The following is a 115,343-nucleotide window of genomic DNA, read 5'->3' as shown; positions in this document are numbered from 1 at the left end:
CCGGGAGCGGCTGGCCGGCGAGGAGGAGGCCCGCGTCGACCAGCTCGGTGACGGTGTCGACGCGGATGACGCCCGCCTGCCGGAGGAGGGCGGACACCGTGGCGTACGGGATGCGGGTGACGGGCACCGCGTGGCCGGGCGGCGCGCTGCCGCTGTGGCGGGCGCCCTGGACCACGACGACCGGCTTCACCGCCGCCGTGCGCCGCGCGAGCCGGGTGAACTTCCGCGGGTTCCCGATCGATTCGAGGTACAGCAGGACGACGTCCGTGTCGGCGTCCTCGTACCAGTACTGCAGGATGTCGTTGCCGGACACGTCCGCCCGGTTTCCGGCCGAGACGAAGGACGACAGGCCCGCCCCGCGCCGATGCAGCCCCGCCAGCAGCGCGATGCCGATCGCACCGGACTGGGTGAAGAGCCCGATCCGGCCCCGCGCCGGCGGGTGCGGCGCCAGGGAGGCGTTCAGCCGCACGCCGGGGGCGGTGTTGATGATGCCGAAGGCGTTCGGGCCGATGATGCGCATGCCGTACGAGCGGGCCTGACGGACCAGCTCCCGCTGGCGCTCCCGCCCTTCGGCGCCCTGCTCGGCGTACCCGGCGGAGAGGACGACCAGCCCCTGGACGCCGTGTTCTCCGCAGGCGGCGACTGCTTCCGGTACGCGCTCGGCGGGGACGGCGAGCACGGCGAGGTCCACGGGCTCGGCGATGTCGGCGACCGAACGGAAGGCGGGGACCCCGTCCATGACGGACTCGCCCTCGGGCAGGGCGCGGTTCACGGCGTACGTACGGCCGGTGTACCCGGCGTCGAGGAGATTGCGCAGAACCGTGCGGCCGACGCCGCCGGGCGCGCGGCCCGCGCCGACGACGGCGAGGGAGCCGGGGGCGAGCAGGCGCTGCACGGAGCGGGCCTCGGCGCGCTGCTCGCGGGCGCGCTGGACGGCGAGGGAGCGGTCGGTGGGCTCCAGGTCGAGGTGGAGGCGGACGGCGCCGTCCTCGAAGCTGCGCTTCTGGGTGTACCCGGCGTCCGTGAAGACCTTGATCATCTTGGTGTTGGCGGGCAGCACCTCCGCCGCGAACCGCCGGATGTCCCGTTCCCGCGCCACCGCCGCGATGTGTTCGAGGAGCGCGGAGGCCACGCCCCTCCCCTGGTGGGCGTCCTGGACGAGGAAGGCGACCTCGGCCTCGTCCGCGGGGGCGCCGGCGGGCAGGCCGCGCTCGTCGATCCGGTCGTAGCGGACGGTCGCGATGAACTCGCCTCCGACGGTCGCGGCGAGGCCCACCCGGTCCACGTAGTCGTGGTGCGTGAAACGGTGCACGTCCTTGGCGGAGAGGCGGGGGTAGGGTGCGAAAAACCGGTAGTACTTCGACTCGTCGGAGACCTGCTCGTAGAAGCTGACCAGGCGTTCGGCGTCGTCCGGGGTGATGGGCCTGATCCGCGCGGTACCGCCGTCGCGCAGCACGACATCGGCTTCCCAGTGGTCGGGGTACGCATGTTCCGGCTGATCCGACGGGGTCCGCATGGGCCCAGGTTACGGTGCGGGGCACCGGTCGCGGAGGTGCTGTGGACAGGGCACATTGATCAGGTTCGCGTGCACACCGGAGAACATGAGAGAGTGGTCTAGACAACCCCCTGAACTCGAAGGGCAACACCATGGCTGAGCGCCGCGTCAACGTCGGCTGGGCCGAGGGCCTGCACGCCCGCCCCGCCTCCATCTTCGTCCGTGCCGCCACGGCCGCCGGCGTCCCCGTGACGATCGCCAAGGCCGACGGCAACCCGGTGAACGCCGCGTCGATGCTCGCGGTCCTCGGCCTGGGTGCGCAGGGCGGCGAGGAGATCGTGCTCGCGTCGGACGCGGAGGGCGCGGACGCCGCTCTGGACCGCCTGGCGAAGCTGGTCGCCGAAGGGCTCGAAGAGCTTCCCGAGACCGTCTGATCCGTCTCGGATATCTCCGGCGCCTGCCTGATATTGCAGCGGAGTCGTATCGCCCCCGAATTCCCGGGTGATACGGCTCCGCTTTTCGTTTCGGTGAATCTTTCTGTATACGGCCTCGCTGTTAAATTCGGGCGCTCGCCGTGTTGACGCGATGTTGCGGAGTCCTCACGCGCAGCCGGTGCGCGCCGAGCGAGCGCTCGGTGTGCAGGGCGGTGAGCGCCCGGGCCCGTTCCGCGTCACCGCGCGCCACCGCGTCGACGATCGCGCCGTGCTCCGCCCACGCCTCCACGGGCGAGGCCGGCTGCTCGACCGCGTACATCCAGGCGATCTTGTGGCGCAGCTGGGTCAGCAGGGCGGTCAGGCCCGGACTGCCGGAGGCCTGGGCGAGCGTCTCGTGGAACCAGCCGCCGAGCGCCCGCAGGTCCTCCCCCTGGCCCTGGCGCGCCCGCTCCTGGCCCAGCCTGACCAGGCCCCGCAACACCTTGAGGTGCGCCTCGGTACGCCGCTGGGCCGCGCGCGCCGCACCGAGCGGCTCCAGCAGCGCCCGGACCTCCAGCAGGTCGGCCGCCTCCTGCTCGGTGGGCTCGGCGACGCACGCCCCGGCGTGGCGGCGGGTGGTGACGAAGCCCTCGGACTCCAGCGTCCGCAGGGCCTCGCGGACCGGGACGCGCGAGACGCCGTAGCGGCGCGCCAGCTGCTCCTCGGTGAGGCGGCCGCCGCGCGGGAAGACGCCGGAGACGATGTCGTCGCGAATCGCCGTGCATACCGAGTGCGCGGGAATGCGCATACCGAACCTCCGACGTAATGCGCGCGAAACAGCGTGCGTCCGACCGATGTGACGAGTGTTCAGTGACTCTATGACAACGGGACTGAATTTCCGACGCCGGGTCGAAATCCATGGATATCTTTTGGCCAATGGCCGCACGAAGAAGGCCCCGGCTCGGATGGGGAGCCGGGGCCTTCTTCGCGGAATGTGCGGGTCAGACGTTGACGCCGTGCGAGCGCAGGTACGCGACCGGGTCGATGTCGGAGCCGTACTCGGCGCTCGTGCGGGCCTCGAAGTGGAGGTGCGGACCGGAGGAGTTGCCGGTGGAGCCCGAGAGGCCGATCTGCTGGCCGGGCATGACCCGCTCGCCGACCGAGACGCTGACGGAGGAGAGGTGGCCGTACTGGGTGTACGTGCCGTCCGCCATCCGGATCACCACGTTGTTGCCGTACGCGCCGCCCCAGCCCGCCTCGACGACGGTGCCCAGGCCCACGGCGACGACCGTGGAGCCGGAGGCGGCGTGGAAGTCGACGCCGGTGTGGCTGCCGGAGGACCACATGGCGCCGCCGGTCTGGTAGCCGGTGCTGACGTACGAACCGGCGACCGGGAGCGTGAAGGAGTTCAGGCGCTTGCGCTCGGCCTCGCGGGCGGCGCGCTCCTCCGCCTCGCGGGCGGCCTTGACGCGGGCCTCGGCCTTGCGCTTGGCCTCGGCTTCGGCCTCGGCCTGGGCGGCGGCGCGGGCGGCGGCCTCCTCGGCCTCGCGCTCCTGCGCCTCGGCCTGGGCGTCCACGCTCTCGGCGAGCGTGTCGGTGATGACCGCCTGGTTGAGGCCGGTGTCCTCCAGTGCGCGGACGTCCGCGTCGGCGGCGAGCGCCGGGGAAGCGAGGGTTCCGATGACGCCGGTGGTGGCGATGGCCGCCACGCCGGCGACGTGTGCGCTCTTACGGCTCAGGCGGCTCGGGGCACGGTGCTTCCCGGTGGCACGGGTGAACGCCATTCGGTGGCTGATCCTTTCCTTCCTTCTCGCCTACCGGGTTAGCTGACGGGTTCGGAGCAGGAAGGTCTCCTACGGGCCCCTCCGCACGGATGCGAAGGCGTCCGATTCACCCCAGGGACTTCGTGTGGGTCCCCGGCTCCCCGGGCTCGCGCCCGATGGGGATTCGGCGATGGCTGCCCGGTGCCGCGGATGCGGCGGGTACGGCGGGCGGACAGCGCATCAGACGCTAAGCGGCTGATCTTTCAATCACCAAACGGACACGGTTTTTTGTAGCGCACGCCACAGGGCAGACACGTAACCTCCGCAACAAAACGGACATGTGGCGGGCCGGGGTGCAGACAGCGGAACCCCGGCATCCGTGCGGATGCCGGGGTTCCGGAGGTGACGCGCGGCCGACCCGCCGTCAATCAGCCGCTGACGACGCTGACTTCACCGATACCGAGCGCCTCGACCGGCTCCTTGATCTGCGCGGCATCGCCGACGAGCACCGTGACGAGACGGTCCACCGGGAAGGCGCTGACGACCGCGGCCGTGGCCTCCACCGTCCCGGTCTCGGCCAGGCGCGCGTACAACCGCGCCTGGAAGTCGTCCGGGAGGTGCTGCTCGACCTGGTCGGCGAGGGTGCCCGCGACCGAGGCCGCCGTCTCGTACTTGAGCGGGGCGACGCCCACGAGGTTCTGCACGGCGACGTCCCGCTCGGCGTCGGTCAGGCCCTCGGCGGCGAGGGTGCGCAGCACCTTCCACAGGTCGTCGAGCGCCGGGCCGGTGTTGGGGGTGTCGACGGAGCCGCTGATGGCGAGCATCGAGGCGCCGTTGCCCTCGGGACCGGAGCGGAGCACCTGGCCGAAGGCCCGTACGCCGTAGGTGTAGCCCTTCTCCTCACGCAGGACGCGGTCCAGGCGCGAGGTCAGGGTGCCGCCCAGGCAGTAGGTGCCGAGCACCTGTGCCGGCCACACGCGGTCGTGCCGGTCGGAGCCGATGCGGCCGATCAGCAGCTGCGTCTGCACGGCGCCGGGGCGGTCGACGATGACGACGCGGCCCGTGTCGTCGGCCGTGACGGGCGGGACGGGGCGGGGCTCGGCGGTGTCACCGGTCCAGGCGCCGAGGGTGTCGGCGAGCACCGCGTCGAGGTCGACGTCCGTGAGGTCGCCGACGACGATCGCGGTGGCCGTGGCGGGCCGGACATGGGCCTCGTAGAAGGCCCGTACGGCCGCGGAGTCGATGCGCTCCACCGTCTCCAGGGTGCCCTGGCGGGGGCGGGACATCCGGGAGTCGGCCGGGAACAGCTCCTTGGAGAGCTGCATGGCGGCGCGGCGCGCCGGGTTGGCGATCTCGTGCGGGATCTCGTCGAGCCGGTTGCGCACCAGGCGCTCGACCTCGCTGTCGGCGAAGGCGGGCGCGCGCAGGGCGTCGGCGACCAGGCCGAGAGCCTTGGCCAGCCGGGAGACCGGGACCTCCAGGGAGACGCGTACGCCGGGGTGGTCGGCGTGTGCGTCGAGCGTGGCGCCGCAGCGCTCCAGCTCGGCGGCGAACTCCTCCGCCGAGTACTTGTCGGTGCCCTCGGACAGCGCCCGGGCCATGATCGTGGCGACACCGTCCAGGCCCTCGGGCTCGGCCTCCAGGGGCGCGACGAGGGAGATCTCGACGGCCACGACCTGCTGGCCGGGGCGGTGACAGCGCAGCACGGTCAGGCCGTTGGGCAGGGTGCCGCGCTCGGGGGCGGGGAAGGCCCAGGGCCTGGCGGTGCCGGGCTCGGGCTGCGGGTGGAACTTCATGGACGTCAGGGACACAGCGGCGTCGCTCACTGGTCGGCCCCCTCTTCTTCCTCGCTGCGGTCGGCGTCGCTCTGGTCGGTGTCGCTGTCGGCGGCCTCGCCCTGATCACCGTTGACGGGCTCGTAGACCAGTACGGCCCTGTTGTCCGGGCGCAACCGGGCCTGGGCCACGGCCTGCACCTCCTCGGCGGTGACGTCCAGGACGCGCTGGACGGCGGTGAGCGCGAGCTGCGGGTCGCCGAACAGCACGGCGAACCGGCACAGCTCGTCCGCGCGGCCGGCGACCGTGCCGAGCCGGTCCAGCCATTCGCGCTCCAGCTGGGCCTGGGCCCGCTCCATCTCCTCGGGCGTCGGGCCCTCGGCGGCGAACCGGGCCAGCTCCTCGTCGACCGCGGCCTCGATGTCCGGCACCTCGACGCCGCCGGACGTCTTCACGTCCAGCCAGCCCATGGAGGGGGCCCCGGCGAGGCGCAGCAGGCCGAAGCCGGCGGTCACGGCCGTACGGTCGCGACGCACCAGGCGGTTGTGGAGGCGGGACGACTCGCCGCCGCCGAGGACGGTCAGCGCCAGGTCGGCGGCGTCGCACTCGCGCGTGCCGTCGTGCGGCAGGCGGTAGGCGGCCATCAGCGCGCGGGCCGGGACGTCCTCCACGATGACCTCGCGCAGCTGCTCGCCGATGACGTCGGGGAGCGTGCCGTCACGCGGCGGCTGCTTGCCGTCGTGGGCCGGGATGGAGCCGAAGTACTTCTCGATCCACGCGAGCGTCTGCTCGGGGTCGATGTCGCCGACGACGGACAGCACGGCGTTGTTCGGCGCGTAGTACGTACGGAAGAAGTTCCGCGCGTCCTCCAGGGTGGCGGCGTCGAGGTCCGCCATGGAGCCGATCGGCGTGTGGTGGTAGGGGTGGCCCTGCGGGAAGGCGAGGGCGGTGAGCCGCTCGAAGGCGGTGCCGTACGGGACGTTGTCGTACCGCTGGCGGCGCTCGTTCTTGACGACGTCCCGCTGGTTCTCCATGGACTCGTCGTCGAGCGCGGTGAGCAGCGAGCCCATCCGGTCGGCCTCGAGCCACAGGGCCAGCTCCAGCTGGTGGGTGGGCATCGTCTCGAAGTAGTTGGTCCGCTCGAAGCTCGTGGTGCCGTTGAGGGAGCCGCCGGCGCCCTGGACGAGCTCGAAGTGGCCGTTGCCCTTGACCTGCGCGGAGCCCTGGAACATCAGGTGCTCGAAGAGGTGGGCGAGGCCGGTGCGGCCCTTGACCTCGTGGCGCGAGCCGACGTCGTACCAGAGGCATACCGCGGCGACCGGGGTCAGGTGGTCCTCGGACAGCACCACGCGCAGGCCGTTGGCCAGCCGGTGCTCGGTCGCTGTCAGTCCGCCGGAGCCGGCCTGGGCTGTGGCCGTGTGACCCATGGGCATGTACGTCCCTTCGATCGCGATGTGAATGTCGTGCCGTGAAAGTCCTGCCACTGTATGCAAGCGCACCGACGGTCGCGGAAGTTCCCGTCCCGCCCGATCGTCCCTCTTCCGGGTCGCGGTCGGGGTTGTCAGTGGGACGGTCCACAATGGTCGGCGACAGATCAGCCTTTGCCTGGTGAAGGAGCGCAGCCGCGATGGCCCGCCGCAGCACGAAGACCGCGCAGCCCGACGACTACGAGGAGCGGATCCTCGACATCGACGTCGTCGACGAAATGCAGGGCTCCTTCCTCGAGTACGCGTACTCGGTGATCTACTCCCGGGCCCTCCCCGACGCCCGCGACGGCATGAAGCCGGTGCACCGCCGGATCGTGTACCAGATGAACGAGATGGGCCTGCGGCCGGAGCGCGGGTTCGTCAAGTGCGCCCGGGTCGTCGGCGAGGTGATGGGCAAGCTGCACCCGCACGGTGACGCGTCGATCTACGACGCGCTGGTGCGCATGGCGCAGCCGTTCTCGATGCGCCTGCCGCTGGTCGACGGCCACGGCAACTTCGGCTCGCTGGGCAACGACGACCCGCCGGCCGCCATGCGGTACACCGAATGCCGGATGGCCGACGCGACGTCGCTGATGACGGAGTCCATCGACGAGGACACCGTCGACTTCACACCCAACTACGACGGCCAGGAGCGCGAACCGGTCGCGCTGCCCGCGGCCTTCCCCAACCTGCTGGTCAACGGCGCGTCCGGGATCGCGGTCGGCATGGCGACCAACATGCCGCCGCACAACCTGGGCGAGGTCATCGCCGCCGCCCGCCACCTGATCAAGCATCCGGGCGCCGACCTGGAGACCCTGATGCGGTTCGTGCCGGGTCCGGACCTGCCGACCGGCGGCCGGATCGTGGGCCTGTCCGGGATCAGGGACGCGTACGAGACGGGACGCGGCACCTTCAAGATCCGCGCGACCGCGACCGTGGAGAACGTCACGGCGCGCCGCAAGGGCCTGGTGGTGACGGAGCTGCCGTTCACGGTGGGCCCGGAGAAGGTGATCGCCAAGATCAAGGACCTGGTGGCGGCGAAGAAGCTCCAGGGCATCGCCGACGTCAAGGACCTCACCGACCGCCAGCACGGACTGCGGCTCGTCATCGAGGTGAAGAACGGCTTCATCCCCGAGGCCGTCCTGGAGCAGCTGTACAAGCTGACGCCGATGGAGGAGTCCTTCGGCATCAACAACGTCGCACTGGTCGACGGGCAGCCGCTCACCCTGGGCCTGAAGGAGCTGCTGGAGGTCTATCTCGACCACCGCTTCGAGGTCGTACGGCGCCGCAGCGAGTTCCGGCGCGGCAAGAAGCGCGACCGGCTGCACCTGGTGGAGGGCCTGCTCGTCGCGCTCCTCGACATCGACGAGGTCATCCGGCTGATCCGGTCGAGCGACAACTCGGCGCAGGCCAAGGAGCGGCTGATCGAGCACTTCTCGCTGAGCGAGATCCAGACGCAGTACATCCTGGACACCCCGCTGCGCCGGCTCACCAAGTTCGACCGGCTGGAGCTGGAGGGCGAGCGCGACCGGCTCACCAGCGAGATCGAGGAGCTCACGCGGATCCTGGAGTCCGACGCCGAGCTGCGCAAGCTGGTCTCCTCCGAGCTGGCCGCGGTGGCCAAGAAGTTCGGCACCGAGCGGCGCACGGTCCTGCTGGAATCGGCGGGCGCGCCCGTCGCGGCGGTGTCCCTGGAGGTCGCCGACGACCCGTGCCGGGTGCTGCTGTCCTCCACCGGGCTGCTGGCCCGTACGGCGAGCGGGGAGCCGCTCCCGGACAGCGACGGCAAGCGCACCAAGCACGACGTGATCGTCTCGGCGGTGCCGGCGACACAGCGCGGCGACGTGGGCGTGGTGACCTCCACCGGGCGGCTGCTGCGGCTGGCGGTGATCGACCTGCCGCAGCTGCCGGACACGGCGGGCGCGCCGAACCTGTCGGGCGGGGCGCAGCTGTCGGAGTTCCTGACGCTGGAGAAGGACGAGACGGTCGTCTGCCTGACCACGCTGGACGAGTCGTCGCCGGGCCTGGCGATCGGCACGCTCCAGGGAGTCGTCAAGCGCGTGGTGCCGGACTACCCGGCGAACAAGGACGAGCTGGAGGTCATCGGTCTCCGGGAGGGTGACCGGATCGTCGGCGCGGTGGAGCTGCGTACGGGCGAGGAGGACCTGGTCTTCATCACCTCCGACGCGCAGCTGCTGCGTTACCCGGCCTCGCAGGTGCGGCCGCAGGGCCGCCCGGCGGGCGGTATGGCCGGCGTCAAGCTGGCGGCCGGCGCCGAGGTGGTCTCGTTCACCGCGGTCGACCCGGCGGCGGACGCGGTGGTCTTCACGGTCGCGGGTTCGTCCGGCGCGCTGGACCCGACGGTCGGGATGTCGGCGAAGCTGACGCCGTTCGACCAGTACCCGCGCAAGGGCCGCGCGACCGGTGGCGTGCGCTGCCAGCGCTTCCTGAAGGGCGAGGACACCCTGGTCCTGGCCTGGGCGGGCGCGGCCCCGGCCCGGGCGGCCCAGAAGAACGGCACCCCGGTCGAGCTGCCCGAGACCGACCCGCGCCGCGACGGCTCCGGTACGCCGCTGGCCAAGCCGGTCGCGGCGCTGGCGGGCCCGGCGTCGTAACGGACGCCCTCACCGTCCATGGGAAACCGGTGGGCGGTGAGGGCGCTGTCGTGTAGCCCCCGAGTGGGCCGCCCGGGAGGGGTACGCGGCCTTATGAACCGTCCTCGGGGGACGGCTCCGCAGGCTCCGGTACGTACCGCAGGACACCCCACATGGTGTGTTCCTCGGGGGCGTCCTGCGGACCGGTCACCCGGCACTCGTCCAGGGCCTTGCGCAGGCCGTCGGCATCGACGCCGGAGCCGATGAGCACGAGCTGGGTGAGGCGCTCCCCGTCGTCCGCGGGCCAGGGCTCCGGGTAGAACCGGAGGAACCGGCCGACGGCGTGCACGGTGTACCGGTTGGCGAGGTCGGCGTCGCCGAAGTCGACGAAGCCCTTGATGCGGTACAGGCCCTCGGGGCGGGAGTCGAGGAAGTCCAGCAGCCGGCGCGGGTGCATCGGCACGTCGGCGGTGAAGGACACCGTGTCGTACGCCGCGTGCGGGTGGTCGTGGTGCTCGTCCTCGCGGAGGTCGTCGAAGGAGAGCTGCCCCTCGATCCAATCGTCGCCGCCCTCGCGCCGGGCGGCCCGGTCGAAGAGGAGCTCGGGGTCGACCCGGCCGTACGCGGCGTCGACGACGGCGGCCCGCTCGGCCAGGGCCGCGACGGCGCCGTGGACGCGGCGCAGTTCTCCGGCGTCCACGCGGTCGGCCTTGTTGACGACGACGAGGTCGGCGAGGGCGAGGTGCCGGTCGGTCTCGGGATGGCGGGCGCGGGTGGCGTCGAACTCGGCGGCGTCCACGACCTGGACCAGCCCGCCGTACACCACCCGGTCGTTGTCGCTGGCGAGGATCATCCGCACCAGCTCCTGCGGCTCGGCGAGGCCGCTCGCCTCGATGACGATGACGTCGAGGCGGGCGGAGGGGCGGGTGAGGGTCTCCAGGTACGTGTCGAGTTCGCTGGCGTCGACGGCGCAGCACAGACAGCCGTTGCCGAGGGAGACGGTGGAGCCGACCTGGCCGGCGACCGTCATGGCGTCGATCTCGATCGCGCCGAAGTCGTTGACCATGACGCCGACGCGGGTGCCTCTGGCGCTGCGCAGGAGGTGGTTGAGCAGGGTGGTCTTGCCCGACCCCAGGAAGCCCGAGAGGACGACGACGGGGATGGCGGGAATCTGCTGCGGCACGCTGCTGCTCAAGGGGCACCCTTCTCGATCGGCTCCGCGTCCGGCGGTTTGCGGCCCTCAGGATAGGCGGGGCCCAAGGCCCCCAGACCCGAGGCCGCGGTGACCGAGGGGGGCCAGGTGCGAGGCCGCGGATACGGCGTGACGTCGGTCATGTCGCCGAACGTTTCCCCGGCGCGGCGTTTCCTCTTACGGTTCCTGGAGTGAGCCCCGCACCGACCCCCACGCCCGCCGCCTCCCCCGCGCGCGCCCCCGCTGCGCGCACGCGGCGTTTCGGCTGGCCGCAGCGCGTCTTCTCGCAGGTCCTGCTGATGCAGCTGGCCATCGCCACCGGTGTCACCGTGCTCGCCACCGGCCTGTTCCTGGCGCCGCTGAGCGACCAGCTCGACGACCAGGCGATGCGGCGCGCGCTCGCCATCGCCGAGACCACCGCGTCCCCCGAGGTCGCCGGCCGGCTGCTGCACTCGCCGCCGGCCGCCGGCGGGCCCGTGCAGGCCGAGGCCGAGCGGATCAGGAAGGCCACCGGCGCCGAGTACGTGGTGATCATGGACCGCCGCGGGGTGCGCTGGTCGCACGCCGACCCGCGCAAGATCGGCCGGGTGGTCTCCACCGACCCGAGCGACGCCCTCGCGGGCAAGGACGTCATGGAGATCGACAGCGGCACCCTCGGGCGCTCGGCCCGGGGCAAGGTCCCGCTGCGCGCGGCGGACGGCGACATCGTCGGCGCGGTGTCAGTCGGCATCGAGTACGACAGCGTGCGCGCCCGCCTGCTGGCCGCGATCCCCGGGCTCCTCGCGTACGCGGGCGGCGCCCTCGCCGTCGGCGCGCTGGCGGCGTACCTGATCTCGCGCCGCCTCCAGCGGCGTACGCACGACCTCGCCTTCTCCGACATCTCGGCCCTCCTCGCGGAGCGCGAGGCGATGCTCCACGGCATCCGGGAAGGCGTCGTCGCCCTCGACCGGGCCGGGCGGGTGCGGCTGCTGAACGACGAGGCGCAGCGGCTGCTGGGCGTGGGCCCGGAGGCCATCGGCCGACCGCTGGACGAGGTGCTCGGCGAGGGCCGTACGACCGACGTGCTGGCGGGGCGGGTCACCGGCGAGGACCTGGTGACCGTACGCGGGCATCGGGTGCTGATCGCCAACCGCATGCCGACGGACGACGGGGGCGCCGTCGCCACCCTGCGCGACCGGACCGAACTGGAGCGGCTGGGGCGCGAACTGGACTCGACGCGCGGCCTCATCGACGCGCTGCGCGCCCAGGACCACGAGCACGCCAACCGCCTCCACACCCTGCTCGGACTGCTGGAGCTGGAGATGCACGAGGAGGCGGTGGAGTTCGTCACCGAGGTGGTCGGGGTGCACCGGACGACGGCCGAGCAGGTCACCGAGAAGGTGCACGATCCGCTGCTGGCGGCGCTGCTGGTGGGCAAGGCCACGGTGGCGGCTGAGCGCGGCGTCTCGCTGCGCGTCGCGCCCGGCACGCTGCTGCCGGACCGGCTGGTCGAGCCGCGCGAACTGGTCACGGTCGTCGGGAACCTGATCGACAACGCGCTGGACGCGGCGGCCGGTTCCGAGGAGCCGCTCGTGGAGGTCGAGCTGCGCGCCGAGGGGCGTACGGCGGTGCTGCGCGTCGCGGACAGCGGCCCCGGGGTGCCGCCCGAGCGGCGCGAGCTGATCTTCACGGAGGGCTGGTCCACCAAGGAGCGCCCGGCTCACGGCGGGGAGCGGGGCCTGGGGCTGGCCATGGTGCGCAGGCTGGCGGAACGGCAGGGCGGCGGCGTACGGATCGGGGAGTCGCCCGGCGGTGGCGCCGAGTTCACCGTCGTCCTCCCGGAGGCGCTGACGCAGCCGGCCCCCGCCGTGGAGGGCGTCCGGTGATCCGCGTGCTCGTCGTGGACGACGACGTCCGGGTCGCCGCGATCAACGCGGCGTACGTGGCGAAGGTGCCCGGCTTCGAGGTCGCCGCCTCGGCCCACACGGCGGCCGAGGCGCTCGCCCGCGTCGAGGAGCTGCCCGATCTGGACCTGATCCTGCTCGACCACTACCTGCCGGACCAGAACGGGCTCGCGGTCGTACGGGAGCTGCGCCGGCGCGGCCACCCGACCGATGTGATCATGGTGACGGCCGCCCGGGACGTCGCGACCGTCCGGGCCGCGCAGCGCCACGGGGCGCTGCAGTACCTGGTGAAGCCGTTCAACTTCGCGGGCCTGCGCCCCAAGCTGGAGGCGTACGCGGCGCTGCGCCGCACCCTGGAGCGCGGCGGCGAGGCCGAACAGGCCGAGGTGGACCGGATCTTCGGCGCGCTGTCGGTGCCCTCCGGCGCCCCGGACCTGCCCAAGGGCCACTCCCCCACCACGGCGGAGCTCGTACGGCAGGTGCTGCTGGCCGCCGACGGACCGCTGTCGGCGCAGGAGATCGCCGAGCGGGCGGGCGTCAGCCGCCAGACCGCCCAGCGGTACCTGAAGCTGCTGGAGCGGGCGGGCCGGGTGCGGCTGTCCCTCCGGTACGGCGAGACGGGCCGGCCCGAGCACCGCTACGTCTGGGCCGCAGCCGCCTGACGGCTGTGACACGACCTAGGGGGTGTCTTGCCGATCTTGCCGGGCTCGCGTCGCCTGGCACGCACGCTGATCCGGCCTGATCGACAAGACACCCCCTAGCGCGGCGCGCGGTCGTCGGCGGCGAAGGGGCCGCCGTGGCCGGGGACGATCAGGTCGGCCGCCGCCAGCACGCGCAGCCGGGACTCCCTCAACGTGTCGCGATCGGGGGCGACGGGGTCCTCCGCCGGACCGTCCGGGCGCCACCACAGGTCTCCGGCGAACGCGACCACGCCGGAGGCAGCGGTGCCGGCGAGCAGGGTGATGTCCTCCGGGCTGTGGCCGGGCGTTCTGATCAGCCGCAGGGAGGGGCTGAGTTCATACCCCTCGGCGTCACGGTCGGTCCACTGGTCGGCCTCGTAGATCGCCTTGTGGTCGTGGACGCGCGCCCGGGCGAACAGGCCCACGTTGAGGATGTTGTCCGGGTGGTGGTGGCTGAGGACGACGTCGGTGATGTCGTCGGGACCGAGGCCCAGCTCGGCGAGCGGACGGAGGATGCGGTCGCGGCCCGGCACCATGCCCGGGTCGACGATCACACGGCGTCCGGCGTCGGAGACGTAGGAGACGGTGGCGGCCACGCCGGGGCCGGTGGAGAGCGTGTAGCCGGTGTGCAGGATCGTGTACGCGGCGCTGCGGCCGACGGGCGCGTCGTGGGTCTCGCTCATGTCGTTCATGGGGATCAGCTTTCCGTGCGGGGCGGCCTGCCACGAGTGGCCGTACTGCCACTGATCGCAGGAAACGTGCCACGGGGTCCCAGCGCCCGTGCCACACTGCGCGGATGCCGCCCTTCGTGACCGTCGCCGCCTACGCCCCGCCCGGTGTCGGGATGCTGGCCGTGGGCGTGGTGTCCGAGGTGTTCGACGCTCGTCCGGGGCTGCCCGCGTTCGACTTCGCGCTCTGCACCGAGCGGCCGGGACGGGTCGTCACGGACCTCGGTGTGCCGCTCGCCGTCGAGCACGGTCTGGACCGGCTGGCCGACGCCGATCTCGTACTGGCCCTTCCCTGGGCCGACTTCCGCACCCCGCCCCCGCCGCCGGTGCTCCGGGCCCTCGCGGCCGCCCACGCGCGCGGGGCACTGGTCGGCGCCCACTGCGTCGGTGCGTTCGCGCTCGCCGCCGCCGGGCTGCTCGCCGGCCGGCGGGCCACGACCCACTGGCGGTTCGCCGGGCTGCTGGCCGGCCGCTACCCGGACGTCACCGTCGAGGCCGACGCCCTGTACGTCGACGAAGGGCGGGTGCTGACCGGCGCGGGAGCCGCCGCCGGGTTCGACCTCTGCCTGCATCTGCTGCGGCGGGAGTACGGCGCGGCGACCGCCAACGCGATCGCCCGCGACCTGGTGCTGCCGCCCCACCGTGACGGCGGGCAGGCCCAGTACGTGACCGCGCCCGTGCCCGAGGACTGCCAGGACGAACGCCTCGGCGAGGTGCTGGCGTGGGCCCGGGAGCACCTGGACCAACCGCTCCCCGTCGCCGAACTCGCGCGGCGCGCCCTGATGAGCCGGCGCTCTTTCGCCCGTCGCTTCACCGCCGCCACGGGCACCACGCCGCACGCCTGGCTGCGCGGCCTGCGCCTGAGCCGCGCGGAGGAGCTCCTGGAGACCACGGACCTCCCGGTGGAGGAGGTCGCGCGCCGCGTCGGCTACGGCAGTGCGTCCGTCCTGCGCGACCAGTTCGTCCGCCGCCGCGGCGTCCCGCCCCGCTCCTATCGCCGCTCGTTCAGCCGGACCCCGTAGCCGGAGTCCGGCCCGCCGGGGTCAGGCATCGATGCGCGAGCGGTCCAGGGTCGCCGCGGAGCTGGTGATGAACTCCTTGCGCGGCGCGACCTCGTTGCCCATCAGCAGGTCGAAGACCTGCTCCGCCGCCTCCAGGTCGCCGATGTTGATCCGGCGCAGGGTGCGGTGCCTCGGGTCCATGGTGGTCTCCGCGAGCTGGTCGGCGTCCATCTCGCCGAGGCCCTTGTAGCGCTGGATGGAGTCCTTGTACCGGACGCCCTTGCGCTGGAACTCCAGCAGCGTCTGCCGCAGCTCGTTGTCCGAGTACGTGTAGACGTACTTGTCCTGGCCCTTCTTGGGCTGGACCAGCTCGATGCGGTGCAACGGCGGTACGGCGGCGAAGACCCGGCCCGCCTCGACCATCGGCCGCATGTAGCGCTGGAAGAGGGTCAGCAGCAGGCAGCGGATGTGCGCGCCGTCGACGTCGGCGTCGACGAGGAGCACGATCTTTCCGTAGCGCGCCGCGTCGATGTCGAAGGTCCGGCCGGAACCCGCCCCTATGACCTGGATGATCGCGCCGCACTCGGCGTTCTTGAGCATGTCCGAGACGGACGACTTCTGAACGTTGAGGATCTTGCCCCGGATCGGCAGCAGCGCCTGGAACTCGCTGTTCCGGGCGAGCTTGGCCGTGCCCAGCGCGGAGTCGCCCTCGACGATGAAGAGCTCGCTACGCTCCACGTCGTCGCTGCGGCAGTCCGCGAGCTTGGCCGGCAGGGACGAGGACTCCAGCGCGGTCTTGCGGCGCTGCGCCTCCTTGTGCTGGCGGGCGGCGATACGCGTCCGGGCCGCGGCGACGGCCTTCTCCAGGATGGCGCGGGCCTGGGCCTTGGCGTCGCGCTTGGTGGAGGTCAGGAAGGCCTTGAGCTCCTTGGCGACGACGTTGGCGACGATGCGGTTCGCCGCGGACGTGCCGAGGACCTCCTTCGTCTGGCCCTCGAACTGCGGCTCGGCGAGCCGTACGGTCACGACGGCGGTGAGGCCCTCCAGGGCGTCGTCCTTGACGATGTCGTCCTCGGCGACGCGCAGCAGCTTGCTGGCGCGCAGCACCTCGTTGACCGTCTTGGTGACCGCGCGCTCGAAGCCGGTGACGTGGGTGCCGCCCTTGGGGGTGGCGATGATGTTGACGAAGGACTTGACCGTGGAGTCGTAGCCGGTGCCCCAGCGCAGCGCCACGTCGACGCCGAGCTCGCGGGTGACCTCGGTGGGCGTCATGTGGCCGCGCTCGTCGAGGACCGGCACGGTCTCCTTGAAGGTGCCCTGACCGGTGAGGCGGAGCACGTCGCAGACGGCCTTGTCCTGCGCGAGGTACTCGCAGAACTCGCTGATGCCGCCGTCGAAGCGGAAGATCTCCTCGCTCTTGCCCTCGCCCTCCAGGTCGCGCTCGTCGCGCACCACGATGGTCAGGCCGGGCACCAGGAAGGCGGTCTGGCGGGCGCGCTGGTGCAGGTTCTCCAGGGAGAGCTTGGCGTCCTTGAGGAAGATCTGCCGGTCCGCCCAGTAGCGCACGCGGGTGCCGGTGCGGGTCTTCGGGACGCGCTTGACCTTCCGCAGTCCGTTCGCGGGGTCGAACGGGGCGTCGGGGCCGGACTCGGTGAAGATGCCCGGGACGCCGCGGCGGAAGCTGATGGAGTGGGTGGAGCCGTTCCGGTCGACCTCGACGTCGAGGCGGGCGGAGAGCGCGTTCACCACGGAGGCGCCGACGCCGTGCAGACCGCCGGAGGCGGCGTACGAGCCGCCGCCGAACTTGCCGCCGGCGTGCAGCTTGGTCATGACGACCTCGACACCGGACAGGCCGGTCTTCGGCTCGACGTCGACGGGGATGCCGCGGCCGTTGTCCCGGACCTCGACGGAGGCGTCCTCGTGGAGGATGACCTCGATGTGGTCGCAGTACCCGCCGAGGGCCTCGTCGACGGAGTTGTCGATGATCTCCCACAGGCAGTGCATCAGGCCGCGGCTGTCGGTGGACCCGATGTACATGCCGGGACGCTTGCGAACCGCCTCGAGCCCCTCCAGTACGAGCAGATGCCGCGCGGTGTAGTTGGAACCGTCACGGTCTGCGGTCAGCAGCGCACTGGACGGCACGGACGTCTCGGCGGTCACGCGGTTCGCTCCTCGCTGAATTTAAGATCTGGCCCATGGGGGTAGAGGCCCGGCGTCTGTCGCCGGGTCAGAGGGTACCGAGGCCTGGTAGAGCCGTTGTCACGCCACCCTCGTGATCCCTCATGCTAGTCCAGCGTCGCAAAGGTGTTCGATCCCTCGATGGAGTGACGTGGACATCACGTTCCCTTCCAGGCATGAACCATTTAGGCTCCGGGCACGTCCTCTTGCACAACCGGCAACCCGGCCGGGGGGACCAAGCTAGGCATAACACCGCAAACAACGCGAAACCCGTAGAGCACAGCAATACGGCTCATTCGCCGCCAACCGGCAGCAGACAGCCACCTTGGAAAAAGTTTCGAGGAAAAGCCACGAGCGGGAACGTTTTCGGCCTGGTTGGATGTTGACCCTGGTACGACAGCTCGTCGAGCTAGAGAAGAGGCGACGTGACTACTGTTCTGACCCCCGCGAGCCCGCTGACGGCCGCCGACCGCTGCGACCGCTGCGGCGCCCAGGCATATCTGCGCGTCGTGCTGACCAGCGGTGGCGAACTGCTCTTCTGTGCCCACCACGGGCGCAAGTTCGAGCCGGAACTCAAGAAGATCGCCGCGGAAATACAGGATGAGACGGACCGGCTCACCGCTGTGCCGGCCAGCACCGAAGAGGATCGCTGACGCTCACATCCCGACGAGCCAGGGGCCCGGTCCAGGACCGGCCGACGGGCGGCTTCCCCCACACCCAGGGGGCGGGCCGCCCGTTCTCGTACCCTCAGGCCCCTCCGCCCCTGCGTCAGAGCTGCGGCATCACCGCCGAGACCCGGGTGTAGACGCCGGGGCTGCCCGGCTGCCCGCAGCCGCTGCCCCAGGAGACCAGGCCGATCAGCCGCCCCTGGGCGACCAGCGGGCCTCCGCTGTCCCCCTGGCAGGCGTCCCGCCCGCCCTGCGGGTCACCCGCGCACAGCATCGTCGCGGGGATGTACGCACCCCCCGCACCCGTCGCGTAGGCGCGCCCGCAGACCTCGTCCGGCAGGACGCTGACACGCGCGGAGCGCAGCCCGTACGCGTAGGCGCCGCCCCCCGTCGTATCGCCCCAGCCGTACACGTCGGCGCTCGTCCCCGGCTGGTACGCCGGGTCCCCCACGCCCGCGACCTTGATCACGAACGAACGAGGCAGCGCGCTCGCCAGCGTCAGCACGGCCAGGTCTCCCGACTGCGTCTCGGGGTCGTACGCCGGACTGATCCACGCCCGTGTCACGGGGACCTCCCGGCCGCCCTGTCCGTGCAGCTCGGTGCGCCCCGCGATGACCGTGAGATCGGTCAGTGCGCCGGGGTCCGGGCCCAGCACCGCCGGCCCCAGGCAGTGGGCGGCGGTGACCACTTTGGTGGGCGCCACCACCACCCCGCCGCAGAACTGGCCCGCGCGCGCACTGCCGAACCGTGCACGGCTGGCGAGGGCCACCGCCCAGGGGCTGTCCGACGCGCGTACCGGCTGTCCGCCGACCACCACGCTGTCGGCGGCCACGGGCGCGGGCGCGGCGAAGGACAGCGCGGCGGCCGCCGCCAGCGCGCTCATGGACATGGCCGCGGCGCGACGCGGCCATGTCCGGCTGAGGCCGAGGGGACGGCGCAGAGGACGCACAGGACGCATTCGGTCTCCTGACTCTCCGGTGAACCATGTTCACCCAGGGTCCGCCACCCCGGCCCGGCCCGCACCCGCTCACACGCCGCGAGGGCCCGGCTCCCTTCCGGGAACCGGGCCCTCGCGGCGTGTGTCGTACCGGCGTCGTACCAGCTCGGACCGTCAGTCCAGGTAGTCGCGCAGCACCTGCGAGCGCGACGGGTGGCGCAGCTTCGACATCGTCTTGGACTCGATCTGGCGGATCCGCTCGCGGGTCACGCCGTAGACCTTGCCGATCTCGTCCAGCGTCTTCGGCTGACCGTCGGTGAGGCCGAAGCGCATGGACACCACGCCCGCCTCACGCTCGGAGAGCGTGTCGAGCACCGAGTGCAGCTGCTCCTGCAGGAGCGTGAAGCTGACCGCGTCGGCCGGGACGACCGCCTCGGAGTCCTCGATCAGGTCACCGAACTCGCTGTCGCCGTCCTCGCCGAGCGGGGTGTGCAGCGAGATCGGCTCGCGGCCGTACTTCTGGACCTCGATGACCTTCTCGGGGGTCATGTCGAGCTCCTTGGCCAGCTCCTCCGGAGTGGGCTCGCGGCCCAGGTCCTGGAGCATCTGGCGCTGGACGCGCGCGAGCTTGTTGATGACCTCGACCATGTGCACCGGGATACGGATGGTGCGGGCCTGGTCGGCCATGGCGCGGGTGATCGCCTGACGGATCCACCAGGTGGCGTACGTGGAGAACTTGTAGCCCTTGGTGTAGTCGAACTTCTCGACCGCGCGGATCAGACCCAGGTTGCCCTCCTGGATCAGGTCGAGGAAGAGCATGCCGCGGCCGGTGTAGCGCTTGGCCAGCGAGACCACGAGGCGGAGGTTGGCCTCCAGCAGGTGGTTCTTGGCGCGGCGCCCGTCCTCGGCGATGATCTCCAGCTCGCGCTTGAGCTTCGGCGCCAGCTTGTCGGAGTTCGCCAGCTTGTCCTCGGCGAACAGACCCGCCTCGATGCGCTTGGCGAGCTCGACCTCCTGCTCGGCGTTGAGCAGCGGGACCTTGCCGATCTGCTTGAGGTAGTCCTTGACCGGGTCGGCGGTGGCACCGGCGACGGCCACCTGCTGCGCCGGCGCGTCGTCCTCGTCCTCGTCGGAGAGGACGAAGCCCTTGGCCTCGCCGTCGGTCTCGTCCTCCTCGCCCTTGCCGGGGGCGACGTCGTCGAGCAGCTCCTCGCCCTCGAGGATCTCGTCGGCGTCCTTCTTGGCCGCGGTCTTCTTGGCCGTGGTCTTCTTGGCGACGGCGGTCTTCTTCACCGCCGTCTTCTTGGCGGCGGTCTTCTTCGCGGCCGCCTTCTTGGCGGTGCCGCCGGCCTCGTCGGCCGCGGCTTCCGTGCTCTGGGCCGCCGGGGCCGCGGCGGCCGTGACGGGCTTCGTCACGGTCGTCTTGGCGGTGACGGTCTTGGTGGCGGTGCGCTTCGCCGGGCTCTTCGCTGCGACGCTCTTGCGGGCGCGCTTAGGCGACTCCGCTGCACTGACCATCAGCGTCACACCCTCTTCCTCGAGGATCTGATTGAGGCTGCGCAGAACATTCTTCCACTGGGTTGGCGGAATCTGGTCAGCCTCGAAGGCCCGACGCACGTCATCGCCGGCGATCTGCCCATCAGCCTTTCCCCGCTCGATGAGCGCCATCACAGACTCGGACTCGGCGATCTCCGGCGGGAGCGTACGGGATGTGCTGGCCGACACGAACAACCTCTCGGAACGATGGAAACGGCTTCCGGCCCCGCCCATGATCGGGCCGGAGCCGACGACCGCCGGCTGGGAATGTGCCGACGACGCGGGTGGGGAACCTCGGAGCTGCACAGCGCCATGAGCGGCGGCTGTATTCCCTCCTCGGCTGTCACCTCTTAGGTCATCGCAGGGCTTCGAGGAGCGTTACGCCCGTTTCACGTGGCCCGAGTCACACCCCAGATAGCCCTAAAGGGGGTGGATGGGGTGATTTCCCGTGCAATCGCGTGCGGCAGAGCGTGAAAAGCGCGCGTCGGGCAGGGGCCGGGCTTCGCGCAGGGGCTTGTAACAAGCTGTACGGGGCCGGGCTGGGACTTGGCCGGCGTCTCGATCTGCCCCGCGCCGTACGACCGGCCCGAGGGTGCGGGAGCCTTGCGCGCCGCCCGGGGCCCGCGCCGCCCGGCGCTTCCGCGGGACCGGGCGTCTCCCGGGTGCGGACGCCGCAGCGGGATCGGGCCCGGCCCGGCCCCGGCCGGTACCGGGGCGGCAGGGCCGCGGGGACCGCCGGGGCTCGGAGGGCCGGGTGCGCCCGCGGAGGGGCGGGCGGGGCCGTCGGGGCGAGGGCCCCGGGCCGGCGTCACCCGGCGCGCGGCGGCCGGCCCGCCCGGGGCTCGAGCTCTGGCTCTGGCTCGGACTCGGGCTCGGCGACAGGCCGCGCCCGCGGCCTCCGCCGTGCCCGTACGTTGTACGCGGCCGCCGACGGCGCGACGGCGGCGGTGGCTCAGTGCTCGCGCGGAGCGGGAACGACTCGTTCCACCTCGGGGTGGATGGTCAGCAGCTGCCGCATCGCCGCCTCGGCGGCCTGCCCGTCACCCGTGGCCAGGGCGTCGACGATGCGCGCGTGGTGGGAGACGCAGGGCTCGCTGGGGCGGTCACAGCTGATCGTCGGCGATCCGGAGACCTGGAGGGCAGCGGAAACGATGCCGGAGAGGTGCTCCAGCATCCGGTTGCCCGCGACCTGGATCAGCAGGGAGTGGAACTCCGCGTCCGCACGGGAGAACGTGATCACGTCACCCTGCGCAAACGCGTGGCCCATGATTTCGACCATGTCACCGAGGCGCTGCTGAATGTCCTCGCGGCCGTGCCCGGCGGCGAGACGCGCGGCCAGCGGCTCGATGGTCCACCGCAGCTCGCCCAGCTCACGGCGCTGGTCCTCGCGCTGCGGCCCGAAGGCCCGCCACTCGATGATGTCCGGATCCAGCAGGTTCCAGTCGCTGACCGGCCGGACCCGGGTGCCGACGTTAGGGCGTGCACTGACCAGGCCCTTGGCCTCGAGGACGCGCAGGGACTCGCGGACGACGGTCCGGGAGACCTCGAAGCGCTGACCGATCTCCTCGGGGACGAGCGGGCGGTCGGCGCCCAGGTCGCCGGAGACGATCATCTGGCCGAGCTGCTGGACGAGTTGGCCGTGCAGTCCGCGGCCGCGGCTGCCCGCCGCCCGGCGGCCCACCCGGCCCAACTCCGTGTCGGCGCTCTCCCATGCGGGAGGGCCGACACGATCGGCGACGCCGGGCGTCTCCGCGTAGGGATAGCGGTCCAGTCCACCCGGGGCCGCGAGGCCGGTCTCGACGGGGCGGGTGGCGGTCATCATGGTGTGCGCAAGGGTACTCACGCATCCTTTGTCGGCGTGGCTTCCACGGCCCTTGAGGTCTTTGGTGAAAAGCACACGAAAGGGTGATCGGCGCTCGCTGCCCAATTGACGCCTTATCGGAAGGAAGCGGGCAATTTCCAAGGAGGTTATGACCGTTCGAAGCGCTTCGGTCACCGCATGGTCACCAACGGGCTCGACGGCGCAGCCCGGTGAGCAGATAGGCACAGATGAGGGCGGTCAGCGACAACACCAGTGCGGCACCGACGGGTTGGGCTACGACGTGCACCACGCCCATGAGCCAGCGGTCGACCTCATAGGGCCAGTGCGTCCAGCTGAGTTCGCGCAACCTGCCGGGCAGGCCCGCGATCGAACGCACGGACGGGCCCACCAGCGCCTTCCGCACCAGCGGGACCATGAGGACGGGCACCGCGAGCACGGCCGCCACACCGGCGCCGGTCGCCCGGAACACCCCGGCGCCGAGCAGGCCGGCCCAGGCGCACCCGACGGCGAGTCCGGCCCAACTCGCGCACAGCGAGGGCCAGTTCTCCGGGACGGGGATCAAGTGGCCGCCGTACACGAGGCGTAGCGCTTCGAGGTCGGCGACGGCGGCCAGGAGGGCGAGCAGCAGGGCGCCGGCGGCGGTCACGGCCATTTTGGCGGCCAGGAGGCCGAGGCGGCGCGGGACGGGGCCCCGGCCGGAGGAGAGGACGGGGTAGCGGAACTCGTCACCGAACGAGAGCGCGCCGAGCAGCCCGGCACCCAGGGCCGCCGGCGGCAGGGGCAGGAGGCCGGGCCAGGCGGCGATGACGGCGGGCAGGGGCGTGCGGCCGGTACGGGCGAGGAGGACGGCGAGGGCGGCGGAGGTGACGAGGACGGCGGCGGCGATCAGTGGGGTCGCGGGGACGCCGAGCAGTCGGCGCAGTTCGTAGCGGAGCGGGTGGAGCGGAGTGCGTACGGGCTTGGGGCGCAGCGGCGGCGGAAGGCCCGCCGGCCGCCGCGAGTCCTCCTCGACGGTCGGCTCGGGAGCGGGCGGAAGCGGCGGCGGAACCGGGGCCGGGGCTTCGGCGTCGCTCCCGTCCGCGTCGGCGGGGGGCTCGGCGGCCGGGTCAAGGCCGGGCTCCGGGCCGAGGCACGGAGACGGGCACGGGCTCGTGTCTCCGGTCTCGTCGGCGAGTTGGTGGAGCAGGACGCCGTGCCGGAAGGCGGTCTCGCCGATCTCGGCGCAGCTGCTGCCGTAGACGCTCAGGCGGTTGCCGTTCTCGGTGACGACCTCGACGGAGCGCTGGGTGGCGCGGGCCTCGCGGTTGACGACGGCGGCCAGGCGGGCGGCGTGCGGGGTGCGGACGGCGACGCGGGGGCGCAGCCGGGTGCGGGCGAAGGCGGCCGCGTCCTGGTCGGCGACGAGCCGGCCTTCGTCGATGGCGACGACGTGGTCGGCGACGCGGGCGGCTTCCTTGGAGTCGTCGGTGGTGTACAGGACGGTGCCGCCGCGGTCGGCGTGGGCCCGGAGGAGCCCGTACAGCCAGGCGGCCTCGCGCGGCGACAGTCCGGTGGCGGGCTGGTCGAGCAGGAGGGCGTGCGGATCGCCCAACAAGGCGGCGGCGAGGCCGAGTCGGCGCTCCATTCCGGTGGAGAGCGCGCCCAGGCGCTGGTCGTGGAGCTCGGCGAGGCCGACGGCGTCGAGGACCTCGTCGGCGCGTGTCACGGGAACTCCCGCGGCCGCGCAGAGCATCCGAAGCTGGCCGCGTACGGTACGGGCCGGATGGCCCGGTACGTCGGCGAGAAGGACACCGACCTCGCGGGCGGGGTGGGCGATGCGATGCAGGGGGCGGCCGCGGAAGTACGTGATGCCACGGCCCGGTTCGAGTTCGAGCATGAGCCGCAGGGTGGTGGTCTTGCCGGAGCCGGGGGCGCCGAGGAGGGCGGTGACCGCGCCGGGCAGGGCCTCGAAGGTGAGGTCGCGTACGGCGGGCTCGCGGCCCCGGCGGGGGGCGCTGGTCAGTCCGATTGCCTGGAGCATCGCTTCTCCCGCGGTAGATGAGACCGCTCGGCGGCAGGTCGGGGTACCGCGACAAGATAACGCGACATTTCGGACTTTTTGTGCAGGGTTGGAGGCGCGCGGCCCCGGGTGTCAGACCTCGGGGCGCAGCATCGGCGGGTTGAGCAGGGTGGCGCCGCCGGCTCGGAAGAGCTGGGCGGGCCGGCCGCCCTGGCGGGTGGTGGTGCCGCCGGACGGGACCAGGAAGCCGGGCGTACCGGTGACCTTGCGATGGAAGTTGCGGGGGTCGAGGGCGACGCCCCAGACCGCTTCGTAGACCCGCCTCAGCTCGCCGACCGTGAACTCGGGCGGGCAGAAGGCGGTGGCCAGCGACGAGTACTCGATCTTGGAACGGGCGCGCTCCACACCGTCGGCGAGGATCCGGGCGTGGTCGAAGGCGAGCGGGGCGGGCTGCTCGTCCTCGCGCCCCGGGTCCGTCGCGTGGAGGAGCTCCTCGACCGGGGCCCAGCGGGCGCTGTGGGCGTCACCGCCCGCACGGGGGGCGGGCAGATCGGGCGCGAGCACGAGGTGGGCGACGCTGACGACCCTCATGCGGGGGTCGCGCTTGGGGTCTCCGTACGTGGCGAGCTGTTCCAGATGGGCTCCGTTCCCCTCGGCCGGGAGCGGCGCGCCGGGTTCGTGCGCGCAGAGTCCCGTCTCCTCGGCGAGCTCGCGCGCCGCTGCCGCGCCGAGATCCTCGTCGGTCCGCACGAATCCTCCGGGCAGGGCCCAGCGCCCCTGGAACGGTGGCTCTCCACGGCGGACGACCAGCGCGCAGAGCGCGTGGCGGCGCACGGTGAGCACGACCAGGTCGACGGTCACGGCGAAGGGGGGAAAGGCCGACGGGTCGTAGGGCGACATGGCGCGATCATAGTCGTCTTCCTGACGATAAGCACGCCCCGGGAGCTCCGTCGCAGCCACTTCCCGCACGCCGCTCACTCCCCGCTCACACCCCCAAGTGAAGCCCTGAGGCGGCTTCCTCGACCATGCCGAGCCCCGTTCTGCTGATCCGTACCGCGAACGGCTCCTCCGCGACGCGCAGCCCGGAGAGGCGGACCGCTCCCAGGGGCACGCCGCGCACGGGGTACAGGGCCACCGTGCCGCCGGGGGCATCCGGCCGGATCCCCGCCAGCGTGGTGAGCAGCAGCACGGCGGCGGCCGAGGCGACGGCGGCGGGGCGGCAGGCGGCCGGGTGCGCGACGGGCGCGCTGTGCGCCGTCCGCTGCAGGCCCGCGTACATCTCGGGCAGCCGGTACGCGAACGCCTCGGCGGCGTCGAGCAGCCCGCGCAGCAGGGACGTGGCCTCCTGGTCGTACCCGGCGGCGGCGAGGCCCGCGACGGCGACGGCGGTCTCGTGGACCCGCACCGCCCCGGAGCGGTGGCCGAAGGGGTTGTGGCCCGGCTCCTTGGAGCCGAGGCCGCGCAGGCCCCAGCCGCAGTCGAGGGCGGGGCCGCCGAGCAGCCGGGCGAGCTGCTCGGTCTGTACCTTGTCCAGCAGGCCTTCGGCGAGCCGCCCGCCGCCGAGCAGTCCGGTGTCCAGGAGGTGCGCCGCGCCCGCGCCGAGGTGGCGCAGGGGTCTGCCGTCCGGGGTGAGGGCGGCCGCGGGGCGGCCGCCGCCGTGGTCGTCGAGCCAGAAGTCCGCGCGGAAGCGCCCGCGCAGGGCCGCGGCCCAGTCGCGCCAGGCGTCGGCGCCGGGGCGGCCGCAGGCGTCCAGGAGGTCGGCGCCGAGCAGCGCGGCCCGGTGCGCGTGCGCCTGGGTCTCGGCGCGCCGCAGTCCGGCGGTGCCCGGCTCGGCGAGGAGGCCGCCCTCCCCGGCGGTGGTGCGCAGCCAGTCCAGGCAGCGCTCGGCGGCGGGCAGCAACGCGGCGAGCTCCTGTTCGGGCAGGCCCCAGCGCCGCGCCTCGGCGAGCACGGCCGGGAAGGCGAGGGTCGCCTCCACACCGGTGCAGGCGGCCGGGAGATGGGGTCCGGCGTCCCGGAGCGGGCCGGGAATGCGACCAGCTCCGGGGGCGCCACCGGGGAGCTGGGTGCGGGCGACGGTGCGCAGGGTGGCGGCGGCGAGCCGGGTGCCCAGGGGGAGTGCCATCCTGACCGCCCACAGGGCCTCGGCCGGGGCGAGGCCGCAGCGCCAGGGCACGCCCGCCGCCGGGTGGAGGTCACCGGGGTGGGCGGGGTCGCGCAGGAGCAGCGCCCGTAGGTCGTCGAGCGCGGTGCGCAGCAGCTTCTCCACCCGCGGGTCGTCGCCCTCGGCGCGGGCGTCGGACAGGCGGGGGCCGCCGCTCGTCCGGCCCACCGGGCGGACGGGCTGCCCGGAGCGGACGCGCAGCTCGATCGTGCGGGCCTCACCGGGCTGGAGGGCGAACTCCCACCGGAGCAGCCCGGCGGAGGCCAGGGCGTCCTCGGGCGGCGGGTCGGCGGTGACGGTCGCCTCCGTACCGTCGGGGGCGGACCACCGCATGCCCCCGTCGTGGACGGCGGCGCGCAGCGCCGGCCCGGGCCGGCCGGCCGCCACCGCGCCGAGGTGGGCCAGATCGGTGCCGAGGGTGATGTCGACGGGCACGCGGACGGGCCGGGCGAGCGAGCTGCGGAAGGTGATGCGTTCGGTTCCCCCGGCCCGGCGGGTCCGCTCCACACGGAGCCCGGGGTCGGGGCCGGGGTCCGCGGGCGTGCGCACGACGGCGAGGAACCGGGCCTCGTCCGCGCCGGCGAGTCCGCCGTGGACGGTGAGCGGCTCCCGGCCGCCCACGCGCAGCCGGCAGTGGGACAGGAGCCGGCGGCCCGACTCGTAGACGCCTTCGAGGCCCTCGCCGGTGAGCTGGCCGTGGGGAGCCGACACGGTGAAGTGGGGCAGGGCGACGCAGAGGAGGGCGTGGTGCACGGGCGGCAGTTCGCCGGGGTTCGCCGGGCCGTGGGCCGCCGGGCGGGGGTCGGCGGCGGACGTCTGCCGGGCGTGCTGCGGGACGGGCGGTCGGTGCGGGACGGGACGGTCCATGGGTGGTCTGCTGAGCCTTCTGTGCGCTCCGGACAGCCGCTGGAGGTACGGCGGCACGGGTCATACGACTCCGCCGAAGAGGTGAACGCCCGCCCCCGGTCACCGGTCACGGTCGTCACTGCTCACTCCTGCTGTCGCGCCGCGCACCGCGCCGCGGTCCACGCGCGGACGCGGGCTTCGCGGCGGCGGGGTTTCGGGACACGGGCCCGGGCACGGGCGTTCCGGAGGCGGGCTTTCCGGCAGCGGGCTTTCCGGCAGCGGGCTTCGCAAGGCCGGGCGGCCGTACCCCGCGGGTCCGCACCCGGGTGCGCCGGCGCGCGGGGCGCACATCCGCGGCCCCGGCGGGCGCGGAGGCGGTCCGCGCGTCGGCGGCCGTGCGTGCGTCACGTTCCTGGCGCAGGCAGGTGCGGAGGGCCTCGGGGTCGAGCCCCTCGTTGCAGGCCTGGTGCAGCAGCCGGGCGAAGACGTACTCCGGGTCGGCGTGGAGCGCGAGCCCCAAGGCGACTCGCGCGCTCGGCTCGTCACCGGTGGACCAGGCGACCCAGCCCGCGAGGGTCAGCGGTGCGGCGGCGTGTTCGGCGTAGGCGCCGACGCAGCGGCGGGCGAGTGCGCGCCAGAGCCGCAGCGCCGGGTGCGCTTCGTCGCCCTCCATCCACTCGGCGGCCCGGTCCCGGGTGATCCGGTCCTGGAGGCCGATGATCAGCGCGGCGGCCTCGTCGTGCGCCAGCAGCGCGTCGTCGTGGGCGTCGGCCACCGCGGCCTCGGGCACCGGTGTCCTCTCCCCGAGCCGCCGCATGAGCCGGTGGGCCAGCCCGAGCGTCTCGGTGCGCACCTCCTCGCACTGCTCCTCGTCCAGCATCCTGGGCACGAGCTCCCCGCTCGCGAGGTCCAGCGCCCGCCCCTGCTCGCCCGCGTCCCCGGGCCTGCCGGCCGGCCCGGGCAGCAGCCGTGACTCCAGCTCCCGCAGCGAGCCGCGCACCTGGATCCCCGCGTACGCCGCGGCGGCCGCCATCACCGACGTACCGGGCAGGGCGAGGACGTTCCCCTCGGGCGGGCAGCAGCGGGAGTCGGGGCAGCAGTACGACCAGAAGCGGCCGTCGGAGATGCACAGCGCTTCGTACACCGGCACGTCGAGTGCGCCGCAGGCGGTGCGCAGCCGCTGGGCGAGCGGGCGCAGGCGCTCCATGACGCGCAGGCCGGTCTCGCCCTCGCCGGGGTCCTGGCAGAGGAAGACGACGATGCCGTCGGGGCGTGAGCCGTGCCGCTCGCACCCTTCGATCAGGCATTCGGCGAGCTGCTCGGCGACGGGCGGCCACTCGCGGGGCGAGCGGGGAATGCCGGTCCGCACCCGGCCGCCGAAGCGGCCGCGGTCGCCGTGGAGCGCGACGAGGACGACGGAATCGGTGGGGTGGTAGCCCAGCATGTAGGGCAGGGCATCGGCGAGTTCGGCGGGACCGCGCAGGGTGATCTGCTGGCGGTCGTCGGAGGGGCCGGTCGTGTCGTGGTGCTTGTTCATGGTCACGACGGTCCCGCGAGCGCCGCCGCCCGTCGACCCCTGTGGATAACCGCCGGTCGCCGTTGTCCACAGCCCTGCCGTTCCGTTCGCGCAGCGGGCACCCTGCTGGTGGCGGGGGCGAACGGCGCCGCGGACGGCTCAAGGCCGATCCGAGCGCTGGTCCGGGCACGCGAGCCCGGCACGATCCGGAAGGCAGGCCCTAGGGCCCGCCCCGCGGTTGTTCTCGCTCAGCCCGCCGCGGCGAGGACCAGCGGAAGCACCCGCTCGCAGCCGGCCCGGCGCAACAGGCGGGCGGCGACGGCCAGGGTCCAGCCGGAATCGGTGTAGTCGTCCACGAGCACGACCGGCCCCGGAGAGCGCTGCAGGGCCTCGGCCAGCTCCTCGGAGACGGCGAAGGCACCGGAGAGCGCCCGCAGGCGCTGCGCGGAGTTGCTGCGGCGCACCGTGTGCTCGCCGCCCGGTCCGGTGTACGTCAGGGTGCCGAGGTACGGGAGGCGGCCGATGGCCGCGATGCCCTCGGCGAGTGAGCCGACCAGCCGCGGACGGGTCAGGGACGGTACGGCCACGATCCCCACCGGCCGGGCGGTGGCGTCCGGGACGTTCGGCGCCCAGCCGCCCGGCGAGCGCGCCCAGTCGGCGAGGACGGCCACGGCGGCCCGCAGGACGTCGTCGGGGACCGGACCGTCGGGCGCGTTCTCCGCGAGCAGCGGGCGCAGCCGGTTGCCCCAGCCGATGTCCGAGAGCCGCCCCAGGGCGCGCCCGGGAGAGCACTGCTCACCGGCCGGGATGCGCCCCTTGAGGTCGATGCCCAGTGCGGGCATCCCCGTCGGCCACATCCGGCGCGGCTCGACCTCCACGCCCGGACGCTCCAGCTCCTTCGCCGCCCCCGTCAGCGCCTCCGCCGAGACGGCGGAGTCCAGCCAGGAGCCCGCGCAGTTGTCGCAGCGGCCGCAGGGAGCCGCGTCCTCGTCGTCCAGCTGACGGCGCAGGAACTCCATCCGGCACGCGGACGTGCTGACGTAGTCGCGCATGGCCTGCTGTTCGGCCGCGCGCTGCCGCGCCACCCACGCGTACCGCTCGGTGTCGTACACCCAGGGCTGCCCGGTGGCCTCCCAGCCGCCCTTGACCCGCTTGACGGCCCCGTCCACGTCGAGGACCTTGAGCATCGTCTCCAGCCGGGTGCGCCGCAGGTCCACCACCGCCTCCAGGGCCGGCACCGACAGCGGCCGCCCCGCCTCGGCGAGCGCGCCCAGGGTCTGGCGTACCTGCGCCTCGGGCGGGAAGGCCGTGTCGGCGAAGTAGCGCCAGATCGCCTGGTCCTCCTTGCCGGGCAGCATCAGCACATCGGCGTGCTCCACACCGCGGCCGGCCCGGCCGACCTGCTGGTAGTACGCGATCGGTGAGGACGGCGCGCCGAGGTGGACCACGAAGCCCAGGTCCGGCTTGTCGAAGCCCATGCCGAGGGCGGAGGTGGCGACGAGCGCCTTGACCCGGTTCTCCTGGAGGTCGGTCTCGGCCTGCAGCCGGTCGGCGTTCTCCGTACGCCCGGTGTAGGGGGCCACCTGGAAGCCGCGCTGCCGCAGGAAGGCGGTGGCCTCCTCGGCCGCGGCGACGGTCAGGGTGTAGATGATCCCGGAGCCCGGCAGAGCGTCCAGGTGCTCGGCGAGCCAGGCGAGGCGGTGCGCGGCGTCGGGCAGCTGGACGACACCCAGCCGCAGGCTCTCCCGCTCCAGCGAGCCGCGCAGCACCAGGGCCTCGCCGGCGCCGGTGCCCAGCTGGTCGGCCACGTCGGCCGTCACGCGCGCGTTCGCGGTGGCGGTGGTGGCGAGCACCGGAACCCCGGGGGCGAGGTCGGCGAGCATGGCCCGCAGCCTGCGGTAGTCGGGCCGGAAGTCGTGGCCCCAGTCGGAGATGCAGTGCGCCTCGTCGACCACGAGCAGGCCGGTCGAGGCCGCGAGCTTGGGCAGCACCTGCTCGCGGAAGTCCACGGAGTTGAGGCGCTCCGGGCTGACGAGGAGGACGTCGGTCTCGCCGCGCTCGACCTCCTCGTAGATGGCGCCCCACTCCTCCGGATTGGCCGAGTTGATCGTGCGCGCCCGGATCCCGGCCCGCGCCGCCGACTCGACCTGGTTGCGCATCAGCGCCAGCAGCGGCGAGACGATCACCGTCGGGCCGGAGCCGCGCCGGCGCAGCAGGGCGGTGGCCACGAAGTACACCGCCGACTTCCCCCAGCCGGTGCGCTGCACCACCAGCGCGCGCCGGCGCTCCCGCACCAGGGCCGCGACGGCCTGCCACTGGTCCTCCCGGAGCCTCGCCGACCCCTCCGGGGCGCCGACCAGCTCGGCGAGGATGGCATCGGCTTCGGCGCGGAGCTCCAGGGTGTCCATGCCTCCATGCAACCCGATGGCGAGGCCCGGCGGCCACTTCACGCTGCGTAACGAGTGACGGACACTTGGACACCGGGAGGGCGACGGAGGGGGTGTTTCCGCTGGTCCTGGCTGTTCGGCGGTGAACTGACGCGTCATCGGGGGATCAACTGGGCAGGATATGAGTGTCATACCCGCCCATACCAGACGGCGGTCTCAATTGCTCGTTGCCGCTTGACCGTTGCGCCCGCAAGAATTGGAATCCGCCCCCCGCATCGGCTCGTACGGCTCGGAGGGGCCCTGCAGGGCTGTGCCGCGGTGCGCCCTCACTCACCCTGCCCGCACTGTGGGCGCGTATGCGAAGGGAGGACCGTGACCTTCGGATTCGCTCCGTCCGCAGCCACCTCGCTCACCGCCCCCGCCGACTCCCCCAGCCGCCTCGCCCGCATGCTCGAACCCGCCGAGTGGGCCGCTGCGGGCATTCCGCTGCTGCGCAACCCGCGCGAGGTCGTCAACGGCCTGCACGCCCGCCACCGGCCGGCGCCGGGGACCGCCGTGGTCGCCGTCCTCGACCACGAGGAACGGCTCACCGCCAGCGCCTCGTTCACCCGCCGCCCGGTTCCCGCGGACGGCTGGGAGTTCCGCAACGCCCTCCTCGCGCACCTGCGCCGGGTCATCCCGCACGACCTGCGGCGCCGCACCCCGGTGCGGACGGCCGTCCTGCTCTACTGCCGCGAGGGCGACGAGCGCTGGACGGAGGAGGACGGGGCCTGGATGTGGGGCCTGCGGGACGCGTGCACGCTGCACGGCCTGCGCTGCGGCGCGTACATCACGCTCACCAGGAGCGGCTGGCACGTGCTGGGTGAGGGCCGTGGGGGCAGGCGCCCGCACTCCCTGTCGGCCCCCGGTGACCTCGCCGACAGCTCGGCCGACGAGGAGCACCCGATGCCGCGCACGGCCGGCGGCGCGGCGGAACCCCTGCGCCGTACGGCAGCGCGCTAGCCGTACCGGCACCGCGGGCGTACCGCCGCCGCGCGCGTACCGGCACCGCGCAGGTGCCGACGCCCCATGCGTACCGGCACGCGCAGGTGGCGGCGCCGCGCGAGTGCCGGCCCCGGGCCTGCCGTCACGGGCAGCCCCTCGGCCGTGAGCGCCGCGTCCGCGTCCGCCGGGGCGGGACCACGCGGGCGCGGGGCCATGGGCGTGTGCCGGGGCGTCAGACCGCCGCGCCCAGCACGGAGTTGATGCGCTGCGGGTCGCCGCAGACGATCAGCAGCGCACCCGCGCGCTTCCGCGCGGCGGGCAGCGCCCGGGCGGCGGCCTCGTCGTCGCCGCCGTTGACAGCGACGACCACCACGGGACGCTCGGCGGCGCGCTCCACGGCGGCCGCGTCCGCGAAGAACACGTCGTCGCGGGCGTCATGCTGGGCCCAGTAGGCGGCGTCGCCGAAGGACAGCTCGTGCGTCGCCCACGGGTGCGGCTCACCGGTCGTGAGCACCAGGATGTCGCCTGGGGCCCGGCCGGTCTCCAGCAGCAGGTCCACGGCCTCCTCGGCGGCGTCGAGCGCGCCGGCCGGCGGGGCGGGGATCAGCTGGATCTGCGGCTGCGCCGACGACGCGGAACGATTCTCCTGCCCGGTCACGGCGGAAGAGGACGGCGAAGACGCGGAGGACGAGGACGCGGAGGTCGGACGCGGCACCGGAGGCGTGGGCCGGGCCGGGGCGGGACCCGGACGACCGGGTCGCGGTGAGGCCGCGGTACGCGGACCGGGTACGGGTCGGGGGGTCGGCGCGGGGCGGCCGGCGGCCGGAGTGGCGCGGGGACCCTGGGCACTCTCGTGAATCTGAGGCTCCTCGGGGATGAGAGGCATGGATGGATGTCTATCAAACGCCGGTGCGAGTGACACCGGCGGGTGGCGTGTACACGCGCCCGGGCTGTTCAGCGGGGCACCGCGGAAGGGTCGGTCAGAAGTCGAAGCCCAGCTGGCCCCCGCTTTCCAGGGCGGCGGTCTCCGCCGGGACACGGACCTTCTTGAGGTGCCGCCACTGCGGCAGCGCGTCCAGGTACGCCCAGGTCATGCGGTGGTGGGGGGTGGGCCCCCACTCCCGCAGGGCCGCCTTGTGGACCGGCGACGGATACCCGGCGTTGGCGGCGAACTCGAACGCCGCGTACCGCCCGGAGTCGGCCTCCAGTTCGGCCATCATCGCGTCGCGCCGCACCTTGGCGATCACCGAGGCCGCCGCGACCGCGACACAGGACTGGTCCCCCTTGATCACCGTACGGACCCGCCAGGGCTGCCCGAGGTAGTCGTGCTTGCCGTCCAGGATCACCGCGTCGGGCCGCACGGGCAGCCCGTCCAGGGCGCGTATGGCGGCGAGCCGCAGCGCCGCGGTCATCCCGAGCTCGTCGATCTCCTCCGGGGAGGCGTGACCGAGGGCGTACGAGGTGACCCACTTCTCCAGCTCCGCCGCCAGTTCACCGCGGCGCTTGGGGGTGATGAGCTTGGAGTCGGTGAGGCCGACGGGGGGTCGTCGCAGGCCGGTGACGGCCGCGCAGACGGTGACGGGCCCGGCCCACGCCCCGCGTCCGACCTCGTCGACTCCGGCAATGATCTTGGCGCCGGTTGTCGCCCGGATCGAGCGCTCGACGGTGTGGGTGGGTGGTTCGTACGGCATGGCGCCAGATAGGTTACGCCGCCCGCCCCCGCCCGCAACACCCGGATTGCGATCAGACGATCTGCGGCCTCGGCGACGGTGTCCAGCCCTTCACTGGCGCACACCTGCGACCGCCACACCACCGTGGCCGGAAATCCTCGATTCCGCGGTGCACGAGCTGCTGGGCGAGGCGCGCGGAAGGGTTGAATCACGCCAGGGGCGTGACGTCGTCGACGCCCTCCGCGACGATGCTGTCGCATTCGTGAACCACTCACCACGCCGGTGCCGCTCGGCTCAACCGCCATGCGGAACGTACGGATCCGCCCCGCCGTACCCGCCTTCGCCGCCGGACTCCTCCTGGAAGCCGTCTCGCCAGGGCGTACAGAGGTAGCCCTCTGTCGATACGCCGCGCTCGGCGAGGATGTCCCGGGCCCGCCGCTCGCTCCAACTGGTCGCGTACCAGGGGGTCCCCGGCCCTTCCAGTTCCGCCTCGATGCCCGCGAGCGCACAGGAACGCAGGGGTTCGGGCAACCGGTCGAGGGCGGGTACGGCGTCGGCGGACAGCCCGTCCAGGTAGCCGATGTCGATCTGCTGCGTGCGCTCGTAGCGCCGGACGTTCTGCTCCGCCACCAGCGCGTCCGGCGACATCAGCCCGAAGGCGAGCACCCCCACGGCGGCGCTGGCGGCGACGGCGCGGGGCAGCGGCAGCCGACGCGCGCCGAGGACGCCCGCGGCCATGATCAGTACGATGACGACGCCCAGCCACAGCTCCATGGCGGCCACCGAGATCCTCAGCCGCGTCAGCCCGTACACGTCGACGTAGAGGTCCATGCGGCGCAGGGCGGACGCGACCACGACGAGGGTGAGCAGGCACAGGGTGCCCAGCACCCCCCGGACCAGGGTGCGGTCGCGGGCGCCGCCGCGCGGCGCCCAGCGCAGCGCGAGCCCGATCACCGCGAGCGTGAGCAGGGTGGCCCACAGCAGTTGCCAGAAGCCCTGGCGCGCGTACTCGGCGCGGGACAGGCCGGTCTCGCTGAACACCCTCTCGTAACCGCCGAGGAGGACGGCGAGCTGAACGGCGTTGAAGGCGGCGAACAGCAGATTGAGCACGATCAGCGGAAGTGACCATTCCAGGCGGCCGTGCGGCCGGCCGGGACGGCCCTTCAGACGGTCCCAGCGCAGCGGTGCGGCGGCCGTCCGCGCGGCGGCGAGCGCCCCCAGGAGGCCGACCGCGAAGTAGACGATCCGCAGGGGCACGTCGGCCACCGAGTCCACGTCCGGCATCAGCGCGCCGAGCAGGTCGGCGAAGGCCGCGTCGGCCCCGGCGAACAACGCCCCGAAGACGACCAGGAGTCCCACCGCCACCGCGGTCGTCCGCAGCACGACCGCCGCGCGGCCCCGCGAACCGTCCACCATCTCGCGCAGCCCGCGCCCGGCCCAGCCGATGCCCGAGCCGACGGAGTCGAACAGCCCGATCGGCCCGAAGAGGACGGCCCGCCAGGTGCGGCCGCCGTGCAGCGCGAGGGAGGCGAGGCCCACGGCGCCGACGACGGCCAGGAAGGTGGGCCAGCCCGCGTCGTGCAGGGCGGGGATGCCGAGCAGGGCCAGGCCGCCGACGCCCCAGACCAGCGTCCAGGGGCGGGCCCGGCGGCCGGCCGTCCGGGCGGCGGCGTACGCGGCGAGGGTGGCGGGTATCGCCACGAGGATCAGGTTGACGCCGAGCCCGTCACCGAACAGCAGGGCGCTGAGCAGGCCCGTGGCGAGGACGCACCAGAGCGTGGCCGCCGGCACGGGCCCCGGCGCCTTGGGACGTATGCGGGTGAGCCAGGTCTCCGGCCGCGCCGCCGGGGGCCGCCGCCAGGGCTCGCTCCACGCCCCGGGCGCGAACTGCGGTCCCGGGGCTTCCGCCCGCGCCCGGGGCGGCGGCGAGGGCGAGGGCGGCGGCGGCGATGATGGCGATGCGGATGGCGTGTCTGTCACGGGGCCCCTCCCGGCCGGTCGGCCGCGCCGTCATGATCGACGCGACGGCGCGGCCGAAAGAGTAGCCCTGGAGACGGCGCCCGCCATGAGCCGGTCTCGTGCTGTGGCAGGACCGTGACACACGTACGTACGTACGCGTACGGGAGGGGGTGCGGCTCAGCGGGCCGGGCCCGTGGGCACCCAGCCCGGCAGCTCCTCCGTGCGCTCCCGCCACTGCGCGGGCGGCGCCCCGCCCTCCGCGGCGGCCACCACTCCCCCGGCGATGGCGCAGGTCGTGTCGACGTCACCGCCCACCTGCGCGGTCGTCCAGAAGGCCCGTTCGAAGTCGCCCAGGGCGCGGGCCGCCGACCACAGCGCGAACGGCACCGTGTCGTGCGCGCTCCTACGCCGTCCGCATCCGAGCACCGCCGCGACGGTCCCGGGGTCGCCGTAGTCGAGCATGTCCCGGGCCCGGCGCAGGCCCGCTCCCACGGCACTGCGCGGCACCAGCGCGACGACGCCGTCGAGGAGGTCCTCGGGCTTGGGCGGCCCGTCCGGAGCGGCGGCGAGGGCGGCGGCGGCGGCGACCGCCATGCAGCCCACCACGGCCTCGCGGTGCTGGTGCGTGGTGTACGAGGAGATCTCGGCCTGGTGCGTGGCCTGCTCCGGGTCGTCGGCGTACCAGGCGCCGAGCGGGGCGATGCGCATGGCGGCGCCGTTGCCCCACGAGCCCTGGCCCTTGAAGAGCCCGGCGGCGAGTTCCCGCCAGTCGCCGCCCTCCCGGATCAGCCGGAGCATACGGCTGACGGCCGGGCCGTAGCCGCGGTCGACGTCGTGGTGCTCGGCGAAGGAGCGGGCGAGGGCGTCCTGGTCGATGCGGCCGTGCCCGGCGAGCACGGCCAGCACGGAGCAGGCCATCTCGGTGTCGTCGGTCCACTGCCAGGGGGTCGGCGGCAGCTCGCGCCGCTTCAGCAGGGGGTAGTGGGCGGGGACGAAGAACTGGGAGCCCAGGGCGTCTCCCACGGCCAGTCCGCGCAGGCTGGCGAGGGCGCGTTCGAAGCGCCGGTCGAGAGAGGAGTCAGCGGTCATCGCCCTGCCACTCTATCCGGTACGCCGTCACGCCCCGGGTGCACGCGAGCGCCGCGTACCGGCGCCGTCCCCGTCACACGGTCCAGGCGGCTTCCAGGTCGACCACGTCCCCGGTCAGCGCCGCCACGTCCGCCTCGATCTGCGCGCGCAGCGCGAGCCGCTCCACCCGCTCCGTGCGGTACTTGCCGTGCTCGGCCGCCGACCGCCACATCGACAGGACGAGGAACTCGTGGCCGGGCGCCTCCCCGAACAGCCCCCGCAGCATTCCGGGGGATCCGGCCATCGCCGGGTTCCACACCTTCTCCTGCATCAGCGCGAAGTGCTCGACCCGCTCCGCGCGGACCCTGCTGTGCGCCACCCGGACGACGTCGGCGTCCGTGAACCGCGGTTCGAACCCCGTCTTCACGTCGAAGCGGTAGTCGAACAGCTTCACCTGCATGCCCTTGTACGTGCCCGACTGCGCGGCCGCCAGCCGGTCGTACGAGCGCGCCATGAAGGAGTCGTAGAACGCACGGCTCTCCCAGAAGGCGAAGACGTGCGCGACGCCGGGCCGTGTCCGGCTCCATCCGCCGCCCTGCCCCCGGAATCCCGGCTCACCCAGCTGCCCCGCCCACTTCCGCTGCCCCCGCTCGAACCCACGACGGTCCACCACGGTGCAGCGAATCCACTTGACCAGCACTGCGCCATCGTACGGCGGGGCGGGGTGGCGTGGGTCACGCTCGGCGGACCCGGCCGACCCCGTTCGCCCCCGCCCCGGGCGACCGCTGTCCGCCGTCCGCCGGGGCGACGCACGTGACACCATGTCAGCATGCCGAAGGGCCCGGGGAGCACGGGGCTTGGTCCGGGTCCGTACGAGAGAGGGGATTCCGGTGAACAGTGCGAACAAGGGGATCGACAAAGCCGAGATCACGCTCAAATGGGACCCGAGCCCCGCAGGCGCCCCCGACCGCGATCTCGACGTCATCGCCGCGGTCTACGGGGCGGACGATCCCTACGGCGAGCCGGCCTATCTGGTGCACTTCGGGAGCCGTTCCCCGGACGGCACCATCACGCTCCAGCGGGAAAGCCGCAACGGCCAGGGGTTCGGGGCCGACGAGGTGATGATGCTGGAGCTGTACCGCCTCGCCGCGACGTACGCGCGCGTGGTGGTCGGTGTGGCCATACAGCAGGGTGGCGGGCGGTGCGTGTTCGGCGATGTGGCCGGCACCCGGCTGGCGGTGCGGCAGGGCTACCAGGAGCTGGAGAGCCACGACTTCCGGGACGTACGGGAGGCGACCGCCGCGGTCGTCGCCGAGTTCGTGCGCGAGGACTCGGGCGGCTGGGAGTACCGCCGTGCGCTGCGCGGTTTCGACGCCGATCCGGAGTCCTTCACCGGGCTGATGGGCGCCCGGCCGTCCTGACGAAGCGGAAGGGAGGGGCACCGGCCCACGGCCGGCGCCCCTCCCTTCCTCAGGTCATGCCCTAGTTCAGCTGCAGCCGCTGGTGGAGCCGCAGCCCTCGCAGATGTAGCAGGAGCCGGCCCGCTGCATCTTCGTACCGCAGGAGAAGCAGAGCGGGGCGTCCGCGCTGATGCCCAGCTGCATCTCGACGAGCTCCGCCGAGGTGTGCGCCTGCTTCGGAGCCGGAACCTCCGCCTTCGTGGCGGTGGCGGCCACCGTCTTCGGCGCCTCCTGCTGGCGCGGGGCGGACTGGGCGAGGCCCTCGACGTCCACCTCGTCGTCCGCCGGCTCGTACGAGCCGGTCTCCAGGTGGCGCTGGCGCTCCTCGGCCGAGTGGATGCCGAGCGCCGAGCGGGTCTCGAAGGGCAGGAAGTCCAGCGCCAGGCGGCGGAAGATGTAGTCGACGATCGACTGCGCCATCCGCACGTCCGGGTCGTCCGTCATACCGGCCGGCTCGAAGCGCATGTTGGTGAACTTCGAGACGTACGTCTCCAGCGGAACGCCGTACTGCAGACCCACCGAGACGGCGATGGAGAAGGCGTCCATCATGCCCGCGAGCGTCGAACCCTGCTTGGACATCTTCAGGAAGACCTCACCGAGACCGTCGTCCGGGTAGGAGTTGGCGGTCATGTAGCCCTCGGCGCCGCCCACCGTGAAGGAGGTGGTGATGCCGGGACGGCCCTTGGGGAGGCGCTTGCGGACCGGGCGGTACTCGACCACCTTCTCGACCGCGGCGCGGATCGTCTCCTCGGCCTTCTCGGTGACCTCGGCCTTCTCCTGCTCCTTCTTCTTGGCGGAGAGGGGCTGGCCGACCTTGCAGTTGTCGCGGTAGATCGCGAGCGCCTTGACGCCCATCTTCCACGCCTCGAAGTAGACCTCCTCGACGTCCTCGACGGTCGCCGTCTCCGGCAGGTTGACCGTCTTGGAGAGGGCGCCGGAGATCCAGGGCTGGATCGCGGCCATCATGCGGACGTGGCCCATCGCGGAGATGGAGCGCTCGCCCATGGCGCAGTCGAAGACCTCGTAGTGCTCCTGCTTGAGGCCGGGGGCGTCGATCACGTTGCCGTGCTCGGCGATGTGGGCGACGATCGCCTCGATCTGCTCCTCCTGGTAGCCCAGGCGGCGCAGGGCCTGCGGGACGGTGCCGTTGACGATCTGCATCGAGCCGCCGCCGACCAGCTTCTTGAACTTGACCAGGGCGAGGTCGGGCTCCAGGCCGGTGGTGTCGCAGGACATCGCCAGGCCGATGGTGCCGGTCGGGGCGATGACGGACGCCTGGGAGTTGCGGAAACCGTTCTTCTCGCCGAGGCGGAGGACGTCCTGCCAGGCCTCGGTCGCCGCGGCCCAGATCGGCGTGTCCAGGTCGTCCATGCGGACGGCCGTGGCGTTGGCGTCGGAGTGCTGCTTCATGACGCGCTTGTGCGGCTCGGCGTTGAGCGCGTAGCCGTCGTACGGGCCGACGACCGCGGCCAGCTCGGCGGAGCGGCGGTAGGAGGTGGCCGTCATCAGCGAGGTGATGGCACCGGCCAGCGCACGGCCGCCGTCGGAGTCGTACGCGTGGCCCGTCGCCATCAGCAGGGCGCCGAGGTTGGCGTAACCGATGCCCAGCTGGCGGAAGGCGCGGGTGTTCTCGCCGATCTTCTGGGTCGGGAAGTCGGCGAAGCAGATGGAGATGTCCATCGCGGTGATGACGAGCTCGACGACCTTGGCGAAGCGCTCGGACTCGAACGACTGGTTGCCCTTGCCGTCGTCCTTGAGGAACTTCATCAGGTTCAGCGAGGCCAGGTTGCACGAGGTGTTGTCCAGGTGCATGTACTCGCTGCAGGGGTTCGAGCCGTTGATGCGGCCGGACTCCGGGCAGGTGTGCCAGCGGTTGATCGTGTCGTCGTACTGGATGCCCGGGTCGGCGCAGGCCCACGCGGCCTCGGCCATCTTGCGGAAGAGCGCCTTGGCGTCGACCTCCTCGATGACCTCGCCGGTCATGCGGGCGCGCAGGCCGAACTTGTCGCCGGACTCCACGGCCTTCATGAACGCGTCGTTCACGCGGACGGAGTTGTTGGCGTTCTGGTACTGGACGGACGTGATGTCGTCGCCGCCCAGGTCCATGTCGAAGCCCGCGTCGCGCAGGGCGCGGATCTTCTCCTCTTCCTTCACCTTGGTCTCGATGAAGTCCTCGATGTCGGGGTGGTCGACGTCGAGGATGACCATCTTGGCGGCGCGGCGGGTGGCGCCACCGGACTTGATCGTGCCGGCGGAGGCGTCGGCACCGCGCATGAAGGAGACGGGGCCGGAGGCGTTGCCGCCGGAGGAGAGGAGCTCCTTGGAGGAGCGGATACGGGAGAGGTTCAGGCCGGCTCCGGAGCCGCCCTTGAAGATCATGCCCTCTTCCTTGTACCAGTCGAGGATCGACTCCATGGAGTCGTCGACGGACAGGATGAAGCAGGCGGAGACCTGCTGGGGCTGCGGCGTGCCGACGTTGAACCACACCGGGGAGTTGAAGCTGAAGATCTGGTGCAGGAGGGCGTAGGCGAGCTCGTGCTCGAAGATCTCGGCGTCGGCGGGCGTGGCGAAGTAGTTGTAGTCCTCACCGGCCTTGCGGTACGTCTTCACGATGCGGTCGATCAGCTGCTTGAGGCCGGTCTCGCGCTGCGGGGTGCCGACGGCTCCGCGGAAGTACTTGCTGGTGACGATGTTGACCGCGTTCACCGACCAGAAGTCGGGGAACTCGACGCCACGCTGCTCGAAATTGACCGAGCCGTCGCGCCAGTTGGTCATGACGACGTCACGACGCTCCCAGACCACCTCGTCGTACGGGTGCACGCCGGGGGTCGTGTGGATGCGCTCGATACGCAGGCCCTTGTTCACCTTGGCTCCCTTGGCGCGGGCGCCTCGTGCCGGGCCGCTCGTCGTCTCTGTCATGCCGCCTCCCATATGTGGGCAAAAACGCCCTGAAGTGCCCAGATCTTCCCGAGGCACAGTTTGTGTCTGGTGTCCCGAACGCCACGCACAGCGCTCGCGACAGGTCTTCTGCCGATCAGTGCCGACCACCGACGATCACGTGGATCGCCGGACGGCTTCGGTCAGTCGGCGGCGGTCGCGGGCACCGGGACCTCTGGGGTCACACCGGGCCCGCGCCCTTCCGCGGGTGGCCGCCCATCACGGAGCTCCGCGATGGCCGCCTCGAAGTCTTCGAGCGAGTCGAACGCCCGGTACACGGACGCGAAGCGCAGGTACGCGACGAGGTCGAGCTCCTGCAGCGGGCCGAGTATGGCCAGTCCGACGTCGTGAGTGGTCAGTTCCGCACTGCCCGTGGCACGCACCGCCTCCTCGACCCGCTGGCCGAGCTGGGCGAGGGCGTCCTCCGTGACGGGCCGCCCCTGGCATGCCTTCCGTACGCCGTTGATGACCTTGGTGCGGCTGAAGGGCTCGGTGACCCCACTGCGCTTGATCACCATCAGCGAGCACGTCTCCACCGTGGTGAAACGGCGGGAGCAGTCGGGGCACTGGCGGCGGCGCCGGATGGAGGTCCCGTCGTCGGTGGTGCGACTGTCGACGACGCGGCTGTCGGGGTGCCTGCAGAAGGGGCAGTGCATGGCTCCCAACCCTCCTTCACAGCACGACTGAATAGCCTCGCCAGGCCCGTCGGGCCCCTCGAAGCAGCCATAAGCATAGGCGATCGCCCCACCCCCGGAAGACCGGGGGACCACAACACTTGGGCGGCCGAGGACATACAACCACTAGATCTAGGGTCTGGACGGCCAAGCACCGCCAGCCGCGTGTCGCGGTTCGGACACGTTCCGCAGTAGTGCGAGGCCAGCGCGCCGCCGGGGTCCACGGACCCGGTCGCGGGCATGGCTCGGGAGCCCCACGGGGGCGAGGACGAACGCGGATGCCGGCGCCGCGGCCGAGGACGGCACACCCCCGCGGCGCACGGGGCGGGGCGGGGAGCACGACGGCGGGGACGAGCCTACGGGACGGGCGCGGCGCCTCCGAAGCGGGGGCGGCGGATGACAGACTGGGCCCCGGCCACCCCCCGCCCCACCGGGCGACAGCGGCGGAGGCTACCGTAATGACCCGAATTGCCACCGCGCCCGAGGGCTCCCCGGAAGTCCGGAAAGCGTCGCACATACACCTAGTCAGACGCACACGTAAGCCATTCCACGATTTTTCACTCGAACGTGTGTTTGGCGCAACCTTTCGAAAGCCACTACCGTTGTCCGGCTAGGGAGAACATTCGAGAGGGGCCGACGTGACCACCACCGCAGACAGCGCCACCATCACCGCCCAGGAGCGCTCCCAGAGCCGACTTGAGCCGGTACACGCCATGAATGAAGCGACGACGAACGCGGAGGGCGCCAAGCCCCCCACGCGTTCCCTCCCCGGGCGACCTCCCGGCATCCGGGCGGACAGCTCGGGACTCACGGACCGGCAGCGCCGCGTCATCGAGGTGATCCGGGACTCGGTGCAGCGGCGCGGCTACCCGCCGTCCATGCGCGAGATCGGCCAGGCCGTCGGGCTCTCCAGCACCTCCTCCGTCGCCCACCAGCTGATGGCGCTGGAGCGCAAGGGATTCCTGCGCCGTGACCCCCACCGGCCGAGGGCGTACGAGGTCCGCGGCTCCGACCAGCCCAGCACCCAGCCGACGGACACGACCGGCAAGCCCGCCGCGTCGTACGTCCCGCTGGTCGGCCGGATCGCGGCCGGCGGCCCCATCCTGGCGGAGGAGTCGGTCGAGGACGTCTTCCCCCTGCCCCGCCAGCTCGTCGGTGACGGAGAGCTCTTCGTCCTGAAGGTCGTCGGCGACTCGATGATCGAGGCCGCCATCTGCGACGGCGACTGGGTGACCGTGCGCCGCCAGCCCGTCGCGGAGAACGGCGACATCGTGGCCGCCATGCTGGACGGCGAGGCCACCGTGAAGCGATTCAAGCGCGAGGACGGCCACGTCTGGCTGCTCCCGCACAATGCGGCATACCAGCCGATCCCGGGCGACGAGGCTACGATCCTCGGCAAGGTGGTAGCGGTGCTGCGGCGGGTCTGACCCCTCCCCCGCCGACCCCTGACCGACCCCGGGACCCACTGCGCCAGTCCCGGGGTCCTCCCATGTCACCCGCCCGCCGGGGCTACGCCTCCTGGGCCTTCGCCGCGTCCTTCGCCGCCGCGTCGATCGCAGCGAGCGAGCGGCGCACCTGGTTGCGGTCCGTCGTGTACCAGAAGTCGGGCAGGGAAGCCCGCAGATAGCTGCCGTACCGGGCGGTGGCCAGGCGCGGATCCAGGACGGCGACGACACCCCGGTCCCCCGTGGCCCGGACCAGGCGCCCCGCGCCCTGCGCCATCAGCAGGGCCGCGTGCGTCGCCGCGACGGCCATGAAGCCATTGCCCCCGGCCTCCTCCACCGCCTTCTGGCGCGCGCTCATCAGCGGGTCGTCCGGCCGCGGGAACGGAATGCGGTCCATCACCACCAGCTGGCAGTTCGGACCCGGCACATCGACGCCCTGCCACAGCGACAGCGTGCCGAACAGACACGTCTCGGCGTCACCCGCGAAGTTCTTGATCAGCTCGCCCAGGGTGTCCTCGCCCTGGAGCAGGATCGGCTTGTCCAGCCTCCCGCGCAGCTCCTCGGCGGCGGCCTGGGCGGCGCGCATGGACGAGAACAGGCCGAGCGTACGGCCGCCGGCCGCCTCCACCAGCTCGGCGAGCTCGTCCATCATGTCCGTACGGCTGCCCTCACGGCCCGGAGTGGCCAGGTGCCGGGCGACGTAGAGGATGCCCTGCTTCGGATAGTCGAACGGCGAGCCGACGTCGATGCCCTTCCAGACCGGGACGTCGTCGCCCTGGGTGCCCTCCGGGGCCAGGCCCAGCGAGGCCCCCACCCCGTTGAAGTCCCCGCCCAGCTTGAGCGTGGCGGAGGTGAGGACCACCGACCGGTCGGCGAACAGCTTCTCGCGCAGCAGCCCGGACACCGAGAGCGGCGCGACGCGCAGGGACGCGCCGAACCGGTCATGGCGCTCGTACCAGACGACGTCGTACTCGGAGCCCTGGGTGATCCGCTCGGCCACGTCGTGCACGGTCTCGACGGAGGCGAGCGCCTGCCTGCGCACCGCGTCCTCGTCCTGCACCGACTTGTCGCGCGTGGAGCCCAGCGCCGAGATCACGGTCCTGGCGGCGTCGCGCAGCGCCATCAGCGCGTACCCGAGGTCCTCCGGGATCTCCTCCAGGCGCCCCGGCAGGGCCAGCTCCATCAGCCTCTCGAAGCCCTCCGCGGCGGTCTGGAGCTGATCGGCGACCTTCTCGTCGACCAGCTTGGCGGCCCGCCGCACCGCGCGGTTGACCTGGCCGGGGGTGAGCTCGCCGGTGGCGACGCCGGTGACCCGGGAAACCAGCTCATGGGCCTCGTCGACGATCAGCACATCGTGCTCCGGGAGCACCGGCGCGCCCTCGATCGCGTCGATGGCGAGCAGCGCGTGGTTGGTGACCACCACATCGGCGAGTTTGGCGCGCTCGCGCGCGGCCTCGGCGAAGCACTCGGCGCCGTACGCGCACTTCGACGCGGACAGGCACTCGCGGGACGACACGGACACCTGGGCCCAGGCGCGGTCCGAGACGCCGGGCGTCAGGTCGTCCCGGTCGCCGGTCTCCGTCTCGTCCGACCAGTCGCGCAGCCGGAGCAGGTCCTTGCCGAGCTTGCTGCTGGGCGCCGCGGTCTCAAAGGCGTCGAAGAGACCCTCTTCGTCGTCCTGCGGGACGCCCTCGTGGAGGCGGTGCAGGCACAGGTAGTTCGAGCGGCCCTTGAGCATCGCGAAGTCCGGGCGGCGGCGCAGCTGCGGGTGCAGCGCGTCGACCGTCCGGGGCAGGTCGCGCTCGACCAGCTGCCGCTGGAGGGCCAGGGTGGCGGTGGCGACGACCACGCGGTCCCCGTGCGCCAGGGCGGGCACCAGGTAGCCGAGAGACTTTCCGGTGCCGGTGCCGGCCTGGACGAGCAGGTGGGAGCCGTCGTCGATGGCCTGGGCGACGGCCTCGGCCATGGTGACCTGGCCTGGCCGTTCCACGCCGCCGACGGCGGTGACGGCGGCGTGGAGGAGGTCGGGGAGGGATGGCTTCGTCATAGCCCGTCCACCCTACGGTGCGGCACTGACAATCCGATCACGGCGATCATGCCAGCGGGTTGGGGACGGTGCCGTGGATCGCCGCGTGCGGGCGCTGCGGGCGGTCGCGGTAACCGTCCAGATGCAGCCGGTTGCGGTTGAGACAGAGCCGCTCGATGCGCGGGGTGAAGAGGTCGAAGAGCTCGAACCGGTCCTTCAGCTCCGGGAAGCGGGCCTGGTAGCGCAGGATCTCCGCCCGTACGAGTGACCAGAAGTCGTTTTCCGCGACGCCGAGTTGCTCCTCGCACAGCGGTGCCAGGAAGCGGAACACGCCGACGAAGAGACCGGAGTGGATGAACTGGGTGAGGAACCCCGGCTCCTCGGTGAGGAGGATGGCCCGTACGTCGTCGGGCATGGTGTCGTGCTCCGGCAGGGGCCGGGCGCTGACGTTGATGTCGTCGACGAAGTCCTTGATCGCCAGCCGTACGGGCACGTCGTGGTCGTCGAAGACGACGATGGCGTTCTCGCCGTGCGGGGAGAACACCGTCCCGTAGCGGTGGAGGAAGTGCAGCAGCGGCGGCAGCAGCGCGGCGAAGAGGCGCTGCAGCCAGACCCCGGGCGCGAGTCCCGAGCGGGCCACCAGCTCGGCGGTGAAGGCGCGGCCGCCGGGGTCGGTGTACAGGAGGGACGCGAGGGTGCGGGCGCGTTCGCCGGGCGGCAGCCGCAGGGGTTCGCGCCAGATCGCGCCGAGGAGCTCCTTGTACTGGTACGGGACCTCGGGCAGGTGGTCGTAGAGGGGGTGCTCGACGGTGACGGAGGCGACCTCGCCCTGCAGGATCACGCCGCACTCGTCGCGCAGGAACGGGTCGTTGTCGCGCAGCGAGTGGACCCAGGCGGTGACGGCCGGGGCGGCGAGCGTCCGCGCGGTCGGCAGGCCGCGCCAGACGAGGGTGTTGAGGACGGAGAGCGGCAGTTTGACGGTGTGCCGCTCGGGGCGGCTGGTGTTGAGGAAGGTGCGGATGGACTGCTGCGGCAGCCGGAGGTCGTTGTCGGTGCCGAGGGGCACGATGAGATCACGGGCGATGGCGGGGGCGTAGAGCGGGAGCAGCACCTCGTCCCACTGCCAGGGGTGGACGGGAAGGAGGAGGTACACGGCGGGGTCGAGGCCGCGGGTGCGGAGCGCGGCGGTGAAGGAGTCGTGGACGTCCGGGTCGAGCTCGCGGGCGTAGAGCTGCTCGGGGGTGCCGAGTCCGGTGACGCCCCGGTAGGCGGCGAGCTCGGTGGAGACGGCGATCCACGGGAGCCGGGCCGGTCTGCGCGCTTCGGGTGCCCAGTGGGCCGCGTCGTCCGCGGAGAAGCCGATGCGGCCCTTGTTGAGGACGATCCACGGGTGGCCGGTCTGGTGGCCTTCGAGCTCCGCGTAGCCGAGCTCGGCGAGCCGGTCGGCGCCGAGCGCGGTGTGGTCGAGCCGGGTGTCGGCGGCGAGGGTGGTGGTCAGTTCACGGAGGAGGTGGCCGAGGGTGGCGCCGTCGATGGCGAGCAGGCCGCGGGCGCGGACGAGGAAGGCGAGCGGGTCCGTGAAGGGCTGCCCGTCGCAGGCGAGGGAGTCGGGGGCGACCCGCCAGCTGCCGTACGCGGTGCGGCGTGCGGTGAAGGTGAGCCGGCCGCCGTCGTCGAGCCGGAGGGTGTACGGGTCGCCCGCCGGTGCCCCGGTGGTGACGGGTGGCCCGTCGGGCGCGGGCTCGATGATCTCCTCGTAGGCGAACTCGCCGATCATCTTGGCGAGGAGGCGGCGCGAGGCGTGGTCCCACGCCTGCGCGGTCAGCTCGGGCGGGGTGACGGGCGGGCGGGTGGTCGGCGGCTGGGTGCGGTGCGCCGGGGCGGATGAATCCGCGGAGTCGGGGACGGCAGGGGACTTCGGCACGTGGACTCCTCGGGGTGGGACCGATGCGGGTCGAACGGTGTACGTAAGGCGGGGGTGCGGAGAGGGGGAGCGTTCACAGCAGGTGTCTCAGGGCGCGGTCGCGGATCATGAGGGCGGCTCTCTTGTCCGGGAGGTCGACCTCCGCGCAGAAACGGAAGCCGGCGCTCATGAAGGCGGAGACGGACGGGGTGTTGCGCAGGTCGGGTTCCGCGACGACCCGGGTGCAGCCGGGACGGTGCTCGAGGACGAGGTCGGCGACAGTCCTCAGGAGCGTGGTGCCGAGGCCGCGGCCGCGGTCGGCGACGCCGCCGATGAGGAGGTGGACGCCGGTGTCGTGCGGGCGCGCGGGGTAGTGGCGGGCCAGCGGATCGAGGTCGGCGCGGTAGATCTCGAAGTAGCTCATCGGCACGTCGTCCAGGACACCGAGACAGGGCACGCTGCGGCCGTCGCCGTCGAGTTGGGCGCGCAGGTGGGCGGCGGTGACGGCCTCGGGGCCGGCGAGTTCCCAGAACGCGGCCACCGCCGGGTCGTTCATCCAGCGGGTGATCAGCGGCAGGTCGCGCTGGAGGCGTACGGGTACGAGCCGGAAGACGCCGACGGGGGTGGCGGCCGCGCCCCAGCCGGCGACCGCGTCGAGGAGATCGCCGTCGGCGATGGTGTTCTGCGGCCCGCCGCCGAGCTGGTCCGCCGGGATCGGCCCGTCTCCTGCCAGCAGGGCGATGAGCTCGTCGGGCAGCCGCATGTCCAGCGTGTCCTCCGTGCCCGTGCTCGCATCGGTGGGAGGCATGGGGCGCTCCTCTCTGCGGATGGGGTGGTGCCGGTCGGGTCAGGGGTGGAGGGGGTTGGTGACGGTGACGTAGACGGACTGGGTGTCGACCGGGCCGACGAGTTCGTCCAGGCCGTGGAGCCGGGTGAGGAGGTTGGCCTTGCAGCGCAGGGTGGGGCTTTCGAGGAGCAGGCTCGGCAGCGGTGACCCGAGGGCCGTGGCGGTGGTGAGGAACTGGCGGAAGGCGGCGAGGAGGAGGCGTTCGTCGGCGAGGCGCTGGGCGCCGAAGGCGCCGATCAGGCCGAGGACGTTGTTGATGCCGAGGTAGTAGGCGAAGCGCTCGTCGGTGACGGCGTCCGGGACGAAGGTGTCGCTCTCGGCGCCGATACCGGGCAACCGGCGCTCCAGGGACGTGCGGTGGGACTCGCGGAAGTAGTAGCCCTGATTGTCGCGGTAGCGGCCGCCGGTGGGCCAGCCGTCGGGGTCGAGGACGACCAGGGTGTTCTGCTGGTGGGCCTCCAGGGCGACACCGGCCGTGCCGTCGAGCCAGAGCACCGGGCGTACGACGTGGTCGAGGTAGCGCAGGAACCACTCGGCGGCGACGGCTCCGGCGGGCCGGCCGGTGCGGGCGGCGAGGCGGGAGACGGTCACGGCGAGACGGGAGCGCATGCGGGTGCTGCCGGGCCACGGGCGGGGCGCGGTGAGGCTCGCGATGCAGACGGCGTCGTCGCCGGGGCCGAAGGGGTTGTGGCGGATCATGACGTCCAGTCCGGGGACGGGCTCGCCGGAGGGCGCGTCGACGGCGAGCCAGGCCGGGTCCCGGACGATGTCGAACCCGGGGTGTGCGGCCCGCCACTGCTTGCCCAGCCCCGTGCGCAGCAGCCGGTGGACCTCGACGCCCCGGTGGAGTTCCTTGCGGAGGTTCTCCCGGCGGGAGTTGGTGATGCGCAGGCCCAGCGACAGCTTGAGCATGGCGGGGGCGCCCGGCTGGTGGACGGTGCGGATGGAGGAGGTGGGGTACCAGGGCGTGCCGTGCGGGCCCAGGTCGCGCAGCAGTCCGGCGGCCAGGAGCTCGGCGACCTGCGGGCGGTGGCGCAGGTCGCGGGCCTGCCAGGGGTGCACGGGCAGCGCGACGGTGCCGTCGGGGAGTCGCAGGCCGGCGGCGAGGCGGGCGGTGATCCGTTCGGCGGGCAGGGGGCGGCCCTGTTCGGTCCAGGCGGAGTCGGCGGCCAGGACGGAGCGGTCCACGGCCATCCAGTGCAGGGGGAAGGAACCGTACGACTCGGGTGAGTAGAGCCGGGCCTCACCGTCGGAGAGCCCCTCGCGGCTCTTGGGCGTGGGGTGGAGCGGGTGGCCGAGCACCAGCGACTGCTCGCCGGCGAGGAACGCGTCGGACGCGGATACGGGGGTGGGCCGGCGGCGCCGGTGCGCGATGAAGTCGGCGGTGCGGCGGGCCGAGTCGGCGACCCGGGCCACCAGGTCGGCGCCTTCGGGGCGGGCGGCCGGGCGGTCCGGCTCGCGGGCGGGCACGCGGTCCGCCTCACGGGCCGGTTCGCCGCCCGGGGCAGCGCCCGGGTCGCCGCCCGGGGCGGCACGGTGGGTTTCGCGGCTGAGCAGGGCGGCGACCGTGACGGCGTCGGCGGGTGGGGCGCTGCGCGGGGCGCCTTCGAGGGCGGGCGGTCCGAAGCGGTGCCAGCCGGTGGCCGACCAGTAGTGGACGGGTACGAGCAGGGCGGTGCCGCTGGCGTCGAGCGGGATGCGCAGGGTGGGCCCGGCGGGCGCGGCCAGGTTCTTCTCCCGTACCCAGCAGCGCAGCAGGTTCTCGGTGGTCGCCGCGTCCGCCGCGCGGTGCGCGTCGGGGTCGTCGAGGTGGTCCTCGGCCATCGCGGCGGTGGCGGTGCGCCGCTCGGCGTACGCACCCGGCTGCTGGCGCGGCACCGTCGTCGACTCGTCCGCGCGGGACCCTCGGGGCAGGGGGCCGGGACCAGGGGGCGGGGCGGTGGGGCGGCCCTCGGCGTCGGCTGCTTCGGGTGCGGGGGTGGGGTTCACGGAGGGTGCTTTCTGGTGAGGGTGTTCGGGGTCAGCGGGACGGTCCTGTGTCGTTCGGGAGGGGATGGTGCCGGGTGCGTTCGGCGGCGGTGAGGGCGTCGGCGAAGCGGTCGAGGACCGCCGCGGCCTGCTCGTCGGTGAGGGTGAGCGGTGGCAGCAGGCGGACGACGGCGCTGTGGCGGCCGCCGAGTTCGACGATGAGGCCGCGGTCCAGGCAGGCGCGCTGGACCGCGGCCGCCAGGGCCGGGGCGGGCGGCGGAGCTCCGTCGTGGGGGCCTTCGGCGTCCGGGTCGACGAGCTCGACGCCGAGCATCAGGCCCCGGCCGCGTACGTCGCCGATGCAGGGGTGCATGGCGGCCAGGCCCTGGAGCCGGCCGAGCATGCGGGCGCCGAGGGTCGCGGCGCGCTCGGCGAGCCGGTTCTCGCGTACGAAGGTGAGGGTGGCGGCGCCGGCGGCCATGGCGAGCTGGTTGCCGCGGAACGTTCCCGCGTGGGCGCCGGGCTGCCAGACGTCGAGCGCCGACCTGTAGACGATGACCGCCAGGGGGAGGGAGCCGCCGATGGCCTTGGACATGACCATCACGTCGGGGACGACGCCGCTGTGGTCGACGGCCCAGAAGGCTCCGGTGCGGCCGACACCGGTCTGCACCTCGTCCGCGATGAGCGGGATGGCGCGGTCGGCGGTGATCCGCCGCATGCGGCGCAGCCAGTCGTCGGGGGCGGGGATGACGCCGCCCTCGCCCTGCACCGGTTCGAGGATCATTCCGGCCGGGTCGGGTACGCCGCTCTTCGGGTCGTCGAGGAGGCTCTCCGCCCAGCGGGCGGACAGTTCGGCGCCGCGTTCGCCGCCGACGCCGAAGGGGCAGCGGTAGTCGTGCGGGTAGGGCAGGCGGGTGACCCGTACGTCGGTGGCGCCGCCGGAGGCGTCCAGCGCGCCGGCCGTCATGCCGTGGTAGGCGCCGGTGAAGGCGAGGAGGCCGGTGCGTCCGGTCGCCGTGCGGACCAGTTTCAGCGCGGCCTCGACGGCATCGGTGCCGGCCGGGCCGCAGAACTGGATCCGGGCGTCGTCGGCGAGTTGGCGGGGCAGCGTGGCGAACAGCTCGGTGGTGAAGGCGTCCTTGACCGGGGTGGCGAGGTCGAGGACGTGCAGCGGTGCGCCCGAGTCGATGACCTTCCTGATGGCCTCCAGGACCACCGGGTGGTTGTGCCCGAGCGCCAGCGTCCCGGCGCCGGAGAGGCAGTCCAGGTACCGCCGCCCGTCCGCCCCTTCGATCGTCAGGCCCCTGGCGCGTACGGGCACGATGGGCAGCGAGCGCGCGTAGGTGCGGGCCGCCGATTCGCGGAGCGACTGACGGCGCAGGATGCCTTCGTGCGCGGCGGGCGGCGCCACCGTGGTTGGTTCGGTCGCGGCCACGTTTCGGGTCCTCCCGGCTGGAGCGGTCATCTGTCCCCCGTCCGTACCAACGACGAGGCCCCGCCGGGATCACGGTCGTCTCCGGATCCGTGCGGCCGTGGGGAGTTGGAGCCGGTGGGCGAGGCGGGTCGGGCGAAGCCGGCGGGGCGCGGGGGGAACCGTGGACCTGCCGCACACCGTCCCCACCGTCACCGGCATAGTGGGGGCCGCACTCCGGTGCCGTGGTGCAGAAGTTGTTCGAGACGTACGTGACGTACGTGGTTACGAAGTCCCAGGGGGATTCACGACATGCGACCCATTCGTCCGCTGCTCGCCGCAGCCTCCGTCGCCGCCGCGCTGGCGCTGACGGCCACCGCCTGCGGGCCGGGTGAGGACACCGCGGGCGGGGAGCCCACCGCTTCCGCCAGGAAGACCTCGGACGGGAAGATCACGATCCCGGACGAGCTGAAGGACCGGCTCAAGGAGCACGGGATCGATCTGGACAAGTGGAAGAACGGCGAGTGGAAGAACTGGGACAAGGACAAGTGGCTGCGTGAGGCCAAGGACTACGTCAACCCGATCATCGAGGACCTGTGGGACCCGGACCGGATGCGGGAGGCGGAGGAGCCGGAGCGCCCGGTCGAGGAAGAGGACATCTCCGGTGACGAGGGTGTCACCGACCCGACGCCCGCGCCGGTCGAGGCGCAGCCGGTGAAGGCGCCGTACCACTCGGGCGTCCCGGAGGCGGGCAAGCTGCTCTTCGACGGTCCGCAAGGCCCGATGGTCTGCTCGGCGACCGTGGTGAAGGACCCGGCGAACCCCGGCAAGTCCAACCTCGTGTGGACCGCGGGCCACTGCGTCCACGCCGGCAAGAGCGGCGGCTGGTACCGGAACATCGCCTTCGTCCCGTCGTACAACGACGGCGACAAGTCGACCGCCGAGCTGGAGAAGGCCTCGCGCGAAGAGGTCGCCCCCTACGGCGTGTGGTGGGGTGACTGGGCACAGACCTCGGAGCAGTGGATCAACGAGGGCGCGTCGACCGGTGGCAAGGGCGCGCCGTACGACTTCGCGGTCATCCACGTGACGCCGGAGAAGGGCGGCAACGGCAAGTCGCTGGAGGAGACGGTCGGCGGGGCGCTGCCGGTGGACTTCAACGCCCCGGCCACGCAGAAGATCGCGAGCATCACGGCGACCGGCTACCCGGCGGCGCCGCCGTTCGACGGCCAGAAGATGTTCCAGTGCGCGGACAAGCCCGGCCGGCTGTCCCTCAAGGCGGACCAGCCGACGATGCACCGCATCGGCTGCACCATGACCGGTGGTTCGTCCGGCGGCGGCTGGGTCGCGGAGGGCCAGGACGGCAAGCCCGCCCTGGTGTCCAACACCTCGATCGGCCCGGTGTCGGCGGGCTGGCTGGCCGGCCCTCGCCTGGGTGACGAGGCGAAGGGCGTGTTCGACGAGGTCAGCAAGAAGTTCGCGGGCCGCTAGGTCGTGTCACCGGCGGCGGCCGGTGAGTGCTCTCGTGGAGAGTCCGTGCAGGTGGTGCCGGGTGGCGACGCGGCCCGGCACCACCTGCATAGAGTGGGGGCACATCCTCACGCGGCGGTCCCGGAAGACCGCCCTGTGGCGTGACAAGTTCATGGCAATACACGCAGGTGCGCGGCGCGACGGCCGGACCCTGCGCTTTCATGGGGGAGTCGTTTCATGCGATCCATACGTCCACTGCTGGGCGCCACCGGCCTGGCCGCGGCGCTCGCGCTGACGGCCACGGCCTGCGGCCCCGCGGAGGAGAAGCCGGCCGACAAGCCGGCGGCCTCCAGCCCCGCCGGCGGGCAGGGCGGTCAAGGGGGCACCGAGCTTCCAAAGGACCTCGCCGACAAGCTCAAGGAGCACGGCGTCGACCCGGAGAAGTGGAAGAACGGCGAGTGGAAGAACTGGGACAAGGACACGTGGCTGCGTGAGGCCAAGGACTTCGTCAACCCGGTGATCGAGGGGCTGTGGAAGCCCGAGCGGATGCAGACCGCCAAGTCGCCGCAGAAGACCATGGCCGCCGGGGACCTCTCCGGCGACCAGGGCGTCACCGACCCGGAGCCGGCCCCGGTCCAGGCCGTGCCGGAGGAGAAGCCGTACCACAAGAACGCCGCCCCGGTCGGCAAGGTCTTCTTCGACTCCCCCGAGGGCTCGATGGTCTGCTCGGCCACCGTGGTCAAGGACCCGAAGAACCCCGGCAAGTCCAACCTCGTGTGGACCGCGGGCCACTGCGTCCACGCCGGCAAGAGCGGCGGCTGGTACCGCAACATCGCCTTCGTCCCCGCCTACAACGACCTGGGCAAGAGCCCGGCGCAGCTGGAGGGTGCGCAGCCGCAGCAGATCGCCCCGTACGGCGTGTACTGGGCGGACTGGGTGGCGACCTCCGGTGAGTGGATCTCGCAGGGCGGCCCCACCGGAGGCGAGGGCGCTCCGTACGACTACGCCGTGATGCACGTGAAGCCGGAGAACGGCACCAAGTCGCTGGAGGAGACGGTCGGTGTCGCCCTCGACATCGACTTCCAGGCCCCGCAGGCCGTCGGCATCCCGGCGATGGGCGCCTGGGGCTACCCGGCCGCCCCGCCGTACGACGGCGCGCTGATGCACAAGTGCGTCGACCGGCCGGGCCGTCTGACCCTCAGCCCCGGTACGCCGACGATGTGGCGGATCGGCTGCACCATGACCGGCGGTTCGTCCGGTGGCGGCTGGTTCCGCGAGGTCCCGGGCGAGGACCGGCTGGTGCTCGTGTCGAACACCTCCATCGGCCCGGTGACGGCCGGCTGGCTGGCCGGACCGCGCCTGGACGAGGGCGCGCGGGGCATCTACACGATGATGAGCGACAAGTTCGCCGGGCGGTGACCCGGACGGGGTGACCCGGACGGGGTGAGACCCGGACGGAGTGACTCCGACAAGCGGACAGGCCGAAGGCCCGCCCCCTCACCTGGAGGGGGCGGGCCTTCGGTTCGTGCGGTACCGCGTCAGTGCGTCGCGGGGGTGAACCGGGCCAGCGCGGCGGCCAGCTCCTCGTGCACCCGCGCCTTGAGCAGCGTGCCCTCGGCGGTGTGCTCCTCGGAGAGGACCTCGCCCTCGGCGTGCACCCGCGAGACCAGCCCGCCCTGCGTGTACGGCAGGAGGACCTCGATCTCGACCTCCGGCCGCGGCAGCTCCGCGTCGATCAGCGCGAGCAGCTCGTCGATGCCCTCGCCGGTCCGCGCGGAGACGGCGATGGAGTGCCGCTCGATGCGCAGCAGCCGCTGCAGCTCGACCGGATCGGCGGCGTCCGCCTTGTTGATCACGACGATCTCGGGGATGTCGGTGGCGCCGACGTCCCGGATCACCTCGCGCACGGCCGCCAGCTGCTCCTCCGGCGCCGGGTGCGAGCCGTCCACCACGTGCAGGATCAGATCGGCGTCGCCGACCTCCTCCATGGTGGAGCGGAACGCCTCGACGAGGTGGTGCGGCAGGTGCCGGACGAACCCGACGGTGTCCGCCAGCGTGTACAGGCGGCCGCTCGGCGTCTCGGCCCGGCGCACGGTCGGGTCGAGGGTGGCGAACAGCGCGTTCTCCACCAGCACGCCCGCGCCCGTCAGGCGGTTGAGCAGGGACGACTTGCCGGCGTTGGTGTATCCGGCGATCGCGACCGACGGCACCTTGTTGCGCCGCCGCTCCTGCCGCTTGATCTCGCGGCCGGTCTTCATCTCCGCGATCTCCCGGCGCATCTTCGCCATCTTCTCGCGGATCCGTCGGCGGTCCGTCTCGATCTTGGTCTCACCGGGACCACGGGTGGCCATGCCGCCGCCCGAGGAGCCGGAGCCACCGCCACCCATCTGCCGGGACAGCGACTGACCCCAGCCGCGCAGCCGCGGCAGCATGTACTGCATCTGCGCGAGCGAGACCTGGGCCTTGCCCTCGCGGGACTTGGCGTGCTGGGCGAAGATGTCGAGGATCAGGGCGGTCCGGTCGACCACCTTGACCTTGACGACGTCCTCCAGGTGGATCAGCTGGCCCGGGCTGAGCTCACCGTCGCAGACGACGGTGTCGGCCCCGGTCTCCAGCACGATGTCCCGCAGTTCGTTCGCCTTGCCGGAGCCGATGTACGTGGCCGGGTCCGGCTTGTCGCGGCGCTGGATCACCCCGTCGAGCACCAGCGCACCCGCCGTCTCTGCGAGCGCCGCCAGCTCCGCGAGGCTGTTCTCCGCGTCCTGCACGGTCCCCGAGGTCCACACGCCGACCAGCACCACGCGCTCCAGGCGCAGCTGCCGGTACTCGACCTCGGTGACGTCCTCGAGCTCGGTGGAGAGGCCCGCGACACGCCTCAGGGCGGCGCGCTCATGGCGGTCGAACTGGTCGCCGTCGCGCTCCCCGTCGATCTCGTAGCTCCAGGCGACGTCCTCTTCCATCAGGGCATCGGCCCGAAGGCTCTCGGTGCGGGTGGTGTCCGCGAAGCTCTGTGCGTCCTGGGAAGGGGAAGAAGAGGAGGTCATTGGATCCTTACGTCGAAGAAATACTCGATTCGTCAGGCTCAACGCGTGACTCCCCCGGATGATTCCCGGGGCGGGTCCCAGGCAACCCCGGGGGCCCGGCAGCGCCGCCGACCCGATGATGGTCGCACGGTACCGCGGGCCCGTCACGCGAGTTTCAGCGCTTCGTCGAGGGCTGGGCCTTGACCGGGGCCTTGCTGCGCCAGTCCGGGTGGCCGGGCATGGGCGGGGTCTTCTCGCCGTACAGCCAGCCCTGCAGGAACGCGCTCAGGTCGCGGCCCGCGATGTCGGAGGCGAGACGTACGAAGTCCTCCGTGCCGGCCGTCCCGTGGGCGTGCTCGGCCACCCAGCGCCGCTCCAGCAGCTCGAAGGCGTCCTTGCCGATCTCCTGGCGCAGCGCGTACAGGACCAGGGCGGAGCCGTCGTACACCACCGGCCGGAACAGGCTGATCTTCTGGCCGGGGGCGGGAGGCTTGGGCGCGGCCGGGGGGCCGCCCGCCGCGCGCCAGCCGTCGGAGGCGATGTACGCGTTCCGCATCCGCTCCTCCAGCGACTGCTCGGCGGTCTCCTCGGCGTACAGGGCTTCGTACCAGGTGGCGTGGCCTTCGTTGAGCCACAGGTCGGACCAGGTGCGGGGGGAGACGCTGTTGCCGAACCAGTGGTGGGCCAGCTCATGCACCATGATCGCGTCGACGTACCACTTCGGGTAGTCACCGTCCCGGAACAGGGAGCGCTCGAAGAGGGACAGCGTCTGGGTCTCCAGCGCGAAGCCGGTGTCGGCGTCGGCGACGAGCACGCCGTACGTCTCGAAGGGGTAGGGCCCGACCCGGCGCTCCATCCACTCCAGGTGCTGCGGTGTCCTCTTCAGCCACGGCTCCATGGCCTCCCGGTCGGCCGCCGGGACGACGTCGCGCACGGGCAGCCCGCGCGGGCCGGTGCGTTCGACGACGGCGGAACGGCCGATGGAGACCTGCGCGAGCTCGGTCGCCATGGGCTGGGCGGTGCGGTAGAGCCAGGTCTGCGTGTCGCCCGTCCGCGCCTGTGCGACGCGGCGTCCGTTGGCGACGACGGTGAGTTCCGCGGGGGCGGTGACGCGGAAGGTGAAGTACGCCTTGTCGGCGGGGTGGTCGTTGCCGGGGAAGACCCGGTGGGCGGCGTCGGCCTGGTTGGCCATCGCCAGCCCGTCGCCGGTACGGACCCAGCCGCCCGCTTCCCGGGAGTCGCGCGGGTCGCTGGTGTGGGCGACGGTGATGGTCAGCGGCGCGCCCGCCTCGACCGGCTGGACCGGCTCGACGACCAGGTCCTCGCCGCTGCTCTCGTACTCGGCGGGCAGGCCGTTGACGTGGACGCCGCGCACGGTGCCGTGGGTGAAGTCGAGGTTGACCTGCTCCAGCCGGGCCGTGGCCCGCGCGTCGATCTTGGTGAGGGCGTCCATCGGCTTGGTGTTGTCGCCCTGGTAGGTGAGGGCGATGTCGTACGCGAGGACGTCGTAGCCGGGGTTGCCGAGGTGCGGGAAGAGCGGGTCACCGATGCCGAGCGGCTGGGGCGCGGGCACGGCGGCGGCGACCAGGCAGCCGGCCGACGCCGCGGCCAGCAGGGCCACGCGGACGCGTCGGGACGATCGCGCGAGCGCTCGCGGCGTGAATCGCGGTGTGATGAAAGGCATGGGGCAACCGCTACCAGCGCACCGCGCACGCGCCGTGACGGCGCGCGCCCGGCGCACCTCCCGCGCACCCGAACGGCGTCGTACGCCGCCTTCGGGCGGTAGGGAGTGTCCGCAAAGTAGCGTCGTCCGCCCAAAGGGCGGGCCTGGCGGCGTCTGGGGGTACCCCCAGGCGCAGCTCTGGGGGAGCGTGCGATCGCAAGGCGGAGGATGGAGCCACTGCGGAGCATTGGCGACTGACGACAACGCGGCTGGGGGCACCCCCAGGCGCAGCTCTGGGGGAGTGCGTGCCAGGCGTCGCCAGGCTGGGGGCACCTCCCAGCGGTAGCTGGGGGAGGGACTTTGCGGACACGACCTAGGCGCGGCTCACGTCGTACACGCCCGCCACGTCGCGCATCGCGCGCATCAGGGCGGGCAGCCGGGTCGCGTCGGGGAGCTGGAGGGTGTAGGTGTGCCGGACGCGCTGTTCGGTGGGGGGTTCCACGGTGGCGGAGATGATCGCGGCGCCCGCCGTGGCGATGACGTCGGTGAGGTCGGCGAGCAGCCGCGGCCGCCCGAACGACTCGGCGACGAGCGTGACGCGGCAGTCGGCGGTGTCGCCCCAGCTCACGGGCGTGGGCACGCGTCCGAGCGCCTCCATGCGGCGGACGGCCGGGCACTCGGCGCGGTGGACCGTGACGTTTCCGCCGCGGACCGAGAAGCCGGTGACCGCGTCGGGCGGTACGGGGGTGCAGCAACGGGCGAGGCGGACGGGCGCGCCGGGCAGGCCGGCGACGACGGCCCGGGCGCCCGGCCCGGGCGGGGAGGCGGGGCCGGGGCCGGCCGGGCCGCGCTCCGCGGGAGGGGCGGCGGCGGGCGGCTGCTCCGAGGCCGGCTCCGGCTTCGCGGCCTCCGGGTGCGCGGCCTCCGGGTGCGCGGCGAGCCAGCGGGTGATGGCGATCCGCGCGGCCGGGGTGCTGGCGTGGTCGAGCCAGTCGGGCGAGGGCCCGGAGACCGCGTCCTGCGGCGGGTCCTGGGCGAGCAGCAGCTGCACGGTGTCCCCGTCGCCGAGGACGGTGCCGAGGGAGGCGAGGCGGCCGTTGACGCGGGCGCCGACGCAGGCGTGGGCGGCCTCGCCGTACTGGGCGTACGCGGCGTCCACGCAGGTCGCGCCGCCCGGGAGCGCCAGGGTGCCGCCGTCGGGGCGGAAGACGGTGATCTCGCCGTCCTGGGCGAGGTCGGCGCGCAGCGAGGTCCAGAAGGTGTCGGGGTCCGGGGTCGCCTGCTGCCACTCCAGGAGGCGGGAGAGCCACCCGGGCCGGGTCGGGTCGGCGCGCTCGCCGTCCTCCCCTTCCTCGCCGTGCTCGGCGCCGTCGGCCGTGGCACCCGGGGCGTACGGGTTGCCGAGGGCGACGACGCCCGCCTCGGCGACCTTGTGCATCTGGTGCGTACGGATCAGGACCTCGGCGACCGAGCCGTCGGGGGCGGCGACGGCGGTGTGCAGCGACTGGTACAGGTTGAACTTGGGCGCTGCGATGAAGTCCTTGAACTCGGAGATCACGGGTGTGAAGCAGGTGTGCAGTTCGCCGAGGACGCCGTAGCAGTCGGCATCCTCCCCCACCAGGACCAGCAGGCGCCCGAAGTCCGTGCCGCGCAGCTCGCCGCGTTTGAGCCTGACCCGGTGCACGGAGACGAAGTGGCGCGGCCGGACGAGGACTTCGGCGGGGATGCCCGCCTCGCGCAGGACGGTCCTGACGTCGTCGGCGATGGCGGCGAGGGCGTCCCCGGCGGTGGCGTTCTCGGCGATGAGGGCGCGGGTCTGCTCGTACTCGGCGGGGTGGAGGATCGCGAAGACGAGGTCTTCCAGCTCGGTCTTGAGGGCCTGTACGCCGAGCCGTTCGGCGAGCGGGATGAGGACGTCGCGGGTGACGCGGGCGATCCGCGCCTGCTTCTCGGGGCGCATGACGCCGAGGGTGCGCATGTTGTGCAGCCGGTCGGCGAGTTTGATGGACATGACGCGGACGTCGTTGCCGGTGGCGACGAGCATCTTGCGGAAGGTCTCGGGCTCGGCGGCGGCGCCGTAGTCGACCTTCTCCAGTTTGGTGACGCCGTCGACGAGGTAGCAGACCTCGTCGCCGAACTGCTCCCGTACCTGGTCGAGCGTCAGGTCCGTGTCCTCGACGGTGTCGTGGAGGAGGGAGGCGGTCAAGGTCGTGGTCTCGGCGCCCAGTTCGGCGAGGATCAGCGTGACCGCGAGCGGGTGGGTGATGTACGGCTCGCCGCTCTTGCGGAACTGGCCGCGGTGCGAGGACTCGGCGAGGACGTACGCCCGGTGCAGCACGGCGAGGTCCGCGTCGGGGTGGTGCGCGCGGTGGGCCTCGGCGACATGGCCGATGGCGTCGGGCAGGCGGTCCCGGGCGCCTGGACCGAGCAGGGCGGCGCGGCCGAGCCTCCGGAGGTCGATCCTCGGGCGGCCGCGCCGGCGGCTGGGCGCGGGGTTGGTGGCCTCTGCGCTCATGGGGCACCTCCGGCGGGGTCTACCGGCGGTGGGCGGGCCGACATGCCCGCCGGGCCGGTGCTTGATGCTACCGAGCCCACCACGTCGAACCGACCGGCTCCCGCCCAGCGCGAACGGGATCACCCATTCGAGCGAAGCCTCAGGCGGTGGCGTTCTCCGCGAGCCAGGCGGGGTCTATGCGGCCCTCGGCGACGATGACCGCGGGGCCGGTCATCTCGATCTCGCCGTCGGGGTGTTCCGTGATCGTGAGGGTGCCGCCGAGGACGTCCACGGTGTACGTGACCGGGGTCCCGGTCTCGGCCGGGTCGGCGCCGTCCCGGCGGGCCGCGGCGACCGCGACCGCGCACGCGCCGGTGCCGCAGGAGCGGGTCTCGGCGGCGCCGCGCTCGTGGACGCGCATGGCGACGTGGCGGGGGCCCCGGTCGGCGACGAACTCGATGTTGACCCCGTCGGGGTAGACCGCCGCGGGCTCGTACGGCGGCTCGGACCGCAGGTCTCCCGCGTGCGCGAGGTCCTCGACGAAGGCCACGGCGTGCGGGTTGCCCATGTTGACGTTCCGCGCGGGCCAGCTGCGGCCGTCGACGGTGACGGTGACGCCGTCCTCGGGCAGCCGGGCGCGGCCCATGGCGATGGTGACGTCGCCGTTCTTGGCGAGGTGGGCGCGCTTGACGCCGCCGCGGGTGGCGATGGCGATCTCCCCGGCGGTGACGTGGCCCGCGTGCTGCAGGTAGCGGGCGAAGACGCGGACGCCGTTGCCGCACATCTCGGCGACCGAGCCGTCGGCATTGCGGTAGTCCATGAACCACTCGGCCTCACCGGCCATGTCCCGCGCCTCGGGGTGCGCGGCGGAGCGGACGACGTGCAGCACCCCGTCGCCCCCGATGCCCGCCCGCCGGTCGCAGAGCCGGGCGACCGCGGAGGCGGTCAGCTCGATGGCGTTGTCCGGGTCCGGCACGATCACGAAGTCGTTCTCGGTGCCGTGGCCCTTGAGGAAGGCGAGGGGCGTGGTCGTCATGCGGTCCATCGTACGAGGGGGGTACGACAGCGGCCCCGCCCGGCTCAGCGGAGGCGGGCGACCCGCCACACGGCCAGCGCCACGAGGACGGCGACGCCGGCCGCGTACAGGGCGATCACGCGCCAGTCGGGGCGCTCGCCGGAGCCGCGGGCGGGCAGGCCGGGCCAGGTGTAGCCGACCCGGCGGGCGGCCATCATGCCCCAGCCGGCGGCGCACCCGCAGAGCAGCAGGCCCAGCATGGGGAGGACCGCGCCGCCGTCACCCGAGCCGAAGGCGAGCGGGAAGGCGAACATCAGCGAGCCGATCGCGGCGAGTCCCACGATGGGGGCGAGCTGCCAGATGCGCAGCCTCCGCTGCGGGCGCAGTTCGACCTCGACCTCGTCGGGGGTGATCTCCTGGGCGCCGTCCTCGTCGAGCTCGGGCCCGTCGGGGCTCAGGCCCGGCGCGCCGGAGGCGCCGGGGACCAGACCCTGGACCGCCCGGCCCTGGGCCGCCTGGGCCTGGACCGCCTGATCCCGGGCTGCCCGGTCTCGGGCTGCCTGGTCTTCGCCCGGTGCCATGTCGTCCGGTGCTTCGTACTGTTCTCTGTCGCGAGGGCCGGCCTCCATCGCCACGCGCCCTCCCAACTCGGACTCCACTGGTCGATCGATGCTCGATGATGGCACGGTCCCGGGCACCGGAATGACGGGCAGGGCGTCCCGATGCCATCACGTGATCAGGCTGTAACCGGTCGTTCGACCAACGTCAGGGCTTGCCGCGGGAGTTCCGCGCGGTCCGCGGCCGCGCCGCTGAGCCAGTGCACGCGCGGGTCGCGGCGGAACCAGGAGTCCTGGCGCCGCGCGAAACGCTTGGTCGCGCGTACGGTCTCGGCACGCGCCTCGTCCTCGGTGCACTCGCCCGCGAGCGCGGCGAGTACCTGCTGGTAACCGAGGGCGCGGGAGGCGGTGCGGCCCTCGCGCAGCCCGCGCGCCTCCAGTTCCCGCACCTCGTCGACGAGCCCCGCCTCCCACATGCGGTCCACGCGCACAGCGATCCGTTCGTCGAGCTCGGGGCGCGCGACGTCGACGCCGATCTGGACGGTCTCGTACACCGACTCGTGGCCGGGGAGGTTGGCGGTGAAGGGCTTGCCGGTGATCTCGATGACTTCGAGCGCCCTGACGATCCGGCGGCCGTTGCTGGGCAGGATGGCCCGGGCGGCGTCCGGGTCCGCGGCGGCGAGGCGGGCGTGCAGGACGCTGGAGCCCCGCTCCTCGAGCTCGGCTTCGAGGCGGGCGCGGACGGCCGGGTCGGTGCCGGGGAATTCGAGGGCGTCGACGGCGCCGCGCACGTACAGCCCGGACCCGCCGACGAGGACGGGGACGCGGCCGTCGGCGAGCAGCCGGTCGATCTCCGCGCGGGCGAGCCGCTGGTACTCGGCGACGCTGGCGGTCTCGGTGACGTCCCAGATATCGAGGAGGTGGTGCGGGATGCCGCCGCGCTCCTCGGGCGTCAGTTTGGCGGTGCCGATGTCCATCCCCCGGTAGAGCTGCATGGAATCGGCGTTGACGACTTCGCCGCCCAGCTGCTGGGCGAGGAAGACGCCCAGATCGGACTTTCCGGCCGCGGTGGGGCCGACGACGGCGATGACCCGCGGGGCGGGAGCTGCGCTTCTCACCGACCCAGTCTCGCAAACCTCACCGACTGTCCCCGAACGAGTTACGTGACGGTCCGGGGTCGGCGTCGTTGCCTGTTGCGAGGTTCCGACCGCCGGTTTTCAGGACCGGCTCCACCGGGCGACGCAATGGGACGCTCCGGACGGCGCGGAATTTCGCCCACACGAGTACGCTATGGAGTAGACATGGGCGTTTTTGCATGGTTTCGCCGGAAGGGTAAGGAGTCTGCCGCGGCATCGACCGAGGAGACGGCGACCGCTCCGGTGACCGCCGAGGCGGGCGGGGAGACGGCGGCAGCGGAGACCGAGGCGGTGGCCGAGGCCACCGAGGCGGCGGGCACGACCGGTGCGGCTCCGGCGCCCGAGGCCGCGGCCGGCGAAGGGGTGGAGATCCCGAAGCAGCAGTCGGCCGAGGAAGCGGCGGACAACGAAGCCGGTGAAGGCGCGCGTAAGTAGAGCCGGAGCGGGAAGCCGCGACACAGGAGCGGCATCACGGCCGACGGCGACTGACGAGGGACGGTGACCCATGGGCTTCCTGGATCAGATGAAGGCCAAGCTCGCCCCTGCCAAGGAGAAGGTCCAGGGCCTCGCGCAGCAGCACGAGGGAAAGATCGACCAGGGGCTGGAGAAGGCCGCGCGGATGGTCGACCACAGGACCAAGGGCAAGTACAGCGACAAGATCCAATCCGGTACGGGCAAGGCCAAGGACGCCCTCGGCCGGTTCGCCCACAAGGACGGGGGCGACGCCACGCCGCCACCGCCGCCACCGCCCGGTTCCACCTCCTGATCTCCTGCGCCTCGCGCACGGGCACGCAGCACGGCGGACGGCCACGGAGCACGACTCCGTGGCCGTCCGCCGTATGCGGTTGTCGGAAGGTGCGCGCCGCGGTGGCCCGCCCGCGGCCCTAGGACCAGGCCGCGACGAAGTAGCCGACGCCGTAGGGCGCGTCCTCGTGGAGCAGGCGGCCTTCCAGGCCCGCGCCCTCCGCCGCGCCCGCCAGGACCTGCCAGGGCGCGCGCCCGGCCGCCTTCAGGTCGTACGCGAGGTGCGCGTCCAGCGCCGCGAGGGCTCCGGTGTCCGCCGCGCCGAGGGCCCGGGCGGCCGCCTCGTCGAAGCCGGCGGCCCGGTCGTCGAGATAGCCGGGCGCCTTGAGGGAGCGGCACGCGCTGCCATCGCCCATCACGAGCAGGGCGACACGCTCGGCGCGGGCGGCGAGGTCGCGGCCCGCGTCGGCGCAGCGGGCGGGCGCGAGGCGCTCCCCCACCGCGAGGCCCTCGACGGGTGCGCCGGCCCAGTCGACCCGCGCCAGCAGCCAGGCCCCGACGGCGAGGGAGGCCGGCAGCCGCCGGTCCTCCGCGCCCGCGGCGCCGCTAGGCCCCAGCCGTACGCCGAGGTCGACGCCGAAGCCCCGGAAGTCCCCCACGGCGCCGGCCGCGTACCGCTCCACCGCGTCACCCTCGGCCGGGCCGACCAGGAACAGCCGGTCCGGGCGGGCGGCCGCGAGCACCGCCAGCGCGTCGGAGCAGGCCGTGCGCGCGGCGTCGAGTTCGGGCGCGGCCCCGGCGGCGACGTCGGGGACCAGGAGCGGGGGGCAGGGGCAGACGGCCGCGGCGACAAGCATGATCCGCAGCGTAGCCGCTGCACCCCGCCCACAGCGGCGCAGGCCAGCGGACACCCGGCCGCGCTCGACGGAACACCGGCCGCGGGTCGACGACACCCGGCCGCGGTCGACGGAACACCGGCCGCGGCTCAGCAGGACACCCGGCCGCGGGTCAGCCGACCGCGCAGCCTCCGGTGACCGGCGGCAGGGGGGCCGGGGCACCGATCTGGGGCAGGCCCAGCATCACGCCGGCCGGCTTGGCGGCCTCGGCGGCGTTGCGCTTCTCCCAGGCGTCGCCCGCGCGGGTGCGGCGTACGCGGGTCGTGGGGCCTTCGGCCAGCAGGTGGTGCGGGGCCGCGTAGGTGATCTCGACCGTCACCACGTCGCCCGGGCGCACCTCCTGGTCCGGCTTGGTGAAGTGCACCAGGCGGTTGTCGGGCGCGCGGCCCGACAGGCGGTGGGTGGTGTCGTCCTTGCGGCCCTCGCCCTCGGCGACCATGACCTCCAGGGTCCGGCCGACCTGCTTCTTGTTCTCCTCCCAGGAGATCTCCTCCTGGAGGGCGACCAGGCGCATGTAGCGGTCCTGCACGACCTCCTTCGGGATCTGCCCGTCCATGGTCGCCGCCGGGGTGCCGGGGCGCTTGGAGTACTGGAAGGTGAAGGCCTGCGCGAAGCGGGCCTCGCGCACCACGTGCAGGGTCTGCTCGAAGTCCTCCTCGGTCTCGCCGGGGAAGCCCACGATGATGTCGGTGGAGATCGCGGCGTGCGGGATGGCCTCCCGCACCTTGCTGATGATCCCCAGGAAGCGGTCCTGGCGGTACGAGCGGCGCATCGCCTTCAGGACGGTGTCCGAGCCGGACTGCAGCGGCATGTGCAGCTGCGGCATCACGTTGGGGGTCTCGGCCATCGCCGCGATCACGTCGTCCGTGAAGTCGCGCGGATGCGGGGAGGTGAAGCGGACCCGCTCCAGGCCCTCGATGTTCCCGCAGGCCCGCAGCAGCTTGGAGAAGGCCTCGCGGTCGCCGATGTCGGAGCCGTACGCGTTCACGTTCTGGCCGAGCAGGGTGATCTCGGAGACGCCCTCGGCGACCAGCGCCTCGATCTCGGCGAGGATGTCGCCGGGGCGGCGGTCCTTCTCCTTGCCGCGCAGCGCGGGGACGATGCAGAAGGTGCAGGTGTTGTTGCAGCCGACGGAGATGGACACCCAGGCGGCGTACGCCGACTCGCGCCGGGTCGGCAGCGTCGACGGGAACGCCTCCAGCGACTCGGCGATCTCGATCTGCGCCTCCTCCTGGATGCGGGCCCGCTCCAGGAGCACCGGCAGCTTGCCGATGTTGTGCGTACCGAAGACGACGTCGACCCAGGGCGCCTTCTTCACGATGGTGTCGCGGTCCTTCTGGGCCAGGCAGCCGCCGACGGCGATCTGCATGCCGGGCCGCTCCGTCTTCCGCGGGGCGAGCCGTCCGAGGTTGCCGTACAGCTTGTTGTCGGCGTTCTCCCGCACTGCGCAGGTGTTGAAGACGACGACGTCGGCGTCACCGTCGGAGCCCTCGGGCGCGCGGACGTAGCCCGCCTCCTCCAGCAGCCCGGAGAGGCGCTCGGAGTCGTGGACGTTCATCTGGCACCCGTAGGTGCGGATCTCATAGGTCTTGGACGCGCCCACGGCAAGGCTCCGGTCGATGCTGGTCATTCCTCCAGGGTAAGGGGGCGCCGGGCGAGCCCCGTCCCGAGCCGGTGGGGGAACGGCCGGTGGGCGCTTCCGCCGTCCGAGTACAGGATCCCGGGCGATCGCCAACATGCCGGGGCGGTGCCGGGCGCGCACCTGGCGGGTGTGGAAAGTTGGCGCTTTCCAGAGCCCTCACGCGGGTGGTCCCACACGGCGGACGCAGAGGAGAACCATGTACGAATGGCTGCGGGAGACCATGACCGGCACGCTCCACCTGCCGGCCGACCTGATCCGGCCGGACGCCACGGTGGAGGAGGTCGGCCTCGACTCGCTCGCCGTGACGGAGCTGGTGCTCATCGCCCAGGACGAGCTCGGGATCAGCGTCGACGAGAGCCGGCTGCACGGTCTGAGGACGGTCGGGGACATCGCCGACTTCCTGCAGCGCCACGCCCAGCCCGTCGCGGGCTGATGACCGGGCCGGCCGACGGGGTCGCCGCCTACCCGGCGGTGGACGAGGTCATTCGCGCCATGGAGGGCCCCGGCCAGGGGCACTACCTGCACATCGGTGCCGTACTGGAGCTGGACGGTCCCGTGCCGGAGCTCGCCGCCGTACGGGAGCACGTGCGGGGGCGCCTGCCGTTCCTGCCGCTGCTCGCCCTGTCCGTCGCCGGGGACGCCGGGGACGCCGGGGACGGGGGGTTGGACCTCGACCGGCACGTACGCGAACTGCGCGTGGAGCGGCGGGAGGCGGCGTACGACGCGCTGCTCAACGCCGCCGCGCCCTGTCCGCGGCGGCCCTGGGGGGTCTGGCTGGTGCACGGGTACGAGGAGAACCGGTTCCTGCTGTGCTACCGCGGGCACCACGGGCTGCACGACGGTGTGAGCCTGGCGTGGGTGATGCAGCGGCTCTTCCGTGCGAAGCCGCCCGCCGGAGCCCTGCCCTCGGCGGGCGGTTCGTTCGCGCCGAACCTGCCCGCGCGTATGGGCGCCCACGCGCGCAACGCGCTGGAGTCCGTACGGCTGTTCCTGCCGGCCCCGCGTCGGCCGCTGCTGGACGGGCCCCGGGAAGGGCGGCGGGTGCTGTCCGCCGTGACCGTGCCGGTGGGCCGGCTGCGGACGGCGGCCGCCGACCTCGGCTGCTCGGTCCTCGACATCCACCTCAGCGCCCTGTCGTACGCGGCACAGCGCGCGGACACCACCGGCTGGACCCGGGAAGGGCCGCGCGCACGCGGTATCGGTCTGCCCATCGCGCTGGGGCCCGTGGCCTCGGTGGACCCCGCCACCGCGGCGTGTCCCGCCTATCCGGGCAACCGCTTCTCCGTCGCCGTGGTGGACGTGCCGTGGGACGAGGCGGACTTGCGGCACCGCGCGCGGCTGCTGTCCCGCCGTACCGCCCGCTACAAGGACCCCGCCCTGCGCTGGGCGAAGGGCGACGCGCTCGTACGGCTCGACGCGCGGCGCACGAAGAGCCTGTCGGAGCGGGTCTTCGCGCGCTGCGGGGTGCAGACCACGGTGCTCACGCAGACGGCCGACTTCGGGTTCGGCGGCTGCCGTGCCCTGAGCCTCACCGGGCTGAACTGCCTGCCCGCCCACTTCCCGTACCAGCCCGTGCTGACCACCTGGCGCTCCCAGGCCACCTGCGCGTTCACCACCGACGCGGCCGTGCCGGCGGCGCGGGAGCTGGCGGAGTACTGGCGCGAGGCGCTGGACCGGCTGGCTCCGGAGGCGGCCGCCCCGGCGCCTTCGATCGGGAGGTAGTGCCCTGCGCGCCGATCCGCTGGGCGCTCTGGCCCGGCTCGTCCTCCGCTTCCCCGTCCGTACGCTCGCGCTGACCCTGTGCGCCCTGGTGGCGGCCGGGGTGGCCGGAGTGGGCGTGGGAGACCGGCTGTACCACGGCGGTACGACGCCGCCCGGCGCGGAGTCGGCGCGGGCCGAGTACATGCTGTCCACGGCCTTCCGGAGCGGCGTGCCGACGGTCACGCTGGTGGCCACGGCGGCCGGCTCCGTGGACGACCCCGCGGCCCGCCGGGCCGGCACGCGGCTCGTGGCGCGGGCGCGCACGCTGCCGAAGGTCGTGGCGGTGCGCTCGTACTGGACCGAGCGGCCGATCTCGCTGCGGGGCCGCGACGGGCGCTCGGCGCTGGTGCTGCTGCGGATCGCGACCAGCGAGGCCACCGCCCACCGGGACGTCGAGCCGCTGCTGCACGAGCTCACCGGCCGCCACGGGCCGCTGGAGGTGGCCGCGACGGGGCCGACCCCGGTGGGGCTGGCCATCGAGCGGCAGAGCCGGCTGGACCTCCAGCGCATGGAGCTGCTGGCGGCGCCGCTGACCGCCGCCGTGCTGGTGGTCGTCTTCGGCGGCGTCGTGGCCGCCGGGCTGGCCCTGCTGGTCGGTCTCGCCGCGGTGGTGGGCAGCGCGGCGGTGCTCAGCGGGCTCGCCGGCTTCACCACCGTCTCCGTGATCGCCCTGAACCTGACGACCGCGCTCGGTTTCGCCCTGGCCGTCGACTTCAGCCTGTTCATGCTGGCCCGCTACCGCGAGGAGCGGGAGCGGACGGCGAGCCTCCACGACGCGCTGCTGGAGACCGTGCGCACCACCGGCCGGACGGTGGTGTGCTCGGCCCTGACGGTGGCCGGCAGCATGGCGGCGCTGCTCGTCTTCCCGCTCGACATGCTCCGTTCCATCGCGTACGGAGGGATGGCCGTGGTGGCGCTCAGCGCGCTGCTGGCCCTCACCGCGCTGCCCGCCGCGCTGCTCCTGCTGGGGTCCCGCATCGACCGGCTGTCGCTGCGCCGCCGCGGCCGCCGCGCCGTGCGGGCGGCCGTCGCCGCGCCGGAGAAGGGCCGCTGGTACCGGCTGGCCGACGGGGTGATGCGGCGGCCCGTTCCGGTCGTCGTCGTCCTGGGCACCCTGCTGGCGGCGCTGGTGCTGCCGTTCACCGAGGCCCGGTTCGGCACGTTCGACGACCGGGCGCTGCCGCAGGGTTCGCCGACGCGGCAGGCGACGGAGACGCTGCGGCGGGACTTCGACCACCACGCCGTCAACCCCGTCCAGGTGGTCCTGCCCGGCCTCGACGCGCACCGCGCGCATAACGCCGGGGCGCTGGACGCGTACGCCCGCCGCCTGTCGCGGCTGGAGCACGTGACCCGGGTGGAGACGGTCACCGGCATCTACCACCAGGGCCGACTGCTCGGCCCCACGCACCCCCAGGTCGGGTACGCCTCCCCCGCCGGCTCCTGGGCCGCGGTCGTCACGGACGTCGGCCCGCACGCCGAGGAGGGCGCCGCGGTGGTGCGTGCGGTGCGGGAGACCCCCGCGCCCGGGCCGGTCCTCGTGGGCGGTACGCAGGCATGGCTCGCCGATCTGCAGGACAGCATCCGGGCGGGCCTGGTCCCGGCGCTGGCGCTGATCACCGTGGTCACCCTGGCGCTGCTGGCCTGGTGCACGCGGAGCGTCGTCCTGCCCCTGAAGGCGTTCCTGCTCAACGTCCTCAGCCTGAGCGCGGCCTTCGGGGTGATGGTGCTCGTCTTCCAGCAGGGCTTCCTGCGCGGCGTGCTGGGCGACTTCACGGTGACGGGCGTGACCGACACCCTCGTACCGATCCTGGTGCTGTGCGTGGCCTTCGGGCTGTCGATGGACTACGAGGTGCTGCTGCTGTCGCGTGCGGTGGAGGAGCACGCGGCGGGCGCCTCCACGCGGGAGGCCGTCGCACGGGCCGTGCAGCGCACCGCCGGGCTGTTCACCGCCTCGGCCGTGGTCGTCATCGTCGTCATGGCGGCGCTGGCGGCCTCAGGGCTGCTGCTGCTGAAGGTGGTGGGCGTCAGCCTGGCCGTGGCGGTGTTCGTCGACGCCACCCTCATCCGGCTGCTGCTGGCGCCCGCGCTGATGGCGCTGCTCGGCGGCGCCAACTGGTGGCTGCCGTTCAGAAGGACACCGGCGGACGCGAAGCCCGAGCCGGAACCGGAGCTTGAGCCGGTGTAGCCGAGGCGAGGGTGGTGGTGAGGTCCCCGCCCGTCCAGGACAGCGCGTGCCAGCCGTCTTCCGGGGAGCCCTCCAGGACGACCACGCCCGTGTTGGGCAGCTCGTGCGCGGCGGCGAAGGGGACGGACACGTTGTGCGCCCGGGCGGCCGCCCACACGCGGATCGCCGACCCGTGGCCCACCAGCGCGGCGGTGGCGGCGCCCGAGGCGGCGGCCTCGGCGACGACGGCGTCGAAGCGGGCGAGGAACTCGGCTCCGTCCTCCCCGCCCGGCATGCGGGGCTCCGTCCGCCCGGCGGCCCAGGCGACGGCGACCGTGCGGTACCGGGCGATCCCCTCGGCGTCGCGGCAGCCCTCCAGGACGCCGGCCCCGATCTCGCGGATGCCGTCCCGGACGCGCACCTCCAGCCCCCGCGCGGCGGCGAGCGGGTCGGCCGTCTGCCGGGCGCGCGTGAGGGTGGACGCGTACAGGACGTCGATGTCCTCGTCGGCCAGCGCGGCGGGCAGGGCGGCCGCCTGCCGCCGTCCCACCTCGTCCAGGGCGGCGCCCGGGGCCGCGGTGTCGAGGACGTGGGTCCGGTTGGCGTCGGTACGGCCGTGGCGGATCAGGAGCATGCGCATGGGCGGCGCCCTTCGAATCGGGTCTTGGAGTCGGGTCGTGAAGTCGGGTCTTGGAGTGGGGTCTTGGAGCCCGGTCCCGGAGTCAGGTCTTGCTTCCGAGGAAGAGGTAGAAGGGCACGCGCGCCTTGAGGTAAGGGACCCGGCCCAGCCGTTCGTCCAGCCGGACGGTGCCGAACCGCTCCCGGAGGTACGGGAGGTGGTCGGCGGAGAGGAAGACGTTGTTGTGGCTGAACCAGGCGGGCCACAGGTGCCGCCGCCACGCCGCGTGCCGTACGCCGCCGTCGGGCGGGTACTTGCGGGAGACGTAGAAGTCGCAGACCGCGATCGTGCCGCCGGGCCTGAGGAGGGAGCGGGCGTGGTCGACGGCCGCGAACCAGTCGGGCATCATCGTCAGCGCGTAGGAGAACACGACGACGTCCACGGGCCCGTCCGGCGGCCGGTAGGAGGTGGCGTTCGCGTGGACGGTCTCCACGTTGTGCCAGCGGTTGCGGTGGATCCGTTCGCGCGCCACCTGCAGCATGGAGGCCGACACGTCCACGATCGTGATGCGCGCGCACCGCTCCCGGCGGCCGGTGTCGAGGTACTCGAGGTTGTTGCCCGTGCCGCCGCCGAGGTCGACCACCCGGCAGCCGGGTTCGAGGGGCAGCGCCTCCATCAGGTCGCGGCGGCCGTGCAGCAGCCGGTTCTCGCGGAAGGCGTCGTAGAGGTGGGCGGTCGGCTGGTAGAGGGACTCCATGCGCTCGGCGGGCGTCGCGCCGTCGAGGCGGGGGAAGGCCATGTGGCGGACGATCCGCACATGGGAGCTGAGACGCAAAAAGCGCTCCCTTCGGGCGTCAGGCGTCGGGCTTCACGGCAGGTCGGCGATGTGGAAGCTGCCGTACGTGTGGACGCGGTCCCGTTCGTGCAGCCGGGCGGCGAGTCCGGGGTGGCGGTCGAGCAGGTCGGGAAGGTGGTGCGTACGGCCCTCGTGGCGGACGCGCACCGGGTCCAGGTAGCGCGTGTGCAGGCCGGCGCTGCGGTAGATCACGCGCGCGCCGGGCCGGGCCGCGTCGACGATGGCCTGCCACTCCTCGGCGAGCGCGGCCTGGTCGCACCAGCCCATCCAGTCCATGTGGTCCAGCAGGACGAACTTCGAGACCCCCGCCGCGGCCCCGGCCGGCGCCATGCCCGTCAGGCACGACGTGACCGTCGCCGTACGCGCCTCCAGGCGGGGCAGGAGCTCGCGCAGTCGCCCGTAGTTGTGCGCCCGTAGGTACTCGGGGCAGCACGTGGGCGTGTAGGAACCGGTGATGTAGGCGCGCCAGAAGTAGTTGTCCACGAGGGGCAGCCGGCCGAAGACCGCGTCGAAGCCGTCGTGGATGAGCTGGGCGGTGCCGCCGGGGTACTCCTCGGTGATCTCGCGGCGCTGCTCCGGTGGTACGCCGACAAGGCTCAGCGCGAGCGGCTGCGCGGCCATGCGCGCCACGGTCCGCAGCGGGCCCCGCAGCCGCGCTTCGTAGATCTCCCGCTGCTGGTCGACGGTCGGCGCCTCCAGGAGCGCGTCGAAGTACCGTCCCACGCCCCGGAAGCGGCGCAGGAAGAGCATGAGGCACTTCGCCAGCAGGCCCGAGGTGCCGCGGTAGTAGAAGGAGCGGCGCCAGCCGCGGCCGGCGAAGGCGTCGATGTAGCCGTCCCAGAACCGGCGTGAGGGCGGCGACAGTTCGGCGCGCAGGGCGTCGCCGTACATCTCCCGCGCGCGGGGCGAACGGCCGGTGCCGAACAGTTCGAAGAACTCCGCGTGGTCCAGGTTCCGTACGGCTGCCGTCTTCAGCTCCAGCAGCGCGGTCTGGCGCGGGTTGACGTCGACCGCCGTGACCCGGCCGGCCCCGGCGAGCAGGTAGTCCAGGGCGTTGCAGCCGGCGCTGGTGATGACCAGGACGTGGTCGTCGGGCCCGAGGTCCAGTGCCGCGCGGTCGAGCGCCGGGTCCTCCCAGCACGCGTTGTACACGAGGTTGCGGTCGTGCAGCGCGGTGAACATCCGCCCGCTCAACGCGCCGCCCGCGCGGGGCGCGGGCAGGGGCGGCCGGCGGGTCCCGGCGACGGGCGTCACGACGGCACTGGCAGATGAGTACGAGGCCATGGCACTCACCATGCGGGATGGAGGACGCCCGTCAGCGCACAGGCACCCGGTTTCCCCCGCATGGCCGACCGCCGACGGTGACTCACTAGGCCGTGCGAGGGGCATGTCCTTCCTCGTCGGGCCGGTGCGTCCGCCGCACCGGCCGTCCTGGTGGACGATCGGGGCCCGCCGCACACGGGACGGGGGGACGGAACGGAGGGACAGGACCGCTATGGGAACGAAACCACGTCCGCGCGTGACACCGGCGGGGATCATGACCACCGCCGTGGCCGCGCTGGTCGTCGCCGGCTTCGTGGCGACGCGCGGCACGGGCGCCCGGAGAAGGCGTCGGCCGCATCCCCTGCTGCTCATTCCGACCGCGTAGGACGGCGTCCATGGCAACCACGAACCCCACCCGCTTCTACCGGCGCTCCGTCCTGCCGTACTACAGGCGGCTCGGCTCCCGCTGGGGCTACGCCATGCTCCTGGGGCGCACGCGGCACTTCGGGTGGTACGAGCCCGGCCAGTCGCCCTGGGGTTTCGCCGCCTCCATGCGGCGCATGGAGGTCACCACGGCCCGCAAGCTGGCGCTGCCCGCCGGCTCCCACGTCCTGGACGCGGGGTGCGGGGTCGGTGACGTGGCCCGGACCGTCGCGGCGGCGGGCGGGCTGCGGGTGACGGGCATCGACGGCATCGAGTCCGACGTCGCCCTCGCCCGCCGCCGTACCGCCGCCCGGGCCCCCGGGGGGGCGGCCCGCGCGACACGGTTCCTGGTGGCCGACTACCACGCGCTGCCGTTCGCGGACGGCGCCTTCGACGGGCTCTACACCATGGAGTCCTTCGTCCACTCCGCCGATCCGCGCCGCGCGCTGGCGGAGTTCTTCCGGGTCGTACGGCCCGGAGGGCGGCTGGTGATGTCCGAGTACTCGCGGACCCCGAGCGCGGAGCTCACACCGCGGGCCGAGCGGGTCCTGACGGACGTCTGCGCGCTCGCGGCGATGCCGGGGATGATGATGCTGCCCCACGGCCGCCTGGAGGAGCTCCTGGGTGAGACGGGCTTCGCGGTCGAGTCCGTCACGGACGCCACCGCCCACGTCCTGCCCATGCTGCGCGCCTTCTCCCTCCTCGGGCGGGTGCCGTACGCCGTGGCGCGCGGCGTGGGGCGCGGCCATGCGCTGGTGAACGCGATGAGCGGGGTCGAGCTGTACCGGCACCAGGAGACGTGGCGGTACCACATCACCACCGCCGTACGGCCCTGAGCGCCCCGCCCCGGCCCGCCCGCGCGGAGGCGCCCTCCGTACGGGCGGGCCTGGCCATGACGGGAGCGGGCTGGCAGGATCGCGGCCATGGTCCAGGCCCTGTCCCGCATCAGCCGCCGCCGCGCCCTCGAAGGCGCGGCCGCGGCCCTCGTGGTGCTGGCGCTGTTCCTGTGGTGGTCCGCGCCGGACGAGGCGGCGGCCCCGCGCGGCGAGGTCACCTTCAGCACCGGCGTACCGAGCGGGGTCTACCAGCGCTACGGCGCGCTGTTGGAGGAGGCTCTCGCCCAGAACGTGCCGGAGGTGCGGATACGTCTGCTGACCAGTGAGGGCTCGCAGCAGAACCTCGTCCGGGTCGCGTCCGGGGACGCGGATTTCACCATCGCGACGGCCGACGCGGTCGCCACGCACCTCCGCGACGGCCGGCCCGGCGCCGAGGAGCTGCGGGGTTGTGCGCGGCTGTACGACGACTACGTGCAGCTGGTGGTGCCGAAGTCGTCCACGGTGCGCTCGACGCGCGACCTGCGCGGGCTGCGGGTCGGGGTGGGGCAGCAGGGCTCGGGGGTGCGGCTGGTGGCCAACCGGGTCCTCAAGGCGGCGGGGCTGGACCCGGAGCGGGACGTCGTGCCGATGTCCGCCGGCATCGACACCATGCCCGGCCTGCTGGAGACCGACCGGCTGGACGCCTTCTTCTGGTCCGGCGGCCTGCCGACCCACGCCGTACAGCGGCTGTCGGAGCGCTTCCCGGTCCGGCTCGTCCCGCTGGAGAAGGAGCTGGTGGACCGGATGCACGCGCAGGGCGGCACCAGCGGGTACTACCGCTCCGCCGTGATACCGGCCGACGCCTACGCCCGGGTGCAGGCGGGCCGCCCGGTGGAGACCGTGGCGGTGGCGAACCTGCTGGTGACCACCGACCGTACGGATCCGGCGCTGGCGGAGGCGTTCACGCGTACGGTCATCCGCAGCCGGGACCGGATCGGGCGGGAGGTGCACCCGGCGCAGCTGGTGGACCTGCGTACGGCGATCTACACGGACCCGCTGCCGCTGCACGAGGGCGCGCGGCGCTACTACCTCTCCGTCAAGCCCTGACCACGGCGGGGGTCAGTGGGGGGCGCTGCGCGGAACGGTGACCGTGACGCGCAGGCCGTGCGGTGCGTGATGGGCGTACGCGATCGAGCCGCCGCCCGCCGCGAGCAGGGCGCGGGAGATGGACAGGCCGAGGCCGGAGCCCTTGACGTTCTGGTGACGGTTGCTGCGCCAGAAGCGGTCGCCGATGCGGGCCAGCTCGTCGTCGGTCAGGCCCGGGCCGCGGTCGGTGACCACGACCGTGGAGCGCTCCCCGTCGGCGGCGACGGTGACGGTGACCTCCTCCCCGGCCGGGGTGAACTTCAGCGCGTTGTCGATCACGGCGTCCAGGGCGCTGGACAGCGCGACCGGGTCGGCCCAGGCGGTGACGGCGGGCGTGGCCCCCGCCAGGTGGACGCCCTTCTCGTCGGCGAGCGCGCGCCAGGCGTCGAGCCGCTCGGCCGTCAGCGCACCGATGTCGGTCAGCCGCAGGTCCGCGGAGGCGTGCTCGGCCAGCGCCAGGTCCAGCAGGTCGTCCAGGACCTGGGCCAGGCGCTTGCCCTCCGTCCGTACGGAGGCGATCTCCTCGTTGCCGGGGGGAAGTTCGAGCGCGAGCAGCTCGATGCGCAGCAGCAGGGCGGCGAGTGGGTTGCGCAGCTGGTGCGAGGCGTCGGCGACGAAGGCGCGCTGCTGCTCCAGGACCTCCTCGACGTTGTCGGCCATCTCGTTGAAGGAGCGGGCGAGGCGGCGTAGTTCGGGCGGGCCGCCGGCCGCGGCGACGCGCGAGTTCAGCCGCCCGGTCGCGATGTCGTGGGTGGCCGCGTCCAGGACGCGTACGGGCTTGAGCACCCATCCGGTGAGCCGGAACGCGGCGCCGACCGCCAGCAGCATGGCCGCCGACTCGCCGGCCGCGATCAGCAGCCAGCCGTGCAGGATGCGCGAGCGCAGCGGCCCGGTCGGCGAGTCGGTGACCACGACGGCGACGACGTCCCCGTCCCGGACGACCGGCGAGGCCACCGCGAGCCGGGCGTTCGGCTGCCAGGGCAGGACCTGCGGCGGGTTGTGGCTGCGGCGGCCCAGCAGCGCCTCGCGGAAGGCGCGGCGGGGTTCGCCGTCCCCGGGGATGGTCCAGTTCCGGGGGGCGCGGGCCATGGCGGTGCCGTCGCGGTAGAAGACACCGGCGTGGATCCCGTACACCTCGTGGTAGCGGGCGAGCTCGCCTTCGAGGGTGGCCTTGCGCTCGTCGATGCCCGGTCCGCTCTCGGTGACGAACTGGGCGAGCGCGGCGAAGCGCGCGGTGTCGTCGATCCGGTCGACGACGACGGTCTGCTGGCGTGCGGCGGCGAGGCTGCCGGCGAGCGGGAAGCCGAGCGCGAGCAGCACGCCCGCCATGAGGACGATGAGGAGCGGAAGGAGGCGGGTGCGCACAGGGCGGGGGGGGTTACGCGGCCGGGGCGACCAGGCGGTAGCCGACGCCGCGCACGGTCTCGATGAGGGCGGGCATCCGCAGCTTGGCGCGCAGGGACGCCACGTGCACCTCCAGGGTGCGTCCGGTCCCCTCCCAGCTGGTGCGCCACACCTCGCTGATGATCTGCTCGCGGCGGAAGACGACGCCGGGGCGCTGCGCGAGGAGGGCGAGGAGGTCGAACTCCTTGCGGGTGAGCTGGATCACCGTGCCGTCCACGCTGACCCGGCGGGTGGGCACCTCGATGACGACCGGCCCGAGGTGCAGGGGCGGTGCCTCTCCGGGGACGCGGGCCGTGCCCTGCGGTCCGGGCCCTCCGGCGCCGTTCCCGCCGGCGTCCGTGCCCGCGCCCGCCGTGCCGTTGTCGGTGCCGGCGCCGCCGGTGCCCGGGGTGGCCGTACGGCGGCTGACGGCGTGGATGCGGGCGAGCAACTCGCCCGTGTCGTACGGCTTGACGACGTAGTCGTCGGCGCCGAGGTTCAGGCCGTGGATCCGGGAGCGTACGTCGGCGCGCGCGGTGACCATGATGACCGGGGCGGTGGTGAGCTTCCGGATCTTCCCGCAGACCTGGTAGCCGTCCTGGTCGGGCAGGCCGAGGTCGAGGAGCACGACGTCGAAGGGGCCGCGGGCGGTACCGGCGCCCCCGCTGCCGTTGCCCGGTGCGGCGGCGCCCGTGGCGGAGGAGGCGGCGGAGACGGTGGTGCCCGTGGCGGAGGTGCCTGCAGCGGAGGTGCCTGCAGCGGAGGTGCCTGCAGCGGAGGTGCCTGCAGCGGCGGGCAGGACGGCCTGGAGGGCCTCCTCGCCGTTGCGGGCGTGCGTGACGTGGAAGCCGTGCTTCCTGAGGATGGCGGCGAGGGCCGCGGCGACGTGGTCGTCGTCCTCGACAAGCAGCAGTCTCATGGGCCCCCCTCCTGAAGGTGCGTACGCGTGGGTTACCAGGGCATGAACGCCGATGCCGGGCATGCCCGTCAAGAGCCTTCCGGCGGCACCGCGGTTTCCGTTACCCAGCCGTACTCAGGATGCCTGCCCCGCTCACCCTTGGTGTCCGGTCGCAGCCGGATCGTTATGCTCAATTTCAGCTCAGATGTAATGACGCTGGTCGCGCCGCGTGCTTAATGTCCTCTCCAACCGAGGAGGACGGAGCAAGAAGCCGATGAGCGGAGTGTCAGTGACCAAGGGCGCGGAGGATGCCGCACCGACGGCGAGCGACCTGGTCGTGCTGAGCAACGTCAACAAGCACTTCGGCGCGCTGCATGTGCTCCAGGACATCGACCTGACCATCGCCCGTGGCGAGGTCGTGGTCGTCATCGGACCGTCCGGGTCCGGGAAGTCCACGCTGTGCCGCACCATCAACCGGCTGGAGACGATCGACTCCGGCACGATCACCATCGACGGCAAGCCGCTGCCCCAGGAGGGCAAGGAGCTGGCCCGGCTGCGCGCCGACGTCGGCATGGTCTTCCAGTCGTTCAACCTCTTCGCGCACAAGACCGTGCTGGAGAACGTCATGCTGGGCCAGGTCAAGGTCCGCAGGGCGGACAAGAGCCTGGCGGAGCAGAAGGCCCGGACCCTGCTCGACCGCGTGGGCGTCGGCTCGCAGGCCGACAAGTACCCCGCCCAGCTCTCCGGCGGACAGCAGCAACGCGTGGCGATCGCCCGGGCGTTGGCCATGGACCCGAAGGTCATGCTCTTCGACGAGCCGACCTCGGCGCTCGACCCCGAGATGATCAACGAAGTCCTCGAGGTGATGCAGCAGCTGGCGCGCGACGGGATGACGATGGTGGTCGTCACCCACGAGATGGGGTTCGCGCGCTCGGCCGCCAACCGCGTCGTCTTCATGGCGGACGGCCGGATCGTCGAGGAGGCGTCGCCGGAGCAGTTCTTCAGCAGTCCGCGCAGCGACCGGGCCAAGGACTTCCTGTCGAAGATCCTCCACCACTGAGGGCCAGGGCCAGGGCCACCGACGGCCGGGATCACCGACGGCCGGGATCACTGATGGCCAGGATCTTCGTACGACACCTGGCGACCAACGAACCACGACTCAAGGGATGTTCACCATGAAGCTCCGCAAGACGGCGGCCGTGGCCGTCGCTGTGCTCGCGCTGACCGCGACCGCCTGCGGCGGCAAGGAGGGCTCCGCCGGCGACAAGCCGAGCGGTGTGCAGCCGGGCGCGTCGAACGCGCCGGCCCTGCCGAAGTACATCGTCGCCACGGATGTGAACCTCGACTCGCCGACCTTCAAGGCGGCCAAGGAGCGCGGCAAGCTGATCATCGGCTCCAAGGCCGACCAGCCGTACCTCGGCTTCGAGGACCAGGCGACCAAGCAGCGCTCCGGCTTCGACATCGAGATCGCCAAGATGATCGCCGCCGACCTGGGCTTCACCGAGAACCAGATCGAGTGGAAGACCGTCGACTCCAGCACCCGCGAGACGGCCATCTCCAAGGGCCAGGTCGACTACTACGTCGGTACGTACACGATCAACGACAAGCGCAAGGCGCTGGTCGGCTTCGCGGGCCCGTACTACAAGGCCGGCGCCGACCTCCTCGTGCGCAAGGACGAGACCTCGATCACCGGCCCGGAGACCGTCAAGGGCAAGAAGGTCTGCTCCATCAAGGGTTCCACCCCGCTGCAGGAGATCAAGAAGCCGCAGTACGGCGCCCAGGCCACCGAGCTCGCCAAGTACTCGGACTGCGTCCAGCAGCTGCTCACCAAGCAGGTCGACGCCCTCACGACGGACGACGCGATCCTCAAGGGCTACGCCGCGCAGAACCCGACCAAGCTGAAGGTCATCGGCAAGCCGTTCACCCAGGAGCCGTACGGCGTGGGTCTCAACAAGGACGACAAGGTCCTGCGCGAGGCGATCAACAAGTCGCTGGAGAACCGCGTCAAGGACGGCACGTACAAGAAGATCTACGAGGCGACCCTGGGCCTGTCCGGCTCCGCCTACACCGAGCCGCCGGCGATCGTCCGCTACTGAGCCGCTGATCGCCACAGCTCCGGCTGTGCCTGCTGTAGCGCCCCGTACGCACGCGGGGCGCTACAGCCCTTGGCTCACCCCCAGAGCCGCAAAGACCGTTGCCCGTAAGCCGCTGACCGCCGACGCGGAGACCTCATGAACGTACTGCTGGACTATTTCTCGGATTTCCGTGACGGCTTCATAGGAACCGTGTCGATCACCCTCGTCAGCTCGGTCATCGCGCTGGTGCTCGGCATCGTCATCGCCGGTTTCCGGGTCTCGCCCGTCCCGCCGCTGCGCCTGTTCGGCACCCTCTGGGTCAACCTGCTGCGGAACACGCCGCTGACGCTGCTGTTCCTGGTGACGACGTTCGTGGTGCCGGAGATCCTCTTCCCGGGTATGAGCCCCTTCGTCCTCGGCTCGATCGCCCTCGGCTTCTACACCTCCTCCTTCATCTGCGAGGCGGTCCGCTCCGGCATCAACACGGTGCCGCTGGGCCAGGCCGAGGCGGCCCGCTCGCTGGGCATGTCGTTCTCGCAGACGCTGCGGCTGATCGTGCTGCCGCAGGCCACCCGGACCGTGCTGCCGCCGCTGAGCTCCATCTTCATCGCGCTCACCAAGAACTCGGCCATCGCGGGCGCCTTCAGCGTCACCGAGCTCTTCGGCTGGCAGAAGCTGGTGAGCGAAGAGGGCTACGACATCATCCCCATCTTCATCTGGGTCTCCCTCGCCTACCTGGTGGTCACGTTCTCCATCAGTGGGGTCTTCCGAGTCCTCGAGCGCCGCCTGGAGGTCGCCCGATGAGCGCCAGCGTTCTCTTCGACGCACCCGGCCCGAAGGCCGTCATCCGCAACCGCGTCTACGCCGTCATCGGCACCCTCGCCGTCGTGGGGCTGCTCGCCGTCACGATCGTGCGGCTGAGCGACAAGGGGCACCTCGCCCCCGAGATGTGGGACATCTTCAACTACGCGGGCATCCGGCAGAACATCGCCGACGCCATCCTCGCCACCCTCAAGGCGTTCGGCATCGCCGCCGTCGGCTCGCTGGTACTCGGCGTGCTGCTGGCCGTCGCCCGGCTCTCCGACCACAAGCCGGTCCGGTGGCTGGCGACCGGCTTCATCGAGCTGTTCCGCTCCATCCCGCTGCTGATCACCATCTACGCCGTGTGGGTCGGTTTCCTGACCGACTACTCGATGTGGGCGCTGGCGGTCGGCCTGTCGATCTACAACGGCTGCGTCCAGGCCGAGGTGCTGCGCGCCGGCGTCAACGCCGTACCGAAGGGCCAGCGGGAGGCCGCGTACGCGCTCGGCATGAACAAGACGCAGGTCATGACGACCGTGCTGCTGCCGCAGGCCGTCCGGGCGATGCTGCCGACGATCATCAGCCAGCTCGTGGTGACCCTGAAGGACACCTCGCTCGGCTTCATCATCCTGTACCCCGAGCTGCTCCAGACGGCCCGGCTGATCGCCTCCAACACGCAGGTCAACGGCATGTACCCGTACGTGTCGACGATCGTGGTCGTCGGCGCGATCTACGTGGCGATGTGCCTGGCGCTGTCGGCGCTGGCCACCTGGATCGAGAAGCGCGGGCGCCGCGCCAAGACCGGCATCGGGGTGGCCTCGGCCGCCGAGCCGGCGTCCACCACCGTGCTCAGCGCGGAGGCCGGTCAGGCGGGCGGCAACACGGTCACCATGGGGATGCCTCCGGGCGGGGGCGATGGCGCCGGCGGCACCGGCTCCTCATAGGGCTGGACCGTATGGCTTGTGAGGGCAGTGGCGTTCGCGTCGCTGCCCTCGTCGCTTGACGCAAGCACCGGCAGTGGGTTGCATACGTTGTGTGATCACCTCGCGCCCGGCTCCAGCCGCTTGTCCTGCCGTTTCTGATGTGTGTGCTGTTCGCGGTGCTCGTGGGGTCGCTGGTCCTGGAGTCACGCCGTGGACCCGGTGATCGTGGCCGGCGCGGGCCCGGTCGGGCTCGCGCTGTCCCTCGCGCTGGCCGCGCAGGGCGTCCCCTCCGTCGTCCTGGACGAGGGCCCCGGCGAGGACGAGCCCCGCGCGGCCCGAACCGCCGTGCTGCGCCCGGACACGGCGGCGTTCGTGGCACGCCTCGGGTGCACGACCGTACGGGACGAGGGGGCCCGTTGGAGCGGGTGGCGGTCGATGCGGCGCAAGCAGGAGACGCGGCACGTGCTCTTCGCGGAAGGCGCGGAACCGTTCCCCCCGGAGGAGGACGGTGACCCGGTCCCGCCGCTGCACATGGCGCAGCACGCCCTCACGCGCGGGCTGCGGGCGGCCATCTCCGCGCTGCCCCGGCGGGGGCTGGTGCGGGTGGTCACGCACAGCCGGGTGGACGCGGTGGAGCAGGACGCCGACGGCGTCACCGTGCACACGCGCGGGCCCGAGTCGACCTGGTGGCGCGGCGGTTACCTGGTCGGCTGCGACGGAGCCCGCTCCACCGTCCGCAAGCTGCTGGGGGTGCGCTTCCCCGGGCGTACGGCGGTCGAACGGCACGCCGTCGCCACCCTGCGCGCCGAACTCCCCTGGGAGGGCGAGGGGCTGCTGCACCGCCAGCCGCCGTGGCGCGGCGCGGGCGAGGAGGTGACGGCGCGGCCGCTGCCCGGCGGCGCCTGGCGGCTGGACTGGCTGCTGCCGCCGCGCGGCGACCTGGTGACGCCCGACGCGCTGCTCGCGCGGATCCGCGAGACGCTGGACGGCTGGTGCGGCCAGGCCCCGCCGTACGACCTGATCGACACGGGTGTCTACACGCTGCACCACCGGCTCGCCAAGCGGTGGCGCGTGGAGCGGGCCTTCCTCGCCGGGGACGCGGCCCATCTGCTGGGCGCGCTCGGTACGCAGGCGCTGGACGAGGGGCTGCGGGACGCCGACAACCTGGCCTGGAAGCTGGCGATGGCCTGGCACCACGGCGCCTCGGAGGCGCTGCTCGACAGCTACCAGGCCGAGCGGCGCACGGCGGTCGCGGCGCGGCTGCGGGCCGCCGACCAGTCGCTGCCGGTGCTCCGGGGTGCCGGCGGGCTCCGGACGTACCTGCGGGGCGGCGGGCACGACGCGCTGCTGACGGACGGCCACGTGGGGCGCGGGCCGCTCGGTGCGCCCCCTGCGTACCCGCACTCCCCCCTCGCACCTCCGTACGCCGAGGGGCACACGGCCGTGGGCACACCGCTGGGCGCGCCGGTCGCCGATGTGCGGGTGACGGCCGTGTCGGCTGCGTCGGCTATGACGCCTGGGCCGGCGGCGGAGGACGGCACGACCGGGCGGCTGCGCGACCGGCTGGGGCGCGGGCGTCTGCTGGTGGTGCTGGTCGCGCCCGGGACGGGCGTGTGGGACCGGCGGCACTGGATGACCGCGGGGGTGATGCCCCGGCTCGCGGCGGCGGTGGAGGCGCTGCCGGTCGCCGGCGAGCTGCTGGTCACGGAGGCGTACCCGGGAGCCGCCGCGCACACCGTGCTGCTGGTGCGGCCGGACGGGCACCTGGCGGCGGCGTTCGCCGGGGTGCGGCCGGAGGAGCTGCGTGCGGCGGCCGACGCGCTGCGGGGCGGGGCGCCGGAGGCGGCACGGCGCGACCGGACGACCGCGGACGCCGACGCGGACGCGGACGCGGACGCGGCGTTCAGCCGCGGTTGACGGTCGATTGACCGTCACGGGCGTCCATGGTGTACTCCGGATCATGAACGGCACCGTGGTACGCCTGTGGCGGAGGGTCCATATGGACCTGCTCCGCTACGCGGGCTGCGTGTGTCGTCCGTCCTGCTGAACTCGCCTCCCTTCCCTGCGCACGCGCGGTGGGTCCATCCCGCGCGTACGCGCCTTCGCGACTTCCAGGACGGTTTCCCGTGCCCCAGCATGTCTCCTCTCCGCATGTCTCGTCCCAGCACGTCTCCTCCCCGCACGTCTCCTCCCCGCACGTCTCCGCGCGCTTGGCCGGCCGTGCCGCCGATCCCGCGGCGCCGAACGCCGCCGAGCTGCTCGACTTCGCCCGCCGTACCGCCGCCGACGCCGAGCTGATCGCTTCCCTTCCGCTGGATCCGGAGGGCCGCACCTGGGTGCGGCTGGACGGGCCGGGAGGCAGCGAGGCGTGGCTCATCGGGTGGCCGCCGGGCTCCGGTACGGGGTGGCACGACCATGCCGAGTCGATCGGCGCGTTCGCCACCGCACGCGGCGAACTCCTGGAGCGGTCGCTCTCCGTACGGCTGCCCGCGGGCGGCTGGCGGTCGCTGGAGCTGACGGAGGACGTCGACCGCCGACGGGTACTGCCGTCGGGACGCGGGCGCGCCTTCGGGCGGCACCATGTGCACGAGGTGCTGAACGAGTCGGCGACCGAACACGCCATCTCGGTGCACGCGTACTATCCGCCGCTGCCGCTGATCCGCCGGTTCAGCCGGACCGGCGCGGTGCTGCGGCTGGAGCAGGTCGAGCGTCCGGAGGACTGGCAGTGAGTACGGGCACGGGTACGGGCACGGGTACGGGTACGGGTGCGGCTTCGGCGCGGGTGGGCATCGACGAGCTGCTGGAACGGGTCCGGGCGCAACTGGCCCGCGTGGCTCCGCGGGTGACGCCGCGCGAGGCGTGGGCGGCGGCCGCGGCGGGTGACGCGCTGCTGGTGGACATCCGGTACGCGGCGCTGCGCGAGCGCGACGGGCTGATCCCCGGGGCGCTGGTCGTGGAGCGCAACGAACTGGAGTGGCGCCTGGACCCGCGGGGCAGCCACCGCGTGCCGCAGGCGGTCAGCCACGACCTGCGGATCGTCGTCGTGTGCAACGAGGGCTACGCCTCCTCACTGGCGGCCGCGTCCCTGCACCAGCTGGGGCTCCACCGCGCGACGGACCTGATCGGCGGCTTCCAGGCGTGGCGGGCGGAGAGCCTGCCGGTCGAGTCGATCACGGCGAACGGGCCGTGACCGGCCGGAAGCGGGCCCGCCGGAAAGGACCAGGTCACGAAGAGACCGGCCGGGGAGGGTCCGGCCGGGCGTGGCCCGATCAGGCAGGGATCGGTCAGGAGAGGATCGGTCAGGAGGGGATCGGTCAGGAGGGGTCGAACGGCAGGTCGTCCGTGTCCTCGCCCTCCTCCTCCAGGGCCTGGCGCACCACGCGCAGGGCCATGCCCTCGGAGTAGCCCTTGCGGGCGAGCATGCCCGCGAGGCGGCGCAGGCGGCGGTCGCGGTCGAGGCCGCGGGTGGCGCGGAGCTTGCGCGCCACCAGCTCGCGGGCCGTGGCCTCCTCCTGCTCGGCGTCGAGCTGCCCGACCGCCTCGTCGATCAGCTCGGCGTCGACCCCCTTGGTACGCAGCTCCCGGGCGAGGGCGCGACGGGCCAGGCCCCGGCCGTGGTGCCGGGACTCCACCCACGCGCCCGCGAAGGCCGCGTCGTCGATGAGGCCGACGTCCTCGAAACGGGAGAGGACCTCGTCGGCGACCTCGTCCGGGATCTCGCGTTTGCGCAGCGCGTCCGCGAGCTGCTTGCGGGTGCGCGGGGTCCCGGTGAGCAGGCGCAGGCAGATCGCCCGCGCCCGCTCAGCCGGATCCTGGGGCGACAGCTCCTGCTCGGCCCTCGACGAGTCGGCGCTGTCGCCCGGCCATTCGGTGCGCCGGACCATGGGCTACGCCTTGGCCGCCGTGGCCTTGGTCGCCTTGGTGGCCTTCGCCGCCGGAGCGGGCACCGACTTCGCGGTGTCGTCCGTGGCGGCCGCACCCGCCGCACCCGCCGCGCCTGCCGCGTCCGCGCCCGGCTCGGTCGCCGGGGTCTCCGGGCGGACGCCGACGCCCAGCTTCTCCTTGATCTTCCGCTCGATCTCGTTGGCGAGGTCGGGGTTGTCCTTCAGGAAGTTCCGGGCGTTCTCCTTGCCCTGGCCGAGCTGGTCGCCCTCGTACGTGTACCAGGCGCCCGCCTTGCGGACGAAGCCGTGCTCCACGCCCATGTCGATCAGGCCGCCCTCGCGGCTGATGCCCTGGCCGTAGAGGATGTCGAACTCGGCCTGCTTGAAGGGCGGCGCGACCTTGTTCTTCACGACCTTGCAGCGGGTGCGGTTGCCGACCGCCTCCGTGCCGTCCTTGAGGGTCTCGATGCGGCGGATGTCGATGCGCACGGAGGCGTAGAACTTCAGCGCGCGGCCACCGGTCGTGGTCTCCGGCGAGCCGAACATCACACCGATCTTCTCGCGGAGCTGGTTGATGAAGATCGCCGTGGTCTTGGACTGGTTGAGCGCACTGGTGATCTTCCGGAGCGCCTGGCTCATCAGACGGGCCTGGAGACCGACGTGCGAGTCGCCCATCTCGCCCTCGATCTCGGCACGCGGGACGAGCGCCGCCACCGAGTCGATGACGATCAGGTCGAGCGCGCCGGAGCGGACGAGCATGTCCACGATCTCCAGGGCCTGCTCGCCGTTGTCGGGCTGGGACAGGATCAGGTTGTCGATGTCGACGCCGAGCTTCCTGGCGTACTCGGGGTCGAGGGCGTGCTCCGCGTCGACGAACGCGACCTGGCCGCCAGCCTTCTGCGCGTTGGCCACGGCGTGCAGGGTCAGGGTCGTCTTACCGGAGGACTCGGGGCCGTAGATCTCCACCACACGGCCGCGCGGCAGGCCGCCGACGCCGAGCGCCACGTCGAGCGCGGTCGAGCCGGTCGGGATGACCTCGATGGGCTCCCTCGACCGCTCGCCCATGCGCATCACAGCGCCCTTGCCGAATTGCCGTTCAATCTGTGCGAGCGCGGCGTCGAGCGCCTTCTCGCGGTCGGTACCTGCCATGGGTTCCACCCGATTTGCTTGTGTCGATCGCTTCACGTCAAAGACGCTAACCCCTGCCACTGACAATGGGCCCCGCCGTCCCTCCGGCCTGTGGATAACTCTGTGGACAACTCCGTGAACAGCGTCACGTACCCCCGGAATTCCGGGCCGGAACCCCATAAGAATGGATGTTCGATTTTAGTGTCAAGCGCGCCGCGCCGGACCCGGCTCAGGCACCGTCGCGCGGCGGAGCCTGGTCGGGGAGGCGGGGCGAGGCGGCCGGGGTCTCGTCGCCGGCCTGCTCCTTCTTGGCCCGCAGCGCCCGCTGCACCCTGGCCAGCACCAGCTCGCCATGGCGCCGGTGGCCGTGGACGCGCGGGTCCTCCGTCACGTCGTACCGCTTCACATAGGCCCCGAGGAACGCCTGGAGGGTGGCGACCGCCGGGATCGCGATGAGCGCCCCGACCGCGCCCAGCAGCGCCGTGCCGGCGACGACCGACCCGAAGGCGACCGCCGGGTGGATGTCGACGGTCCTGGCGGTGAGCTTGGGCTGCAGCACGTAGTTCTCGAACTGCTGGTACACCACCACGAACGCCAGCACCCACAGCGCGTACCAGGGGTTCTCGGTGAAGGCGATGAGCATCGGCAGGGCGCCCGCCAGGTACGTGCCGATGGTCGGGAGGAACTGCGACACCAGGCCCACCCACACCGCCAGCGCCGGCGCGTAGGGCACGTTCAGGAACTCCAGCAGGACGTAGTGCGCCAGACCGGAGATCAGGGCCATCAGGCCGCGCGAGTAGAGGTAGCCGCCCGTCTTGTCGACGGCGATCTCCCAGGCGCGCAGCACCTCGGCCTGCTTGGCCGGCGGGAGTACGGAGCACAGGGCCCGGCGCAGCCGCGGCCCGTCGGCCGCGAAGTAGAACGAGAACAGGAAGATCGTCAGCAGCTTGAACAGCCCGCCGAGCACGGTCGCGGAGACGTCCAGCACACCGCTGGCGCTGTTCTGCACGTACTTGCGCAGCCAGTCGGAGCGCAACAGGCTGTCCTGGACCTCGACCCGGGACAGCTCGGTGTGGAAGGTGTGGTTGCTCCAGTTGATCAGCGAGTCCAGGTAGCGGGGGAAGTCCTCGACGATCTCGATGATCTGCCCCGCCAGCATGGAACCGAGGAGCACCACGAACCCGACGCCGACGGCCACGACCGCGAAGAACACCAGGAAGGTGGCGAGGCCGCGGCGCATGCCGCGGGCCGCCATCCGCCCGACCGCCGGCTCGACCGCCAGCGCCAGGAAGAAGGCGATCAGGATGTTGATCAGCAGGCCGATGAGCTGGTGGAAGGCCCAGCTGCCGAGCTGGAAGCAGGCGTAGAGGGCCAGGGCGAGCACCATCGCGCGTGGCAGCCAGCGGGGCATGCGGCCGCCGGCCGGGGGCGGGGCGGACTCTTTCCCGGTCGGGGGCACGGTGGTCGTCGTCTCGTTCTCGTCAGTCGGGGCCACGGGGCAAGTCTCGCGTACGGCTCGGACAACCGGCGTATGCCCCGGGAATCCCCGGCGATGCGCGTCAGCGCTTGTCCGCGGGGACGCCCACCGCCTCGCACACCGCCCGCCACACGTCCTTGGCCTCCCAGCCGGCCCGCAGCGCCTCGTGCACCGTACGACCGCCGAGTTCGGACATCACGTGGTCCCGTGCGAAGGACTCGGCGTACGCCGAACCGAAGTGGTCCGCCATGCGCTCCCAGAAAATCGTCAACCGCATGAACCCAGTATCCCGCTCCTGAGAGTGCAGCCCTGTCCGCACCGCTTGCCGAAAGCCCTTTCCGCCCTACCGTCGGAACATGGCTGGAACTCCCCTCGCTGGAACTCCCCTCGCCGGGGCTCCGCTCGCCGGATCCCCTCTCACGCGCGCCGAGCACTTCGTCTGGCTGACGGCCCGCGTGCTCGAACAGCGGCGCTTCGCGTACCACTTCCTCGGCGGCGGCGCCGACGCGGTCGAGGCCGCCCTCACCGCGTACCTCGACGAGGACGGCGGTTACGGGCACGCGCTGGAGCCGGATCTGCGCGGCCCCGTCAGCCAGCCCCTGCACACGGCGCACGCGCTGCGGGTGCTGGACTCCATCGGCCGGTGCGGCGGGATGCGCGTGGAGCGCGTGTGCCGCTACCTGACTGGGGTGTCCACGCATGACGGCGCGCTGCCCGCGCTGGACCCCTCCGTGCGGGGCTATCCGGTCGCGCCGTTCCTGCCGGTCGTCGACGACCCGCCCAGCGACCTGCTGGCCACCGGGCCGGTGGTGGGGCTTCTGCACCGGAACCAGGTGTGGCACGCGTGGCTGTTCCGCGCCACGGACTTCTGCTGGGCCGCGGTCGAGGGGCTGGAGAAGTCGCACCCGTACGAGATCCAGGCCGCCGTCGCGTTCCTGGACGGTGTCCCGGACCGGGCCAGGGCGGAGGCGGCGGCGGACCGGCTGGGCCGGTCGGTGCGGGAGCAGCGGCTCGCGGTGCTGGACCCGGCGCGCGTCGGGGACTTCCCGCTCCCGCCGGGGTACGCGCCGGGCGAGCACCACTTCCCGCACGACTACGCGCGGGTGCCGGACTCCCTGGCCCGGCGCTGGTTCACGGACGAGGAGATGGCGCGCTCGCTGGACCACCTCGCCGCCGAGCAGCAGGAGGACGGGGGCTGGCCGATCCACTGGCGCGAGTGGGCCCCGGGGAGTGCCCTGGAGTGGCGGCCGATCGTGACCATCGAGGCGCTGCGGACGCTGCGCGCGTACGGCCGCCCGATCGGCTGAACCGGCGCCAGCCGGCCGTCGTATGCAGGGGCCGACCGTACGGAGGGACCCCGCACGGAGGGACCGCCGTCAGCCGCCCATGGCCCGTACCACCGCCGTCACCGCCACCGTGGCGGCGACCACCACCAGGAAGGGCGCGCGCAGGACCAGCGCGAGCGCCGCGGCCGCGAGGCCGGCACCGCGCGCGTCGACGACCAGCGAGCCGCCCGCGCTGAAGGTCTGCTGCGCGGTCAGGGCGGCCAGCAGGGCGACGGGCAGCAGCGCCGACAGTCGCTGGACGAGCGGCCTCTCCAGGGTCGCGGCCGGGACGAGGAGACCGGTCAGCTTCAGCAGGTAGCAGCCTGCGGCGGTCAGGCCGATGGCGATCCAGACGCTCAACGCTCCGCCCCCTGCCGTCCCGGGCGGTCACCGAGCGCCCCGCGCCCCTGGAACCACAGCACGGCCGGTGCCGCGAGCGCCGCGACGAGCACCGGCACCCCCGCGGGCAGCAACGGCAGGGACACGAGCCCCAGCACGACGGCGAGCCCGGCGACGGCCCGCTCGGTGGCCGTACGGAGCATGGGCGCGAGCAGGGCGAGGAAGACGGCCGGTCCTGCGGCGTCCAGGCCCAGGGCGTTGGTGTCGCCGATGGCCTCGGCCCCCAGGGCGCCGAGGAACGTGGTGAGGTTCCACAGCACGTACAGGGTGAGGCCGGTGACGGTGAAGCCGATCCGCGCGGCGCGGCGCGTGGGCTGGGCGAGGGAGACGGCGGCGGTCTCGTCGATGACCCAGTGGGCCCCGAGCGGGCGTACGAGGCGGGGCAGGGCGAGCAGCTGGGACAGGCGGAGCCCGTAGAAGGCGTTGCGGGTCCCGAGGAAGAAGGCGCCGGCCGCCGCGGTGAACGGGTTCCCGCCGGCCGCGAGCGCCCCCACGAGCGCGAACTGCGAGGCGCCGGTGAAGACCAGGAGGCTGAGCGCGCAGGTCTGCAGGAGGCTCAGCCCCGCGCCGGCCGACGTCACGCCGAAGGCGAAGCCGGACAGGCCGACGGCCAGCCCGACGCCGAGCGCGTCGCGGACGACGGCGCTGTCGGCCTTGCCCACGGACGGTGCGGCTGTCGGCTGTACCGGTTCTCCGATGTCTCTGGTGAGTGCTGTCTGTTCTGCCACGCCGGGGACGCTACGGGCGGGGGTCGTTCCCGGTCTTGTACGTTCTTGCGCGTTCGCGCTGGTAAGCGCCCGGTGGAACGCCGACGATGCGGGTGAAGTGCCGGTTCAGGTGCGGCTGGTCGGTGAAGCCGACCGCGACGGCGGCGGCCGCGGGCGCGGTGCCGGCCTCCAGGAGGTCACGGGCGGCACGCACGCGCGCGTTGGTGAGCCAGGTGTGCGGCGGCATGCCGTAGGCGGCCTTGAAGGCCCGCAGCAGGGCGAACGGGCTGGTGCCGAGTTCGCGCGCGAGCTGCTCCAGGGAGGGCGGCTCGGCCATCCGCGCCTGGAGGAGCTCCCGGGCCAGGGACGCCGTGCGGGCCCCGGCGGCGAGCGGCGCGCGGGCGGGCAGCGTCTGGCCGTGACGGTGCAGCAGCCGGGCTATGGCGACGCGCAGGAGGCTGTCGGCGGCCAGCGCGTTGCCCTCCTCGGCCGCCCGGTGCACGGCGCGGACGAGCCGGGCGGTGTCCTCGTCCTCGACGATGGTCTCGGCGAAGCCGGGCGTACCGCGCAGCGTGGTCTCCTCCGCCGCGATCCCGGCCACCAGGGCGGACGACGGGTAGAGGGTCGCGTACGACCAGCCTTCGGGGGCCCCGGCGTGCGCGGAGTGCGGCACCTCCGGGTTGATCATGACGACGGTGCCGGGGCGGGCGCGGATCGTGCCCTCCGGCATGACCACGTCCTCGGCCCCGCGGCGGACGGCGCCGAGGACGAACCCCTCGTGGCTGTGGCGCGCGAAGGTGTGGCGTACGTAGCGCGCCCGGAGCAGGTCGAGCCCGGGCACTCCGGGGTAGTTCCAGTGCCTGGCCCACTCGCCGTCCCGGTCGCCGCCCCGCTCACCGTTCCGTTCACTCGCCATGATTCCATTCTGCGCCCGTCCGCACGCCTCCGACCTGCGCGTCCATGGCGCGGGCGGGCGGGCGGCCCCGCCGCCGGGCCGGATTGTCAGTGGCGGGGTGCACGATGGTGGACATGGCCAGGACTGCGCTCGACTCCTTCTCCCCCGCGACCCGCGCCTGGTTCACGGGGGCCTTCAACGCGCCCACCGCCGCGCAGGAGGGCGCGTGGCGGGCGATCGGCGCGGGCTCGGACGTGCTGGTGGTGGCGCCGACCGGTTCCGGCAAGACCCTGGCCGCGTTCCTCGCCGCGCTGGACCGGCTCACCGCCACGCCGCCGCCCGCAGACGCCAAGAAGCGCTGCCGGGTGCTGTACGTGTCGCCGCTCAAGGCGCTCGCGGTCGACGTCGAGCGCAATCTGCGCAGTCCGCTGACCGGCATCCGCCAGGAGGCGGTCCGGCTGGGGCTGCCCGAGCCGGAGGTGCGGGTCGGCATCCGCTCCGGTGACACCCCGGCCGCCGAGCGGCGCTCGCTGGCCACCCGGCCGCCGGACATCCTGATCACCACGCCCGAGTCGCTGTTCCTGATGCTCACCTCCGCGACCCGGGACGCCCTGTCGGGCGTCGAGACGGTGATCCTCGACGAGGTCCACGCCGTCGCCGGTACGAAGCGGGGCGCGCACCTGGCCCTGTCCCTGGAGCGGCTGGACGAGCTGCTGCCGCGACCGGCGCGCCGCATCGGCCTGTCGGCGACGGTGCGCCCGGTGGACGAGGTGGCCCGCTATCTGTCCCCGCAGCGGAAGGTGGAGGTCGTCCAGCCGCCTTCCGGCAAGGAGTTCGACCTCTCCGTCGTCGTCCCGGTCGAGGACCTCGGCGAGCTCGGGGGCTCCCCCGCCACGGACACGGACCAGGCCGAGCGGCCGTCCATCTGGCCGCATGTCGAGGAGCGGATCGCCGACCTCGTACAGGCGCACCGCTCGACGATCGTCTTCGCCAACTCGCGTCGGCTGGCCGAGCGCCTGTGCAACCGGCTCAACGAGATCGGCTACGAGCGCGCCACCGGAGAGGCCCTTCCCGAGGACCAGTCACCGGCCGAGCTGATGGCCCAGTCGGGCGCGGCGAAGGGCGCCCCGCCGCTGCTGGCCCGGGCGCACCACGGGTCGGTCTCCAAGGAGCAGCGTGCCCTGGTCGAGGAGGACCTCAAGGCGGGCCGCCTGCCCGCCGTGGTGGCCACCTCCAGCCTGGAGCTGGGCATCGACATGGGCGCGGTGGACCTGGTGGTCCAGGTCGAGTCGCCGCCGTCCGTCGCCTCGGGCCTCCAGCGCGTGGGCCGGGCCGGGCACCAGGTGGGCGCGGTGTCCACCGGTGTCGTCTTCCCGAAGTATCGCGGTGACCTGGTGCAGGCGGCCGTGGTCACCGAGCGGATGCGCAGCGGTTCCATCGAGTCGATGCGCATCCCGTCCAACCCGCTGGACGTGCTGGCGCAGCAGGTCGTGGCCATGGTCGCCCTGGACACCTGGCAGTTCGACGACCTGCTCGCGGTGGTGCGGCGCGCGGCGCCCTTCGCGTCCCTCCCGGAGTCGGCGTTCACCGCCGTCCTGGACATGCTCGCCGGCCGCTATCCCTCCGACGCGTTCGCCGAGCTGCGCCCGCGCGTGGTGTGGGACCGGATCGCCGGCACCATCACGGGCCGGCCGGGAGCGCAGCGCCTCGCGGTCACCTCGGGCGGCACGATCCCCGACCGGGGCCTGTTCGGGGTGTTCCTGGCGGGCGCCGACCCGAAGAAGGGCGGCGGCCGGGTCGGGGAGCTCGACGAGGAGATGGTGTACGAGTCGCGCGTGGGCGACGTGTTCACGCTCGGCACCTCCTCCTGGCGGATCGAGGACATCACGCGCGACCGGGTGCTGGTCTCCCCCGCCCCGGGCGTGCCGGGGCGGCTGCCGTTCTGGAAGGGCGACCAGCTGGGCCGGCCCCTGGAGCTGGGCCGCGCGGTGGGGGCCTTCCTCCGCGAGGTCGGCTCGCTGGAGCCGGACGACGCCCGGCTGCGCCTGGTGGCGGCGGGCCTGGACGCGTGGGCTGCGGACAACCTCCTGGCGTACCTGGACGAGCAGCGCCGCGCCTGCGGTCACGTCCCGGACGACCGCACCATCCTGGTGGAGCGGTTCCGCGACGAGCTGGGCGACTGGCGGGTGGTGGTCCACTCGCCGTTCGGCGCCCAGGTGCACGCCCCCTGGGCGCTGGCTCTCGGCGCCCGCCTCGCCGAGCGGTACGGCATGGACGCCCAGGTGATGCACGCGGACGACGGCATCGTGCTGCGGCTGCCCGACGCCGACCTGATGGGTCTGGACCTGCTCGACCCGGACCCGGCAGCCACGCCCGCGCCCGGTCTGGAGTACGACAGCGAGCAGGCCCCGATCGGCGCCGCCGACGTCGTCTTCGACAAGGGCGACGTCGACCAGGTCGTCACCGATCAGGTGGGCGGCTCCGCGCTCTTCGCCTCACGGTTCCGCGAGTGCGCGGCCCGCGCCCTGCTGCTGCCGCGCCGCAACCCCGGCAAGCGCACCCCCCTGTGGCAGCAGCGCCAGCGCGCGGCCCAGCTGCTCCAGGTGGCGAGCGAGTTCGGCTCGTTCCCGATCGTGCTGGAGGCCGTCCGCGAGTGCCTCCAGGACGTCTTCGACGTGCCGGGCCTCAAGGAGCTGATGGGCGACATCGAGTCGCGCCGCGTCCGCCTGGTCGAGGTCACCACCCCCGAGCCGTCCCCCTTCGCCCGCTCGCTCCTCTTCGGGTACGTCGCCCAGTTCCTGTACGAGGGCGACTCCCCGCTCGCCGAGCGGCGGGCGGCCGCCCTGTCCCTGGACTCGCGGCTGCTGGCCGAGCTGCTGGGCCAGGCGGAGCTGCGGGAGCTGCTCGACGCGGACGTCCTGACCGAGCTGGAGCGCGAGCTGCAGTGGCTCGCCGAGGACCGCCGCGTCAAGGACGTGGAGGGCGCCGCCGACGCCCTGCGCGTCCTCGGCCCCCTCAGCGACGCCGAGCTGGCGGAGCGCGGCGCCGACCCGGCGTGGGCGCAGGACCTCGCCAGGACGCGCAGGGCGATCCGCGTCCGTATCGCCGGGGCCGACCACTGGGCGGCCGTCGAGGACGCGGGCCGGCTGCGCGACGCCCTGGGCACCGCGCTGCCGGTCGGCGTCCCGGAGGCGTTCACCGAGCCCGTGAAGGACCCGCTCGGTGACCTCCTCGCCCGGTACGCCCGCACGCACGGCCCGTTCACGTCCTCGCAGGCCGCCGCCCGCTTCGGTCTGGGCACCGCCGTCACCGACGGCGCGCTGCACCGCCTGGCCGCGAGCGGGCGGGTCGTCCAGGGCGAGTTCCATCCCTCCGGCATCGGCCAGGAGTGGTGCGACGCCGCCGTTCTGCGCCGCTTGCGCCGCCGCTCCCTGGCCGCCCTCCGCCACGAGCTGGAGCCGGTCCCGCCGGCCGCCCTGGCGACCTTCCTGCCCCAGTGGCAGCACCTCGGGAGCAGCAGCCTGCGCGGCATCGACGGGCTGGTCCGCGCCATCGAGCAGTTGCAGGGCGCCCCGGTCCCCGCCTCCGCGCTCGAAAAACTGATCCTGCCCTCCCGCGTGGCGCACTACGCGCCCACCCTCCTCGACGAGCTCACCACCACGGGCGAGGTCCTGTGGGCCGGGGCCGGGGCGCTGCCCGGCAAGGACGGCTGGGTCTCGCTCTACCTCGCCGACGCCGCCCCGCTCCTCCTGCCCCCGCCCCACCCCCTGGAGCTCACCGCCCTCCACGAGTCGATCCTCACGGCGCTCTCCGGCGGCTACGGCCTGTTCTTCCGCCAGATCGCCGACCAGGTCCGCGCCACCACCCACCCCGACGCCACCGATCCGCAGCTCGCCGACGCCCTGTGGGACCTGGCCTGGTCCGGCCGGCTCACCAACGACACCCTCGCGCCGCTACGCGCCCTGCTCGGCTCGGGCCGTACGGCGGGCGCCACCGCCCACCGCGCCAAGCGCACCGTCCCTCGTGGCCGGTACGGCACCCTCACCGCGGCCGCCCACCCGACCGGCCGTGCCGCCTCCCGTTCCGGCCCGCCGACCGTGAGCGGCCGCTGGTCGCTGCTGCCGCCCGCCGAGCCGGACCCGACGCACCGCGCCCACGCCCTGGCCCGCACCCTGCTGGACCGGCACGGCGTGGTCACGCGCGGCGCCGTGGCCGCCGAAGGCGTGGAGGGCGGCTTCTCGGCGACGTACCGTGTCCTGTCGGCGTTCGAGGACAGTGGGCAGGCGCGCCGCGGCTATGTCGTCGAGGGCCTGGGCGCCGCCCAGTTCGCGATGGACGGCGCGGTCGACCGCCTCCGCGCGGCGGCGACCGCGCGCGACCGTGCCGAGCCCGGCGCCGCCCCGCGCGCGGTGGTCCTCGCCGCCGCCGACCCGGCCAACGCGTACGGCGCCGCCCTGTCCTGGCCCGAGCCCCCGACGGGCGCCGGGCACAAGCCGGGCCGCAAGGCGGGCTCCCTCGTCGTGCTCGTCGACGGCGAGCTCGCGCTCTACATGGAGCGCGGCGGCAAGACCCTGCTGTCCTGGCCCACCGAGCCGGAGGACCCGGTCCTGCGAGCGGCGGCCGAAGCGCTGGCCGAGGCCGCCCGCGCGGGCGCCCTGGGCACCGTCACCGTGGAGCGGATCAACGGCACGGCGGCCCTGACGTCGCCGCTGTCCCGCGCCCTGGAGACGGCCGGTTTCCACGCCACTCCGCGGGGCCTGCGGCTGCGCGCGTAGCCGCAAGCGCACCGGCCCTCGGCGCTGGCCCATCATGGAGACATGCCCGAAGGAGACACCGTCTGGCTGACCGCCCGTCGCCTGCACACCGCCCTCGCGGGCAGGCTCCTGACGCGCTCCGACCTCCGCGTCCCCAAGCTGGCCACCGCCGATCTGACCGGCCGGGAGGTTCTCGACGTCACTCCTCGCGGCAAGCACCTGCTCACCCGCATCGAGGGCGGTCTGACCCTGCACTCCCATCTCCGGATGGACGGCTCCTGGCGCGTCTTCGCAGCCGACGAGCGCTGGCGCGGCGGCCCCGCCCACCAGATCCGGGCCATCCTCGCCACCACGGCCCACACCGCCGTCGGCTACCGCCTGCCCGTCCTGGACCTCATCCGTACCAGCGGCGAACACACCGTCGTGGGCCACCTGGGCCCCGATCTCCTCGGCCCGGACTGGGACTTCGAGGAAGCCGTACGCCGTGTGTGCGCCGACCCGGCGCGCCCTCTCGGCGAGGCGCTGCTGGACCAGCGGAACCTCGCCGGCATCGGCAATGTCTTCAAGTGCGAGCTCGCCTTCCTCGCCCGCGTCACCCCCTGGCTCCCCGTCGGCGACCTGCCGCCCGGCGTGCCCGAGCGGCTCGTCGCCACCGCCCACCGCCTGCTGGAGGAGAACAAGGAGCGCGTCGAGCGCCGCACCATGCCGGGTTCACGCCCCGACCAGAAGGTGTACGTCTACGGCCGCAGGCAGCAGCCCTGTTACCGCTGCGGCACCCCGATCCGCTGGGACGACCGGCACGAGCGGATCTCGTACTGGTGCCCCGGATGCCAGAAGGGGCCCGGCCCCGAGGCCGCCGCCGCCAGTTGACGCCTTGTCGGCGCCGGAGCCCGTCAGGCGCGCGAACGGCCCCAGCGCACCGCACTGGTGAATCTCAAGGCCCTGGACGTCTTGGAGGCCCTGCGCGTCGGCGGTGGTGACGCGGCGTGCACCGGCAGGAGACTGAGCCCCCATCCGCCGGCCGCCACGGCACCCTCCACGACGCCCACCTGACCCGGCGCCAGGGCCAGGCGGAGCACCGCCCAGCACCACAGCCCACCCAGCACCAGCGCCAGTGTCACCCGCCCGGCCGTCACCACCCGCGCGCGCGCCCGCCGTTCGGATACCGGGCGCCCGGGCCCCCGTCGTCCAGCCACCGGCAGTCCAGCCGCCGGCAGTTCAGCCGCCGCCGACCGCCGTTCAGGCGCCGGCCGCGAGACCCGTCGCCGTACCATGGCCGCCTCCTCCGGTCGACGCTAGACCGGCCAGTCAACCGGCGGGAGGGGCGTACCGGTGCACGCCTCCCGCGCGCACCCGGCCGCCCTCACGCGCTCCTCGCGCTCCGCCGGCGCCGTACCGCCTGTAACGCCCGTACCGCCACGCGCGCGTAATCCGGCTCCGCGCCGCTTACACACTGTCCGCCTGGCGGCTCTCGGCCTGGAACATCCATGCGTGCTTCTCGAGGTCGGCGGTCAGGGCGATCAGCAGGTCCTGCGTCACCGGGTCCGGCTCGTCGGTCGCGGCGATCCGCTCCCGCATCCGGCCGACCACGGCGACGAGCGCGTCCACCATGATCTTCACGGCCTCGTCGTCCTTGATCCACCCCATCGGCACGTTCCCGATCGCGCTGCTCGACGCGACCGTCGAGGCTCGCCCGTCCGGGTTCACCCCCAGCGCCGAGGCCCTCTCCGCCACGGTGTCGGCGTGCTGCCGCGCGGTGGCCACGACCTCGTCAAGCTGGAGGTGTACGGAGCGGAAGCGCGGTCCGACGACGTTCCAGTGCACCTGCTTGGCCACCAGGGACAGGTCCACCACGTCCACCAGCGTCCCTTGCAGGGCCTCGCCGACCACCTTGAGGTCGGCGTCGGGCAGAGAGCTCTTCACGACAGTCATTCCGAATCCTCCGTTCCGGCGTGCGGCTGTGCGCGCACACGCCTCGTCCACCATGACACATACGACCTAAAACGGGCATTCGGAGTAAACGAAAGCCCCGGTCGGCACTCGGGTACCCGACCGGGGCTCAGCTCAAAACGCTAGCTCTCTCTCAACACGAGCGCGCGCGCTCAGGCGGCGACGACGTCCACCGCCTCGGCGGGCGCCTTGATGGTCACCCGCTCCGTCGGCACGCCCGCCACCGACGTCACGGACACAGAGTTGAGCATGGGACGCACTGGTGCCGGCACCGGCTCACTCGCCGCTGCCGATTCCGCCAGCTCCGCCAGCGAGAGCTCGTCGCTCACCTCTCGCATGAGCTCGGACATCCGTACGTCAAGCGCGTCGCAAATCGCGGAGAGCAGCTCGGAGGAAGCCTCCTTCTGCCCCCGCTCCACCTCGGAGAGATAGCCGAGCGAGACTCGGGCGGACGAGGAGACTTCGCGCAGAGTACGGCCCTGGCGTTGGCGCTGCCGACGCAGCACGTCACCCAGCAGGCGACGGAGCAGAATCATCGGTGGCTCCCTCCTCGGACCGCGTAGCCGCATCCTTCACGCCCCACCGTACCGCCTCGCGCTGCGGCCGTGCGGGGAGCGATGTCGTGTTCACTCAGGGCTGCAAACATCAATTCCCCCCGTTCTGTTCCGTATCCTGTGCCCGCGCATTCTCCGAGAGTTCGTTCGCGAGCAGCTCCAGCACGCTCCGTACACTCTCTTTACGGATTTCCGCACGGTCGCCGTTCAATCTCAGGGCGACGACTTTCCCCGCTCCGAGTGGCCCGTCGGGCGGTCCGCAAACCGCCACGAACACCGTGCCGACCGGCTGCCCGTCCTGCGGTTCGGGCCCCGCGACACCCGTCGTCGCGACCCCCCAGACGGCATCCAGCCGGACCCGTACACCCGCCGCCATCTGCAGTGCCACGTCCGGGTCGACCGCCCCGCGCTCCGCCAGAAGGGTGCCGTCCACGCCCAGCAGCTCGCGCTTGAGCGCCGTCGCGTAGGCCGTGACGGAGCCGCGGAACGAGCGGGAGGCGCCCGGTACGGAGGTGAGCTCGGCGGCCACCAGGCCGCCGGTGAGGGACTCGGCCACGGCGAGCGTTTGGTTACGCTCCGCGAGCAGCGCCAGCGCCCGCGCCGCGAGGGCCGCCTCGTCCGCAGCCGCCGGCGTCGCGACGGCGGCTCCGGCCGGACCCGGCGAAGTCGCCACGGCGCCCGCCGCCGAACCCGACGAAGTCGTCGCCGACGTCATCGGCCCGGCTCCGATCCGCTCTCCGCCCCCGCTCCCGAAGCCGTCCCCGCGCCACCCGGCGCCGCGTCCCCCGGAGCCGCCCCGGCCGCCGTCGCGGCGGCGGCCTGCCGGGCCGCCGCCTGCTCCGCCGCGAGGCCGCGGCGCCGCAGCACCACGGCCTGCCGCACGTAGTCGAGGCCGGTCACCACGGTCAGGACGACGGCCAGCGCCATCACCCACCACCGCAGCGTGGCCAGCGGCCCGGTGAGCATGAGCACGTACATCCCGACCGCCGTGCCCTGCGCCAGCGTCTTCATCTTGCCGCCACGGCTCGCCGGGATGACGCCGTGCCGGATCACCCAGAAGCGCATCAGCGTGATGCCGAGCTCGCGGAAGAGGATGACGCCGGTCACCCACCACGGCAGGTCGCCCAGCGCCGACAGGCACAGCAGACCGGCCGCCATGATCGCCTTGTCGGCGATCGGGTCCGCGATCTTGCCGAAGTCCGTGACCAGGTTGTACGCCCGGGCCAGGTGCCCGTCGAAGATGTCCGTGATCATGGCGACGGCGAACGCCGCCCACGCCCAGGCGCGCCAGGCCGGGTCGTACCCGCCGTCCTGGAGCATCAGCACCACGAACGCCGGTACGAGCACCAGCCGCACCATGGTGAGGATGTTCGCGATGTTCCAGAGGCTGGCCTGGTTGACGGCCGCAGCGCCCAGCTTGCCGCCGGGCGGCGTCGGCCTGCCCGTACCGCCCGCGGCGGATGCCGGGACTCCGGTCATCTGCCCGCCTCCTCGAAAAGACACTCGGCGATGAGGTCGACGCCCTCCGTGCCCACGACCTTCGCCGTGACCATGCGGCCGGGCACCAGCCCCTCGGTCGTCGTGAAGACGATCTGGCCGTCCGTCTCGGGCGCCTGGTGCGGACCCCGCCCCACGGCACCGTCACCGTCCGGCGAGGCGTCCACCGACTCGACCAGTACCTCCATGGTCTCGCCGATCCGCTCCTCCGCGCGCTGCGCGGTGAGCTCCTCCGCGAGCCGCGACAGATGGGCGAGCCGCTCGTCGACGACGTCCTGGTCGAGCTTGTCCTCGTACGTGGCGGCTTCGGTGCCGTCCTCGTCGGAGTAGCCGAAGACGCCGATGGCGTCGAGGCGGGCGTGCGTGAGGAAGCGTTCCAGCTCCGCGAAGTCCTCCTCGGTCTCGCCGGGGAAGCCCACGATGAAGTTCGAGCGCACTCCGGCCTGCGGTGCCTTGGAGCGGATGGTGTCCAGCAGCTCCAGGAACCGGTCGGTGTCGCCGAAGCGGCGCATGGCGCGCAGCACGGCCGGCGCCGAGTGCTGGAAGGACAGGTCGAAGTACGGGGCGACCTTCTCGGTCGAGGTCAGCACGTCGATCAGCCCCGGGCGCATCTCGGCGGGCTGGAGGTAGCTGACGCGTACGCGCTCGATCCCGTCGACCGCCGCCAGCTCCGGCAGCAGGGTCTCCAGGAGGCGGATGTCGCCGAGGTCCTTGCCGTACGAGGTGTTGTTCTCGGAGACCAGCATGATCTCCTTCACGCCCTGCTCCGCCAGCCAGCGGGTCTCGCCGAGCACGTCGCTCGGCCGCCGCGAGACGAAGGAGCCGCGGAAGGAGGGGATGGCGCAGAACGAGCAGCGCCGGTCGCAGCCGGAGGCGAGCTTCACCGAGGCGACGGGGCTGGAGTCGAGGCGGCGGCGCAGCGGGGCGCGCGGCCCGGACGCGGGCGCGACGCCCTCGGGCAGGTCCTCGGGGGCGGCCGCGGGGGCCTCCGCGGCGCCGTGCCCGGGCAGGGCGACGTCGGCGGCGGCCTGCTGGCGCTCCACCGGGGACAGCGGCAGGAGCTTGCGCCGGTCGCGCGGGGTGTGGGCCTCCACGCTGCCACCGCTCAGGATGGTCTGGAGGCGCCCGGAGATGTCGGCGTAGTCGTCGAAGCCGAGCACGCCGTCGGCCTCGGGCAGCGCCTCGGCGAGCTCCTTGCCGTACCGCTCGGCCATGCAGCCGACCGCGACGACGGCCTGGGTCCTGCCGTGGTCCTTCAGATCGTTGGCTTCCAGCAGGGCGTCGACGGAGTCCTTCTTGGCGGCCTCGACGAACCCACACGTGTTGACGACCGCGACGTCCGCGTCGGCGGCGTCCTCGACGAGCTCCCAGCCGTCCGCTGCCAAGCGGCCTGCGAGCTCCTCCGAGTCCACCTCGTTACGGGCGCAGCCAAGAGTGACAAGGGCGACGGTACGGCGTTCGGGCATGGACTCAAGACTACTTCGTCCCAGCCATGCCCCCGCCGCTCAGGGGTCACCCGCCCGTCCCCGGGCCCTCCGGTCACCGGAACCGGGGGTCACCGGCCCCCCGGGGCACCCGGTGATCACCCGGCGGTCACCCGACCTGGGGGTCACCCTTCGTGTACGACAGCCGCTCGACCTGCCCGGTCTCGAACTGGTCCTCGACCTTCTTCCCGTTCACGAACAGCTCGATCGCCCCGGCGTTGCCCAGGATGAGGTCGATCTTCTCGTCGTCCTGGAAGGTCTTGGAGTCGCCCTTGAGGAGGAGCCCGTCGAAGAGCAGCTTGCCGTCGCTGGCCTTCGCGGAGATCCAGCTCTTGTCGTCGGTCGCGGTGAGCTTGACCGTCACCTTGTCCTTGGGGACGGCCGCGATCGCGCTCTCGGACGGCGCGGGCGGCGGCACCGCCGGCTTGGGCGGCTGGGGCTTCGGGGTGGCCTTCTGCGCCGGGGCCGGTCCCTCGGCCACCTGCGTGCGGCGGGAGTCGCCGTCGTTCCCGTTGACCATGGTGAAGCCGACGAAACCGATCACGACGACGATGGCCGCGACCATGGCGGCGGTCCAGTTCGGGCGGCGGCGCTCCGGGCGGATGCGCTCGGCCTCGAAGAGCGGCGCCGCGGGCGTCGGCGACGGGCGGCCGCCGTGCTCCGCGTCGTACTGCTCCACCAGTCGAGCGGGATCGAGTCCCACGGCGCGCGCGAGCGTGCGGATGTGCCCTCGGGCGTACACGTGGCCGCCGCACCGCGAGAAGTCGTCCTCCTCGATGGCGTGCACGATGGGGATGCGCACGCGCGTGGAGGTGCTGACCTCTTCCACGGTCAGGCCCGCGTCGATCCGTGCCTGCTGGAGCGCACGGCCGATCGAGGGGCGGTCCTCCGCTTCCGTATCCGAGGGGACAGAAGCGTCGGAAACGGTCGAAGGGGGTGAAGGGGGCGAAGGCCGGTCGTCTTCGGGGGAGTTGCCGATGGACACGAGGGCGCCTTTCGAGCGTGTAACCACCTGCTGGAGGTTCAGTCTATGGGTGGTACGAAAGGGTTAAGCAACCGGGCGGACGCACTTTGTACGCCATCGGAATGGCCGTGCGTCCGAGGGGCGGGGCAGGGGGCGGGACGGGCAGCAGACCCATTGTCCGTCCCTCCCTCCAACTTGACGTACGACGCGGGGAAACGGTTGCTCACGATCCCCTTACGAGTGAGACTCGGAGACGCGTCGAAGGGGGCCCCGCGCCGATTCCCTTACGTCTCGGACTCCCCACGGATCACCGCGAGTACTCCATCCAGCTCATCCGGTTTGACGAGCACGTCGCGCGCCTTGGAGCCCTCGCTCGGGCCCACGATGTTGCGCGACTCCATCAGGTCCATCAGCCGGCCCGCCTTCGCGAAGCCGACGCGCAGCTTGCGCTGGAGCATGGAGGTGGAGCCGAACTGCGTGGTGACGACCAGTTCGGCGGCCTGGCACAGCAGGTCGAGGTCGTCGCCGATGTCCTCGTCGATCTCCTTCTTCTGCTTCGTACCGACCGTGACGTCGTCCCGGAAGACGGGCGCCATCTGCTCCTTGCAGTGCCGGACGACCGCCTGGACCTCGTCCTCCGTCACGAAGGCGCCCTGCATGCGGACCGGCTTGTTCGCGCCCATCGGCAGGAAGAGCCCGTCGCCCTTGCCGATGAGCTTCTCGGCGCCGGGCTGGTCGAGGATGACCCGGCTGTCGGCGAGCGAGGAGGTGGCGAAGGCGAGCCGTGACGGCACGTTGGCCTTGATGAGGCCGGTGACGACGTCCACGGAGGGCCGCTGGGTGGCGAGCACCAGGTGGATGCCGGCGGCGCGGGCCAGCTGGGTGATGCGGACGATGGCGTCCTCGACGTCCCGTGGCGCGACCATCATCAGGTCGGCGAGCTCGTCGACGATGACCAGCAGGTACGGGTACGGCTGGAGCTCGCGCTCGCTGCCCGCCGGCTGCTTGACCTTCCCGGCCCGTACGGCGGCGTTGAAGTCGTCGATGTGCCGGAAGCCGTACGCGGCCAGGTCGTCGTAGCGCAGGTCCATCTCGCGCACGACCCACTGGAGCGCCTCGGCGGCCCGCTTGGGGTTGGTGATGATGGGCGTGATGAGGTGCGGGATGCCCTCGTACGCCGTCAGTTCGACGCGCTTGGGGTCGACCAGCACCATCCGGACGTCCTCGGGGGTCGCCCTTATCATCACGGACGTGATCAGGCAGTTGATGCACGACGACTTGCCGGATCCGGTCGCTCCCGCGACGAGCACGTGCGGCATCGTCGCCAGGTTGGCCATCACGTAGCCGCCCTCGACGTCCTTGCCGAGCGCGACCAGCATCGGGTGGTCGTCCCCGGCGGCGTCCGCGAGCCGCAGGACGTCGCCGACCTTGACCATCTCTCGGTCGGTGTTCGGGATCTCGATGCCGACGGCGGACTTGCCGGGGATCGGCGAGATGATCCGGACGTCGGGGCTGGCGACGGCGTACGCGATGTTCTTCGTCAGCGCCGTGATCCGCTCGACCTTCACGGCCGGGCCGAGCTCCACCTCGTACCGCGTGACCGTCGGGCCGCGGGTGAAGCCGGTGACGGCCGCGTCGACCTTGAACTCGGAGAAGACGTTCGTGAGCGAGGCGACGATCGCGTCGTTGGCGGCGCTGCGCGTCTTGCCGGGCCCGCCGCGCTCCAGCAGGTCGAGCGAGGGCAGGACGTACGTGATGTCCCCGGCGAGCTGCAGCTGCTCGGCGCGCGGCGGCAGGGACTCGGTCTCGTCGCGCACCGGCGCGGGCTTGGTCAGGTCCGGTACGAGGCCGCCGGGCGCCCCGGCGTCGCCCCGCGCGGACGGTACGGACCCGGTGCCTCCGGCCCCGCCGGCTCCCCCGGCCCCGGTGCGCGCCGTACGCCCGGAACCGCCGGAACGCCCGTCGGCCGTCCGCTCCCGGTCGGCCGCCACGTCCCGCGTCAGGTCGGCGACGACCGGCGAGGGCGGCATGCCGTTCAGCACGGCCCCGTCCAGCGCGGCGGCGGCCGCCGCGGCGATGTCGACCGCGTCCCTGGGCCGGTCGAAGTCGGGCTCGGGGGCGGCGGACGACGGCTTGCGCGGCCGCCTGCGCCGGGTGAGCGCCTCCTCCTCGGCCTGCTCCGGGTCGTACGGGCCCGCGGCCCCGGCTCCGGCGGCCCGGCGCCGCGGCCGGGCGGGCAGCGCCTCGCGCCACTGGTCGTCGTACCGCTCGTCGTCCTCGCCCCACTCCGGCTCCTGCGGCGCGACGAGCCCGAGCCGGACGCCGAGGGCCCGCAGCCGCTGCGGGATGGCGTACACAGGCGTCGCCGTGACGACGAGCAGCCCGAAGACGGTGAGCAGCACCAGCATCGGTACGGCGAGGACCTCGCCCATCATGAAGACGAGCGGCTTGGACGCCCCCCAGCCGATCAGGCCGCCCGCGTCCCGCACCGCCTCGCTGCCCTGGTCCCGGCCCGGCGAGCCGCACGCGATGTGCACCTGCCCGAGGACGCCGACGACGAGGGCGGACAGACCGATGACGATGCGCCCGTTCGCCTCGGGCTTCTCCGGGTGCAGGATCAGCCGGACGGCGATGGCGCCGATCAGCAGCGGTACGAGCAGGTCGAGTCGGCCGAACGCGCCGGTGACCAGCATCTCGACGAGGTCGCCGACCGGACCGCGGAGGCTGGCCCAGGTGCCGGCGGCGACGATCAGCGCGATGCCGAGCAGCAGCAGCGCCAGTCCGTCCTTGCGGTGCGCCGGGTCGAGTCCCTTGGCGCCACGTCCTATGCCGCGCAGCATCGCGCCGACGGCGTGGGCGAGCCCGAGCCAGAGGGCGCGTACGAGCCGGTACACACCCGCGGTGGGAGACGGCGCCGCCTTCGGTGCGCCCTTGGCGCCCCCTGCGGCCTTCCTCGCGCCGGCCGCCTTCTTGGCGGGCGCCTTCTTCGCGGGACCCTTCCGGGCGGCGGGCGCGGACTTCTTGGCGGGGGGCTTCGCGGGCGCCGCCTTCTTCGCGGCGCCGGCGACGCGAGCGGTGCCGCCCGCCGTACGGCCGGCGGCGCGCGGCTTCGCGGTGCCCGCCGTGCCTGGGGAACCCTTGCCGGACGTACGTGAGGCCATGGGGGTGAGGTTACCGGGGTGAAGCACCGTCGACACGTGTGCCTACAGCTTCACCCGTTCGTGTCGCCCGTATGGTCATCGGAAACTGACGGCCGCTCACCGAGGCGCGCTGCAACGAGGGGGAGCCGGTGCGTCAGCCCTGGGCGGGAAGGCTCGGCGAGCCGCCGCCGCTGCCCGGCTCCAGGGCGTCCAGCGCCCGGCGCAGCCCGGTGAGTTTGCGCTCCAGGTGCGCGGCGGTGGCGACGGCGGCGGCGTCCGCCGACTCGTCGTCGAGCTGCTTGGAGAGCGCCTCGGCCTGCTCCTCGACGGCGGCGAGCCGCGCGGACAGCTCGGCGAGCAGGCCGGCGGACTCGCGGGCCGCACCGTCCTGGGCCCCCTGGCCGCCTTCGAGCTGGAGCCGCAGCAGCGCGGCCTGTTCACGCAGCTGACAGTTCTTCATGTACAGCTCGACGAAGACGGAGACCTTGGCGCGCAGCACCCAGGGGTCGAACGGCTTGGAGATGTAGTCCACGGCGCCCGCCGCGTAACCCCGGAAGGTGTGGTGCGGGCCGTGGTTGATCGCGGTCAGGAAGATGATCGGGATGTCCCGTGTCCGTTCCCGACGCTTGATGTGCGCGGCGGTCTCGAAGCCGTCCATTCCCGGCATCTGGACGTCCAGGAGAATGACCGCGAAGTCGTCCGTCAGCAGCGCCTTGAGCGCTTCCTCCCCTGACGATGCCCGGACCAGCGTCTGATCGAGCGCAGAGAGGATGGCCTCCAGCGCCAGCAGATTCTCCGGTCGGTCATCGACCAGGAGGATCTTGGCCTTCTGCACCATGGCCCGTCCTCCTCGCCCCGGCAGTTGGCCGGGCGCCGCCCCAGGGGACGACTCCCTTGCGCCGTCCGTCCTTGTGCCGGTCATGGTAGCCGCACCCCGCCTGTCGCCACACCCTGTCACCGCGATGTCACTGTGCACGTAGCGGAAACGCGGTGGGAGACCAGAAGGTTCCCCGTATGCCGCCCTCTCACACGCTTTCGACCACAGTCAGTCAACAACTCGCCGTCATTCGTGCGGCCTCCGATCACTCTCCGCGCATCCACTGCTCCATAACCGAGAGAAGATGGTCCGGATCAACCGGCTTCGTAACGTAGTCGGAAGCACCGGACTCGATGGCCTTCTCCCGGTCGCCCTTCATCGCCTTCGCCGTCAGCGCGATGATCGGCAGCCCGGCGAACTGCGGCATCCGCCGGATCGCCGTCGTCGTCGCGTACCCGTCCATCTCGGGCATCATGATGTCCATCAGGACGACGGTCACGTCGTCGTGCTGCTCCAGGACCTCGATGCCCTCGCGGCCGTTCTCCGCGTACAGCACCGCCAGGCCGTGCTGCTCCAGCACGCTGGTGAGCGCGAAGACGTTACGGATGTCGTCGTCGACGATCAGCACCTTCTCGCCGCTGAACTCGAAGCGGCGGCCCGGCTCGAACGCCTCCTGCCCGGCGCCCGCCCACTCCGCGGCCTCAGAGGCGCCGTTGGCTCCCGAGGCCGTGGACGCGCTCGTTCCGCCGGCACCCGCCGGAGCCGGAGCCTCCTGCGCCGACGGGCCCGACTCACCCGGACCCGACGGACTCGGCTGCCCCGGCTGGCCGGGCAGCGCGGCCCGCTGGCCGGCCCGGCCCAGGGCCCTGCGCCGGTGCCGGAACAGCGCCCCGGAGCCGCCGGCCCGCCCCTCGGCGGCCGACAGACCACCGGCGCCCTCGGGGCCCATGCCGTCGAGCTCACCGGACTCCGGCCCCGCGCCCGGGACCTGGTGCCCGTAGCCGTGCGGCGGCAGCCCGTTGGGGTGCAGCGGCAGGTACAGCGTGAAGGTCGAGCCGCGGCCCGGCTCGCTCGCCGCGTGGATCTCGCCGCCCAGCAGCCGCGCGATCTCCCGGCTGATCGACAGGCCCAGGCCCGTACCGCCGTACTTGCGGCTCGTCGTCCCGTCCGCCTGCTTGAACGCCTCGAAGATCACCCGCATCTTGCTGGCCGCGATGCCGATCCCGGTGTCGGTCACCGAGAACGCGATCAGGTCGGCGCCCGGCTCGGTCAGCGAACCCGACTCCAGCAGCTGCTCCCGGATCGACTGCGGCACGTCCGTCTTGGCCGGGCGGATCACCAGCTCCACCGCCCCGCTGTCGGTGAACTTCACGGCGTTCGACAGCAGGTTGCGCAGCACCTGCAGCAGCCGCTGCTCGTCGGTGTGCAGCGTGGCGGGCAGCTCCGGCGAGACCCGTACGGAGAAGTCCAGGCCCTTCTCGGCGGTCAGCGGCCGGAAGGTGGCCTCCACGTAGTCGACGAGCTGGACCAGCGCGATACGGGTCGGGCTGACGTCCATCTTGCCCGCCTCGACCTTCGACAGGTCGAGGATGTCGTTGATCAGCTGCAGCAGGTCCGAACCGGCGCCGTGGATGGTCTCGGCGAACTCGACCTGCTTGGGCGACAGGTTCCCCTCGGCGTTGTCCGCGAGCAGCTTGGCGAGGATCAGCAGCGAGTTCAGCGGCGTACGCAGCTCGTGCGACATGTTCGCCAGGAACTCGGACTTGTAGCGCATGGAGACCGCGAGCTGCTCGGCCCGCTCCTCCAGCACCTGCCGCGCCTCCTCGATCTCGGTGTTCTTCACCTCGATGTCGCGGTTCTGCTGCGCCAGCAGCTCCGCCTTCTCCTCCAGCTCGGCGTTGGAGTCCTGCAGCGCCTTCTGCCGGCTCTCCAGCTCCGCCGAACGCTCGCGGAGCTGCTCCGTCAGCTCCTGCGACTGCTTCAGCAGCACCTCGGTCTTGGTGTTGACGCTGATGGTGTTGACGCTCGTCGCGATCATCTCGGCGAGCTGGTTGAGGAAGTCGCGCTGGATCTGGGTGAAGGGCTGGAAGGACGCCAGCTCGATCACGCCGAGGACCTTCCCCTCGAAGACCACCGGCAGCACGATCACGTACGCCGGGGACGCCTCTCCGAGGCCCGAGGAGATCTTCAGGTACCCCGGCGGCACGTTGACCTGGATGGTCCGCTTCTCCTCGGCCGCCGTGCCGATCAGCGTCTCGCCGGGCCGGAAGGTCGTGGGCATCGACCCGGCCGAGTAGCCGTAGCTGCCCCGCATGACGAGCTCGTACGAGCCGTCCTCGTCGGCCCCGATCTCGTTGCCGCCGCCCGTGGGCATCGCCAGGAAGAACGCGCCGTGCTGCGCCGAGACGACCGGCGTCAGCTCGCTCATGATCAGCGAGGCCACGTCGTCGAGGTCGCGGCGGCCCTGCATGAGGCCGGAGATACGGGCCAGGTTGCCCTTGAGCCAGTCCTGCTCCTCGTTGGCGAGGGTGGTGTCGCGCAGGTTGGCGATCATCGTGTTGATGTTGTCCTGGAGGACCTGGATCTCGCCCGCCGCGTCCACGTCGATCTTCAGGTTCAGGTCGCCGCGGGTCACCGCCGTGGCGACGGCCGCGATGGCGCGCACCTGCCGGGTGAGGTTCCCGGCCATCTCGTTCACCGACTCGGTCAGGTCGCGCCAGGTGCCGTCGACGTCCCGTACGCGCGCCTGGCCGCCGAGGATGCCCTCCGTGCCCACCTCGCGGGCCACCCGCGTGACCTCCTCGGCGAACGACGACAGCTGGTCGACCATCGTGTTGATGGTGTTCTTCAGCTCCAGGATCTCGCCGCGGGCGTCGATGTCGATCTTCTTGGTGAGGTCGCCCTTGGCGATGGCGGTGGTGACGGCGGCGATCTGGCGCACCTGGCCGGTCAGGTTGGACGCCATCGAGTTCACCGACTCGGTCAGGTCCTTCCACGTCCCCGAGACGCCCGGCACCCGGGCCTGGCCGCCCAGTTCGCCCTCCGTGCCCACCTCGCGCGCCACCCGCGTCACCTCGTCCGCGAACGACGACAGCGTGGTCACCATCGTGTTGACGGTGTTCGCGAGCTCGGCGACCTCGCCGCGCGCCTCGACCGTCACCTTCTTGGTCAGATCGCCGTTGGCGACGGCCGACGACACCCGCGAGATGTTCCGCACCTGCGAGGTGAGGTTGTTGGCCATCACGTTGACGTTGTCGCTGAGGTCCTTCCAGATGCCGGTGACGCCCCGCACCCGGGCCTGACCGCCGAGGATGCCCTCCGTACCCACCTCGCGGGCCACCCGCGTGACCTCGTCCGCGAAGTTGGAGAGCTGGTCCACCATCGTGTTGACGGTCGTGACGAGGTCGAGGATCTCCCCGCGCGCGTCGACGGTGATCTTCTTCGACAGGTCGCCCTTCGCGACCGCCGTCGTCACCTCGGCGATGTTGCGCACCTGCGACGTCAGGTTGTTCGCCATCGAGTTGACGGACTGGGTCAGGTCCTTCCAGGTGCCGGAGACACCCTGCACCTCGGCCTGCCCGCCCAGGATGCCCTCGGTGCCCACCTCGCGGGCCACCCGGGTCACCTGCTCCGCGAAGTTGGAGAGCTGGTCCACCATCGTGTTGAGGGTGTTCTTGAGCTCCAGGATCTCGCCGCGCGCGTCCACGTCGATCTTCTGCGACAGGTCACCCCGCGCCACCGCGGTCGCCACCTGCGCGATGTTACGGACCTGGGCGGTGAGGTTCCCGGCCATGCTGTTGACGGAGTCCGTGAGGTCCCGCCACACGCCCGCGACGCCCGGCACCTGCGCCTGTCCGCCGAGGCGGCCCTCCGTGCCCACCTCGCGGGCCACCCGGGTCACCTGCTCCGCGAACGCGGACAGCTGGTCGACCATCGTGTTGATGGTGTTCTTCAGCTCCAGGATCTCGCCGCGCGCGTCCACGTCGATCTTCTGCGACAGGTCACCCCGCGCCACGGCCGTCGTCACCTGCGCGATCTGCCGCACCTGCGACGTCAGGTTCCCGGCCATGAAGTTGACGGAGTCCGTGAGCTCCTTCCACGTCCCCGAGACGCCGTCGACACGCGCCTGACCGCCGAGGCGGCCCTCCGTGCCCACGTCCCGGGCCATCCGCGTCACCTGGTCGGCGAAGGACGACAGCTGCGCCACCATCGTGTTGACGGTGTTCTTCAACTCCAGCATCTCGCCCGCGACATCGACGGTGACCTTCTGCGTCAGATCACCGTTCGCCACCGCCGTCGTCACCTGCGCGATGTCCCGCACCTGACCGGTGAGGTTGCGGAACGCCGTGTTGACGGAGTCCGTCAGGTCCTTCCAGGTCCCGGCGGCCCCCGGCACATGGGCCTGACCGCCGAGCCGGCCCTCGACGCCCACCTCGCGGGCCACCCGGGTCACTTCGGAACCGAACGCCGACAGCTGGTCCACCATCGTGTTGACGGTGTTCTTCAACTCCAGCATCTCGCCGGCCACATCGACGGTGACCTTCTGCGACAGGTCGCCGTTCGCCACCGCCGTCGTCACCTGCGCGATGTCCCGCACCTGGGTGGTCAGATTGCGGAAGACGGTGTTGACGGAGTCCGTCAGGTCCTTCCACGTGCCCGCCGCGCCCGGCACCTGCGCCTGCCCGCCGAGCAGTCCCTCGGCACCGACCTCGCTCGCCACCCGGGTCACCTCGTCGGCGAACGTCCGCAGCGTCTCGGTCATCTGGTTGATCGTGTCGGCGAGCTGCGCCACCTCACCGCGTGCGCTCACCGTCACCTTCTGCGACAGGTCACCGTTGGCGACGGCGGTCGTCACCTCGGCGATGCCCCGCACCTGCGAGGTCAGGTTCCCCGCCATCGTGTTGACGGAGTCGGTCAGGTCCTTCCACACACCGGCCACACCCGGCACCTCGGCCTGCCCGCCGAGCTCACCCTCCGTACCGACCTCCCGCGCGACCCGCGTGACCTCGGACGAGAACGACGACAGCTGGTCCACCATCGTGTTCACGGTGTTCTTCAGCTGGAGCATCTCGCCGGCCACGTGCACGGTGACCTTCCGCGACAGATCGCCCTTGGCGACCGCCGTCGTCACCAGCGCGATGTCCCGCACCTGGGCCGTGAGCCGGTACGCCATGGTGTTCACCGAGTCCTGGAGGTCCTTCCAGGACCCGGACATCCCGCGCACCTGCGCCTGCCCGCCGAGCTTCCCCTCGGTGCCGACCTCCAGCGCGACCCGGGTCACCTCGTCGGTGAACGCGGACAGCTGGTCGACCAGGTTGTTGACCGTACGGGCGACCTTGAGGAACTCCCCGCGCAGCGGCCGCACGGTCCCGTCCAGCCCCTCCGAGCGCAGCTCCATCCGCTGCTCCAGGTCACCCTCGGCGACCGCGGAGAGCACCCGTCCGACCTCCGACACCGGCCGCGTCAGATCGTCCACCAGGGCGTTCGCCGCCTCGATGGCCTGCGCCCACGCGCCCTCGCTGGCCCCGACCTCCAGGCGCTCGGACAGCTTGCCCTCGCGCCCGACCATGCGCCGCACCCGCTGCAGCTCGCCGGTCAGATGCAGCTTCCGGTCGGCGACCTCGTTGAAGACGGCGGCGATCTCCGCCATCATGCCGTCGCCCGTCACCGTCAGGCGCTTGCGGAAGTTGCCGTCCCGCATCGACGCCAGTGCCGTGAGCAGCCGCTCCAGGGCGGCGGCGTCCACCTCGACCGTCCCACTGCTCCGGGACCGCCCGCCCTTCGTGCGCGTGCTGCCGCCCCGCGCCGTCACGCCAGACTCCACCGTGTCCCTCCCGCAGGGGTTGACCGTACCGCTCGGCAATACTGCCCGGGCGTTGCTCCTCCGGCTGTTACTGGGAGCCTTCCCAGTGTTTCACCACGACCGATCGAGGCCATAACAGTTCGGCAGCTTCGCATAACGTCCCCGCCCTCGGGGGACGGAAACGGTGGTGACCACCATCCGCCCGGACAGCGAAGGTAAGTAACCTGGCATGCGGCTGTCCAACCGCCCCGGTCCGCCCGGCGGGGGCGGTGCGGCACAGTATGACCACCGGGCACCGGGGAGGGGCAGAGCCGCATCATGGCTGAGCCGGGCGTCGAGACACGTACGAGGAGTTCTGTGATCACCGCTCGGGCGGCTGCCACCTTCGAACCTGTGGGGCGGTCCGTCGCGACCGCGCGGGCCTTCGTCCGGGACACCCTCCAGGGCTGGGGATACACCGATGTCGTGGACGACGCCGTCGTCCTGACCAGCGAACTCGTCACCAATGCGATCGTCCATGCCGGCACCGCCGCCGACGTCCTGTGCCTGCGCACGGAGCAGGGCGTCCGCGTCGAGGTCGCCGACCGCTATCCGGAGCGCGAGGTGCCCCTCCAGGGCACCGGCCGCTACGACCTGAACCCGGACAGTGAGAACGGCCGCGGACTGCTGCTGTGTGCCGCCCTCGCCTCCCGCTGGGGCGTCGAGTACTCCCCCACCCAGAAGCAGGTCTGGTTCCAGCTGGACCTGCCCGAGCGGCCCGTGGGCACCCGCTCCGCCGGCCCGGCCCTCCCCACCGACCTGCTCCCGGTCGCGGACGAACGGGTCCGCGTCGCCGTCGTCCAGATCGACCGCAAGGGCGCCATCGCCGCCTGGAACGAAGACGCCGAGCACCTCTTCGGGTACGTCGCCGACCAGGTCGTCGGCAAACCGCTCGGCGACCTCGCCGCCTGGCCCCACACCCCCGGCATCGGCACCGGCCTCGCCGAGGCCCTGCGGCTGTCCCGCTGGGAGGGCAGCTACGGAGTCCGCGGCGCCGACGGGCGCGTGATCCCCGTGTACGCCTCCCACCTGCGGGTCCGCGACACCCAGGGCGAGCCCTCCACCGTCTGCCTCCTGGTGCGCGACTACGAACGGGCCGTGCTCCAGTCGCCGCCCCGCACCCCCGTCGACTCCAACAACGAGGGCCGCAGCTCCGACCCGTTCGAGGTCTTCATCGGCTCCCCCGCCCCCGACGACCTCGACGGCTTGCTCCAGCGCACCGTGGAGCGCGCCCGCGACATGCTCGACGGCGACGCCGCCTTCCTGCTGCTGGCCACCGACGACGAGACCGAGCTGGAGGTACGCGCCACCACGGGCCTGCCCTCCGCCCGCCAGCGCTTCGCCCGCGTCCCCGTCGAGTCCGGTACCGGCCGCTACTCCTCGGCCCGCATGCCCGCCGTCCACGAGGACCTCGCCGCCGTCCCCGGCGCCGTACCGCTCCTCAACGGCACCGGCATGCGCTCGGTCGTCACCGTCCCGCTCAAGGTCGAGGGCCGCCTGACCGGCTCCCTGGGCGTCGCCGCCGAGGCCCCCGGCCGCTACTCGAACGAGGAGGCGCTGCGCCTCCAGTTCGCCGCCGACCGCATCGCCCTGGCCGTCGAGTCGGCCCGCCTCGGCGAGCTCGAACGCCTCCGCCGCGGCTCCCTCAGCTTCCTCGTCGAGGCCTCCGACCTGCTCGCCGGCACCCTGGACCGGGACCAGACCCTGGCCCTGATGGCCCAGATGACCGTTCCGACCCTGGCCACCTGGTGCGCCGTCTACACGATCGCGGACCAGTCCTCGGACCCGTACCTCTCCTACGTCCTCCACGAGGACGAGGACCGCATCGACGGCCTCAAGGCCCTCCTCTCCAAGATCCCCCCGCCGGAGCCCGTCCCATCGCCCGGCGCCCGCGTGTGGTCCGCCCCCTCCGAGGCCGCCCACCAGGCCGCCCTGCGCACCTCCATGCGCGAGCTCGGCTACGGTTCCGCACCCCTGTCCTCCGGCATCGGTACGACGCTGGCGACAGCCGCGGCGGTCGGCGGCGAGACGGTGGTCCTGCCCCTGGTCGCCCGCAACCGCGTGATCGGCATGCTCACCCTGGGCAAGCCCTCCGACGACCACTTCCGCCAGGAGATCCTGGAGCTCGCCGAGGACCTCTCCCGCCGGGCCGCCCTCGCCCTCGACAACGCCCGCCTGTACTCGGAGCGCACGGCGATCAGCCAGTCCCTCCAGCGCAGCCTGCTGCCCCCCGGTCTCCCGCAGGTACCCGGCGTCGAGGTCGACGTCATCTACCGCGCGGCCGGCGAGGGCAACGAGGTCGGCGGCGACTTCTACGACCTCTTCCCGATCCGGGACAACGCGTACGGCTTCGCCATCGGCGACGTCTGCGGTACGGGCCCGGAGGCCGCGGCCGTCACGGGCCTGGCCCGCCACGCCCTGCGCCTGCTGGCCCGCGAGGGCTTCGGCGGCCCGGCGGTCCTGGAGCGCCTCAACGCCGCGATCCTCGACGAGGGAGCCCGCAGTCGCTTCCTGACGCTGCTCTACGGCGAGCTGTGGCCCCAGGAGGACGGCAGCGCCCTCCTCAAGGTCGTCTGCGCCGGCCACCCCCTCCCGCTGCGTCTGCGCCAGGACGGCACGGTCGAACCCGCCGCCGACCCGCAGCCGCTCCTCGGCGTCATGGAGGACCTGGAGCTGTACGAGCAGACCGTCACGCTCGACCCGGGCGACGTCCTGCTGTGCGTCACGGACGGTGTCACCGAGCGCCGCGAGGGCTCCCGCATGCTCGGCGACGACGGCCTGATGGACGTCCTCCACACCTGTACGGGCCTGACGGCCGGCGCGGTCACCGCCCGCGTGATGCGCGCGGTCGAACGCTTCGCCGCGGAACCGGCCTCCGACGACATGGCGATCCTCGCGATGCGCGTCCCGGAGCCGCACACGGACTGACCCGTGGCGGCAACGCCGAACACGAAGAAGGCCCCCCGCCATGTGGCGGGGGGCCTTCTTGATCAGAGCCCCCAAACGGAATCGAACCGTTGACCTTCTCCTTACCATGGAGACGCTCTGCCGACTGAGCTATAGGGGCCGGCTTGTCGCTTCGGGGTTTTCCCCGCCGCAACGAGAGAAAGCATACCCCGAACGAGCGGATTCGCATAACCGGCTCCCGACGCACGTGAGTCACGAACTACGGGAGGCGGGAACGGTCCTGACGCCCCCCTCGGACGGACCCGAAACGCAGAAATCGGACCCGGAACGCAGAAAAGCCCCGCACCAGAAGGTGCGGGGCTTTCCCCAAAAATTGTTCGGCGGCGTCCTACTCTCCCACAGGGTCCCCCCTGCAGTACCATCGGCGCTGAAAGGCTTAGCTTCCGGGTTCGGAATGTAA

89 protein-coding genes, 1 tRNA gene, 1 rRNA gene and 1 riboswitch (1 of these 92 running past the window's edge) are annotated in these 115,343 nt (G+C 72.8%); of the genes, 31 read left to right on the top strand and 60 right to left on the bottom strand.

Annotated elements, in window-relative coordinates:
- Positions 1-1,516, bottom strand: the 5' portion of a protein-coding gene (locus ACZ42X_RS29260; RefSeq protein ID WP_468296181.1) for a bifunctional acetate--CoA ligase family protein/GNAT family N-acetyltransferase. The gene continues 1,457 nt to the left of window position 1, outside the view; only the first 1,516 of its 2,973 coding nucleotides appear in the window; it begins with the start codon at positions 1,514-1,516; its stop codon lies off the left edge, out of view.
- 131 nt (positions 1,517-1,647) lie between these two features.
- Here ACZ42X_RS29260 and ACZ42X_RS29255 point away from each other — a divergent pair, with 131 nt between their 5' ends.
- Positions 1,648-1,929 (top strand): HPr family phosphocarrier protein, encoded by a 282-nt coding sequence (locus ACZ42X_RS29255; protein ID WP_030021209.1) that lies wholly within the window; start codon positions 1,648-1,650, stop codon positions 1,927-1,929.
- 121 nt (positions 1,930-2,050) lie between these two features.
- Here the strand turns inward: ACZ42X_RS29255 and ACZ42X_RS29250 are convergent, their stop codons facing one another.
- The 4 genes from ACZ42X_RS29250 to ACZ42X_RS29235 all read right to left on the bottom strand — a co-directional run bounded on the left by ACZ42X_RS29250 (position 2,051) and on the right by ACZ42X_RS29235 (position 6,879).
- Positions 2,051-2,716, bottom strand: coding sequence for a GntR family transcriptional regulator (locus tag ACZ42X_RS29250; RefSeq protein ID WP_468296179.1), 666 nt, complete (start codon positions 2,714-2,716; stop codon positions 2,051-2,053).
- Between the two features lie 193 nt (positions 2,717-2,909).
- Positions 2,910-3,692, bottom strand: coding sequence for a M23 family metallopeptidase (locus ACZ42X_RS29245; protein WP_468296176.1), 783 nt, complete (start codon positions 3,690-3,692; stop codon positions 2,910-2,912).
- A gap of 13 nt (positions 3,693-3,705) precedes the next feature.
- Positions 3,706-3,871: riboswitch (cyclic di-AMP (ydaO/yuaA leader) on the bottom strand.
- A gap of 228 nt (positions 3,872-4,099) precedes the next feature.
- Positions 4,100-5,467 carry a M16 family metallopeptidase gene (locus ACZ42X_RS29240; protein ID WP_468296316.1) on the bottom strand — a complete coding sequence of 456 codons (1,368 nt, stop codon included), beginning with the start codon at positions 5,465-5,467 and terminating at the stop codon, positions 4,100-4,102.
- A gap of 26 nt (positions 5,468-5,493) precedes the next feature.
- Entirely contained in the window at positions 5,494-6,879 is a 1,386-nt protein-coding gene (locus ACZ42X_RS29235; RefSeq protein ID WP_468296173.1) for a M16 family metallopeptidase, read from the bottom strand.
- Between the two features lie 194 nt (positions 6,880-7,073).
- Between ACZ42X_RS29235 and ACZ42X_RS29230 the strand changes: the two genes are divergently transcribed.
- Entirely contained in the window at positions 7,074-9,527 is a 2,454-nt protein-coding gene (locus ACZ42X_RS29230) for a DNA gyrase/topoisomerase IV subunit A (RefSeq protein WP_468296170.1), read from the top strand.
- Positions 9,528-9,618: 91 nt separating this feature from the next.
- Here ACZ42X_RS29230 and ACZ42X_RS29225 read toward each other — a convergent pair whose 3' ends face one another.
- A complete protein-coding gene (locus ACZ42X_RS29225; protein WP_468296168.1) occupies positions 9,619-10,701 on the bottom strand; it encodes a CobW family GTP-binding protein in 1,083 nt (360 codons plus the stop codon).
- Positions 10,702-10,997: 296 nt separating this feature from the next.
- Here ACZ42X_RS29225 and ACZ42X_RS29220 point away from each other — a divergent pair, with 296 nt between their 5' ends.
- Both ACZ42X_RS29220 and ACZ42X_RS29215 read left to right on the top strand, forming a co-directional pair.
- The gene (locus tag ACZ42X_RS29220; RefSeq protein ID WP_468296313.1) at positions 10,998-12,563 is read left to right on the top strand and encodes a sensor histidine kinase; all 1,566 of its coding nucleotides are present in this window, start codon (positions 10,998-11,000) and stop codon (positions 12,561-12,563) included.
- Entirely contained in the window at positions 12,560-13,243 is a 684-nt protein-coding gene (locus tag ACZ42X_RS29215; protein ID WP_468296166.1) for a DUF7342 family protein, read from the top strand. Before ACZ42X_RS29220 ends, ACZ42X_RS29215 begins: the two co-directional genes overlap by 4 nt.
- 95 nt (positions 13,244-13,338) lie before the next feature.
- Here the strand turns inward: ACZ42X_RS29215 and ACZ42X_RS29210 are convergent, their stop codons facing one another.
- Positions 13,339-13,953, bottom strand: a complete 615-nt coding sequence (locus ACZ42X_RS29210) for an MBL fold metallo-hydrolase (RefSeq protein WP_468296163.1) — start codon at positions 13,951-13,953, stop codon at positions 13,339-13,341.
- 104 nt (positions 13,954-14,057) lie between these two features.
- On the opposite strand from ACZ42X_RS29210, the gene ACZ42X_RS29205 reads away from it, so the two are divergent.
- Positions 14,058-15,011: a GlxA family transcriptional regulator gene (locus ACZ42X_RS29205; protein WP_468296160.1), complete on the top strand. Its 954-nt coding sequence runs from the start codon at positions 14,058-14,060 to the stop codon at positions 15,009-15,011.
- Between the two features lie 21 nt (positions 15,012-15,032).
- On the opposite strand, the gene ACZ42X_RS29200 is transcribed toward ACZ42X_RS29205, so the two are convergent.
- Positions 15,033-17,150 carry a DNA gyrase/topoisomerase IV subunit B gene (locus ACZ42X_RS29200; protein WP_468296157.1) on the bottom strand — a complete coding sequence of 706 codons (2,118 nt, stop codon included), beginning with the start codon at positions 17,148-17,150 and terminating at the stop codon, positions 15,033-15,035.
- A 443-nt stretch (positions 17,151-17,593) separates the two neighbouring features.
- On the opposite strand from ACZ42X_RS29200, the gene ACZ42X_RS29195 reads away from it, so the two are divergent.
- Positions 17,594-17,821 (top strand): DUF7455 domain-containing protein, encoded by a 228-nt coding sequence (locus ACZ42X_RS29195; RefSeq protein WP_355356818.1) that lies wholly within the window; start codon positions 17,594-17,596, stop codon positions 17,819-17,821.
- A 115-nt stretch (positions 17,822-17,936) separates the two neighbouring features.
- On the opposite strand, the gene ACZ42X_RS29190 is transcribed toward ACZ42X_RS29195, so the two are convergent.
- From ACZ42X_RS29190 to ACZ42X_RS29155, 8 genes are all read right to left on the bottom strand, one after another.
- Positions 17,937-18,794, bottom strand: a complete 858-nt coding sequence (locus tag ACZ42X_RS29190; RefSeq protein ID WP_468296153.1) for a S1 family peptidase — start codon at positions 18,792-18,794, stop codon at positions 17,937-17,939.
- Positions 18,795-18,947: 153 nt separating this feature from the next.
- On the bottom strand, positions 18,948-20,498 hold the full coding sequence (locus ACZ42X_RS29185) for an RNA polymerase sigma factor (RefSeq protein ID WP_468296151.1): 1,551 nt from the start codon (positions 20,496-20,498) through the stop codon (positions 18,948-18,950).
- A gap of 763 nt (positions 20,499-21,261) precedes the next feature.
- Complete coding sequence (locus ACZ42X_RS29180; protein WP_468296148.1) at positions 21,262-22,152, bottom strand: FadR/GntR family transcriptional regulator; 891 nt, start codon at positions 22,150-22,152, stop codon at positions 21,262-21,264.
- 160 nt (positions 22,153-22,312) lie between these two features.
- A complete protein-coding gene (locus ACZ42X_RS29175) occupies positions 22,313-24,151 on the bottom strand; it encodes an ATP-binding cassette domain-containing protein (RefSeq protein WP_468296145.1) in 1,839 nt (612 codons plus the stop codon).
- A 111-nt stretch (positions 24,152-24,262) separates the two neighbouring features.
- Entirely contained in the window at positions 24,263-25,030 is a 768-nt protein-coding gene (locus ACZ42X_RS29170; protein WP_468296142.1) for an NUDIX hydrolase, read from the bottom strand.
- Positions 25,031-25,115: 85 nt separating this feature from the next.
- Positions 25,116-27,161: a glycogen debranching N-terminal domain-containing protein gene (locus ACZ42X_RS29165; protein WP_468296139.1), complete on the bottom strand. Its 2,046-nt coding sequence runs from the start codon at positions 27,159-27,161 to the stop codon at positions 25,116-25,118.
- A gap of 115 nt (positions 27,162-27,276) precedes the next feature.
- Positions 27,277-28,677 carry a DUF4192 domain-containing protein gene (locus ACZ42X_RS29160; RefSeq protein WP_468296136.1) on the bottom strand — a complete coding sequence of 467 codons (1,401 nt, stop codon included), beginning with the start codon at positions 28,675-28,677 and terminating at the stop codon, positions 27,277-27,279.
- A 227-nt stretch (positions 28,678-28,904) separates the two neighbouring features.
- Positions 28,905-31,064 carry a RecQ family ATP-dependent DNA helicase gene (locus ACZ42X_RS29155; protein ID WP_468296134.1) on the bottom strand — a complete coding sequence of 720 codons (2,160 nt, stop codon included), beginning with the start codon at positions 31,062-31,064 and terminating at the stop codon, positions 28,905-28,907.
- Between the two features lie 351 nt (positions 31,065-31,415).
- Between ACZ42X_RS29155 and ACZ42X_RS29150 the strand changes: the two genes are divergently transcribed.
- On the top strand, positions 31,416-32,045 hold the full coding sequence (locus ACZ42X_RS29150) for a hypothetical protein (protein WP_468296131.1): 630 nt from the start codon (positions 31,416-31,418) through the stop codon (positions 32,043-32,045).
- 214 nt (positions 32,046-32,259) lie between these two features.
- On the opposite strand, the gene ACZ42X_RS29145 is transcribed toward ACZ42X_RS29150, so the two are convergent.
- From ACZ42X_RS29145 to ACZ42X_RS29125, 5 genes are all read right to left on the bottom strand, one after another.
- Complete coding sequence (locus tag ACZ42X_RS29145) at positions 32,260-32,913, bottom strand: hypothetical protein (RefSeq protein WP_468296128.1); 654 nt, start codon at positions 32,911-32,913, stop codon at positions 32,260-32,262.
- Positions 32,914-33,007: 94 nt separating this feature from the next.
- Positions 33,008-33,718 (bottom strand): ribonuclease HII, encoded by a 711-nt coding sequence (locus tag ACZ42X_RS29140; protein ID WP_468296125.1) that lies wholly within the window; start codon positions 33,716-33,718, stop codon positions 33,008-33,010.
- Positions 33,719-33,991: 273 nt separating this feature from the next.
- The gene (locus tag ACZ42X_RS29135; protein WP_468296122.1) at positions 33,992-35,677 is read right to left on the bottom strand and encodes a DUF4153 domain-containing protein; all 1,686 of its coding nucleotides are present in this window, start codon (positions 35,675-35,677) and stop codon (positions 33,992-33,994) included.
- 156 nt (positions 35,678-35,833) lie between these two features.
- The gene (locus tag ACZ42X_RS29130) at positions 35,834-36,745 is read right to left on the bottom strand and encodes an ADP-ribosylglycohydrolase family protein (RefSeq protein WP_468296120.1); all 912 of its coding nucleotides are present in this window, start codon (positions 36,743-36,745) and stop codon (positions 35,834-35,836) included.
- A 73-nt stretch (positions 36,746-36,818) separates the two neighbouring features.
- Positions 36,819-37,424 carry a YdbC family protein gene (locus ACZ42X_RS29125; protein WP_361426994.1) on the bottom strand — a complete coding sequence of 202 codons (606 nt, stop codon included), beginning with the start codon at positions 37,422-37,424 and terminating at the stop codon, positions 36,819-36,821.
- Between the two features lie 190 nt (positions 37,425-37,614).
- Between ACZ42X_RS29125 and ACZ42X_RS29120 the strand changes: the two genes are divergently transcribed.
- Positions 37,615-38,145: a TerD family protein gene (locus tag ACZ42X_RS29120; RefSeq protein WP_468296117.1), complete on the top strand. Its 531-nt coding sequence runs from the start codon at positions 37,615-37,617 to the stop codon at positions 38,143-38,145.
- Between the two features lie 66 nt (positions 38,146-38,211).
- On the opposite strand, the gene ACZ42X_RS29115 is transcribed toward ACZ42X_RS29120, so the two are convergent.
- Positions 38,212-41,103 (bottom strand): vitamin B12-dependent ribonucleotide reductase, encoded by a 2,892-nt coding sequence (locus tag ACZ42X_RS29115; RefSeq protein ID WP_468296114.1) that lies wholly within the window; start codon positions 41,101-41,103, stop codon positions 38,212-38,214.
- Between the two features lie 161 nt (positions 41,104-41,264).
- Positions 41,265-41,777 carry a transcriptional regulator NrdR gene (gene nrdR / locus ACZ42X_RS29110; protein ID WP_468296113.1) on the bottom strand — a complete coding sequence of 171 codons (513 nt, stop codon included), beginning with the start codon at positions 41,775-41,777 and terminating at the stop codon, positions 41,265-41,267.
- A gap of 656 nt (positions 41,778-42,433) precedes the next feature.
- Here nrdR and lexA point away from each other — a divergent pair.
- Positions 42,434-43,222: a transcriptional repressor LexA gene (gene lexA, locus ACZ42X_RS29105; protein WP_361426982.1), complete on the top strand. Its 789-nt coding sequence runs from the start codon at positions 42,434-42,436 to the stop codon at positions 43,220-43,222.
- 82 nt (positions 43,223-43,304) lie between these two features.
- Here the strand turns inward: lexA and ACZ42X_RS29100 are convergent, their stop codons facing one another.
- From ACZ42X_RS29100 to ACZ42X_RS29080, 5 genes are all read right to left on the bottom strand, one after another.
- Complete coding sequence (locus ACZ42X_RS29100; protein WP_468296110.1) at positions 43,305-45,287, bottom strand: ATP-dependent DNA helicase; 1,983 nt, start codon at positions 45,285-45,287, stop codon at positions 43,305-43,307.
- 46 nt (positions 45,288-45,333) lie between these two features.
- Positions 45,334-47,190 carry an IucA/IucC family protein gene (locus tag ACZ42X_RS29095; protein ID WP_468296107.1) on the bottom strand — a complete coding sequence of 619 codons (1,857 nt, stop codon included), beginning with the start codon at positions 47,188-47,190 and terminating at the stop codon, positions 45,334-45,336.
- A gap of 73 nt (positions 47,191-47,263) precedes the next feature.
- Complete coding sequence (locus ACZ42X_RS29090; protein WP_468296104.1) at positions 47,264-47,977, bottom strand: GNAT family N-acetyltransferase; 714 nt, start codon at positions 47,975-47,977, stop codon at positions 47,264-47,266.
- Positions 47,978-48,016: 39 nt separating this feature from the next.
- The gene (locus ACZ42X_RS29085) at positions 48,017-50,005 is read right to left on the bottom strand and encodes an IucA/IucC family protein (protein WP_468296101.1); all 1,989 of its coding nucleotides are present in this window, start codon (positions 50,003-50,005) and stop codon (positions 48,017-48,019) included.
- A gap of 31 nt (positions 50,006-50,036) precedes the next feature.
- On the bottom strand, positions 50,037-51,419 hold the full coding sequence (locus ACZ42X_RS29080) for a diaminobutyrate--2-oxoglutarate transaminase family protein (protein WP_468296098.1): 1,383 nt from the start codon (positions 51,417-51,419) through the stop codon (positions 50,037-50,039).
- A gap of 288 nt (positions 51,420-51,707) precedes the next feature.
- Between ACZ42X_RS29080 and ACZ42X_RS29075 the strand changes: the two genes are divergently transcribed.
- Entirely contained in the window at positions 51,708-52,883 is a 1,176-nt protein-coding gene (locus tag ACZ42X_RS29075) for a trypsin-like serine peptidase (RefSeq protein WP_468296095.1), read from the top strand.
- Positions 52,884-53,099: 216 nt separating this feature from the next.
- A complete protein-coding gene (locus ACZ42X_RS29070) occupies positions 53,100-54,281 on the top strand; it encodes a trypsin-like serine peptidase (RefSeq protein WP_468296092.1) in 1,182 nt (393 codons plus the stop codon).
- A 119-nt stretch (positions 54,282-54,400) separates the two neighbouring features.
- Here ACZ42X_RS29070 and hflX read toward each other — a convergent pair whose 3' ends face one another.
- From hflX to miaA, 6 genes are all read right to left on the bottom strand, one after another.
- Positions 54,401-55,906, bottom strand: a complete 1,506-nt coding sequence (hflX, locus tag ACZ42X_RS29065) for a GTPase HflX (RefSeq protein ID WP_361426964.1) — start codon at positions 55,904-55,906, stop codon at positions 54,401-54,403.
- A gap of 154 nt (positions 55,907-56,060) precedes the next feature.
- Positions 56,061-57,569, bottom strand: a complete 1,509-nt coding sequence (locus tag ACZ42X_RS29060; protein ID WP_468296089.1) for a M1 family metallopeptidase — start codon at positions 57,567-57,569, stop codon at positions 56,061-56,063.
- 352 nt (positions 57,570-57,921) lie between these two features.
- On the bottom strand, positions 57,922-60,063 hold the full coding sequence (locus tag ACZ42X_RS29055) for a RelA/SpoT family protein (RefSeq protein ID WP_468296086.1): 2,142 nt from the start codon (positions 60,061-60,063) through the stop codon (positions 57,922-57,924).
- A gap of 139 nt (positions 60,064-60,202) precedes the next feature.
- Positions 60,203-61,078, bottom strand: a complete 876-nt coding sequence (dapF, locus tag ACZ42X_RS29050) for a diaminopimelate epimerase (protein WP_468296083.1) — start codon at positions 61,076-61,078, stop codon at positions 60,203-60,205.
- Positions 61,079-61,122: 44 nt separating this feature from the next.
- Complete coding sequence (locus tag ACZ42X_RS29045; RefSeq protein ID WP_468296080.1) at positions 61,123-61,692, bottom strand: hypothetical protein; 570 nt, start codon at positions 61,690-61,692, stop codon at positions 61,123-61,125.
- Between the two features lie 101 nt (positions 61,693-61,793).
- The gene (gene miaA, locus ACZ42X_RS29040; RefSeq protein WP_468296077.1) at positions 61,794-62,732 is read right to left on the bottom strand and encodes a tRNA (adenosine(37)-N6)-dimethylallyltransferase MiaA; all 939 of its coding nucleotides are present in this window, start codon (positions 62,730-62,732) and stop codon (positions 61,794-61,796) included.
- Between miaA and ACZ42X_RS29035 the strand changes: the two genes are divergently transcribed.
- The 3 genes from ACZ42X_RS29035 (at position 62,701) to ACZ42X_RS29025 (ending at position 63,516) form a co-directional block, all read left to right on the top strand.
- On the top strand, positions 62,701-62,781 hold the full coding sequence (locus ACZ42X_RS29035) for a hypothetical protein (protein ID WP_355356955.1): 81 nt from the start codon (positions 62,701-62,703) through the stop codon (positions 62,779-62,781). The genes miaA and ACZ42X_RS29035 overlap by 32 nt on opposite strands.
- Before the next feature lie 134 nt (positions 62,782-62,915).
- Positions 62,916-63,185, top strand: coding sequence for a hypothetical protein (locus ACZ42X_RS29030; RefSeq protein ID WP_468296074.1), 270 nt, complete (start codon positions 62,916-62,918; stop codon positions 63,183-63,185).
- A gap of 70 nt (positions 63,186-63,255) precedes the next feature.
- A complete protein-coding gene (locus ACZ42X_RS29025) occupies positions 63,256-63,516 on the top strand; it encodes an antitoxin (protein WP_361426943.1) in 261 nt (86 codons plus the stop codon).
- 118 nt (positions 63,517-63,634) lie between these two features.
- On the opposite strand, the gene ACZ42X_RS29020 is transcribed toward ACZ42X_RS29025, so the two are convergent.
- Both ACZ42X_RS29020 and miaB read right to left on the bottom strand, forming a co-directional pair.
- Complete coding sequence (locus tag ACZ42X_RS29020) at positions 63,635-64,351, bottom strand: class III extradiol dioxygenase subunit B-like domain-containing protein (RefSeq protein WP_468296071.1); 717 nt, start codon at positions 64,349-64,351, stop codon at positions 63,635-63,637.
- A gap of 151 nt (positions 64,352-64,502) precedes the next feature.
- On the bottom strand, positions 64,503-66,020 hold the full coding sequence (miaB, locus tag ACZ42X_RS29015; RefSeq protein WP_468296068.1) for a tRNA (N6-isopentenyl adenosine(37)-C2)-methylthiotransferase MiaB: 1,518 nt from the start codon (positions 66,018-66,020) through the stop codon (positions 64,503-64,505).
- A 208-nt stretch (positions 66,021-66,228) separates the two neighbouring features.
- On the opposite strand from miaB, the gene ACZ42X_RS29010 reads away from it, so the two are divergent.
- The 3 genes from ACZ42X_RS29010 (at position 66,229) to ACZ42X_RS29000 (ending at position 69,978) form a co-directional block, all read left to right on the top strand.
- Positions 66,229-66,465, top strand: a complete 237-nt coding sequence (locus ACZ42X_RS29010) for an acyl carrier protein (protein ID WP_361426934.1) — start codon at positions 66,229-66,231, stop codon at positions 66,463-66,465.
- Complete coding sequence (locus ACZ42X_RS29005) at positions 66,465-67,754, top strand: wax ester/triacylglycerol synthase domain-containing protein (RefSeq protein ID WP_468296065.1); 1,290 nt, start codon at positions 66,465-66,467, stop codon at positions 67,752-67,754. The genes ACZ42X_RS29010 and ACZ42X_RS29005 overlap by 1 nt, the downstream gene beginning before the upstream one ends.
- Before the next feature lie 109 nt (positions 67,755-67,863).
- Positions 67,864-69,978, top strand: a complete 2,115-nt coding sequence (locus ACZ42X_RS29000) for an MMPL family transporter (protein WP_468296062.1) — start codon at positions 67,864-67,866, stop codon at positions 69,976-69,978.
- On the opposite strand, the gene ACZ42X_RS28995 is transcribed toward ACZ42X_RS29000, so the two are convergent.
- From ACZ42X_RS28995 to ACZ42X_RS28985, 3 genes are all read right to left on the bottom strand, one after another.
- A complete protein-coding gene (locus tag ACZ42X_RS28995) occupies positions 69,920-70,597 on the bottom strand; it encodes a histidine phosphatase family protein (protein ID WP_468296059.1) in 678 nt (225 codons plus the stop codon). The genes ACZ42X_RS29000 and ACZ42X_RS28995 overlap by 59 nt on opposite strands.
- An 82-nt stretch (positions 70,598-70,679) precedes the next feature.
- A complete protein-coding gene (locus tag ACZ42X_RS28990) occupies positions 70,680-71,375 on the bottom strand; it encodes a class I SAM-dependent methyltransferase (protein WP_468296056.1) in 696 nt (231 codons plus the stop codon).
- Between the two features lie 69 nt (positions 71,376-71,444).
- Positions 71,445-72,716, bottom strand: coding sequence for a BtaA family protein (locus ACZ42X_RS28985; protein ID WP_468296053.1), 1,272 nt, complete (start codon positions 72,714-72,716; stop codon positions 71,445-71,447).
- Between the two features lie 374 nt (positions 72,717-73,090).
- On the opposite strand from ACZ42X_RS28985, the gene ACZ42X_RS28980 reads away from it, so the two are divergent.
- On the top strand, positions 73,091-73,954 hold the full coding sequence (locus ACZ42X_RS28980) for a class I SAM-dependent methyltransferase (RefSeq protein WP_468296051.1): 864 nt from the start codon (positions 73,091-73,093) through the stop codon (positions 73,952-73,954).
- Between the two features lie 87 nt (positions 73,955-74,041).
- Entirely contained in the window at positions 74,042-75,040 is a 999-nt protein-coding gene (locus tag ACZ42X_RS28975) for a TAXI family TRAP transporter solute-binding subunit (protein ID WP_468296048.1), read from the top strand.
- Positions 75,041-75,052: 12 nt separating this feature from the next.
- On the opposite strand, the gene ACZ42X_RS28970 is transcribed toward ACZ42X_RS28975, so the two are convergent.
- Positions 75,053-76,444, bottom strand: a complete 1,392-nt coding sequence (locus ACZ42X_RS28970; RefSeq protein ID WP_468296045.1) for a sensor histidine kinase — start codon at positions 76,442-76,444, stop codon at positions 75,053-75,055.
- 13 nt (positions 76,445-76,457) lie between these two features.
- Positions 76,458-77,381: a response regulator transcription factor gene (locus tag ACZ42X_RS28965; protein ID WP_468296042.1), complete on the bottom strand. Its 924-nt coding sequence runs from the start codon at positions 77,379-77,381 to the stop codon at positions 76,458-76,460.
- A 253-nt stretch (positions 77,382-77,634) separates the two neighbouring features.
- On the opposite strand from ACZ42X_RS28965, the gene ACZ42X_RS28960 reads away from it, so the two are divergent.
- The 8 genes from ACZ42X_RS28960 to ACZ42X_RS28925 all read left to right on the top strand — a co-directional run bounded on the left by ACZ42X_RS28960 (position 77,635) and on the right by ACZ42X_RS28925 (position 84,349).
- Positions 77,635-78,420 (top strand): amino acid ABC transporter ATP-binding protein, encoded by a 786-nt coding sequence (locus ACZ42X_RS28960; protein WP_468296039.1) that lies wholly within the window; start codon positions 77,635-77,637, stop codon positions 78,418-78,420.
- Between the two features lie 115 nt (positions 78,421-78,535).
- Positions 78,536-79,456: a glutamate ABC transporter substrate-binding protein gene (locus tag ACZ42X_RS28955; protein ID WP_468296037.1), complete on the top strand. Its 921-nt coding sequence runs from the start codon at positions 78,536-78,538 to the stop codon at positions 79,454-79,456.
- Between the two features lie 135 nt (positions 79,457-79,591).
- Positions 79,592-80,239 (top strand): amino acid ABC transporter permease, encoded by a 648-nt coding sequence (locus tag ACZ42X_RS28950; protein WP_468296034.1) that lies wholly within the window; start codon positions 79,592-79,594, stop codon positions 80,237-80,239.
- Positions 80,236-81,180, top strand: coding sequence for an amino acid ABC transporter permease (locus ACZ42X_RS28945; protein WP_468296031.1), 945 nt, complete (start codon positions 80,236-80,238; stop codon positions 81,178-81,180). Before ACZ42X_RS28950 ends, ACZ42X_RS28945 begins: the two co-directional genes overlap by 4 nt.
- Before the next feature lie 189 nt (positions 81,181-81,369).
- Positions 81,370-83,076: an FAD-dependent monooxygenase gene (locus ACZ42X_RS28940; protein WP_468296028.1), complete on the top strand. Its 1,707-nt coding sequence runs from the start codon at positions 81,370-81,372 to the stop codon at positions 83,074-83,076.
- 43 nt (positions 83,077-83,119) lie between these two features.
- Positions 83,120-83,206, top strand: coding sequence for a putative leader peptide (locus ACZ42X_RS28935; RefSeq protein WP_355356953.1), 87 nt, complete (start codon positions 83,120-83,122; stop codon positions 83,204-83,206).
- A 79-nt stretch (positions 83,207-83,285) separates the two neighbouring features.
- Positions 83,286-83,888 carry a cupin domain-containing protein gene (locus ACZ42X_RS28930; RefSeq protein ID WP_468296025.1) on the top strand — a complete coding sequence of 201 codons (603 nt, stop codon included), beginning with the start codon at positions 83,286-83,288 and terminating at the stop codon, positions 83,886-83,888.
- Positions 83,885-84,349 carry a rhodanese-like domain-containing protein gene (locus ACZ42X_RS28925; protein WP_468296022.1) on the top strand — a complete coding sequence of 155 codons (465 nt, stop codon included), beginning with the start codon at positions 83,885-83,887 and terminating at the stop codon, positions 84,347-84,349. The genes ACZ42X_RS28930 and ACZ42X_RS28925 overlap by 4 nt, the downstream gene beginning before the upstream one ends.
- A gap of 124 nt (positions 84,350-84,473) precedes the next feature.
- Here the strand turns inward: ACZ42X_RS28925 and recX are convergent, their stop codons facing one another.
- The 4 genes from recX to ACZ42X_RS28905 form a co-directional block, all read right to left on the bottom strand.
- Positions 84,474-85,043 carry a recombination regulator RecX gene (gene recX, locus ACZ42X_RS28920; RefSeq protein ID WP_468296019.1) on the bottom strand — a complete coding sequence of 190 codons (570 nt, stop codon included), beginning with the start codon at positions 85,041-85,043 and terminating at the stop codon, positions 84,474-84,476.
- 3 nt (positions 85,044-85,046) lie between these two features.
- A complete protein-coding gene (gene recA, locus ACZ42X_RS28915; protein WP_468296016.1) occupies positions 85,047-86,192 on the bottom strand; it encodes a recombinase RecA in 1,146 nt (381 codons plus the stop codon).
- 208 nt (positions 86,193-86,400) lie between these two features.
- Positions 86,401-87,582 (bottom strand): AI-2E family transporter, encoded by a 1,182-nt coding sequence (locus ACZ42X_RS28910; protein WP_468296309.1) that lies wholly within the window; start codon positions 87,580-87,582, stop codon positions 86,401-86,403.
- A 148-nt stretch (positions 87,583-87,730) separates the two neighbouring features.
- A complete protein-coding gene (locus ACZ42X_RS28905) occupies positions 87,731-87,925 on the bottom strand; it encodes a DUF3046 domain-containing protein (RefSeq protein ID WP_355356707.1) in 195 nt (64 codons plus the stop codon).
- 79 nt (positions 87,926-88,004) lie between these two features.
- Between ACZ42X_RS28905 and ACZ42X_RS28900 the strand changes: the two genes are divergently transcribed.
- Positions 88,005-88,955 carry a hypothetical protein gene (locus ACZ42X_RS28900; RefSeq protein WP_468296013.1) on the top strand — a complete coding sequence of 317 codons (951 nt, stop codon included), beginning with the start codon at positions 88,005-88,007 and terminating at the stop codon, positions 88,953-88,955.
- A 69-nt stretch (positions 88,956-89,024) separates the two neighbouring features.
- Here ACZ42X_RS28900 and ACZ42X_RS28895 read toward each other — a convergent pair whose 3' ends face one another.
- From ACZ42X_RS28895 to ACZ42X_RS28885, 3 genes are read right to left on the bottom strand one after another with little or no spacing between them, the layout of a single operon-like run.
- On the bottom strand, positions 89,025-89,333 hold the full coding sequence (locus tag ACZ42X_RS28895; protein WP_468296010.1) for an AzlD domain-containing protein: 309 nt from the start codon (positions 89,331-89,333) through the stop codon (positions 89,025-89,027).
- Entirely contained in the window at positions 89,330-90,100 is a 771-nt protein-coding gene (locus tag ACZ42X_RS28890) for an AzlC family ABC transporter permease (RefSeq protein ID WP_468296007.1), read from the bottom strand. Before ACZ42X_RS28890 ends, ACZ42X_RS28895 begins: the two co-directional genes overlap by 4 nt.
- A gap of 10 nt (positions 90,101-90,110) precedes the next feature.
- On the bottom strand, positions 90,111-90,995 hold the full coding sequence (locus ACZ42X_RS28885) for an AraC family transcriptional regulator (RefSeq protein ID WP_468296004.1): 885 nt from the start codon (positions 90,993-90,995) through the stop codon (positions 90,111-90,113).
- Positions 90,996-91,108: 113 nt separating this feature from the next.
- On the opposite strand from ACZ42X_RS28885, the gene ACZ42X_RS28880 reads away from it, so the two are divergent.
- Positions 91,109-95,749, top strand: a complete 4,641-nt coding sequence (locus ACZ42X_RS28880; protein ID WP_468296001.1) for an ATP-dependent helicase — start codon at positions 91,109-91,111, stop codon at positions 95,747-95,749.
- A 42-nt stretch (positions 95,750-95,791) separates the two neighbouring features.
- Positions 95,792-96,598: an Fpg/Nei family DNA glycosylase gene (locus tag ACZ42X_RS28875; protein WP_468295998.1), complete on the top strand. Its 807-nt coding sequence runs from the start codon at positions 95,792-95,794 to the stop codon at positions 96,596-96,598.
- A 23-nt stretch (positions 96,599-96,621) separates the two neighbouring features.
- On the opposite strand, the gene ACZ42X_RS28870 is transcribed toward ACZ42X_RS28875, so the two are convergent.
- From ACZ42X_RS28870 to ACZ42X_RS28825, 10 genes are all read right to left on the bottom strand, one after another.
- Positions 96,622-96,867, bottom strand: a complete 246-nt coding sequence (locus ACZ42X_RS28870) for a hypothetical protein (RefSeq protein ID WP_468296306.1) — start codon at positions 96,865-96,867, stop codon at positions 96,622-96,624.
- Positions 96,868-97,174: 307 nt separating this feature from the next.
- Positions 97,175-97,660 (bottom strand): Dps family protein, encoded by a 486-nt coding sequence (locus tag ACZ42X_RS28865; RefSeq protein WP_468295995.1) that lies wholly within the window; start codon positions 97,658-97,660, stop codon positions 97,175-97,177.
- Between the two features lie 170 nt (positions 97,661-97,830).
- Positions 97,831-98,214 (bottom strand): helix-turn-helix domain-containing protein, encoded by a 384-nt coding sequence (locus ACZ42X_RS28860; RefSeq protein ID WP_019889909.1) that lies wholly within the window; start codon positions 98,212-98,214, stop codon positions 97,831-97,833.
- Positions 98,215-98,323: 109 nt separating this feature from the next.
- Entirely contained in the window at positions 98,324-98,947 is a 624-nt protein-coding gene (locus ACZ42X_RS28855) for a CinA family protein (RefSeq protein WP_468295992.1), read from the bottom strand.
- Positions 98,944-99,711 (bottom strand): CDP-diacylglycerol--glycerol-3-phosphate 3-phosphatidyltransferase, encoded by a 768-nt coding sequence (gene pgsA / locus ACZ42X_RS28850; RefSeq protein ID WP_468295989.1) that lies wholly within the window; start codon positions 99,709-99,711, stop codon positions 98,944-98,946. Before pgsA ends, ACZ42X_RS28855 begins: the two co-directional genes overlap by 4 nt.
- Positions 99,708-101,195 (bottom strand): 30S ribosomal protein S12 methylthiotransferase RimO, encoded by a 1,488-nt coding sequence (gene rimO, locus ACZ42X_RS28845; protein ID WP_468295986.1) that lies wholly within the window; start codon positions 101,193-101,195, stop codon positions 99,708-99,710. The genes pgsA and rimO overlap by 4 nt, the downstream gene beginning before the upstream one ends.
- A 127-nt stretch (positions 101,196-101,322) precedes the next feature.
- Positions 101,323-102,198, bottom strand: a complete 876-nt coding sequence (locus tag ACZ42X_RS28840; protein WP_468295983.1) for a helix-turn-helix domain-containing protein — start codon at positions 102,196-102,198, stop codon at positions 101,323-101,325.
- A gap of 263 nt (positions 102,199-102,461) precedes the next feature.
- On the bottom strand, positions 102,462-105,338 hold the full coding sequence (locus ACZ42X_RS28835; RefSeq protein WP_468295980.1) for a DNA translocase FtsK: 2,877 nt from the start codon (positions 105,336-105,338) through the stop codon (positions 102,462-102,464).
- A 133-nt stretch (positions 105,339-105,471) separates the two neighbouring features.
- Positions 105,472-106,155 carry a response regulator gene (locus tag ACZ42X_RS28830; protein WP_355356686.1) on the bottom strand — a complete coding sequence of 228 codons (684 nt, stop codon included), beginning with the start codon at positions 106,153-106,155 and terminating at the stop codon, positions 105,472-105,474.
- A 244-nt stretch (positions 106,156-106,399) separates the two neighbouring features.
- Positions 106,400-111,958: a HAMP domain-containing protein gene (locus tag ACZ42X_RS28825; protein ID WP_468295977.1), complete on the bottom strand. Its 5,559-nt coding sequence runs from the start codon at positions 111,956-111,958 to the stop codon at positions 106,400-106,402.
- A 297-nt stretch (positions 111,959-112,255) separates the two neighbouring features.
- Between ACZ42X_RS28825 and ACZ42X_RS28820 the strand changes: the two genes are divergently transcribed.
- Complete coding sequence (locus ACZ42X_RS28820) at positions 112,256-114,904, top strand: SpoIIE family protein phosphatase (RefSeq protein WP_468295974.1); 2,649 nt, start codon at positions 112,256-112,258, stop codon at positions 114,902-114,904.
- Positions 114,905-114,970: 66 nt separating this feature from the next.
- Here ACZ42X_RS28820 and ACZ42X_RS28815 read toward each other — a convergent pair.
- Positions 114,971-115,043: transfer RNA gene (locus ACZ42X_RS28815), tRNA-Thr, on the bottom strand.
- A 215-nt stretch (positions 115,044-115,258) separates the two neighbouring features.
- Positions 115,259-115,343 (bottom strand): 5S ribosomal RNA (rrf, locus tag ACZ42X_RS28810); the annotation flags it as partial.

This window comes from Streptomyces sp. NPDC030862 (assembly GCF_055571835.1).
The sequence above is the reverse complement of the archived record's forward strand: the minus strand, read 5'-3'. Positions and strand labels throughout refer to the sequence as shown.

Coding starts and splice junctions, on each gene's coding strand:
- ACZ42X_RS29240 (WP_468296316.1), bottom strand. CDS start 5,467: ATGAAGTTCCACCCGCAGCCCGAGCCCGGCACCGCCAGGCCCTGGGCC.
- ACZ42X_RS29075 (WP_468296095.1), top strand. CDS start 51,708: ATGCGACCCATTCGTCCGCTGCTCGCCGCAGCCTCCGTCGCCGCCGCG.
- ACZ42X_RS29005 (WP_468296065.1), top strand. CDS start 66,465: ATGACCGGGCCGGCCGACGGGGTCGCCGCCTACCCGGCGGTGGACGAG.
- ACZ42X_RS28955 (WP_468296037.1), top strand. CDS start 78,536: ATGAAGCTCCGCAAGACGGCGGCCGTGGCCGTCGCTGTGCTCGCGCTG.
- ACZ42X_RS28885 (WP_468296004.1), bottom strand. CDS start 90,995: ATGGCGAGTGAACGGAACGGTGAGCGGGGCGGCGACCGGGACGGCGAG.
- ACZ42X_RS29025 (WP_361426943.1), top strand. CDS start 63,256: ATGGGCTTCCTGGATCAGATGAAGGCCAAGCTCGCCCCTGCCAAGGAG.
- recX (WP_468296019.1), bottom strand. CDS start 85,043: ATGGTCCGGCGCACCGAATGGCCGGGCGACAGCGCCGACTCGTCGAGG.
- ACZ42X_RS28965 (WP_468296042.1), bottom strand. CDS start 77,381: ATGAGACTGCTGCTTGTCGAGGACGACGACCACGTCGCCGCGGCCCTC.
- ACZ42X_RS29255 (WP_030021209.1), top strand. CDS start 1,648: ATGGCTGAGCGCCGCGTCAACGTCGGCTGGGCCGAGGGCCTGCACGCC.
- ACZ42X_RS29070 (WP_468296092.1), top strand. CDS start 53,100: ATGCGATCCATACGTCCACTGCTGGGCGCCACCGGCCTGGCCGCGGCG.
- ACZ42X_RS28855 (WP_468295992.1), bottom strand. CDS start 98,947: ATGACGTCGGCGACGACTTCGTCGGGTTCGGCGGCGGGCGCCGTGGCG.
- pgsA (WP_468295989.1), bottom strand. CDS start 99,711: ATGACCGGAGTCCCGGCATCCGCCGCGGGCGGTACGGGCAGGCCGACG.
- ACZ42X_RS29100 (WP_468296110.1), bottom strand. CDS start 45,287: ATGACGAAGCCATCCCTCCCCGACCTCCTCCACGCCGCCGTCACCGCC.
- ACZ42X_RS29055 (WP_468296086.1), bottom strand. CDS start 60,063: ATGAGCGCAGAGGCCACCAACCCCGCGCCCAGCCGCCGGCGCGGCCGC.
- rimO (WP_468295986.1), bottom strand. CDS start 101,195: ATGCCCGAACGCCGTACCGTCGCCCTTGTCACTCTTGGCTGCGCCCGT.
- ACZ42X_RS29115 (WP_468296114.1), bottom strand. CDS start 41,103: ATGACAGAGACGACGAGCGGCCCGGCACGAGGCGCCCGCGCCAAGGGA.
- ACZ42X_RS29170 (WP_468296142.1), bottom strand. CDS start 25,030: ATGTCGCCCTACGACCCGTCGGCCTTTCCCCCCTTCGCCGTGACCGTC.
- ACZ42X_RS29230 (WP_468296170.1), top strand. CDS start 7,074: ATGGCCCGCCGCAGCACGAAGACCGCGCAGCCCGACGACTACGAGGAG.
- ACZ42X_RS29030 (WP_468296074.1), top strand. CDS start 62,916: ATGGGCGTTTTTGCATGGTTTCGCCGGAAGGGTAAGGAGTCTGCCGCG.
- nrdR (WP_468296113.1), bottom strand. CDS start 41,777: ATGCACTGCCCCTTCTGCAGGCACCCCGACAGCCGCGTCGTCGACAGT.
- ACZ42X_RS28830 (WP_355356686.1), bottom strand. CDS start 106,155: ATGGTGCAGAAGGCCAAGATCCTCCTGGTCGATGACCGACCGGAGAAT.
- ACZ42X_RS28900 (WP_468296013.1), top strand. CDS start 88,005: ATGGCTGGAACTCCCCTCGCTGGAACTCCCCTCGCCGGGGCTCCGCTC.
- ACZ42X_RS29140 (WP_468296125.1), bottom strand. CDS start 33,718: ATGCCGTACGAACCACCCACCCACACCGTCGAGCGCTCGATCCGGGCG.
- ACZ42X_RS29020 (WP_468296071.1), bottom strand. CDS start 64,351: ATGCTTGTCGCCGCGGCCGTCTGCCCCTGCCCCCCGCTCCTGGTCCCC.
- ACZ42X_RS28905 (WP_355356707.1), bottom strand. CDS start 87,925: ATGCGGTTGACGATTTTCTGGGAGCGCATGGCGGACCACTTCGGTTCG.
- ACZ42X_RS28910 (WP_468296309.1), bottom strand. CDS start 87,582: ATGCCCCGCTGGCTGCCACGCGCGATGGTGCTCGCCCTGGCCCTCTAC.
- hflX (WP_361426964.1), bottom strand. CDS start 55,906: ATGACCTCCTCTTCTTCCCCTTCCCAGGACGCACAGAGCTTCGCGGAC.
- recA (WP_468296016.1), bottom strand. CDS start 86,192: ATGGCAGGTACCGACCGCGAGAAGGCGCTCGACGCCGCGCTCGCACAG.
- ACZ42X_RS29210 (WP_468296163.1), bottom strand. CDS start 13,953: ATGAACGACATGAGCGAGACCCACGACGCGCCCGTCGGCCGCAGCGCC.
- ACZ42X_RS29160 (WP_468296136.1), bottom strand. CDS start 28,677: ATGAACAAGCACCACGACACGACCGGCCCCTCCGACGACCGCCAGCAG.
- ACZ42X_RS29245 (WP_468296176.1), bottom strand. CDS start 3,692: ATGGCGTTCACCCGTGCCACCGGGAAGCACCGTGCCCCGAGCCGCCTG.
- ACZ42X_RS29190 (WP_468296153.1), bottom strand. CDS start 18,794: ATGCGTCCTGTGCGTCCTCTGCGCCGTCCCCTCGGCCTCAGCCGGACA.
- ACZ42X_RS29010 (WP_361426934.1), top strand. CDS start 66,229: ATGTACGAATGGCTGCGGGAGACCATGACCGGCACGCTCCACCTGCCG.
- ACZ42X_RS28980 (WP_468296051.1), top strand. CDS start 73,091: ATGGCAACCACGAACCCCACCCGCTTCTACCGGCGCTCCGTCCTGCCG.
- ACZ42X_RS28835 (WP_468295980.1), bottom strand. CDS start 105,338: ATGGCCTCACGTACGTCCGGCAAGGGTTCCCCAGGCACGGCGGGCACC.
- ACZ42X_RS28975 (WP_468296048.1), top strand. CDS start 74,042: ATGGTCCAGGCCCTGTCCCGCATCAGCCGCCGCCGCGCCCTCGAAGGC.
- ACZ42X_RS28865 (WP_468295995.1), bottom strand. CDS start 97,660: ATGACTGTCGTGAAGAGCTCTCTGCCCGACGCCGACCTCAAGGTGGTC.
- ACZ42X_RS29035 (WP_355356955.1), top strand. CDS start 62,701: ATGACCCGCGGGGCGGGAGCTGCGCTTCTCACCGACCCAGTCTCGCAA.
- ACZ42X_RS29090 (WP_468296104.1), bottom strand. CDS start 47,977: ATGCCTCCCACCGATGCGAGCACGGGCACGGAGGACACGCTGGACATG.
- ACZ42X_RS29205 (WP_468296160.1), top strand. CDS start 14,058: ATGCCGCCCTTCGTGACCGTCGCCGCCTACGCCCCGCCCGGTGTCGGG.
- ACZ42X_RS28960 (WP_468296039.1), top strand. CDS start 77,635: ATGAGCGGAGTGTCAGTGACCAAGGGCGCGGAGGATGCCGCACCGACG.
- ACZ42X_RS29250 (WP_468296179.1), bottom strand. CDS start 2,716: ATGCGCATTCCCGCGCACTCGGTATGCACGGCGATTCGCGACGACATC.
- dapF (WP_468296083.1), bottom strand. CDS start 61,078: ATGACGACCACGCCCCTCGCCTTCCTCAAGGGCCACGGCACCGAGAAC.
- ACZ42X_RS28945 (WP_468296031.1), top strand. CDS start 80,236: ATGAGCGCCAGCGTTCTCTTCGACGCACCCGGCCCGAAGGCCGTCATC.
- ACZ42X_RS29060 (WP_468296089.1), bottom strand. CDS start 57,569: ATGCCTTTCATCACACCGCGATTCACGCCGCGAGCGCTCGCGCGATCG.
- ACZ42X_RS28935 (WP_355356953.1), top strand. CDS start 83,120: ATGAACGGCACCGTGGTACGCCTGTGGCGGAGGGTCCATATGGACCTG.
- ACZ42X_RS29175 (WP_468296145.1), bottom strand. CDS start 24,151: ATGCTCCAGGCAATCGGACTGACCAGCGCCCCCCGCCGGGGCCGCGAG.
- ACZ42X_RS29145 (WP_468296128.1), bottom strand. CDS start 32,913: ATGCCTCTCATCCCCGAGGAGCCTCAGATTCACGAGAGTGCCCAGGGT.
- ACZ42X_RS28820 (WP_468295974.1), top strand. CDS start 112,256: ATGGCTGAGCCGGGCGTCGAGACACGTACGAGGAGTTCTGTGATCACC.
- ACZ42X_RS28995 (WP_468296059.1), bottom strand. CDS start 70,597: ATGCGCATGCTCCTGATCCGCCACGGCCGTACCGACGCCAACCGGACC.
- ACZ42X_RS29235 (WP_468296173.1), bottom strand. CDS start 6,879: ATGCCCATGGGTCACACGGCCACAGCCCAGGCCGGCTCCGGCGGACTG.
- ACZ42X_RS28875 (WP_468295998.1), top strand. CDS start 95,792: ATGCCCGAAGGAGACACCGTCTGGCTGACCGCCCGTCGCCTGCACACC.
- ACZ42X_RS29130 (WP_468296120.1), bottom strand. CDS start 36,745: ATGACCGCTGACTCCTCTCTCGACCGGCGCTTCGAACGCGCCCTCGCC.
- ACZ42X_RS29220 (WP_468296313.1), top strand. CDS start 10,998: ATGCAGCTGGCCATCGCCACCGGTGTCACCGTGCTCGCCACCGGCCTG.
- miaB (WP_468296068.1), bottom strand. CDS start 66,020: ATGACCAGCATCGACCGGAGCCTTGCCGTGGGCGCGTCCAAGACCTAT.
- ACZ42X_RS28985 (WP_468296053.1), bottom strand. CDS start 72,716: ATGGCCTCGTACTCATCTGCCAGTGCCGTCGTGACGCCCGTCGCCGGG.
- ACZ42X_RS28860 (WP_019889909.1), bottom strand. CDS start 98,214: ATGATTCTGCTCCGTCGCCTGCTGGGTGACGTGCTGCGTCGGCAGCGC.
- ACZ42X_RS28880 (WP_468296001.1), top strand. CDS start 91,109: ATGGCCAGGACTGCGCTCGACTCCTTCTCCCCCGCGACCCGCGCCTGG.
- ACZ42X_RS29165 (WP_468296139.1), bottom strand. CDS start 27,161: ATGGACCGTCCCGTCCCGCACCGACCGCCCGTCCCGCAGCACGCCCGG.
- ACZ42X_RS29155 (WP_468296134.1), bottom strand. CDS start 31,064: ATGGACACCCTGGAGCTCCGCGCCGAAGCCGATGCCATCCTCGCCGAG.
- ACZ42X_RS28950 (WP_468296034.1), top strand. CDS start 79,592: ATGAACGTACTGCTGGACTATTTCTCGGATTTCCGTGACGGCTTCATA.
- ACZ42X_RS28990 (WP_468296056.1), bottom strand. CDS start 71,375: ATGGCCTTCCCCCGCCTCGACGGCGCGACGCCCGCCGAGCGCATGGAG.